109 protein-coding genes, 1 tRNA gene and 5 pseudogenes (1 of these 115 running past the window's edge) are annotated in these 111,422 nt (G+C 73.2%); 55 read left to right on the top strand and 60 right to left on the bottom strand.

Annotated elements, in window-relative coordinates:
* Positions 1-181: hypothetical protein (locus ABEA81_RS01810; RefSeq protein WP_345602783.1), on the bottom strand; the 181-nt coding region annotated here is incomplete at its 3' end.
* Between the two features lie 402 nt (positions 182-583).
* The gene (locus tag ABEA81_RS01815; RefSeq protein WP_345602784.1) at positions 584-1,102 is read right to left on the bottom strand and encodes a hypothetical protein; all 519 of its coding nucleotides are present in this window, start codon (positions 1,100-1,102) and stop codon (positions 584-586) included.
* Between the two features lie 176 nt (positions 1,103-1,278).
* Here ABEA81_RS01815 and ABEA81_RS42505 point away from each other — a divergent pair.
* Positions 1,279-1,398, top strand: a pseudogene (locus tag ABEA81_RS42505) (MmyB family transcriptional regulator); the annotation flags it as partial.
* Positions 1,399-1,566: 168 nt separating this feature from the next.
* On the opposite strand, the gene glgP reads toward ABEA81_RS42505, so the two are convergent.
* A complete protein-coding gene (glgP, locus tag ABEA81_RS01820) occupies positions 1,567-4,110 on the bottom strand; it encodes an alpha-glucan family phosphorylase (RefSeq protein WP_345602785.1) in 2,544 nt (847 codons plus the stop codon).
* A gap of 456 nt (positions 4,111-4,566) precedes the next feature.
* Here glgP and ABEA81_RS01825 point away from each other — a divergent pair, with 456 nt between their 5' ends.
* Positions 4,567-4,977, top strand: a complete 411-nt coding sequence (locus ABEA81_RS01825; RefSeq protein ID WP_345602786.1) for a PPOX class F420-dependent oxidoreductase — start codon at positions 4,567-4,569, stop codon at positions 4,975-4,977.
* Between the two features lie 40 nt (positions 4,978-5,017).
* On the opposite strand, the gene ABEA81_RS01830 is transcribed toward ABEA81_RS01825, so the two are convergent.
* A complete protein-coding gene (locus ABEA81_RS01830; protein ID WP_345602788.1) occupies positions 5,018-5,839 on the bottom strand; it encodes an alpha/beta hydrolase family protein in 822 nt (273 codons plus the stop codon).
* Positions 5,840-5,897: 58 nt separating this feature from the next.
* Here ABEA81_RS01830 and ABEA81_RS01835 point away from each other — a divergent pair, with 58 nt between their 5' ends.
* Positions 5,898-6,494 (top strand): TetR/AcrR family transcriptional regulator, encoded by a 597-nt coding sequence (locus ABEA81_RS01835; protein ID WP_345602789.1) that lies wholly within the window; start codon positions 5,898-5,900, stop codon positions 6,492-6,494.
* A 96-nt stretch (positions 6,495-6,590) separates the two neighbouring features.
* Entirely contained in the window at positions 6,591-8,561 is a 1,971-nt protein-coding gene (locus ABEA81_RS01840) for an alpha-1,4-glucan--maltose-1-phosphate maltosyltransferase (RefSeq protein ID WP_345602790.1), read from the top strand.
* Between the two features lie 27 nt (positions 8,562-8,588).
* Here ABEA81_RS01840 and ABEA81_RS01845 read toward each other — a convergent pair whose 3' ends face one another.
* The gene (locus ABEA81_RS01845) at positions 8,589-9,410 is read right to left on the bottom strand and encodes an NAD(P)H-binding protein (RefSeq protein WP_345602791.1); all 822 of its coding nucleotides are present in this window, start codon (positions 9,408-9,410) and stop codon (positions 8,589-8,591) included.
* 78 nt (positions 9,411-9,488) lie between these two features.
* Between ABEA81_RS01845 and ABEA81_RS01850 the strand changes: the two genes are divergently transcribed.
* From ABEA81_RS01850 to ABEA81_RS01870, 5 genes and pseudogenes are all read left to right on the top strand, one after another.
* Positions 9,489-9,851: a winged helix-turn-helix transcriptional regulator gene (locus tag ABEA81_RS01850; protein ID WP_345602792.1), complete on the top strand. Its 363-nt coding sequence runs from the start codon at positions 9,489-9,491 to the stop codon at positions 9,849-9,851.
* Positions 9,852-10,140: 289 nt separating this feature from the next.
* On the top strand, positions 10,141-11,895 hold the full coding sequence (treS, locus tag ABEA81_RS01855; RefSeq protein ID WP_345602794.1) for a maltose alpha-D-glucosyltransferase: 1,755 nt from the start codon (positions 10,141-10,143) through the stop codon (positions 11,893-11,895).
* Positions 11,892-13,295 (top strand): maltokinase N-terminal cap-like domain-containing protein, encoded by a 1,404-nt coding sequence (locus tag ABEA81_RS01860; RefSeq protein ID WP_345602795.1) that lies wholly within the window; start codon positions 11,892-11,894, stop codon positions 13,293-13,295. The genes treS and ABEA81_RS01860 overlap by 4 nt, the downstream gene beginning before the upstream one ends.
* 159 nt (positions 13,296-13,454) lie before the next feature.
* Positions 13,455-13,559 (top strand): annotated as a pseudogene (locus ABEA81_RS01865) (sigma factor); the annotation flags it as partial.
* An 83-nt stretch (positions 13,560-13,642) separates the two neighbouring features.
* Entirely contained in the window at positions 13,643-14,374 is a 732-nt protein-coding gene (locus ABEA81_RS01870; RefSeq protein ID WP_345602797.1) for an RNA polymerase subunit sigma-70, read from the top strand.
* 35 nt (positions 14,375-14,409) lie between these two features.
* Here the strand turns inward: ABEA81_RS01870 and ABEA81_RS01875 are convergent, their stop codons facing one another.
* Entirely contained in the window at positions 14,410-15,294 is an 885-nt protein-coding gene (locus tag ABEA81_RS01875; protein WP_345602799.1) for a hypothetical protein, read from the bottom strand.
* Positions 15,295-15,398: 104 nt separating this feature from the next.
* On the opposite strand from ABEA81_RS01875, the pseudogene glgB reads away from it, so the two are divergent.
* Positions 15,399-17,588 (top strand): annotated as a pseudogene (gene glgB / locus ABEA81_RS01880) (1,4-alpha-glucan branching protein GlgB); the annotation flags it as partial.
* A 593-nt stretch (positions 17,589-18,181) separates the two neighbouring features.
* Here glgB and ABEA81_RS01885 read toward each other — a convergent pair.
* Positions 18,182-19,405, bottom strand: coding sequence for a glycosyltransferase family 87 protein (locus tag ABEA81_RS01885; RefSeq protein ID WP_345602800.1), 1,224 nt, complete (start codon positions 19,403-19,405; stop codon positions 18,182-18,184).
* Between the two features lie 79 nt (positions 19,406-19,484).
* Here ABEA81_RS01885 and ABEA81_RS01890 point away from each other — a divergent pair, with 79 nt between their 5' ends.
* Both ABEA81_RS01890 and add read left to right on the top strand, forming a co-directional pair.
* Positions 19,485-20,825, top strand: coding sequence for a neutral zinc metallopeptidase (locus tag ABEA81_RS01890; protein WP_345602801.1), 1,341 nt, complete (start codon positions 19,485-19,487; stop codon positions 20,823-20,825).
* Between the two features lie 192 nt (positions 20,826-21,017).
* On the top strand, positions 21,018-22,043 hold the full coding sequence (gene add, locus ABEA81_RS01895; RefSeq protein WP_345602802.1) for an adenosine deaminase: 1,026 nt from the start codon (positions 21,018-21,020) through the stop codon (positions 22,041-22,043).
* Between the two features lie 66 nt (positions 22,044-22,109).
* Here the strand turns inward: add and ABEA81_RS01900 are convergent, their stop codons facing one another.
* Complete coding sequence (locus ABEA81_RS01900) at positions 22,110-23,030, bottom strand: tetratricopeptide repeat protein (protein WP_345603252.1); 921 nt, start codon at positions 23,028-23,030, stop codon at positions 22,110-22,112.
* Positions 23,031-23,344: 314 nt separating this feature from the next.
* On the opposite strand from ABEA81_RS01900, the gene ABEA81_RS01905 reads away from it, so the two are divergent.
* A complete protein-coding gene (locus tag ABEA81_RS01905; RefSeq protein WP_345602803.1) occupies positions 23,345-23,638 on the top strand; it encodes a hypothetical protein in 294 nt (97 codons plus the stop codon).
* 71 nt (positions 23,639-23,709) lie between these two features.
* On the opposite strand, the gene ABEA81_RS01910 is transcribed toward ABEA81_RS01905, so the two are convergent.
* Positions 23,710-24,012: an MTH1187 family thiamine-binding protein gene (locus ABEA81_RS01910; protein ID WP_345602804.1), complete on the bottom strand. Its 303-nt coding sequence runs from the start codon at positions 24,010-24,012 to the stop codon at positions 23,710-23,712.
* Between the two features lie 158 nt (positions 24,013-24,170).
* Between ABEA81_RS01910 and ABEA81_RS01915 the strand changes: the two genes are divergently transcribed.
* Complete coding sequence (locus ABEA81_RS01915) at positions 24,171-24,680, top strand: MarR family winged helix-turn-helix transcriptional regulator (RefSeq protein ID WP_345602805.1); 510 nt, start codon at positions 24,171-24,173, stop codon at positions 24,678-24,680.
* Positions 24,681-24,806: 126 nt separating this feature from the next.
* Here ABEA81_RS01915 and ABEA81_RS01920 read toward each other — a convergent pair whose 3' ends face one another.
* A complete protein-coding gene (locus tag ABEA81_RS01920; RefSeq protein WP_345602807.1) occupies positions 24,807-25,061 on the bottom strand; it encodes a hypothetical protein in 255 nt (84 codons plus the stop codon).
* A 127-nt stretch (positions 25,062-25,188) separates the two neighbouring features.
* On the opposite strand from ABEA81_RS01920, the gene ABEA81_RS01925 reads away from it, so the two are divergent.
* Positions 25,189-26,076 (top strand): pentapeptide repeat-containing protein, encoded by an 888-nt coding sequence (locus ABEA81_RS01925; RefSeq protein WP_345602808.1) that lies wholly within the window; start codon positions 25,189-25,191, stop codon positions 26,074-26,076.
* Positions 26,073-27,200 (top strand): hypothetical protein, encoded by a 1,128-nt coding sequence (locus ABEA81_RS01930; protein ID WP_345602809.1) that lies wholly within the window; start codon positions 26,073-26,075, stop codon positions 27,198-27,200. The genes ABEA81_RS01925 and ABEA81_RS01930 overlap by 4 nt, the downstream gene beginning before the upstream one ends.
* A 194-nt stretch (positions 27,201-27,394) precedes the next feature.
* On the opposite strand, the gene meaB is transcribed toward ABEA81_RS01930, so the two are convergent.
* Together meaB and ABEA81_RS01940 are read right to left on the bottom strand one after the other, a co-directional pair.
* A complete protein-coding gene (gene meaB / locus ABEA81_RS01935; protein ID WP_345602810.1) occupies positions 27,395-28,369 on the bottom strand; it encodes a methylmalonyl Co-A mutase-associated GTPase MeaB in 975 nt (324 codons plus the stop codon).
* A gap of 4 nt (positions 28,370-28,373) precedes the next feature.
* Positions 28,374-29,564 carry an acetyl-CoA C-acetyltransferase gene (locus ABEA81_RS01940; protein ID WP_345602811.1) on the bottom strand — a complete coding sequence of 397 codons (1,191 nt, stop codon included), beginning with the start codon at positions 29,562-29,564 and terminating at the stop codon, positions 28,374-28,376.
* 119 nt (positions 29,565-29,683) lie between these two features.
* Here ABEA81_RS01940 and mce point away from each other — a divergent pair, with 119 nt between their 5' ends.
* The 3 genes from mce (at position 29,684) to ABEA81_RS01955 (ending at position 32,775) form a co-directional block, all read left to right on the top strand.
* Entirely contained in the window at positions 29,684-30,115 is a 432-nt protein-coding gene (gene mce, locus ABEA81_RS01945) for a methylmalonyl-CoA epimerase (RefSeq protein ID WP_345602812.1), read from the top strand.
* Between the two features lie 89 nt (positions 30,116-30,204).
* Entirely contained in the window at positions 30,205-31,536 is a 1,332-nt protein-coding gene (ccrA, locus tag ABEA81_RS01950; RefSeq protein ID WP_345602813.1) for a crotonyl-CoA carboxylase/reductase, read from the top strand.
* A 90-nt stretch (positions 31,537-31,626) separates the two neighbouring features.
* Positions 31,627-32,775 (top strand): coiled-coil domain-containing protein, encoded by a 1,149-nt coding sequence (locus ABEA81_RS01955; protein WP_345602814.1) that lies wholly within the window; start codon positions 31,627-31,629, stop codon positions 32,773-32,775.
* A 123-nt stretch (positions 32,776-32,898) separates the two neighbouring features.
* Here ABEA81_RS01955 and ABEA81_RS01960 read toward each other — a convergent pair whose 3' ends face one another.
* From ABEA81_RS01960 to ABEA81_RS01980, 5 genes are all read right to left on the bottom strand, one after another.
* Positions 32,899-33,177, bottom strand: coding sequence for a hypothetical protein (locus ABEA81_RS01960; RefSeq protein ID WP_425570419.1), 279 nt, complete (start codon positions 33,175-33,177; stop codon positions 32,899-32,901).
* Positions 33,178-33,182: 5 nt separating this feature from the next.
* Positions 33,183-34,964, bottom strand: a complete 1,782-nt coding sequence (locus ABEA81_RS01965) for a 3-hydroxyacyl-CoA dehydrogenase family protein (RefSeq protein ID WP_345602815.1) — start codon at positions 34,962-34,964, stop codon at positions 33,183-33,185.
* Positions 34,965-35,039: 75 nt separating this feature from the next.
* Positions 35,040-36,521 (bottom strand): aldehyde dehydrogenase family protein, encoded by a 1,482-nt coding sequence (locus ABEA81_RS01970; RefSeq protein WP_345602816.1) that lies wholly within the window; start codon positions 36,519-36,521, stop codon positions 35,040-35,042.
* A gap of 431 nt (positions 36,522-36,952) precedes the next feature.
* Positions 36,953-37,612: an endonuclease NucS gene (gene nucS, locus ABEA81_RS01975; RefSeq protein WP_345602817.1), complete on the bottom strand. Its 660-nt coding sequence runs from the start codon at positions 37,610-37,612 to the stop codon at positions 36,953-36,955.
* Positions 37,613-37,689: 77 nt separating this feature from the next.
* Positions 37,690-38,673 (bottom strand): helix-turn-helix transcriptional regulator, encoded by a 984-nt coding sequence (locus ABEA81_RS01980; RefSeq protein ID WP_345602818.1) that lies wholly within the window; start codon positions 38,671-38,673, stop codon positions 37,690-37,692.
* Positions 38,674-38,715: 42 nt separating this feature from the next.
* Between ABEA81_RS01980 and ABEA81_RS01985 the strand changes: the two genes are divergently transcribed.
* Positions 38,716-39,243, top strand: a complete 528-nt coding sequence (locus ABEA81_RS01985) for an NUDIX hydrolase (protein ID WP_345602819.1) — start codon at positions 38,716-38,718, stop codon at positions 39,241-39,243.
* Positions 39,244-39,378: 135 nt separating this feature from the next.
* On the opposite strand, the gene ABEA81_RS01990 is transcribed toward ABEA81_RS01985, so the two are convergent.
* Entirely contained in the window at positions 39,379-40,632 is a 1,254-nt protein-coding gene (locus tag ABEA81_RS01990) for a cytochrome P450 family protein (protein ID WP_345602821.1), read from the bottom strand.
* A gap of 31 nt (positions 40,633-40,663) precedes the next feature.
* Entirely contained in the window at positions 40,664-41,362 is a 699-nt protein-coding gene (locus ABEA81_RS01995) for a TetR/AcrR family transcriptional regulator (protein WP_345602822.1), read from the bottom strand.
* 99 nt (positions 41,363-41,461) lie between these two features.
* On the opposite strand from ABEA81_RS01995, the gene ABEA81_RS02000 reads away from it, so the two are divergent.
* Positions 41,462-42,235, top strand: coding sequence for an enoyl-CoA hydratase-related protein (locus ABEA81_RS02000; protein ID WP_345602823.1), 774 nt, complete (start codon positions 41,462-41,464; stop codon positions 42,233-42,235).
* A gap of 209 nt (positions 42,236-42,444) precedes the next feature.
* A complete protein-coding gene (locus ABEA81_RS02005) occupies positions 42,445-43,299 on the top strand; it encodes a transporter substrate-binding domain-containing protein (protein WP_345602825.1) in 855 nt (284 codons plus the stop codon).
* A 100-nt stretch (positions 43,300-43,399) separates the two neighbouring features.
* Here the strand turns inward: ABEA81_RS02005 and ehuA are convergent, their stop codons facing one another.
* The 4 genes from ehuA to ehuB are packed head-to-tail and all read right to left on the bottom strand — an operon-like array spanning position 43,400 to position 46,454.
* Positions 43,400-44,161, bottom strand: a complete 762-nt coding sequence (gene ehuA, locus ABEA81_RS02010; protein WP_345603256.1) for an ectoine/hydroxyectoine ABC transporter ATP-binding protein EhuA — start codon at positions 44,159-44,161, stop codon at positions 43,400-43,402.
* Positions 44,162-44,177: 16 nt separating this feature from the next.
* Positions 44,178-44,831, bottom strand: a complete 654-nt coding sequence (ehuD, locus tag ABEA81_RS02015) for an ectoine/hydroxyectoine ABC transporter permease subunit EhuD (RefSeq protein ID WP_425570420.1) — start codon at positions 44,829-44,831, stop codon at positions 44,178-44,180.
* Entirely contained in the window at positions 44,831-45,532 is a 702-nt protein-coding gene (locus tag ABEA81_RS02020; protein ID WP_345602826.1) for an amino acid ABC transporter permease, read from the bottom strand. Before ABEA81_RS02020 ends, ehuD begins: the two co-directional genes overlap by 1 nt.
* Positions 45,533-45,539: 7 nt before the next feature.
* The gene (gene ehuB / locus ABEA81_RS02025) at positions 45,540-46,454 is read right to left on the bottom strand and encodes an ectoine/hydroxyectoine ABC transporter substrate-binding protein EhuB (protein ID WP_345602827.1); all 915 of its coding nucleotides are present in this window, start codon (positions 46,452-46,454) and stop codon (positions 45,540-45,542) included.
* Positions 46,455-46,721: 267 nt separating this feature from the next.
* Here ehuB and ABEA81_RS02030 point away from each other — a divergent pair, with 267 nt between their 5' ends.
* On the top strand, positions 46,722-47,639 hold the full coding sequence (locus ABEA81_RS02030; RefSeq protein ID WP_345602828.1) for a hypothetical protein: 918 nt from the start codon (positions 46,722-46,724) through the stop codon (positions 47,637-47,639).
* A 74-nt stretch (positions 47,640-47,713) separates the two neighbouring features.
* Positions 47,714-48,133, top strand: coding sequence for a DoxX family protein (locus tag ABEA81_RS02035; protein ID WP_345602830.1), 420 nt, complete (start codon positions 47,714-47,716; stop codon positions 48,131-48,133).
* 47 nt (positions 48,134-48,180) lie between these two features.
* On the opposite strand, the gene ABEA81_RS02040 is transcribed toward ABEA81_RS02035, so the two are convergent.
* Entirely contained in the window at positions 48,181-50,175 is a 1,995-nt protein-coding gene (locus ABEA81_RS02040; protein WP_345602831.1) for a protein meaA, read from the bottom strand.
* A gap of 142 nt (positions 50,176-50,317) precedes the next feature.
* Here ABEA81_RS02040 and ABEA81_RS02045 point away from each other — a divergent pair, with 142 nt between their 5' ends.
* Positions 50,318-50,638: a hypothetical protein gene (locus ABEA81_RS02045; protein WP_345602832.1), complete on the top strand. Its 321-nt coding sequence runs from the start codon at positions 50,318-50,320 to the stop codon at positions 50,636-50,638.
* Here the strand turns inward: ABEA81_RS02045 and ABEA81_RS02050 are convergent.
* Together ABEA81_RS02050 and ABEA81_RS02055 are read right to left on the bottom strand one after the other, a co-directional pair.
* On the bottom strand, positions 50,623-51,441 hold the full coding sequence (locus tag ABEA81_RS02050; RefSeq protein ID WP_345602833.1) for a DUF1206 domain-containing protein: 819 nt from the start codon (positions 51,439-51,441) through the stop codon (positions 50,623-50,625). The two genes, ABEA81_RS02045 and ABEA81_RS02050, sit on opposite strands and share 16 nt — an antisense overlap.
* A 178-nt stretch (positions 51,442-51,619) precedes the next feature.
* Positions 51,620-52,309 (bottom strand): DedA family protein, encoded by a 690-nt coding sequence (locus tag ABEA81_RS02055; protein ID WP_345602834.1) that lies wholly within the window; start codon positions 52,307-52,309, stop codon positions 51,620-51,622.
* Positions 52,310-52,471: 162 nt separating this feature from the next.
* On the opposite strand from ABEA81_RS02055, the gene ABEA81_RS02060 reads away from it, so the two are divergent.
* The 4 genes from ABEA81_RS02060 (at position 52,472) to ABEA81_RS02075 (ending at position 56,779) form a co-directional block, all read left to right on the top strand.
* Positions 52,472-54,034, top strand: coding sequence for a sugar ABC transporter ATP-binding protein (locus tag ABEA81_RS02060; protein WP_345602835.1), 1,563 nt, complete (start codon positions 52,472-52,474; stop codon positions 54,032-54,034).
* Positions 54,031-55,056 (top strand): ABC transporter permease, encoded by a 1,026-nt coding sequence (locus tag ABEA81_RS02065; RefSeq protein WP_345602836.1) that lies wholly within the window; start codon positions 54,031-54,033, stop codon positions 55,054-55,056. Before ABEA81_RS02060 ends, ABEA81_RS02065 begins: the two co-directional genes overlap by 4 nt.
* A gap of 39 nt (positions 55,057-55,095) precedes the next feature.
* Positions 55,096-56,094, top strand: coding sequence for a substrate-binding domain-containing protein (locus ABEA81_RS02070; protein ID WP_345602838.1), 999 nt, complete (start codon positions 55,096-55,098; stop codon positions 56,092-56,094).
* A gap of 130 nt (positions 56,095-56,224) precedes the next feature.
* Positions 56,225-56,779, top strand: a complete 555-nt coding sequence (locus tag ABEA81_RS02075; protein WP_345602839.1) for a dihydrofolate reductase family protein — start codon at positions 56,225-56,227, stop codon at positions 56,777-56,779.
* Between the two features lies 1 nt (position 56,780).
* Here ABEA81_RS02075 and murA read toward each other — a convergent pair whose 3' ends face one another.
* The gene (murA, locus tag ABEA81_RS02080) at positions 56,781-58,049 is read right to left on the bottom strand and encodes a UDP-N-acetylglucosamine 1-carboxyvinyltransferase (RefSeq protein WP_345602841.1); all 1,269 of its coding nucleotides are present in this window, start codon (positions 58,047-58,049) and stop codon (positions 56,781-56,783) included.
* Between the two features lie 10 nt (positions 58,050-58,059).
* Positions 58,060-58,689: a TetR/AcrR family transcriptional regulator gene (locus ABEA81_RS02085; protein WP_345602842.1), complete on the bottom strand. Its 630-nt coding sequence runs from the start codon at positions 58,687-58,689 to the stop codon at positions 58,060-58,062.
* Between the two features lie 83 nt (positions 58,690-58,772).
* Between ABEA81_RS02085 and ABEA81_RS02090 the strand changes: the two genes are divergently transcribed.
* From ABEA81_RS02090 to ABEA81_RS02105, 4 genes and pseudogenes are all read left to right on the top strand, one after another.
* On the top strand, positions 58,773-59,225 hold the full coding sequence (locus tag ABEA81_RS02090) for a MarR family winged helix-turn-helix transcriptional regulator (RefSeq protein ID WP_345602844.1): 453 nt from the start codon (positions 58,773-58,775) through the stop codon (positions 59,223-59,225).
* 10 nt (positions 59,226-59,235) lie between these two features.
* A pseudogene (locus ABEA81_RS02095) lies at positions 59,236-60,084 on the top strand (haloalkane dehalogenase); the annotation flags it as partial.
* A gap of 80 nt (positions 60,085-60,164) precedes the next feature.
* Entirely contained in the window at positions 60,165-60,905 is a 741-nt protein-coding gene (locus ABEA81_RS02100; protein WP_345602845.1) for an SDR family NAD(P)-dependent oxidoreductase, read from the top strand.
* Between the two features lie 17 nt (positions 60,906-60,922).
* Positions 60,923-61,501, top strand: coding sequence for a cob(I)yrinic acid a,c-diamide adenosyltransferase (locus ABEA81_RS02105; RefSeq protein ID WP_345602846.1), 579 nt, complete (start codon positions 60,923-60,925; stop codon positions 61,499-61,501).
* A gap of 168 nt (positions 61,502-61,669) precedes the next feature.
* Here ABEA81_RS02105 and ABEA81_RS02110 read toward each other — a convergent pair whose 3' ends face one another.
* The 14 genes from ABEA81_RS02110 to ABEA81_RS02175 form a co-directional block, all read right to left on the bottom strand.
* Entirely contained in the window at positions 61,670-62,131 is a 462-nt protein-coding gene (locus ABEA81_RS02110; RefSeq protein ID WP_345602847.1) for a DUF2550 domain-containing protein, read from the bottom strand.
* 11 nt (positions 62,132-62,142) lie between these two features.
* Entirely contained in the window at positions 62,143-62,526 is a 384-nt protein-coding gene (locus tag ABEA81_RS02115; protein WP_345602848.1) for a F0F1 ATP synthase subunit epsilon, read from the bottom strand.
* 4 nt (positions 62,527-62,530) lie between these two features.
* Positions 62,531-63,964 (bottom strand): F0F1 ATP synthase subunit beta, encoded by a 1,434-nt coding sequence (atpD, locus tag ABEA81_RS02120; protein ID WP_345602849.1) that lies wholly within the window; start codon positions 63,962-63,964, stop codon positions 62,531-62,533.
* Entirely contained in the window at positions 63,964-64,935 is a 972-nt protein-coding gene (locus ABEA81_RS02125) for a F0F1 ATP synthase subunit gamma (protein ID WP_345602850.1), read from the bottom strand. The genes atpD and ABEA81_RS02125 overlap by 1 nt, the downstream gene beginning before the upstream one ends.
* 11 nt (positions 64,936-64,946) lie before the next feature.
* Complete coding sequence (atpA, locus tag ABEA81_RS02130) at positions 64,947-66,596, bottom strand: F0F1 ATP synthase subunit alpha (protein ID WP_345602851.1); 1,650 nt, start codon at positions 66,594-66,596, stop codon at positions 64,947-64,949.
* Between the two features lie 113 nt (positions 66,597-66,709).
* Positions 66,710-67,540: a F0F1 ATP synthase subunit delta gene (locus ABEA81_RS02135; protein ID WP_345602853.1), complete on the bottom strand. Its 831-nt coding sequence runs from the start codon at positions 67,538-67,540 to the stop codon at positions 66,710-66,712.
* Complete coding sequence (gene atpF / locus ABEA81_RS02140) at positions 67,540-68,073, bottom strand: F0F1 ATP synthase subunit B (RefSeq protein ID WP_345602854.1); 534 nt, start codon at positions 68,071-68,073, stop codon at positions 67,540-67,542. The genes ABEA81_RS02135 and atpF overlap by 1 nt, the downstream gene beginning before the upstream one ends.
* On the bottom strand, positions 68,073-68,627 hold the full coding sequence (locus ABEA81_RS02145) for a F0F1 ATP synthase subunit B (RefSeq protein ID WP_345602855.1): 555 nt from the start codon (positions 68,625-68,627) through the stop codon (positions 68,073-68,075). The genes atpF and ABEA81_RS02145 overlap by 1 nt, the downstream gene beginning before the upstream one ends.
* Before the next feature lie 11 nt (positions 68,628-68,638).
* Entirely contained in the window at positions 68,639-68,923 is a 285-nt protein-coding gene (gene atpE, locus ABEA81_RS02150) for an ATP synthase F0 subunit C (RefSeq protein WP_425570421.1), read from the bottom strand.
* A gap of 69 nt (positions 68,924-68,992) precedes the next feature.
* The gene (gene atpB / locus ABEA81_RS02155) at positions 68,993-69,733 is read right to left on the bottom strand and encodes a F0F1 ATP synthase subunit A (protein WP_345602856.1); all 741 of its coding nucleotides are present in this window, start codon (positions 69,731-69,733) and stop codon (positions 68,993-68,995) included.
* Positions 69,730-70,131 carry a hypothetical protein gene (locus ABEA81_RS02160; RefSeq protein ID WP_345602857.1) on the bottom strand — a complete coding sequence of 134 codons (402 nt, stop codon included), beginning with the start codon at positions 70,129-70,131 and terminating at the stop codon, positions 69,730-69,732. The genes atpB and ABEA81_RS02160 overlap by 4 nt, the downstream gene beginning before the upstream one ends.
* A gap of 7 nt (positions 70,132-70,138) precedes the next feature.
* Positions 70,139-70,348 carry an AtpZ/AtpI family protein gene (locus ABEA81_RS02165; RefSeq protein WP_345602858.1) on the bottom strand — a complete coding sequence of 70 codons (210 nt, stop codon included), beginning with the start codon at positions 70,346-70,348 and terminating at the stop codon, positions 70,139-70,141.
* A 277-nt stretch (positions 70,349-70,625) separates the two neighbouring features.
* A complete protein-coding gene (locus ABEA81_RS02170; RefSeq protein ID WP_345602860.1) occupies positions 70,626-71,810 on the bottom strand; it encodes a glycosyltransferase family 4 protein in 1,185 nt (394 codons plus the stop codon).
* Between the two features lie 12 nt (positions 71,811-71,822).
* Positions 71,823-73,112, bottom strand: a complete 1,290-nt coding sequence (locus ABEA81_RS02175; RefSeq protein WP_345602862.1) for a serine hydroxymethyltransferase — start codon at positions 73,110-73,112, stop codon at positions 71,823-71,825.
* A 101-nt stretch (positions 73,113-73,213) separates the two neighbouring features.
* On the opposite strand from ABEA81_RS02175, the gene ABEA81_RS02180 reads away from it, so the two are divergent.
* Entirely contained in the window at positions 73,214-73,888 is a 675-nt protein-coding gene (locus tag ABEA81_RS02180) for a TetR/AcrR family transcriptional regulator (protein WP_345602863.1), read from the top strand.
* A gap of 45 nt (positions 73,889-73,933) precedes the next feature.
* On the opposite strand, the gene ABEA81_RS02185 is transcribed toward ABEA81_RS02180, so the two are convergent.
* The 10 genes from ABEA81_RS02185 to argS all read right to left on the bottom strand — a co-directional run bounded on the left by ABEA81_RS02185 (position 73,934) and on the right by argS (position 86,224).
* Entirely contained in the window at positions 73,934-74,581 is a 648-nt protein-coding gene (locus ABEA81_RS02185; RefSeq protein WP_345602864.1) for an L-threonylcarbamoyladenylate synthase, read from the bottom strand.
* Between the two features lie 110 nt (positions 74,582-74,691).
* Positions 74,692-75,579, bottom strand: coding sequence for a peptide chain release factor N(5)-glutamine methyltransferase (gene prmC, locus ABEA81_RS02190; protein WP_345602865.1), 888 nt, complete (start codon positions 75,577-75,579; stop codon positions 74,692-74,694).
* A gap of 105 nt (positions 75,580-75,684) precedes the next feature.
* On the bottom strand, positions 75,685-76,749 hold the full coding sequence (gene prfA / locus ABEA81_RS02195; RefSeq protein WP_345602866.1) for a peptide chain release factor 1: 1,065 nt from the start codon (positions 76,747-76,749) through the stop codon (positions 75,685-75,687).
* Positions 76,750-76,821: 72 nt separating this feature from the next.
* Positions 76,822-77,040, bottom strand: a complete 219-nt coding sequence (rpmE, locus tag ABEA81_RS02200) for a 50S ribosomal protein L31 (protein ID WP_345602867.1) — start codon at positions 77,038-77,040, stop codon at positions 76,822-76,824.
* A 129-nt stretch (positions 77,041-77,169) separates the two neighbouring features.
* Entirely contained in the window at positions 77,170-79,323 is a 2,154-nt protein-coding gene (gene rho / locus ABEA81_RS02205; RefSeq protein WP_425570435.1) for a transcription termination factor Rho, read from the bottom strand.
* Between the two features lie 388 nt (positions 79,324-79,711).
* Complete coding sequence (gene thrB, locus ABEA81_RS02210; protein WP_345602869.1) at positions 79,712-80,614, bottom strand: homoserine kinase; 903 nt, start codon at positions 80,612-80,614, stop codon at positions 79,712-79,714.
* Between the two features lie 76 nt (positions 80,615-80,690).
* A complete protein-coding gene (gene thrC, locus ABEA81_RS02215; RefSeq protein ID WP_345602871.1) occupies positions 80,691-81,767 on the bottom strand; it encodes a threonine synthase in 1,077 nt (358 codons plus the stop codon).
* Positions 81,764-83,083: a homoserine dehydrogenase gene (locus ABEA81_RS02220; RefSeq protein ID WP_425570422.1), complete on the bottom strand. Its 1,320-nt coding sequence runs from the start codon at positions 83,081-83,083 to the stop codon at positions 81,764-81,766. The genes thrC and ABEA81_RS02220 overlap by 4 nt, the downstream gene beginning before the upstream one ends.
* Before the next feature lie 52 nt (positions 83,084-83,135).
* Positions 83,136-84,578 carry a diaminopimelate decarboxylase gene (gene lysA, locus ABEA81_RS02225; RefSeq protein ID WP_345602872.1) on the bottom strand — a complete coding sequence of 481 codons (1,443 nt, stop codon included), beginning with the start codon at positions 84,576-84,578 and terminating at the stop codon, positions 83,136-83,138.
* Positions 84,575-86,224 (bottom strand): arginine--tRNA ligase, encoded by a 1,650-nt coding sequence (gene argS, locus ABEA81_RS02230; protein WP_345602873.1) that lies wholly within the window; start codon positions 86,222-86,224, stop codon positions 84,575-84,577. Before argS ends, lysA begins: the two co-directional genes overlap by 4 nt.
* Before the next feature lie 119 nt (positions 86,225-86,343).
* Between argS and ABEA81_RS02235 the strand changes: the two genes are divergently transcribed.
* The 10 genes from ABEA81_RS02235 to ABEA81_RS02280 all read left to right on the top strand — a co-directional run bounded on the left by ABEA81_RS02235 (position 86,344) and on the right by ABEA81_RS02280 (position 93,092).
* Positions 86,344-87,153: a DUF3105 domain-containing protein gene (locus tag ABEA81_RS02235; protein WP_345602874.1), complete on the top strand. Its 810-nt coding sequence runs from the start codon at positions 86,344-86,346 to the stop codon at positions 87,151-87,153.
* Positions 87,153-87,860 (top strand): DUF305 domain-containing protein, encoded by a 708-nt coding sequence (locus ABEA81_RS02240; protein ID WP_345602876.1) that lies wholly within the window; start codon positions 87,153-87,155, stop codon positions 87,858-87,860. The genes ABEA81_RS02235 and ABEA81_RS02240 overlap by 1 nt, the downstream gene beginning before the upstream one ends.
* A 34-nt stretch (positions 87,861-87,894) precedes the next feature.
* Positions 87,895-87,969: transfer RNA gene (locus ABEA81_RS02245), tRNA-Arg, on the top strand.
* 244 nt (positions 87,970-88,213) lie between these two features.
* Entirely contained in the window at positions 88,214-88,480 is a 267-nt protein-coding gene (locus ABEA81_RS02250) for a metal-sensitive transcriptional regulator (protein ID WP_345602877.1), read from the top strand.
* 39 nt (positions 88,481-88,519) lie between these two features.
* Positions 88,520-88,933 carry a DUF302 domain-containing protein gene (locus ABEA81_RS02255; protein WP_345602878.1) on the top strand — a complete coding sequence of 138 codons (414 nt, stop codon included), beginning with the start codon at positions 88,520-88,522 and terminating at the stop codon, positions 88,931-88,933.
* Complete coding sequence (locus tag ABEA81_RS02260) at positions 88,933-89,250, top strand: rhodanese-like domain-containing protein (RefSeq protein WP_345602879.1); 318 nt, start codon at positions 88,933-88,935, stop codon at positions 89,248-89,250. The genes ABEA81_RS02255 and ABEA81_RS02260 overlap by 1 nt, the downstream gene beginning before the upstream one ends.
* 68 nt (positions 89,251-89,318) lie before the next feature.
* A complete protein-coding gene (locus ABEA81_RS02265) occupies positions 89,319-90,704 on the top strand; it encodes an MBL fold metallo-hydrolase (protein WP_345602880.1) in 1,386 nt (461 codons plus the stop codon).
* Positions 90,701-91,366 carry a rhodanese-like domain-containing protein gene (locus tag ABEA81_RS02270; RefSeq protein ID WP_345602882.1) on the top strand — a complete coding sequence of 222 codons (666 nt, stop codon included), beginning with the start codon at positions 90,701-90,703 and terminating at the stop codon, positions 91,364-91,366. Before ABEA81_RS02265 ends, ABEA81_RS02270 begins: the two co-directional genes overlap by 4 nt.
* 4 nt (positions 91,367-91,370) lie before the next feature.
* On the top strand, positions 91,371-92,153 hold the full coding sequence (locus ABEA81_RS02275; protein ID WP_345602883.1) for a sulfite exporter TauE/SafE family protein: 783 nt from the start codon (positions 91,371-91,373) through the stop codon (positions 92,151-92,153).
* 552 nt (positions 92,154-92,705) lie between these two features.
* Positions 92,706-93,092 (top strand): VOC family protein, encoded by a 387-nt coding sequence (locus ABEA81_RS02280; RefSeq protein ID WP_345602884.1) that lies wholly within the window; start codon positions 92,706-92,708, stop codon positions 93,090-93,092.
* A gap of 85 nt (positions 93,093-93,177) precedes the next feature.
* On the opposite strand, the gene ABEA81_RS02285 is transcribed toward ABEA81_RS02280, so the two are convergent.
* Positions 93,178-93,564, bottom strand: coding sequence for a hypothetical protein (locus ABEA81_RS02285; RefSeq protein ID WP_345602885.1), 387 nt, complete (start codon positions 93,562-93,564; stop codon positions 93,178-93,180).
* A gap of 228 nt (positions 93,565-93,792) precedes the next feature.
* Between ABEA81_RS02285 and ABEA81_RS02290 the strand changes: the two genes are divergently transcribed.
* From ABEA81_RS02290 to ABEA81_RS02305, 4 genes are all read left to right on the top strand, one after another.
* Complete coding sequence (locus ABEA81_RS02290) at positions 93,793-95,121, top strand: MFS transporter (protein ID WP_345602886.1); 1,329 nt, start codon at positions 93,793-93,795, stop codon at positions 95,119-95,121.
* Between the two features lie 99 nt (positions 95,122-95,220).
* On the top strand, positions 95,221-95,628 hold the full coding sequence (locus ABEA81_RS02295) for a hypothetical protein (protein WP_345602887.1): 408 nt from the start codon (positions 95,221-95,223) through the stop codon (positions 95,626-95,628).
* A 309-nt stretch (positions 95,629-95,937) separates the two neighbouring features.
* The gene (locus tag ABEA81_RS02300) at positions 95,938-96,633 is read left to right on the top strand and encodes a TetR/AcrR family transcriptional regulator (protein WP_345602888.1); all 696 of its coding nucleotides are present in this window, start codon (positions 95,938-95,940) and stop codon (positions 96,631-96,633) included.
* Positions 96,630-97,856, top strand: a complete 1,227-nt coding sequence (locus ABEA81_RS02305; protein ID WP_345602890.1) for a macrolide family glycosyltransferase — start codon at positions 96,630-96,632, stop codon at positions 97,854-97,856. Before ABEA81_RS02300 ends, ABEA81_RS02305 begins: the two co-directional genes overlap by 4 nt.
* On the opposite strand, the gene ABEA81_RS02310 is transcribed toward ABEA81_RS02305, so the two are convergent.
* Positions 97,828-98,700 (bottom strand): LysR family transcriptional regulator, encoded by an 873-nt coding sequence (locus tag ABEA81_RS02310; protein WP_345602891.1) that lies wholly within the window; start codon positions 98,698-98,700, stop codon positions 97,828-97,830. The genes ABEA81_RS02305 and ABEA81_RS02310 overlap by 29 nt on opposite strands.
* A 68-nt stretch (positions 98,701-98,768) precedes the next feature.
* Here ABEA81_RS02310 and ABEA81_RS02315 point away from each other — a divergent pair, with 68 nt between their 5' ends.
* Together ABEA81_RS02315 and ABEA81_RS02320 are read left to right on the top strand one after the other, a co-directional pair.
* Positions 98,769-99,647, top strand: coding sequence for a serine/threonine dehydratase (locus tag ABEA81_RS02315; protein WP_345602892.1), 879 nt, complete (start codon positions 98,769-98,771; stop codon positions 99,645-99,647).
* 73 nt (positions 99,648-99,720) lie between these two features.
* Entirely contained in the window at positions 99,721-100,035 is a 315-nt protein-coding gene (locus ABEA81_RS02320) for a Rossmann-fold NAD(P)-binding domain-containing protein (RefSeq protein WP_345602893.1), read from the top strand.
* Here the strand turns inward: ABEA81_RS02320 and ABEA81_RS02325 are convergent.
* The gene (locus tag ABEA81_RS02325; RefSeq protein WP_345602894.1) at positions 100,010-100,891 is read right to left on the bottom strand and encodes a class I SAM-dependent methyltransferase; all 882 of its coding nucleotides are present in this window, start codon (positions 100,889-100,891) and stop codon (positions 100,010-100,012) included. The genes ABEA81_RS02320 and ABEA81_RS02325 overlap by 26 nt on opposite strands.
* A 120-nt stretch (positions 100,892-101,011) precedes the next feature.
* On the opposite strand from ABEA81_RS02325, the gene ABEA81_RS02330 reads away from it, so the two are divergent.
* On the top strand, positions 101,012-104,983 hold the full coding sequence (locus tag ABEA81_RS02330) for a trypsin-like peptidase domain-containing protein (protein ID WP_345602895.1): 3,972 nt from the start codon (positions 101,012-101,014) through the stop codon (positions 104,981-104,983).
* A 296-nt stretch (positions 104,984-105,279) separates the two neighbouring features.
* Positions 105,280-105,585, top strand: a complete 306-nt coding sequence (locus ABEA81_RS02335; RefSeq protein WP_345602896.1) for a trypco2 family protein — start codon at positions 105,280-105,282, stop codon at positions 105,583-105,585.
* 3 nt (positions 105,586-105,588) lie between these two features.
* On the opposite strand, the gene ABEA81_RS02340 is transcribed toward ABEA81_RS02335, so the two are convergent.
* Positions 105,589-106,263 (bottom strand): class I SAM-dependent methyltransferase, encoded by a 675-nt coding sequence (locus tag ABEA81_RS02340; protein ID WP_345602898.1) that lies wholly within the window; start codon positions 106,261-106,263, stop codon positions 105,589-105,591.
* A gap of 218 nt (positions 106,264-106,481) precedes the next feature.
* Here ABEA81_RS02340 and ABEA81_RS02345 point away from each other — a divergent pair, with 218 nt between their 5' ends.
* Together ABEA81_RS02345 and ABEA81_RS02350 are read left to right on the top strand one after the other, a co-directional pair.
* Positions 106,482-107,084, top strand: a complete 603-nt coding sequence (locus tag ABEA81_RS02345; RefSeq protein ID WP_345602899.1) for a dihydrofolate reductase family protein — start codon at positions 106,482-106,484, stop codon at positions 107,082-107,084.
* Positions 107,081-107,494 carry a VOC family protein gene (locus tag ABEA81_RS02350; protein WP_345602900.1) on the top strand — a complete coding sequence of 138 codons (414 nt, stop codon included), beginning with the start codon at positions 107,081-107,083 and terminating at the stop codon, positions 107,492-107,494. The genes ABEA81_RS02345 and ABEA81_RS02350 overlap by 4 nt, the downstream gene beginning before the upstream one ends.
* On the opposite strand, the gene ABEA81_RS02355 is transcribed toward ABEA81_RS02350, so the two are convergent.
* Positions 107,483-108,112 (bottom strand): GTP cyclohydrolase II, encoded by a 630-nt coding sequence (locus tag ABEA81_RS02355; protein WP_345602902.1) that lies wholly within the window; start codon positions 108,110-108,112, stop codon positions 107,483-107,485. The two genes, ABEA81_RS02350 and ABEA81_RS02355, sit on opposite strands and share 12 nt — an antisense overlap.
* A 49-nt stretch (positions 108,113-108,161) precedes the next feature.
* Here ABEA81_RS02355 and ABEA81_RS02360 point away from each other — a divergent pair, with 49 nt between their 5' ends.
* Positions 108,162-108,854: a creatininase family protein gene (locus ABEA81_RS02360; RefSeq protein ID WP_345602903.1), complete on the top strand. Its 693-nt coding sequence runs from the start codon at positions 108,162-108,164 to the stop codon at positions 108,852-108,854.
* Positions 108,855-108,927: 73 nt separating this feature from the next.
* Here ABEA81_RS02360 and ABEA81_RS02365 read toward each other — a convergent pair.
* The 3 genes and pseudogenes from ABEA81_RS02365 to ABEA81_RS02375 form a co-directional block, all read right to left on the bottom strand.
* Positions 108,928-109,746: pseudogene (locus ABEA81_RS02365) on the bottom strand (lysylphosphatidylglycerol synthase transmembrane domain-containing protein); the annotation flags it as partial.
* Positions 109,737-110,558, bottom strand: coding sequence for a class I SAM-dependent methyltransferase (locus ABEA81_RS02370; protein WP_345602904.1), 822 nt, complete (start codon positions 110,556-110,558; stop codon positions 109,737-109,739). The pseudogene ABEA81_RS02365 and the gene ABEA81_RS02370, both read right to left, overlap by 10 nt.
* A 76-nt stretch (positions 110,559-110,634) precedes the next feature.
* A protein-coding gene (locus ABEA81_RS02375; protein WP_345602905.1) for a glycosyltransferase family 4 protein crosses the window boundary here: on the bottom strand, positions 110,635-111,422 show its 3' portion. It continues 292 nt past the right edge of the window; the window shows 788 of its 1,080 coding nt (coding positions 293-1,080); its start codon lies off the right edge, out of view; it ends in the stop codon at positions 110,635-110,637.

Genomic DNA, 111,422 nt, shown 5'->3' on the forward strand with positions numbered 1-111,422 from the left:
CACACGAACGGATCCCGTCACCGGCCCACCCGTCGCGGTCGTCGAACTCGGCCACCAGCTGCAGGAAGCGGGCCTGGGCGGCGGCGATGTGCCCGGCCAACCCCAACAGCTCCGATTCCAGATCATCAATACTCATTCCCTGCAGCGGGGTGGGCAGCGAAACAATAGCGGCGGCAGACATGGAATTCCCCTGAGTCGGCGTGGTGTTCGGTCTCAGGATGACATCGACGTCTGACAATTTTTCTGGCCTCGCAGACTGCGTTCCGCGGAACGCGGTCAACGATGGCAGCAACCACTTCTCGGGGAGGGTCGGGGTGGGAATCCGGACCACCGGATGGTTGCGTGGGCACCGGCGGAGGCGGTCTCGTCGCAGACGGGCGTGCCCGCCGGTCGGGGACGGCCGCCAGAGCAACCCCAAGGGTTCGGTAGTGATCCCGACCCAGCCACCTCCGAACGCGCCGGGCAGCCGTGAACGCGCGTGACAGTGCCGAGATCCCGCCGACGGCGGTGGCCATCGACGGCCGGGGCGACTGGGCTCGCCGACGTGAGAACTGCGGAACGCGCCCACACCGTCTGGTGACGATCAGGGGCGGAGGACGGTGAGATGGAAGCGGCCGTACTTGCGGACCGCCATCGCCGCTGACCGCACCGCGGACGCCGGGGCCGACGGCGGCAGCAGGTCCAGCACGAGGTCGACCGGCCCCGCGGCCGCCCGCATCCGCTCGGTGTCCTCCTCCCCGGTCAGCTCGACGGTCCGCACCCGGGCCCCGAACCGCTTCTCCAGCTCGGCGAGCATCGCGGCGTTGCGCCCCGGAGCGACGACGGCACCGGCCCCCATCGCGAGCGCCGTCGCCACGCCGGCGCTGCCGTAGTTGCCGGTCACCCCGCTGACCAGCACGGTCTCTCCCGGCTGCAGCCCGACGGCGTGCAGCCCGCCGTACGGCACCAGGCACACGTGCACCGCGCACCACCGGCCCGCGTCGGCCGGATCGATCGGCCCGAGCGGATGCGTGTTCTCGGTCGGCACGAGCAGCCGCTCCGCGAACGAGCCCCACCCGTAGTAGCGCTCCAGCGCCAGCCCGCCCCACCGCGGGCACTCCACCCCTGCAACGTGATGTCCGGGCTGAGCGCGTCGTCGCGGGACCGGATCGTCGGATCGCACAGCACCCAGTCACCGGGAGCGAGCCGGGTGGCGCCCGGCCCGACGGACCGGACCCGGGCGGGCCCACCCCCGGGACCGCGGGCAGGCTGACGCTCCTCGATACCGCCGCACGCACGCTGTTCGGCGCCGGATGGGCCGAGGTGGCGCGGCACGCCGTCGCCCAGTTCCGGGCGGCCCACGACCTGGCCGGGCCGGACCCGGCGTTCACCGCCCTGTCCGGGCGCCTCCGGGACGGCTGCCCCGAGCTCGCGGGATGGTGGGGACGAGCACCGGGTCGCCGCCGCCGGATCGGGCCGCAAGGTGCTCCACCTGCGCGGCGGCCCGGTGGCGTACGAGTACGTGACCCTGCAGGCCACCGACGATCCCGCGCTGCGGCTGACGGTCTACAGCCCACCCGGCGGGGCTCAGCCCGGCAGGACGATCTTGGCCAGCTCGGCGGACGACGCCAACAGCGGGTGGGACGGCAGCACGCGCACGGTGTAGCCGGTGAGCCCGGCGTGCGGCAGCTTGACCACCGACTCGAACCGCTCGCCCATCCCCTCGGCGAGGCCGACGTGCTCCATCGCGACGGTGACCGAGTCGGCCAGGTCGTCGGTCTCGCCGACCCGCCCGATGACCGCCTCGACGGTGACGTCGCCCGGCGCGAGCCCGGCCAGCTGCACCGACGCGCGGACCGTCATCTCCGCGCCCACCTCGGGCGTGTCCGGCAGCCCGGACGCGTCGACGCCGGTGATCTCCACCTGCGGCCAGGACGCGTTGAGCCGCGACCGGTACGCGGCCAGCTCGCGGGCGGGGCGGAAGTCGTCGCCGGAGATCCGGGCGGCCGCCCGCGCGGCGGGGGCGTACCAGTCCTCGACGTACTCGCGCACCATCCGGCTGGCCTGCACCTGCGGCCGCAGGGTGGTGAGCGTGTGGCGCACCAGCTCCACCCAGCGCGGCGGCACCCCGTCCACGCGCTCGTAGAACGCGGGCGCCACCTGCGTGGCGAGCAGCTCGTAGAGCGCGTTGGCCTCGAGGTCGTCGCGCCGGAGCGGGTCCTCGATGCCGTCGGCGGTGGGGATCGCCCACCCGTTGGCGCCGTCGTAGAACTCGTCCCACCACCCGTCGCGGATCGACAGGTTGAGCCCGCCGTTCAGCGCCGACTTCATGCCCGAGGTCCCGCAGGCCTCCAGCGGCCGCAGCGGGTTGTTCAGCCACACGTCGCAGCCCCAGTAGAGGTACCGCGCCATCGACATGTCGTAGTCGGGCAGGAAGACGATGCGGTGGCGCACCGCGGGGTCGTCGGCGAACCGGACGATCTCCTGGATCAGTGCCTTGCCGCCGTCGTCGGCGGGGTGGCTCTTGCCCGCGACCACGAGCTGCACCGGCCGGTGCGGGTCGAGCAGCAGGTCCCGCAGCCGGTCCTTGTCGCGCAGCATCAGCGTGAGGCGCTTGTAGGTGGGCACCCGGCGGGCGAACCCGACGGTGAGGACGTCGGGGTCGAAGACGTGGTCGGTCCAGGACAGTTCCGGCAGCGACGCCCCGCGTTGCAGCCACGCCTCCCGCACCCGGCGGCGCACCTCCGACACCAGCCGCGCACGCAGCGCGCCCCGCAGCTCCCACAGCATCTCGTCGGAGACCGGATCGCGCTGCATGTGGTTCGCGGCCGGGCCGCAGTCGCCGAGCAGGGCGGTGACCTCGCGGGCCTCCCAGGTGGCACCGTGCACGCCGTTGGTGACCGATCCGATCGGCACCTCGTCGCGGTCGAAGCCGGCCCACAGCGCGCCGAACATCCCGCGCGAGACCGCGCCGTGCAGCTGGGAGACGCCGTTGGCGCGCTGGGCCAGCCGCAGGCCCATGTGCGCCATGTTGAACATGTTGGGGTTCTCCTCGGCGCCCAGCGCGAGCACGCGGTCCATCGGAACGCCGGGCAGCATCTCGTCCGAGAAGTAGTGCCTCACGAGGTCGAGCGGGAACCGGTCGATGCCGGCGGGCACCGGGGTGTGCGTGGTGAAGACGGTGCCCGCCCGCACCGCGGCCACGGCCTCGTCGAAGGACAGCCCGTCCCGCTCGTGCAGCTCGCGGATGCGCTCCAGCCCGAGGTAGCCGGCGTGCCCCTCGTTGGTGTGGAACACCTCGGGTGCCGGGTGCCCGGTGAGCGCGCAGAAGGCGCGCACGGCCCGCACGCCCCCGATGCCGACGAGGATCTCCTGCTTGATGCGGTGGTCCTGGTCGCCGCCGTAGAGCCGGTCGGTGACGCCGCGCAGGTCGGGCTCGTTCTCCTCGATGTCCGAGTCGAGCAGCAGCAGCGGCACGCGCCCGACCGTGGCCTGCCAGACGCGCGCCTTCAGCACGCGCCCGCGCGGCATCGCGACCTCGACGAGCACCGGCGCGCCGTCGGCGTCCGCGAGCAGCTGCAGCGGGAGGCCCTGCGGGTCGAGCACGGGGTAGTGCTCGAGCTGCCAGCCGTCCAGGGAGAGCGACTGCCGGAAGTACCCGGAGCGGTAGAGCAGCCCGACGCCGATCAGTGGCACGCCGAGGTCGGACGCGGCTTTGAGGTGGTCACCCGCGAGCACGCCGAGGCCGCCGGAGTAGTTCGGCAGCACCTCGCTCACGCCGAACTCCATCGAGAAGTAGCCGACGGCCGCGGGCAGCGAGGGGTCGTCCTCGCGTTCCAGCTGGTACCAGCGCGGCTCCTGCAGGTAGCTCCCGAGGTCGTCGGCCAGCTCCCGCACGGTGACGACCGTGTCGGCATCCTTCGCCAGCTCTCCGAACCTCGTCGAGGAGATCTCCCCGAGCAGCCGGACCGGGTCGTGCCCGGCCCGCTCCCACGCGTCGGGGTCGAGCGTGGCGAAGAGGTCCTGGGTGGGGGTGTGCCAGGTCCACCGCAGGTTGGTGGCCAGGGTCTGCAGCGGAGCCAGCGCGGACGGCAGCTGGGCGCGGACGGTGAACCTGCGAAGAGCCTTCACCCTGCAGACCTTAGTTGAATGGATCCCGGGATCGGTCCAGTACTCGCCCGCCGCGCGTTGACACCGACCAAGAACTACAAACGTCGGTTGCAGTTCGAGCGGAGGGTCACATGGGTCGCAGCAGCCGGAGCGCCGTCGCGATCCACGCGCTCACGATGCTGGGCCGCTGGAACGACCGGTCGCTGACGTCCGCGGAGATCGCCGACAGCCTGGCGAGCAACCCGCGGACCTGCGCCGTTCTCGTGCGCCCAACTGCAACCACATCGGTGTCAGTTCAACGAGGGAGCCGCCTTCTCCGACGCCTTCCTGGCCATGGCCGTGGTCACCGCGCTCGCACTGGTGGTGGCCTTCCGGATGCGCCCGGCGCGATGAGATCCGAGCATCCGCGCAGCGGCCTGGGCGATCCTCGCCGCGCTCGCGGCCCATCGGTGCTCCTGGTGGCACTACGGTCGTGAGATGGACCTCGACGAGGCGCGCGACGTCGTCCGCGAGCAGCACCGGGCCGTGTTCGCCACGATCCGCGGGGACGGCACCCCGCAGATGTCGCCGGTGCTGGTCGCGGTGGACGACGGGGGACGGGTGCTCGTGAGCACCCGGGAGACCGCGCTCAAGGTGCGCAACCTGCGTCGCGACCCGCGGTCGTGGCTGTGCGTGCTGCCCGACGGGTTCTTCGGCCGCTGGGTCCAGGTGGAGGGCCGCACGGAGATCGTCTCCCTGCCGGCCGCGATGGACGGCCTCGTGGACTACTACCGGCGCGTCTCCGGCGAGCACGACGACTGGGACGGCTACCGGGAGGCCATGCGGCGGGAGCGGCGGGTGCTGCTGCGGGTCGAGCTCGTCCGGGCGGGGCCGGACCGCTCCGGCTGACAGCTCCCGCTCACCGCGGCGACACCCCACCGCGCCCCGGTCACCCCAGGTGCCGGGAGAACCAGTCGACGGCCAGCCGGTCCACCTCGGCGGCCTCGGGCAGCTGCGGCGCAGGCTCCGTGCCGGGCTCCTCGGCCAACACGTGCCCCATTCCCGGCACGATCACGAGCCCGGCCTCCACCGACCGCTGGGCGAGCGCATCGCGCAGCCGCCGGGCCGGCGCCCGGAAGCCCGGCTCGTCGTCCTCCTCACCCACGACGAGCAGCGTGGCCGGGCACCCCGTCAGCTCGTCGGCGCGCGCCACGAAGTCGAGCCGCCGGGCGATCTCGAGCGACGGCTCCGCCCAGGGATATGTGACCCCGAACCGGCGGCCCATCGCTTCGACCACCGGGCTCAGCTGGGACATGGGGCTGACCAGCACCGCCGCGGCGACGTCGAAGCCGCCCTCCGCGAGCACGAGCTGCGCGACGGCCGAACCGAGCGACCCACCGAGCAACCCGATCGGGCCGTCCCGGAACCCGAGCCGGCTCCGCAGCTCGGCGTAGGCGGGCGCGAACTCCTCCGCCGCCTGCGCGCTGATCGGCCCGTACAGGTTCCGCACGGCGTCCTCGTAGCCGAGCCTCATCAACCCGTCGACGCCGTCCTCGGGCAACCGGGCCCCGTGCATCGGCAGGCCCAGGTAGATCCGCCACGCGTCCAGCCCGGCGAGCGGCAGCGCCGCCGCGAACGCCGCCTCGGTGCGCGGCGCGTCCATCAGGTGCCACGCGGCGACGACGGGCGCGTCCGCGGGGTCACCCTGCGGGGGGACGGCGCGGAACGGGACTCCCGCCGCGGTGCCGGTGATCGCGGTGCTGACTGCCATGGCTCCTCCTTCGAACTGTACGGTGTCCAATTTAACTGAACGATGTACAGTTGACAAGATGCAGGGCACCCGAGGCCCCGGCCGGCGCGCCGGGCTGAGCCGCGACCGCGTCCTCGACGCCGCCACCGACGTGATCGCCGAGCACGGCGCGGTGACGATGCGCGCGGTCGCACAGCGCCTCGGCGTCGCACCGAACACGCTCTACAGCCACGTCGCGGACAAGACCGAGCTGGTGGACGGCGTGCTGGACCGGGTCCTCGCCCAGGTCGAGGCCCCGGGCCCCGACCCGGGAGGCGATCCCGGCGACGCGATCCACCGGTTGATGACGTCGACCCACGACGTTCTGCTGCGCCACCCGCAGCTGCTGCCGGCGTTCCTCACCCGCCAGGGAGCCCGGGGCGAGAACGCGCATCGACTCGGCGCCGTCATGCTCGAGCACCTGGCGGCGGCCGGGATCACCGGCGACGCGGCCCGCGAGGCCCTGCGCGTCCTGATCGTCTACACGATCGGGTTCGCGGCCTTCGACGGCGCGCCGGAGGAACGGCCGGTCCCCGGCTCCGAGCTGCGGGACAACTTCGACCGGGGGCTGCGCTGGCTGATTGCGGGGATCACCGCGGGCGAGGCCCCCGACCGGCGTTCTGAATCGTTGCGGTGACCATCGGGTGAACGACCGCTCCCCGTTCTGCCCCCGGGCAGATCGGGTAGGTAGGTTTGTGACTTCCGCGACGCGTGAGCAGCTGGGGGTGTGCCGATGACCGGCCGGCTCGGGATCGATGACGTGACTCCCACCGTGAGCGGCGGTCGTCATCCGAGCAAGGCCGTCGTGGGCGAGGTCGTCCCGATCACGGCCACCGTGTGGCGCGAGGGCCACGACGCCGTCGCGGCCAACGTCGTCTGGCGCCGGATCGGCAGCCAGGGCGCCGCGCACCACGTGCGCATGACGCCCGTCGGCAGCGGCACTGACCGGTTCGCCGCCACCGTCGTGCCCGACGAGCCGGGCCTGTGGAGCTTCCGCGTCGACGCGTGGAGCGACCCGTGGTCCACCTGGCGCCACGCCGTCACGGTCAAGCTGTCAGCGGGCCAGGGGGCCGACGAGCTGGCCAACGACCTCGAGGTCGGCGCCCGGCTGCTGCAGCGGGTCGGCCGGCGCCCCGGCGAGCGCCCGCACCGCGACCTGCTCTTCGGCGCCGCCAACGCGCTGCGCGACACCGCACTCCCGCTGCACGCGCGCGTGGCCCCGGCGCTGTTCCCGGCCGTCGAGAAGATCATGACCGAGCGGCCGGTGCGCGAGCTGATCACGCGCGGGCGCGCGCAGCAGATCCACGTCGACCGCGAGCGCGCCCTGTTCGGCTCCTGGTACGAGTTCTTCCCGCGCTCCACCGGCGGCGTCGACGAGCAGGGCCGCCCGATTCACGGCACCTTCGTCACCGCGTCGAAGGAGCTCGACCGCGTCGCCGCGATGGGTTTCGACGTCGTCTACCTGCCGCCGATCCACCCCATCGGCACGGTGCACCGCAAGGGCCGCAACAACAACGTCAACGCCGGGCCCGGCGACGTCGGGTCACCGTGGGCGATCGGCTCGGCCGACGGCGGGCACGACGCGATCGAGCCGGAGCTCGGCACCATCGAGGACTTCGACGCGTTCGTCGACCGCACCCGGGACCTCGGCATGGAGGTGGCGCTCGACTTCGCGTTGCAGTGCGCCCCCGACCACCCCTGGGTCACCGAGCACCCCGAGTGGTTCACCGTGCGTCCCGACGGCAGCATCGCCTACGCGGAGAACCCGCCGAAGAAGTACCAGGACATCTACCCGGTCAACTTCGACAACGACCCGGCCGGGATCTACGCCGAGTCGCTGCGGGTGGTGCTGCACTGGGCCGAGCACGGGGTGCGGATCTTCCGGGTGGACAACCCGCACACCAAGCCGCCGAACTTCTGGCACTGGCTGATCTGGCAGGTCAAGTCCCGCTACCCGGACGTGCTGTTCCTCGCCGAGGCGTTCACGCGCCCGGCGCGGCTCTTCGGCCTCGCGCGGCTGGGCTTCACGCAGTCCTACACGTACTTCACGTGGCGCACCACGAAGGCCGAGCTCACCGACTTCGCGCTGATGCACGCCGAGCGCGCCGACGAGTGCCGGCCCAACTTCTTCGTGAACACCCCGGACATCCTCCACGAGTCGCTGCAGACCGGCGGCCCTGCGATGTTCGCGATCCGCGCCACGCTCGCGTCCACGCTGTCGCCGACCTGGGGCGTCTACTCCGGGTTCGAGCTGTTCGAGTCCGAACCGGTGCGGCCGGGCAGCGAGGAGTACCTCAACTCGGAGAAGTACGAGCTGCGCCCCCGCGACTTCACCGCCGCCGTCAACCGGGGCCGGTCGCTCGAGCCCTACCTCGCCCGGCTCAACGAGATCCGCCGTGCCCACCCGGCGCTGCAGCAGCTACGCGACCTGCACTTCCACGAGGTCGACAACGACGCGATCATCGCCTACTCCAAGACCGACCCGGCCACCGGCGACACCGTGCTCGTGGTGTGCACGCTCGACTCGTTCCACCCTCAGGAGGGCACCACCGCGCTGGACATGCCCGCGCTGCGTGCCGGCTGGAACGACCGCCTCACGGTGCACGACGAGATCACCGACGAGACGTACGACTGGGGCCAGTACAACTACGTGCGGCTGGAGCCGTCGCGGAACGTGGCCCACATCTTCCGGGTGGAGCGGTAGCCGAGGATTCCAGCGCCGGGCGCGGCCTCAGCGGAAGGCCGCCACGTTGCGTCCGGCCCACTCCGCGTAGGCGCGTGCCGCACGGCCGAGGACCCGCTCCACATCCGGGCTCACCCGCTGCTCGGCCGGGGTCGGTTCCCCGAGCGCACCGAGGGTGGCCTCGACGACCGGCTCGGGCATGAACCCCAGCATCTGCGCCTTCGCCTCGGCGCGGGTCTGCTCGACGAGCCGCACCTGCTCGCCCAGCGCCGCACCGATCGCCGCAACGCGCTCCCGGGGTGAGACCGGCGACGGCCCGGTGATCTCGTAGGTCCGGCCCGCGTGGCCCTCCCCGAGCAGGACGGCGGCGGCGACGTCGGCGATGTCGGCCGGGTCGACGACGGGGACCGCGACGTCCGGGAACGGGGTGGGCACCGTCCGCGCGGTGCGCACCGGCTCCGCCCACGCGAGGTCGTTCGTGGCGAATGCCCCCGGCCGCAGCAGCGTCCACTCCAGGCCCGAGGCCGTGACCGAGTCCTCCAGCCCGGACGGGTGCCGCCCGCTCGCGACGCCGATGGAGGACAGCAGTACGACCCGCCGCACGCCGCCGTCCCGGGCGACCTCCAGCACGGCGTCGAGGTCGGCCGCGGCCCCGTGCACGTCGGCGGAGGTCAGCAGGAAGAGCGCCTGGGCGCCGGACACCGCCTGCGCGAGCGTGTGCGGGCGCAGCAGGTCGCCCGCCACGGCCTCGACGCCGTCGGGCACGTGCGACGGGCGCCGGGACACGGCGGTCACCTTCTCCCCCGCATCGACGAGCGCCTGCACGAGGGGCCGTCCGACGTTCCCGGTGGCTCCGGTCACCACGATCATGATCTGCTCCTTGTCGTTCGGTTCGGACGCAAGCTAATCTCCTGGGGCTAGTAGGTACCTAGGGGAAAGTGACCACCCATGGCGGCGCAGGCGTGCCCGATCAGCCCGGTCGTCGACATCGTCTTCAGCCGGTGGACCACCCCGATCCTGTGGACGCTGCACGAGCTCGGCAGGCAGCGGTTCGTCGAGCTCCAGCGGCGCATCGAGACGATCACGCCGAAGGTCCTCACCCAGCGGCTGCGGCAGCTGGAGCGCGACGGGCTCGTGGTGCGCACCTACCACCCCAGCGTCCCGCCGCGGGTGGAGTACGAGATCAGCGAGCTGGGGCTCAGCCTGGCGCCGCTGTTCGCGCAGCTCGCCCACTGGGCCGAAGCGCATCTCGGCGAGGTCGACCGGGCGCGCAGCAGCTACGACGCGGCCGGCCGCCCCCTGAGCAGCTAGCCGCGAACCCGCTCGCACACCAAGAGCGGCGTCCGCACGGCAACTGCAGCCGGTGTGCCGGCACCACGGTCCGGGTGTGACCGCGGGGCGGGAATTCGGTCACACGTCGTGATCTCCCGGGCGCGCTGCGCGACACATCCGAGGTCCCTGCCCCCGCGCTCCGTGATGCCGGGAGCTACGCTCCGACGCAGCCGCCGAGCCACGTCGTGCGTCGGGCACCGAGCCCGGCGAGACTGGCCGGGTGCCCCCTCCGCCATCCGTCCCCGCCCGGTAGGAACGCGATACGCCCATGTCGACCGACACCTCGGCCCCAGAGACCCGGCACACCGAAGACGACCAGCTCGTCGAGACCTCGTCGGAGGATTTCGAGCATGCGCGCCCGCTGGACGTCGACCACGACTGGTTCAAGCGGGCCGTCTTCTACGAGGTACTGGTCCGGGCCTTCTCCGACTCCAACCGGGACGGAACGGGCGACCTGCGCGGCCTGACCGAGAAGCTCGACTACCTGCAGTGGCTCGGCGTCGACTGCCTGTGGCTGCCGCCGTTCTACGACTCCCCCCTGCGGGACGGCGGCTACGACATCCGCGACTTCCGGGCCGTGCTCCCCGAGTTCGGCACCGTCGACGACTTCGTGGTGCTGCTCGACGAGGCCCACAAGCGCGGGATCCGGGTCATCACCGACCTCGTCATGAACCACACCTCCGACCAGCACCCGTGGTTCGAGGAGTCCCGGCGCAACCCCGACGGGCCCTACGGCAACTTCTACGTCTGGGCCGACGACGACTCCGGCTACCCGGACGCGCGGATCATCTTCGTCGACACCGAGACGTCCAACTGGACCTACGACCCGATCCGCGGCCAGTTCTACTGGCACCGGTTCTTCTCCCACCAGCCGGACCTGAACTACGACAACCCGGACGTTCAGGAGGCGATGATCGAGGTCCTGCGGTTCTGGCTCGACCTGGGCATCGACGGGTTCCGGCTGGACGCCGTCCCCTACCTGTTCGAGCGCGAGGGCACGAACTGCGAGAACCTGCCGGAGTCGCACGAGTTCCTCAAGCGCTGCCGCAAGGTGATGGAGGTCGAGTACCCCGGCCGGGTCATGCTCGCGGAGGCCAACCAGTGGCCGTCCGACGTGGTGGAGTACTTCGGCGACGCCGACAGCGGCGGCGACGAGTGCCAGATGGCCTTCCACTTCCCGCTGATGCCGCGCATCTTCATGGCGGTCCGCCGGGAGAACCGCTTCCCGATCTCGGAGATCCTGGCCCAGACGCCCGCGATCCCGTCGGGCTGCCAGTGGGGCATCTTCCTGCGCAACCACGACGAGCTCACGCTCGAGATGGTCACCGACGAAGAGCGCGACTACATGTACGCGGAGTACGCCAAGGACCCGCGCATGAAGGCCAACATCGGCATCCGCCGCAGGCTGGCCCCGCTGCTCGACAACGACCGCAACCAGCTCGAGCTGTTCACCGCGCTGCTGTTGTCCCTGCCCGGTTCACCCGTTCTGTACTACGGTGACGAGATCGGAATGGGTGACAACATCTGGCTCGGCGACCGCGACGCCGTGCGCAGCCCGATGCAGTGGACGCCGGACCGCAACGCCGGCTTCTCCACCTGCGACCCCGGACGCCTCTACCTGCCGCTGATCATGGACCCGCTGTACGGCTACCAGGCGGTGAACGTCGAGGCCCAGCTCAACAGCACCACGTCGCTCCTGCACTGGACCCGGCACATGATCGAGATCCGCAAGCGGCACCCCGCGGCGTTCGGCCTGGGCGAGTACCACGAGCTCGGCGGCTCCAACCCGTCGGTGCTCGCCTACGTGCGCTCGTGCGGGGACGACGTGGTTCTGTGCGTCAACAACATGTCTCGATTCCCGCAGCCGGTGGAACTGGACCTCTCGGCATGGCAGGGTTGCTGCCCCCACGAGTTGACCGGAGGTGTGCCCTTCCCGCGCATCGGTGAGCTGCCCTATCTGCTGACCTTGCCCGGGCACGGCTTCTACTGGTTCTCGATCACCCCTGTGGAGGACGCTGGATGAGGCTGGACGAGGAGCTCCCCGAACTTCTGCCCGAGTGGTTGCCGAGGCAACGCTGGTTCGCGGCGAAGGGGCGGCACGTCCGGTCCGTCGCGGTCGCGTCCAGCACGCCGCTGCGGACGGGCGGGGAACCGCTCCTCGACCACGTACTCCTCGCCGTCGACTTCGCCGACGACTCCCCCGTGCAGCACTACCAGATCCTCGTCGCCCGTCGTGAGCAGCCGCGCGGCGAGCTGGAGCACGTCGTGATCGGACCGGTCGGCCGGCACATCGCCTACGACGGCCTCTGGGACACCGCCGTCACGACGTGGTTGCTCGACGCCATCCGCACCGGGCGGACGGTGGGCGGGATCCGGTTCGTCCCCGAGCCCGGCGCCGAGATCGCGGAGGGCGTCGCCGGCCGGGTGCTCGGGGTCGAGCAGTCCAACACCTCCGTGTCGTGGGGCGAGCAGTCGATCCTCAAGCTGTTCCGGCGGGTGCAGCCCGGCGTCAACCCGGACCTCGAGCTGCACCGGGCACTGCGGTCGGTCGACAGCAACGAGGTGGCCGCCCTGCAAGGCGCGGTCGAGGGCGTCCTCCACGGGGAGCCCGTCACGCTCGGGATGCTGCAGGACTTCGCCGCGAACTCCGCCGAGGGCTGGGCCATGGCCCAGGCGAGCGTGCGCGACCTGCTCGCCGAGGGCGACCTGCGGGCCGACGAGGTGGGCGGCGACTTCGCGGCCGAGGCCTCCCGGCTGGGCGAGACGATCGCCGTCGTGCACGCCGAGCTGCGGGAGGCGCTCGCCACCGGCGAGGCCGACCCGCGGACGATGGCCGGGGCGTGGCACGACCGCCTCGACGCCTCCGTCGCCGACGTCCCCGCGCTCGCCGCGTGCGCCGAGCCGATCCACGCCATCTACGACGCCGTCGCGGCGCTGGCCGGCCCGCTGCCCACCCAGCGCGTGCACGGCGACCTGCACCTCGGGCAGACGCTGCGCACGCCGCACGGGTGGCTGGTGATCGACTTCGAGGGCGAGCCCGCCGCCCCGCTCGCACACCGCGTCCGGCCCGACTCGCCGTTGCGCGACGTCGCCGGCATGCTGCGCTCGTTCGACTACGCCGCGTTCCACCAGCTCTCGCAGTGGGAGCAGTCGGGCGACTGGACCGACCCCGACCAGGACTCCCAGCTCGTCTGGCGCGCCCGGGAGTGGGCGGACCGCAATCGCTCCGCCTTCTGCGACGGCTACGCCCTGCGGGCCGGCGCCGACCCCCGGGAGCAGGCGGTCCTGCTGCGGGCGTTCGAGCTGGACAAGGCCGTGTACGAGGTGGTCTACGAGACCCGCTTCCGCCCGGCATGGGCCCCGATCCCGCTCGCGTCGATCAGCAGGCTGACCGCCGACGCGCAGTCCGACGCCGGAGTCTGAGGAAACCGTCGGTGCGCTCGGGCACACTCGTCCTCGATGACCGAGACCCCCGGCGAGGTGGCAGAGGCCGGGCTCCCGCGTACCCGGGCAGGCGACGACGCGGGGTTCCACCGCCTCGTCGCTCCCCTGCGGCCTGAGCTGCACGCCCACTGCTACCGCATGCTCGGCTCGATCCACGACGCCGAGGACGCCCTCCAGGACACGCTGCTCCGGGCGTGGCGGGGCATCGACCGGTTCGAGGGGCGCAGCTCGGTGCGCTCGTGGCTGTACAAGATCGCTACGAATGCCTGCCTCGACGCGATCGCCCGGCGGGGCAGGCGCGCGCTGCCGATCGACATCGGACCGCGGTGGAGCACGCGGCGGTCGACGACCAACCGCACACCGACGTCGCCTGGCTCGGACCCTACCCCGACTCCGGGCTGGCCGACGGCCCCGCAGCCCCGCACGCGCGCTACGAGCGGCGGGAGAGCGTGGAGCTGGCGTTCGTCGCCGCGATGCAGCACCTGCCGGGCAACCAGCGGGCCGCGCTGCTGCTGTTCGAGGTGCTGGGCTACTCGGCCAAGGAGGTCGCCGACACACTCGACACCACCACGGCGTCGGTCAACAGCGCCCTGCAACGTGCCCGGAAGGTGGTCCAGGAGCTGCAGCCGGAGCAGAGCCAGCAGCAGACGCTCCGCTCGCTGGGCGACACCCGGTTGCGCGAGCTCGTCACCGAGTACGCCACCGCCCTCGAACGCGGCGATGCCGCCACGCTCGTCTCCCTGCTCACGGCCGACGCCAGCTGGTCGATGCCGCCCCTGGCGAGCTGGTACCGCGGCACCGCGGCGGTCACCGACTTCCTCGTCCACATGCCCCTGCGCCACCGCTGGCGCCACCTGCCGGTACGGGCCAACGGCCAGCAGGCGGTCGCCTGCTACATCTGGGACGAAGAGGCGGGTGCGTTCATCGGGCGGATCATCGACGTCCTCACGCTCCGCGGCGACCGCATCGCCGCGGTCACGGCCTTCATCGACGAGGGCCTGTTCCCGCACTTCGACCTGCCGGCCACGTTGCCGGCGGAGCACCCGCCCTGGACCTAGTCCTCGGGCACGCGCTCACCGGCAGGGATGACGTTCTACAACCGCACACGGCGATCATCCGGCCGCAACCGCGGGCCCCGACGTAGGGGTGGCGCTCGTGCACCGCGATCCGGTTGCAGTGCTCGACGATGCGGCGGATCTCGTCGATGTCCGAGAAGTCGATCATCGGGTCGACGCCCTGCGCCCCGGGTCCTGGTGGGGATCCACGACCGGATGGGGGCCGGGCCTAACCCCGGGGGAAGCTCCCACCCGCGGCGAGATCCGCGATGAGCGCGCGCGTCGTGGGCCGTCGTCCAGCGGCTCACCGCGCACGCCGCCTGCGCGTAGACCCCGGGGTCCGCGCTCGCGGCACGCAGCCAGTCGTCGAGCGTCTCCGGCAGCGGCCCGGTCGGCGCGACGAGGCAGCGGTCGCCCGTACCCGCCGGGCGCAGGTATCGCGGGTCGTCCGCGACGAGGACGGCGAGGCCCTCGTCGAACCACTGCGGCACGACCGCCTTCCCGACCCGGGCGCGCAGCTCGACGTGGGTGAGTTCGTGCGCGGCGATGACCGGGTCGATCCCCCGGGGCGACAGCATCACGGCGCGGTTCAGCACCGCGACCCCGCACTCACCACCACCGCCGATCCGCGCGTAGCACCGGTCGGTGAGACAGGCGAGGAACTCCGGGTCGCTGCGCAGGTCGCCGAAGAACGCCGCGACGCGCCGCGTGCCCTCGGCGACGGCGGCGCTCACCTGAGCGCGCTGCTCCGCGCCGGCGCCCGGCTCCACGTGCAGGCCCTTCCGCACCCGCTCGAGCCCGTAGCAGCCGGGGCAGGCGGTGGCCGCGACGGCCGGGAACCCGACGGCGACCGCGACGACGAGGGCGAGCAGCACCGCGAACGTCCCGCCCAGCAGCACCCGCCCCCACATGACCCCGATCATGCAGGAAGCGCACGGTGATCGGATCGTTGCTCCCAGGCTCGGCGAGCGGCGACTCGGCGCACTAGGGTGCGCGCGTGGATCGTGAGGAGAACCGCACCCAGACGATCAGCGAGCGGGTGGACCCGTACCCGCCGGAGCCGCACACGATCGACCGGCTGCTCGGCGGCGCGCACCATGACCCGCACTCCGTTCTCGGCGCCCACCCGCACCCGGATGGCACCGTCGTGCGGGTGCTGCGGCCGCACGCCGACGAGGTCAAGGTCGTGCGCGACGGCGGGGAGGGGTTCCCGCTCGTCAAGGTGCACGACTCCGGCCTGTTCTCCGGCGTGGTCCCGGGGCCACCCGCGGACTACCGCCTCGCCGTGAGCTACGGCGACCGCGTCGACGTCGTCGACGATCCCTACCGCTGGCTGCCCACGCTCGGCGAGATCGACCTGCACCTGATCGGGGAAGGGCGCCACGAGCGGCTGTGGGACGTGCTCGGCGCGCACGTGCGCAGCTACGACACGCCCGCGGGCCCGGTCACCGGCACCAGCTTCGCGGTGTGGGCGCCGACGGCCCAGGGCGTGCGCGTCACCGGCGACTTCGACGGCTGGTCGGGATGGGCGCACCCGATGCGCGTGCTCGGCGGCTCGGGTGTGTGGGAGCTGTTCGTCCCCGGCATCGCGCCCGGCACCCGCTACAAGTTCCGCATCCTCGGCCGCGACGGGCGCTGGCGCGACAAGGCCGACCCGCTGGCCTTCCGCACCGAGGTCCCGCCGGCCACCGCGTCGATCGTGGACGTCTCCACTCACGAGTGGGGCGACGAGGAGTGGATGGCGGCACGCACGCTGCGGCAGGCGCACGCCGAGCCGATGAGCGTGTACGAGGTGCACCTCGGCTCGTGGCGACCGGGGCTCGGCTACCGGCAGCTCGCCGACGAGCTGGCCGACTACCTGGGCGAGATGGGCTTCACACACGTCGAACTGCTGCCGATCGCCGAGCATCCGTTCGGCGGATCGTGGGGCTACCAGGTCACCTCCTTCTACGCCCCGACCGCCCGCTTCGGCACGCCCGACGACTTCCGCTACTTCGTCGACCACCTGCACCAGCGCGGCTTCGGCGTCATCGTCGACTGGGTGCCGGGCCACTTCCCGCGTGACGAGTGGGCGCTCGCGAAGTTCGACGGCAGCGCGCTCTACGAGCACGCCGACCCGCGCCGTGGCGAACAGCCCGACTGGGGCACGCTCGTGTTCGACTTCGGCCGCCGCGAGGTGCGCAACTTCCTCGTGGCCAACGCGCTCTACTGGCTCGACGAGTTCCACATCGACGGCCTGCGCGTCGACGCCGTGGCCAGCATGCTCTACCTCGACTACTCCCGGCCCGAGGGCCAGTGGCTGCCCAACGTCCACGGCGGGCGCGAGAACCTCGACGCGGTGGCGTTCCTGCAGGAGATGAACGCCACCGTCTACCGCAACCACCCCGGCGTCGTCACGATCGCCGAGGAGTCGACGGCATGGCCCGGCGTCACCCGCCCCACCCACCTCGGGGGCCTCGGATTCGGCTTCAAGTGGAACATGGGCTGGATGCACGACACGCTCGACTACGCCGGGCGTGACCCGATCTACCGGGCCTACCACCACAACCAGATGACGTTCTCGCTGATGTACGCCTTCAGCGAGAACTTCGTGCTGCCGCTGTCCCACGACGAGGTCGTGCACGGCAAGGGCTCGCTGTGGCAGCGCATGCCGGGCGACGCCTGGAACAAGTCCGCGCAGCTGCGGGCGCTGCTGGCGTACATGTGGGCGCACCCCGGCAAGCAGCTGCTGTTCCAGGGCGGGGAGTTCGGCCAGGAGCGGGAGTGGTCGGAGTCGCGCTCCGTCGACTGGCACCTGCTCCAGGACCCGCTGCACGGCGGCGTGAAGACCCTGGTGGGCGACCTGAACCGCACCTACCGCGCCAACCCCGCGCTGTGGACGAAGGACTTCACCCCCGAGGGCTTCTCCTGGATCGACGCCAACGACGCCTCGGGCAACGTCCTGAGCTTCCTGCGCCACGGCGTCGACGCCGACGGCAGGCCCACCGTGCTCGCCTGCATCGCGAACTTCTCCGGCAGCCCCAAGCGCGACTACCGCGTCGGCCTGCCGTTCGCCGGCCGGTGGCGCGAGGTGCTCAACACGGACGCCCAGATCTACGGCGGCTCGGGCGTCGGGAACCTCGGCGCGGTCGAGGCCGAGCGGACGATGTGGCACGGGCGACCGGCGTCGGCCGTGCTCCAGCTCCCGCCTGCCGGCGTGCTGTGGCTCGTGCCGGAGCCGGGGGCCGGGGCGGTGCGCCGCCGGGCCGCGGAGACGAGGACGGCCGAGCCGGCCCCCGCCGACGTCCGTGCCACCGGGATCCGCACCGCCGGGGTCCAGGCCACGGGCGCCGGGGACGAGCCCGACCTCGCCGCCGAGGTCCCCGCGTCCGACGCGGCGGAGCGCGCACCCGCACCGTCGCCGTCACCCAGCGAGAGCACCGGCGACCCCGCCCTCGACGCGGAGGTCCCGGCGTCCGACGCGCCCGAGCGGCCCTCGACCGTCGCCGGGCCCGCCTCCGTCGGCACGGGGACGAGCGCGCCGGTCACCCGGCCGGCCGCCGAGGCCGACCCGACCTCGGAGGACGGCATGCGTCCCACCGCGCCGGAGACGGCCTCCTGGGATCCCGCGCCGTGGAGCTCGGTCCGGTCCGGCGATCCGAGCCCGGACGACGCGGACACCGGGGAGCTGCCCACGGTGTCCGGCGGCTCGGACGCGGCCGGCGCCGTCCCGGACAGCCCCCGCCCGGATGCCGACACGGTGCTCGACGACGCCCCGGCCGCCCCGGTCACCGGCGATGCCCCGGCGGAGGCGCCGCCCACGCCAGCGGCTCAGTCCGGCGACACCGGTTCCGCGGCGGGCCGCGCCGGCTCCTCCTCCGCCGCCGACCGCACCGACGACGACAGCAGCACCGCCCAGTAGCCCAGCAGGATGGCGCAGTAGAGCGAGCGGGCGAGGTCGGCGCCGATGCCCTCGGGCGGCCAGTCGGCGTTCCACGACACGGGGATGACGGCCAGCGCGAGCCCCGCCGCCGTCAGGGCACCGAGCCCGAGTGGCACGAGCGCGAGCGCGCCGGGGAACAGCAGCATGAGGTAGTTGTGCCAGGCGATCGGGGAGAACAGCAGCCCGGCCGCGAGCACCGCCCACGGCGCGGTGCCGGCCGGGTCGACGCGGTCGCGGTGGCGACCGATCCAGACGAGGGTGCCGACCAGCACGGCCAGCCCTGCCACCATGCCCAGCACGGACGGCACGCCGAACCGCACCGCGAGCCCGGGCAGCGAGGCGTTGTCGACGGTGTCCGGAACCGGCTCGGTGAAGGCGATCTTCAGCCACTCGACGGCGCTCAACGGCCCGGCGACGAGCGCTCCCGCGAGCGTCGCGACCACGGCCGCGGCGATGCCGGCCCGCAGTGGCACCCACCGGCGCTGGACGGCGAGCAGGAGCAGCACCGGCGCGAGCGACGGCTTGAGCGCCACCGTGACCCCGTACAGCACGGCGGCGAGCACCGGCCGACCGCGCCGCTCCGCGATCCAGCCCGCGACGAGGCCCGCGAGGAGCAGCGGGTAGATCTGGCCGAGCACGAGCGTGCCGTGCAACGGCGAGGACGCCAGCACCGCCAGGAGCGCCAGCACGGTGGCGGTACGGGAGAGCCGCAGCTCCCTGGCCACCGCGAGCACCGACGCCGCGACCAGCAGCAGCGTGAGCACCACGAACACCCGGTACGCCGTGAGGGCGTCCAGCCATGCGAACGGGACCAGCAGCACCGTCAGCAGCGGCGGGTTGAGGTTGGTCAGCTTCGCGGGCGTGTCGTAGATGTCGTCGCCCGCCACGAGGGCCACGGCGGAGTGCCAGAACGTGTCGAAGTCGACGTGGAGGTCGCGCATGTCGGTCCCCGGCAGCAGCGTCACCAGCGCGTCGGGGTGCCGCACGTGCAGCACCACGGTCGTGACGAGCGACGCCAGCACCAGCAGCCCGGACACCGCCCGACGCACCGCCGGCACGCGCCCGCCCGGCGTCGCAGGGGCCAGGTCCGGCCATCGGTTCAGCAGCGACACGGTGCCTGACGCTATCCGGCCCGCACGTCTTCGGCCGAACCGCTCCCCCGGAGCGGGCCGGCACGCGATGATGGGCGCCGTGCGCGCTCCCACCGCCCGGCTCGCCACCCTCGTCGTCGCCCTGCTCCTGACGAGCGCGTGCAGCCTGGTCGTGCCCGGCAGCGCGCGCCCGGTCGACCCTCCCGTGCCTGCGAGCGCGGCGATCGCCTCCCGGTCCGATCCGCCGGGGCGGGTCGCGGAGGCCACCGCCAGGGCGCTGCAGGAGTTCTGGCGCGGCGAGCTCCCCGCCGCGTTCGGGAAGGAGTGGAGCGACATCGGCACGTTCACCGCCGCCACCACCCGGGACCCCGCGGCCACGCCGCCGCCCTGCGTCAACCGGGCGGCGGACCTGACCGGCCAGGCCTTCTACTGCCCGTCCGCCGACGCTGTCGTGTGGGACGCCGACGGCCTCGTCCCGGAGCTGTACGAACGGTTCGGGCCCGTGGGCGTCGCGGTGGTGCTCGCGCACGAGGTGGGCCACGCCGTGCAGACGCGGCTCGGTGTGGACGCCGAGCAGGCCCGCGATCCGCAGCGGTTCCCCACGATCCTGCTCGAGTCGATGGCCGACTGCTACGCGGGCGTCGCGCTCGCCCTGTTCGCCGAGGAGCCGGTCGCCGGACTCCCGCTGGGGCCCGAGGAGCGCGACCAGGCGATGCAGGCGCTGGTCGGGTTCCGCGACCCGATCGGCGTCACCGCGGGCGACGAGTCTGCGCACGGCAACGCGTTCGACCGGGTCTCGGCGTTCCAGGACGGCTGGACCGAGGGTGCCTCGCTCTGCGCGGACATGACCGTCGACAACCGCCCGTTCACCCAACGCCGGTTCGGGTCCGAGGCCGACCAGGCCCGGGGCGGCAACCTGCCGCTGCGCGAGCTGCTCGCGTTCGTCGAGCGCGACGCGGGCGGGTTCTTCGGCGGCCTGGCTCCCGCATGGCACCCGCCACAGCTCTCCACCGGCGGTGCCTGCCCCGTCCCCGAGCTGGCCCCCCAGGGACCCGCGGCCTACTGCCGCGAGGACGGCGGCGTCGCCGTCGACGTCGCCGCGCTGGGGCGGCTCCACGACGAGGTCGGCGACTTCGCCGCGGCCACCGTCGTGGCAGGCCGCTACGGCCTCGCCATGCTCGCCGCGACCGGGCGGTCACCGGTGGGCAGGCCTGCGGGCGCCGCCGCGACCTGCCTCACGGGCGCCTACACCGGCAGGCTGTTCGACGCGACCGACGGCTTCCACCTCTCCCCCGGCGACCTCGACGAGGCCGTGCAGGTGCTGCTCGCGGCCGACTGGGTCGCCCGCGACGCGGCCGGCGCATCCGACCCGGCCGAGCACGGGTTCGAGCGCGTCGGCCGGTTCCGCACGGGGCTGCTCGAGGGGCCGGCCGCCTGCTGACGCCCCGTCCGGGTACCTCCGACGGCGCGCTTGACCCGTGCCGGGCGGCCGGGGGAAGCTGTCGCTCGTGGATCTCCGGACGGCCGAGCTGCTCCGGCGGCCGCTGTACGGGCGGTGCTACGACCGGGGCGACGCCGACTGGTAGGGGCGTCCCGCGCCCGCCGTCCCACCCCGTTCCCGAAGAGGTCTCACGTGTCCACGTCCCCCGTGGCGGCGTTCGTCGCTGCCCTGCCCAAGGTCGAGCTGCACCTGCACCTGGTCGGCTCCGCCTCGCTCGACACCGTGCTCGCGCTCGCCCGCCGCCACCCCGACGGCGGCGTCCCCACCGACCGCGAGGAGCTGCGGCGGTTCTACGCGTTCACCGACTTCACGCACTTCCTGACCGTCTACCACCGGGTGAACCTGCTGGTCACCACCGGCGCCGACGTCGTCACCCTGCTCGAAGGGCTCGCTGCCGAGCTGGCGCTGCGCGGAGCGCGCTACGCCGAGGTGCAGGTCACGCCGGTGCGCAACCGGATGGCCGGGATCAGCTACGCCGACCTCGCCGCAGCGCTCGTGGACGGCCGCGCGCTGGCGCGCGAACGGCACGGCGTGGAACTGGGCTGGGTCTTCGACGCCGACGCCACGCTCGGCCCGGCGGGCGCGGAGGAGACCGTCGAGTTCGCGATCGGGCACCGCCCGGAGGGCACCGTCGGCATCGGCCTCGGCGGGCCCGAGGTGGGCGTCCGCCGGGCCGACTTCGCACCCGCCTTCCGCCGTGCCGTCGCCGCCGGCCTGCACAGCGTGCCGCACGCCGGGGAGACCGTCGGCCCGGACGAGGTGTGGGCGGCGGTCACCGAGCTCGGCGCCGAGCGGATCGGCCACGGGATCGGCGCCGCCGGCGACGCGCGCCTGGTGGAGCACCTCGCCGAGCACGGCATCACGCTCGAGGTGTGCCCCATCTCGAACCTTCGCACGGGCGCGGTGCGGGACATCGCGGCACACCCGCTCCCGACGCTCGTGGCCGCGGGCGTGCCGGTGACCCTCGCCACCGACGACCCCGGCATGTTCCACACCGACCTCGACGCCGAGTACCTGCTCTGCCACGAGGCCTTCGGGATGGGCGTTCCCGAGCTGGCCGAGATCGCGCGCACGGGTGCCCGCGCCGCCTTCTGCCCGGCCGAACTGCGGGACACGTTGCTCGCCGAGATCGACCAGGTCGAGGCCGCCCACGCATGATCGTTCCGAGACGGCGGTTCCCGCCCTCACCAGGGCGTCGGCCGCGGGCTCGGAACGATCGACCGGTCAGAACAGGGCGCGGGCCAGCGCTCGGCGGGCGGTGCTGACCCGCGGGTCGTCCGCCGGGTACAGCTCGAACAGGCTCACCAGGTGCTCGCGGACGCGGTCGCGCTCCTCGCCCCCCGTGCGGGCCACCGTCGACACCAGCCGGTCGAACGCCGCCTCGGCGCGGTCTGCGGCCACCTCGGCGTCGGCCGCGGCGAGCTGCGCGTCGACGTCGTCGGGCGCGGCGTCGGCCCGGGCGACCGCCGACGGGTCGGCCGCCTCCGCCCGCGCGAGGAACCGCACCTGCGCCAGCGCGGCGTTCGCCTGCTCGTTGGCCGGCTCCGCGGCGAGGATCTGCTGGTAGGCGGCCTCGGCCGCGGGGTAGTCGCCGCGTTCCAGCGCGTCCTCGGCCGCGGTGAAGCGCGGGTCCTCGGGCTCCTCGACGGGCTCGCCGCCCGCCGCACCGGCCTCCGCCTGGGCGATGGCAGGCATCCGCTCGCGCAGCGCGTCGAGCAGGGCGCCGATCCACTGCTTCACCTGCGGCTCGGGCAGGGCACCCGTGAACGCGTCGACCGGCTGCCCGCCCGCGACGGCCACCACCATCGGGATGGACTGGACGCCGAAGGCCTGCGCGATCCGCGGGTTCGCGTCGACGTCGACCTTGGCGAGGACCCACGCCCCGTTGCCGGCCTCGGCGAGGCGCTCCAGCACCGGGGAGAGCTGCTTGCATGGTCCGCACCACTCGGCCCACAGATCGACGACGACCGGGACCTGCAGCGAGCGCTCCAGCACGTCGGCCTGGAAGCTCTGCTCCGTGACGTCGACGACGAACGGGCTCGCGCCGCCGTCACCGCCGTCGCCGTCGGGCCGCGGCGCCGCCTTCTGGCGGGCTGCCGCCTCCGAACGGGCCTTCAGCGCGGACAGGTCCACGGCACCGGCCATCGCGCGCGACAACGCGGCCGTCTGTGCCGCCTGACGAGGATCGGGTCGAGACACGCCGTTCATCCTGCCACCGGCCACCGGAACCGCGCGCAGCCACCGAACATCCGCCGAACGTGTCGACCCGCGGGGGAACTCGTCACCGCCCGTGATCACACTGCGCGATCGCCCGGTTGCGCTCCGCCACTGATCACCGGACCGGGCGAGCACCAGACCGGCGGGCCACTCGTTGAGCATGTGGGAGTGACCAGATGGTCGCTCTGAGTAGACATCCGCTCGGCCGCACCCCGCGGCTTCCCTCACTCGAAGGAACCTGCATGAGCACGGAGAACACCGTCGCCGACCGCCTGCTCGAGGACGCCCGCAAGAAGACCGCCAAGAGCGAGAGCCCGGTGCTGGGCAAGGTGGCCCTGATCGTGGGTGCGATCGCCCTGCTCGTCAGCCCGATCTCGATCGTCGGCTGGATCGTCGGCGCCGCGGCCATCGGCCTCGGTGTCGCCGCCGTCCGCCGTCCCGCCGCCGCCAAGCAGGCGAAGATCGCGATGGTGCTCGGCGGCGCGGCGATCCTGGTGGGCGTCTTCTTCTTCACCCTGAACGTCGCGCTGAGCTGACGTTCCCCTGCGAGGGGGCCGCACGGTGATCGTGCGGCCCCCTCGCGTCTTCCCAGGTGGTGGAGGCGCTCCTACCCCTCCTCCAGGTGCGCCTCGACCCGCTCCACCTTCGAGGCGAGCTGACCGGTGTACCCGGGCCGGATGTCGGCCTTGAGCACCAGGCTCACCCGCGGCGCGTGGGCCTGCACCGCCTCCACGGCGCGCTTGACCACCGCCATCCCCTCGTCCCACGTCTCCGCCTCGATCGTGGTGAACATCGAGGTGGTCTCGTTGGGCAGGCCCGACTCCCGGACCACGCGGACGGCGTCGGCGACCGCCGGGCTCACACTGTCGCCGGGCGTGCCGGCCGGCGCGATGCTGAAGGCGAAGAGCATGGGGCCACACTGCCTCAGCCGTCCCGGCGCCCGCGACCCGAGGAGGACGGTGAGGCCTCGGCCGCCCCGGAGGAGGAGCACGAGCCGCCGGTGCGGGATGGCGATCCGAGCGCCGCGCTCCCCGGCTCGTGACAGCAACACTGCTAACGTCGCGAGCCATGGCCAGTCGGCAGCCGCTGCCCTTCGACCCGATCCTGCGCGCCGCCGAGCTGTGGGACGAGCGGATCGGCCCGGCCCGCACCATGGCCGCGGTGACCAGCGTGATGCGCGTGCAGCAGATCCTCCTCTCGGCCGTGGACGGCGCGCTGCGGCCGCACGGCCTGACCTTCGCCCGCTACGAGGCACTCGTGCTGCTCACCTTCTCCCGTACGGGACGCCTCCCCATGCGCGTGATGGGCGAGCGCCTGCAGCTGCACCCCACGAGCGTGACCAACATCGTCGACCGGCTGCAGGCCGACGGCCTGGTGCGCCGCATCCCGCACCCCACCGACCGGCGCGCCACCCTCGTGGAGATCACCGATGCCGGCTCGTCGCTGCAGGAAGCGGCCACCAAGTCGGTGACGGCGATCGACTTCGGGCTCAGCGGCCTCACCCCCGATGAGGAGTCCCAGCTCACCACCCTGCTGGGCCGGGTGCGGCGAGCGGCCGGCGACTTCGAGGACAGCTAGCCACCCCGGCGCACTCACACACCAACCTCGGCCCTCACACACCAACTTCAGTTCATGTGCCGACACCACGGTTGGTGTGCGAGCGGCCGCGGACCGGCGCCGCTCGCCGGACCCGCCGAGAGGCGCTCAGCCCCGCTCGGTGTCCTCCGCTTCCCCGTCGCCCGGGGACGGCGGGTGCCCGGCACCGCCCGGCCACGAGCGCATGGCCGACGTGCCCCTCGACCGGCCCGGCATGCGGGTGCGCCGCCTCCTCCTCGACCGGCCGGGACGGCTGCCGGCGCCTGCCGCCTTCCGCCGACGCCGCCGGCCTGTGCAGTAGCCGCCCACCGCGCCCCCGGCCGAACCGGCCAGCGCCCACACCGAGCACGTCGTGAGATCCACGGGATCCTCCCCTTCGTCAACTGTTATCGCCCTGTTGCGGCAACCCCGTTGACACTAGGTCGCACCCCCGACATCCTGGAACCGCACGGACCGGACGGCGGGGGGATGCGGTGTGAAAGGTCGGCTGATGCTGCTGGCCACGGTGCTCGCGGCGATCGCGGTCACGGTGGCCACCACCGTCGCACTCCTGCTCGTCGAGCCCACCGCACCGCGGTCCGAGGCCGTCCGCACGGGCGCGTTGAGCGGAGGCGCGGTCGTCGCGCTCTACGCCCTGTGGCTCAACGACCGCAGGCGCCGGGTCGAGGAGGACCGCCACCAGCTGGAGGGGGTCAAGGTCGCCGACGAGCGCTTCGCGCGGTCCGTCGAGCTGCTCGGCAACGAGGCCGACCAGGTACGGGTCGGCGCCATGCATTCCCTCGTCTGGCTCGCCGGTTCCACACCGCGCTACAAGCAGACGGTGCTGGACGTCCTGTGCGCCTACCTGCGCCGCCCGTTCCGGCACCCCGAGCTGCTCGCCGAGCGGGGTGCCGCGGGCGACGCGGCGAGCGACCCGGACGCCGACCGGGAACGCGAGGTGCGGCTCAGCGCCCAGCGGCTGATCGCCGACCTCCTCCCGTGGGGGGAGGACCCGGACGAGCGCCTGTACCACCTCGACCTCTCCGGGGCCTGCCTGGAGCATTTCCGCTTGGAGGGCAGGCGGATCGGCAGGCTCACGGCGCGGCGGGCCCGGTTCCACGGCATCACCCAGCTCGGACAGCTGGAGGCCGCCAAGCCCGTGCTGTTCACCGATGCCTCGTTCCTCGGGCGGCTCGACCTGCGGGAGGCGCGGCTCGAGGGTGGCATTTCCTTCCGGCGCACCCGGTTCCACGGCGAGGTCTCACTCGACCGCACGGCCGTCGCCACGTTCCTCGACATCAGCACCACTGCGCCCGCGACCCAGAAGGGCATGCCCGTCATCGGCCCGCAGACCCGCATCGACGGCGCGGTCGACGGCTGGGCGTTCGCCGCGCCATGACCGCACGCGCCGCGGCGGGTGGGCTGCGGGCGGCACGGGCGGCGCGCGGCTGGTCGCAGTCCCAGGCCGCGCGCGAGCTCGCCGCACTCGCCCGGTCGAGCGGCGCCCCGGCGGCCGCGGAGGCCAGCCTCAAGACGCTGCTCTCCCGCTGGGAGAACGGCCACGCGGTGCCCGAGCCGCAGTACCGCGCCCTGCTCGGTGAGCTCTACGGCCGCACACCCCTGGAGCTCGGCATCGCGGGGCCGCCCGCCGATTCCGAAGCGGCCGGGGCACGTGCCCGGCTCCGGGCCGCTCTCGCCGCGGCCGCAGCGGTCGACGAGGTGGCGCTGGACCTGTGGCGCGAGCAGCTCGGCGTCGCCATCCGGCTCGACGACGAGCTCGGCGCCACCGGTGCGGGAGAGCTCGTGCGGGCGCTGGTGGAGCGGCTGGACGAGACCGCCCGCCACACGATCCACCCCTCCCGCCGGGCGGCACTGGCCGCCGTGCTCGCACCGGCCGCGAACCTCGCGGGAGCCCAGGAGCTCGACCGCGGCCGCCCCGACGTCGCGTGGCACCGCTACGACCGCGCCCGCACGGCGGCCACCGATGCCGAGCTGCCCGAGGCCGCGGCCGCCGCGATCGCCGGCCAGGCCACCGTGCTGGTCGACGTCGGTGAAGCCGCAGCGGCGATCACGCTGCTCGATGCCGCCGAGCCGGGGCTGCCCCACACCGCCCGTCCTCGCGTGGCGGGGGCGCGCGCCGGAGCCGCGGCAGCGATGGGCGACGCCGCAGCCGCGCGCCGCGCCATCTCCGCCGCGAGCGAGCGGCTCGCCGGCGACGCCGTGCGGCCGGCCGTCGAGATCGAGCTCGCCGACCTCGACCGCTGGCACGGCCACGCCCTCACCGTCCTCGGCGACCCCGCTGCCCTCCATCCGCTGCGGCGCGCGCTCGCCGCTCCGCCCCGCTCCGTACGTCACCGCGCGACACTCCACGCCGACCTCGCCCTGTCGCTCGCCGCCGAGCACCCCGGCGACGCGGCCGCCCACGCCCGTGCGGCCCGCGAGCTCGCCGAACGCATCGGCTCGGCCCGCACCGAGGCCCGCCTGGCCATCCTGCGCCCACCGGCTGCCACTCACGCACCCTGATCCGCCCACGCACCCGGTCGAGAGGGCGCTGGCCGGGCCGCACACCGAGCCCGCTCACGCACCCAGATTCGCCGCACGTGCCCCGTCGACGGGTAGCGGCGACCGCCAACCCGTGCGCGAGCCGAAACCGGGGGCGCGCCGGATCGAGCGGTAGCGCGAGCTGAAATCGGGTGCGTGAGCCCAGCCGCCAGGCGCTACCGCGCGCCCCCGCCGAGCTGTGCGGTCAGTTCGGCCGCTGCCCCGTACGGGTCGAGCTCACCCGCCAGCACGCGCTCGGCGAGCTGCCGCAGCCCGACCGCGCCGCGGAGGTCGCCGATCCGCCTGCGGTGCTGATCGAGCGCGATGGCCTCGATCTCGGCCTCCGCCCGGGCCCGCCTGCGGCGGGCGCGCTCCCCGCTGCGATCGAGCCACTCCCGGTGGGCGTCGAGCGCGGCCACCAGGTCGGCCACGCCCTCGGAGCGGGCCGCCACGGTGCGCACCACCGGCCTGCGCCACCCGTCCTCGGCGGCCTGTTCCCCGAACGCGAGCATCTGCCGCAGGTCGCGGACGGTCTGCGCGGCGCCGTCCCGGTCGGCCTTGTTGACGGCGAACACGTCGGCGATCTCGAGGATGCCGGCCTTCGCGGCCTGCACACCGTCGCCCATCCCGGGTGCGAGGAGCACCACGGTGGTGTCGGCGAGGGCCACCACCTCGACCTCGGACTGGCCCACGCCCACCGTCTCGAGGACCACCACGTCGCACCCGGCTGCGTCGAGCACGCGCAGCGCCTGCGGGACGGCCCAGGTGAGCCCGCCGAGGTGGCCGCGGGTGGCCATCGAGCGGATGAACACCCCGTCGTCCGTGGCGTGCTCGCCCATCCGCACGCGGTCGCCCAGGAGCGCGCCGCCGGAGAACGGCGAGGACGGGTCGACGGCCAGGACCCCCACCCTCCGGCCCGCGGCGCGCAGGAGGGCGACCACCGCGGACGTCGTGGTCGACTTGCCGACACCGGGTGGCCCGGTGACGCCGACGACGTGGGCGCGGCCGGCGTGCGGCCCGAGCGCGGCCGCCACCTCACGCAGGGCCGCCTCGGCGCCGTCCTCGACGAGCGAGATCAGCCGCGCGACGGCCAGCTGCTCGCCGCGCCGGGCGCGCTCGACGAGCCCGGGGACGTCGGCCCGGCGCGGCACCCGCTCAGCTCGCCGCCGGCACCCGGATGATCAGGGCGTCGCCCTGGCCACCACCGCCGCAGAGCGCCGCGACCCCCACCCCACCGCCCCGGCGGCCGAGCTCCAGCGCGAGGTGCAGCGCGATCCGCGCACCGGACATGCCGATCGGGTGGCCGAGGGCGATGGCACCGCCGTTGACGTTCACCCGGTCCGGGTCGATGCCGAGCTTCTTGGTGGACACCAGGCCCACGGCGGCGAACGCCTCGTTGATCTCCACGAGGTCGAGGTCGGTGGGCGCGATGCCCTCCTTCGCGCACGCCTTCTCGATCGCGTTGGCGGGCTGCTCGTGCAGGCTCGCGTCCGGACCGGCGACCACACCGTGGGCGCCGATCTCGGCGATCCAGGACAGGCCCAGCTCCTCGGCCTTCGCGCGGCTCATCACCACGACGGCGGCGGCTCCGTCGGAGATCTGGGAGGACGAGCCCGCGGTGATCGTGCCGTCGGAGGAGAACGCGGGGCGCAGCTTGGCGAGGCTCTCGCCGGTGGTGTCGCCGCGCACGCCCTCGTCGGTGGAGACGACGAGCGGGTCGCCCTTGCGCTGCGGCACGCTGACCGGCGCGATCTCGGCGTCGAACGTGCCGTCGGTGGCGGCCTTGGCGGCGAGCTGGTGCGACCGCGCGGCGAAGGCGTCCTGGTCCTCGCGCGTGACGCCGTAGCGGGCGTTGAACTTCTCCGTGGAGGCGCCCATCGGCAGCTGGTCGAACGCGCAGAACAGCCCGTCGTGGGCCATGTGGTCGAGCATCGTGACGTCGCCGAACTTGAAGCCGGCGCGCGACTTCGGCAGCAGGTGCGGCGCCTGCGTCATCGACTCCTGCCCGCCTGCCACCACGATGTCGAACTCGCCCGCCCGGATGAGCTGGTCGGCCAGTGCGATCGCGTCGAGCCCGGACAGGCAGACCTTGTTGATCGTGAGCGCCGGGACGTCCATCGGGATGCCGGCGCCGAACGCCGCCTGCCGGGCCGGGATCTGCCCGGCCCCCGCCGTGAGCACCTGACCCATGATCACGTACTGCACCTGGTCGGGTGCCACGCCGGCCCGCTCCAGCGCGGCCTTGATGGCGACGGAACCCAGCTGGGCGCCGCTGAAGTCCTTCAACGCACCGGACATCTTGCCCATCGGTGTGCGGGCCCCGGCGACGATCACGGATCCGGACACGGCTGACCTCCATCGGCTGCACTGGCGGGCGCCTCGACGATACCCGCGAGTAGCCCCGTCCGCGGCGGTGACGACTCGCACAGCTGCCCGCCGTGAGCTGCGGCGGTTACATTCCGGAGATGGGAGAACACACGGTCCTCGCGGTCGACCACGTCGGCATCGCGGTGGCGGACCTCGACGCGGCGATCGAGTGGTACGCCTCCACCTTCGGGCTGGTGGCGACGCACACGGAGACCAACGAGGAGCAGGGCGTCCGGGAGGCGATGCTGTCCGCCCCCGGCGACGCGGGCGCGGCCGTCCAGCTGCTCGCCCCACTGCGGGACGACTCGGCGATCGCGAAGTTCCTGGACCGCAGCGGCCCTGGGATCCAGCAGCTCGCCTATCGGGTGGCCGACGTCGACGCCAGCTGCGCGGCGCTGCGCGAGAAGGGGCTGCGCCTGCTCTACGACGAGCCGCGCCGCGGCACCGCGGGCTCGCGCATCAACTTCGTGCACCCCAAGGACGCGGGTGGCGTGCTGGTGGAGCTCGTGGAACCCGCCCCCGAACACTGACGTGGGCACCGTCACGCGGCGGGATCATGCAGGTCACGGTTACCCTACCGACCGGTAACCGCCGCGACTCGAGCCAACGGAGGCCAGCCGTGCAGGAGATCCGCGACGCCATCCTCGCCGAGCAGTACGACGCCATCGCCGGGCTCGACGTGCCCGACCACTACCGGGGCGTGACGGTGCACGCCGACGAGGCCGAGATGTTCGCCGGCATCCCGACGCGGGAGAAAGACCCGCGCAAGAGCCTGCACCTCGACGAGGTGGCCACCCCCGAGCTGGGCCCGGGCGAGGCGATCGTGGCCGTGATGGCGAGCGCCATCAACTACAACACCGTGTGGACCTCGATCTTCGAACCGCTGTCGACCTTCGGCTTCCTGCGCCGCTACGGCCGGGTGTCGGCGCTGACCAAGCGGCACGACCTGCCCTACCACGTGGTCGGTTCGGACCTCGCAGGCGTGGTCCTGCGCACCGGTGCGGGCGTCACCCGCTGGAAGCCGGGCGACCGCGTGGTGGCGCACTGCCTGTCCGTCGAGCTGGAGAGCCCGGACGGGCACGACGACACGATGCTCGACCCGGAGCAGCGCATCTGGGGCTTCGAGACCAACTTCGGCGGGCTCGCCGAGCTCGCGCTGGTCAAGTCCAACCAGCTCATGCCCAAGCCGGCCCACCTGACCTGGGAGGAGGCGGCGTGCCCCGGCCTGGTCAACTCCACCGCCTACCGCCAGCTCGTCTCCCGGCACGGCGCGGCGATGAAGCAGGGCGACACCGTGCTGATCTGGGGCGCGTCCGGCGGGCTCGGCTCGTACGCCACGCAGTACGCGCTGAACGGGGGCGCGATCCCGGTCTGCGTGGTGTCGTCGCCCAAGAAGGCCGAGATCTGCCGCAGCATGGGCGCAGAGCTGATCATCGACCGCAGCGCGGAGGACTTCCGGTTCTGGAAGGACGAGCACACGCAGGACCAGCAGGAGTGGAAGCGCCTCGGCGCCCGGATCCGGGAGCTGACCGGCGGTGACGACCCGGACATCGTCTTCGAGCACCCGGGACGCGAGACGTTCGGCGCGAGCGTCTACGTCACGCGCAAGGGCGGCACGATCGTCACCTGCGCCTCGACGTCCGGTTACGAGCACACCTACGACAACCGCTACCTCTGGATGAACCTCAAGCGGATCGTCGGGTCGCACTTCGCCAACTACCGCGAGTCGTTCGAGGCCAACCGGTTGATCGACAAGGGCTTGATCCACCCGACGCTCTCGAAGGTCTACCCGCTCGAGGAGACCGGGCAGGCCGCCCTCGACGTGCACACCAACAGCCATCAGGGCAAGGTCGGCGTGCTCGCGCTCGCCCCACGGGAGGGTCTCGGCGTCACCGATCCGGACAAGCGTGCCCGCCATCTGGGCGCGATAAACCGCTTCCGTGGGGTCTGATCCACGCGTGCCACCCACACGGGTGAGCCTGTTCACCCGCTCAACGCGCGGCCGACCACCCTCTGAGGCCCGCCCGGTACGGTGAACGATATGGCCGGGAACCCCTCACCACCCCCGTCCGATGCCGGCTTCGAAGTCGTCCGAAGGGGCTACGACCAGGGACAGGTCGACGCCCATCTGCGCCGGCTGGACGCCGAAGTGAGCATTCTCGTCACCGATCGGGACGCCGCGCTCGCGCAGGCCGTGCAGCTGGCGCGGGAACTGGACGAGGCACGGGTGCGGGCGGAGAAGCTGCGGGCGCAGGTGCGCACGTTGGCGAGCCCGAGCCAGAGCCCGCAGGGCACCACCGAGCGGATCCGCTCGATGTTGCGCCTCGCCGAGGACGAGGTCGCCGACATGCTGTCGCGTGCCGAGACGGAGGCGAACCGGCGCACCGCGGAGGCCGAGGCGCAGGCCGCGCAGACCCTCGCCGCCGCCCAGGCCGATGCCGACGCCATGCGCGAGGAGGGGCGCACCGACGCCGAGAAGGTGCGCCAGGAGATCGAGGAGGAGCGCGCGGCCTTCGAGCTGGAGCGGTCCGCCGCGCTCGATCGGCTGGCCGCCGAGCGCACCTCCACCGAGGCTGACCTGGCCGCGCGGATCCAAGCGGCCGAGGAGGAGCGGGCCAGGGCGTGGGCGGAGTCGGAGGCCCGCCGCAAGCGGGTGGAGGAGGACTTCACCATCGCCATGGACCAGCGGCGGGCCGAGTCGCTCTCCGCGCTCGCGGCCAAGCACGCGGCAGCCGTACGGGACGCCGAGAAGCTGCGCGAGTCCGCCGCCGCGCACGCGCGTGAGGTGATCGCCCGGGCCGAGGAGCAGGCCCGCGAGCGCATCGCCGAGGCCCAGCGCCGCGTCGACGAGCTGGTCGCCGTCCGCACCGGCATGGCCGAGCAGCTGGAACGCACGCGCAAGATGCTCGACGACACGCTCGGCTCCCTCGCCCTCCCGCCGGAGCAGCTCATCCCGGCCGCGCGGGCGGCGGGCGACGCGCTGGGTCCCCCCGCCGCGGACGGCGCCGAGCACGTCACGGGCCCGGAGGGTGCCGACGGGGCGGAGCGGGCGGCCGAGGCGGCGGCGGCAGGCGGTGCCGGCACCGACGACGGGACCGACCAGCCCGCCGAGGGCGGCAGCCCGAACCCGGTCCGCCACGCCCCCCGCCGCAGGCGCCGGCGCTCGAGGGCAGGCTCGAGCCAGCGCTGACGCCCGCACTCCTGGAGCGAGCGGCACCACCGCCCGCACCTCGGGCAGCGAGAGACCCGCTCGCTCCATCGGGTGTGCGCGGCGCGTACCGCGGAGGGCTCGCAGCGGTGTCCGCGGCCCCGCTCAGCCCGGCCGCCGCCGGGCTCGCGCCGCCCAGCAGGCCGCGTGCCAGTGCCTGCGGTCGGCGACCGAGCCCAGCTCGTCCGCGGGCCACGCCACGACGTGCCCGGTGCCCGCGCGGATCAGCTGCTGGCAGCCGGGGCAGCGGTAGTCCTTCCCGGCCGCCGAGCCCGGCACGCTGCGCACGACCCAGTCGCCGTCGGGCGCGGACTCGCGGCGGGTGACGCCGGCCGAGCGCAGCGGCACGTGCTCCGCCCGGCGACGGCGGTTCGAGCGAGGCACCTGGCTCAGCGTCCGTTGTAGTCCCGGAACCCGTGGCCGGTCTTGCGCCCCAGCCTTCCCGCGGTCACGAGGTGTTCCAGTAGCGGTGCCGGCGCGAACCCGGAGAGCCGGAACTCCTGGTAGAGGGTGCGCTCGATCGCCAGCGACACGTCGAGGCCCACCACGTCCAGCAGCTCGAACGGCCCCATCGGCAAGGCGCAGCCGGTCTTCATCGCCGCGTCGATGTCGTCGGCCGTGGCGTAGTGCGCCTCGAGCATCTTCACCGCGTCGTTGAGGTACGGGAAGAGCAGCGCGTTGACGATGAACCCCGCGCGGTCCACGCAGGACACGGGGACCTTGCCGAGCCGCTCGCACAGCGCGATGCCGGTGGCCGTGACGTCGGGGCCGGTGGTGATCGTTGAGACCACCTCCACGAGCTTCATGACCGGCGCCGGGTTGAAGAAGTGCAGGCCGAGCACGTCCTGCTGGCGGGAGGTGGCCGCCGCGCACTCGACGACGGGCAGCGACGACGTGGTGGTGGCGAGGATCGCGCCCGGCTTGCAGATCTCGTCGAGCGCGGCGAACACGGCCCGCTTGACGTCGAGCTCCTCGGCGACGGCCTCGACCACGAGGTCGACGTCGGCGAGGTCCTCCAGCCGCGTGGTCGTGGTGATCCGGCCGATCGCGGCGTCCCGCTCTGACTCCTCGAGCTTGCCCCGCACGACGGCCTTGTCCAGGGACTTGCGGATGCCCGCGAGCGCGCCGTCGACCTTCGACGCGCTGCGCCCCCGCACCACGACGTCGAAGCCGGCCTTGGCGAAGACCTCGACGATGCCCGACGCCATCGTGCCCGTGCCGACCACGCCGACCCGGTGCACCTCGCGCAGCGCGGCGTCGGCCGGGATCGTCGATGTGGGGGTGAGGGCGTCCGGCACCACCTCGGAGCTGTGCGGCTTGGCGTAGGTGTAGAAGCCGCGCCCGGACTTGCGGCCCAGCAGGCCGGCCGTGGTCATCTGCTTCAAGATCGGCGCGGGCGCGTGAAGCGGGTTGCGCGACTGCCGGTACATCGTGTCGAGGATCTCGTAGGACGTGTCCAGGCCGATGAGGTCGAGCAGCGCCAGCGGCCCCATCGGGTAGCCGCAGCCGTAGCGCATGGCGGCGTCGAGGTCCTCGCGGGTGGCGTAGCGCTCCTCGTACATCCGCGCGGCGTGGTTGAGGTAGCCGAAGAGCAGGGCGTTGGCGATGAACCCGGCCCGGTCGCCGATGACGACCGGCACCTTGTCGAGGGACGCGGCGAACGCACGGGCGTCCTCGATCACGTCCGGCTCGGTCACGACGGTGCGCACGAGCTCCACGAGCTTCTGCACCGGCGCCGGGTTGAAGAAGTGCATCCCGACGACCTTGCCGGGCCGGCCGGTGCGCACGGCGAGCTCCGTGACCGACAGCGAGGAGGTGTTGGAGGCGAGGATCACGTCGGGCCGGCACACCCGGTCGAGCTCGCCGAGGACCTGCGCCTTCAGGTCCAGGTGCTCGGGAACGGCCTCGACCACGAAGTCGGCCTCGGCGAGGTCGGCGAGCGACGTGGTGGTGGTGATGCGGCCGAGCAGCTCGTCGGCGGCCTCCCGGGTGAGCTTTCCGCGGCCGACCGCACGCGCGGTGGACGTCTCCAGGTGTGTCCGCCCGCGCTCGACGGCCTCGGCGTCGACCTCGGCGGCGAGCACGCGCAAGCCGTTGCGGGCGAACACCTCGACGATGCCCGCGCCCATCGTGCCCAGGCCGACCACTCCGACCGTCCGGAACTCGCGCACGCCCTACCTCCCGCTTCCCCGAGGGACGAACCGCCGCGATCCTCCCATCCGGGGAGCGGTCGCGGGGTGTGAGAGCTACCTCCGGTGGCGTGCACGCACGAGCCCGACCAGCGCCTTCATCGTGCCGGCCGTGCGGGAGAAGCTGGTGACGGGCACCGGCAACGGGAAGCGCTGGCGTGCGACCGCCTGCGGGCGGGCGAACTCGCGCAGCCCCTCCTCGCCGTGGATGCGCCCGAATCCCGAGTCGCCCACTCCCCCGAAGGGGAGGCCGGGGATGCCTGCGAACGAGATGACCCCGTTGACCGCGACCATCCCGCACCGCAGGCGCCCGGCGATCTCCTCGCCGCGGGCCCGGGAGAACACGGCGGCACCGAGGCCGTACGCGGTGGCGTTGGCCCGGCGCACCGCCTCGTCGACGTCCGGCACGCGGTTGACCACCAGCAGCGGACCGAACGTCTCCTCGGTGACCGCACAGCTGTCCTCCGGCACGTCGACGATCACGACCGGCTCCACGAACGGCGGGTGCACCGACTCGGCACCGCCGACGACCGCGCGGCCGCCGCGCGCCAGCGCGTCCTCGATGTGCCGGCGCACGATGTCGACCTGGGCCGGCATCGTCATCGGTCCGTAGGCGCCGCCGGACCCGGCCCGCAGCCCCCGCGACTTCGCCACGACCTTGGCCGTGAACTCCTCCGCCACCGCGTCGAGCACGTAGACCCGCTCCACACCTGCGCACGTCTGCCCCGCGTTCGACATGGCGCCCCACACGGCCGCGTCCGCCGCGGCGTCGAGGTCCGCGTCGGCGTCGACGATCATCGGATCCTTGCCGCCGCACTCGACGAGCACCGGTGTGAGGCCCTCCGCGCAGGCGGCCATCACCCGCTTGCCGGTGGCCGTCGAGCCGGTGAAGGCGATCTTCCCGATGCCGGGGGCGCGGCAGAGCGCGGCACCCGTCTCGCCGTACCCGGTGACGACCTGCAGCACCGGCCGGCCGTCGACGATCTCGGCGAACGTGTCGGCGAGTGCGACCCCGACGCCCGGGGTGAGCTCGCTCGGCTTGAACACCACGGCGTTGCCGGCGGCCAGCGCGTAGGCGATCGACCCCATCGGCGTGAACACCGGGTAGTTCCACGGCCCGATCACGCCGATCACGCCGTACGGCCGGTAGATGACGCTCGCGGCCTGGTTGCTCATCAGCAGGCCGGGCGCGACCTTGCGGCGGCCGAGCACCTTCTCCGCGTGCTTGGCGGCCCAGTCGAGGTGGTCGATCGCGAGGACGAGCTCGAGGCGCGCGTCGTCGAGCGGCTTGCCGGTCTCCTCGACCACGACGGTGGCCAGGTCGTCGAGCTTGCGCACGAGCGCCGTCCGCCAGGCGGCGAGGAGCTGCCTGCGCTCGACGGCGCCGATCCCGTCCCACCACTCCGCCGCCGAGGCCGCCCGCGCCACCGCGGCGCGCACCGCGGCCTCGTCGTGCACCGGGTGCGTGCCGACGACGTCGCCGGTGCGCGGGTCGAGGGACTCGAAGGTCGCCGGGGCGGGCGCTTCGGTGGCGGTCATCGGTCAAGGGTAGGGCGTTGCCGGCGGGCCACACAGGCCGACGGCGGCCCGCCCGGGCCTACCCCTGGCGCGGTGGCGGGATCGGACCGGGCGGGGGAACCCGCACCTCGCAAGGCGTGTTCGCACCTGCCAGCCGCCGGTCGGTGGTCACGAGCGGGCAGTCGAGCTCGTCGGCCAGGGCGACGCACAGTCCGTCGCGAACACGAATTCGGTCGCGCAGGGCGAACGCGCGCCGGACATGCGCGGCGGACGGCGGGACCAACTGCTTGCGCCGTACCCTGCGCCGCATCGAGGGCGATCCGCGCCGCGTCCGGCGCCGGCCCTCCGGAACGCACGAGCCCGGCCGGTGCTGGGAGGCCCTCGGCCGGCTGGTACGACGGCGCGGCGATGTCCTGCTCCGGGTCGTGGCAGCAGAGTGTGCCCCCGCGCTCTCAGAACAAGAGCAGGTCGTCCCGCTGCATGCCGCGCAGGGCGTCGTAGTCGACCGTGACGCAGCGGATGCCGCGGTCCTCGGCGAGCGTGCGGGCCTGCGGCTTGATCTGCTGCGCCGCGAACACCCCCGCCACGGGTGCGAGCAGGGGGTCGCGGTTCATGAGTTCGAGGTACCGGGTGAGCTGCTCGACGCCGTCGATCTCGCCGCGGCGCTTCACCTCGACCGCGACCGAGCCGCCGTCGGCGTCGCGGCAGAGCAGGTCCACCGGCCCGATCGCGGTCATGTACTCGCGGCGCACGAGCGTGTAACCCTCGCCGAGAGTCCCGGGGTGCGCGGCGAGCAGCTCCTGCAGGTGCGCCTCGACGCCGTCCTTCACCAGCCCCGGGTCGATGCCGAGCTCGTGCTTCGAGTCGTGGAGCACCTCGTCGATGGTGATCACGAGCGACTCCTCGGCCTTGTTGCGCACCGTCCACACGCCGGGCTGCTCCTCGAGCCAGCAGGGCGGGCTCATCCAGTTCAGCGGCTTGTAGGCACGGTCGTCGGCGTGGATGCTGACCGAACCGTCGGCCTTGACGAGCAGCAGCCGCGGTGCCATGGGCAGGTGGGCGGTGAGCCGCCCGACGTAGTCGACCTGGCACCGAGCGATGACGAGACGCACGGGGTGGAGCGTAGGGGCAGGCCCCCGGCTCCCGGTGTCCGGCGGCCCGGGGGTGCTCGAACGCCGGCAAGGTGGCCTTACTGGCGTTCGGGGCGCGGCGCGTTGCGGGCCGCCAGCGCGGCGCCCGCCCTCGCCAGTGCCGTCCGGAGCTCCTCCGGGCTCAGGGCCTCTACCTCACCGCCGAGCGCGGTGAGCTGGCCCGCCGCGACGTCGATGCCCTCGACGTCGAGCTCCAGCTCGCGCCAGCCCTCGGCATCCGGCGGCCCGGCCCGTGCGATCGCCTTGAGCGCCGCGTCGTGGTCGACGGCGTGCGGGAGGACCTTGAGCCCGCGCGGCCCCACCCGCAGCCGCACCGTCGCGCGCAGCATCTGGCTCTCGAACCGCCCGGCCGCCCCCTCCCACCACTCGGCGAGATCGAAGTCGTCGGGCCGCTCGAAGCGCTCGCCCGTCGGCTCGGCCGCGGTGATGCGGTCGACGCGGTACGTGCGGGTGGTCCCGTCGACGCCGGCGGCCACGTACCAGGTGCCCGCCTTGAGCACGAGCCCCAGCGGTTCGACGGTCCGCTCCACGTCGTCCCGCCGGCGCCGGTAGCGGATGCGCAGCCGCTGCTGGTCCCACACCGCCTCGGCGACGGCCGCCAGCTGCGTCACCTGCTGCGGTGTGTGGAACCAGCCGGGCGCGTCGAGGTGGAACCGCTCCGCCACAGCCCGCGCGTGCTCGCGCAGGTCCGCGGGGAGGGTGGCGAGCAACTTCGCCTGCGCGCCGGCGAGCGCCGCGCTCATCCCGAGCTCGGCGATCACCTGGGGGGCGCCGACGGCGAAGATCGCGGCCGCCTCCTGGGCCGTCAGCCCGTCGAGCCGGGTCCGCCAGCCGTCGAGCATCCGGATCCCGCCGCCCCGGCCGGGCTCCGTCCACAGCGGCACGCCGGCCGCCGACAGGGCCGCGACGTCGCGGTAGATCGTGCGCTCCGACACCTCCAGCTCGCGGGCGAGCTCGGCCGCGGTCGCCCCCCGCAGGCGCTGGAGGGTGAACAGCAGCGTGACGAGCCGGGATGCGCGCACCCCGGCATCGTGCCGGATCGGGCGACGGGGCACGGTGGTGGCGTGGAGAGGATCAGCAGCCGGCAGGTGTACGCCAACAACTGGATGACCGTCCGGGAGGACACCGTGCGTCGCGAGGACGGGTCCGAGGGGATCTACGGGGTCGTCGACAAACCGACCGCGGCGATCATCATCCCCCGCGACGGGGACCGGCTGCACCTGGTGGAGCAGTTCCGCTACCCCGTGGAGCAGCGGCGTTGGGAGTTCCCGATGGGCACGGCCCCCGACCGGGCCGAGGTCGACCCCGCGGAACTCGCCGCCCGCGAGCTCGCCGAGGAGACCGGCCTCGTCGCGGGACGCATGGATTTCCTCGGCGACCTCGACCTCGCTCCGGGCACGTCCAGCCAGCGCGAACACGTGTTCCTCGCGACCGAGCTGCGCGAGGGGCCGATCAGCCGCGAGGACAGCGAGCAGGACATGCGGGCCCGCTGGTTCACGGTGGCCGAGTTCGAGGAGATGGTGCGGCGTTCCGAGGTGGTCGACGCCCAGACGCTCGCCGCCTACCTGCTGTTGCTGCTGCGGGAGCGGTGAGCACCGGGCGCCCCTCGGGGCGTCGCCGGTGCCGTCGCCGCCCATGCCCTCCCTCTCCGACCCCCTCACCCGGAGAGAGCTGACCACTGCCGTTCCGGGCTCGCGGTCGGGCGGCGACGGCACCCAGTTCGTGGGCTACCGCAGCCGTACCGGCAACCGGGCGAGCCTGCGCATCCCCGGCACCTGCACCCATTCGAGCTCGTCGGATGCGAGCGCGAGCCGCGGGTACCGCTCGACGAGCGCCCGCAGCGCCACCTCGCCCTCCTGGCGGGCGAGCGCCGCCCCGAGGCAGTAGTGGAAGCCGTGGCCGAACCCGACGTGGCCCTCGCCGCGCCCGGCCGGGCGCCGCATGACGTCCAGCCGGTCGGCGTCCGGGTACTCGCGGGGGTCGCGGTTGGCCGAGACGAGCACCGGCTGCACGATCTCTCCCCGGCGGATCGTCACGCCGCCGAGCTCCACGTCCTCGGCCGCGTAACGCATGCGGGCGATCGACACGGGGCCGCACCAGCGCATGAGCTCGTGGACGGCGCCCGGCCACCGGGAGGGGTCGGCGCGCAGCAGGGCGAGCTGGTCGGGGTGGGTGAGCAGCGCGAGCGTCGCGTTGCCGATGAGGTGCGCGGTGGTCTCGTGGCCCGCGATCACGAGGGTGATCACCATCGTGACGAGCTCGTCGGCGCTGAGCCGGTCGCCGTCCTCCTCCTGCACCTGGACCAGCGCCGAGAGCAGGTCGTCGGCCGGCTCGGCGTGACGGCGGGCGATCTGCTCGTGGACGTGGTCGACCATCTCGCGGGCGGCCGGGGCGATGGCGCCGGGCTGCATCCGCATCATCGCGGTGCTCCAGCGGTGCCAGGCGGGCCGGTCCTCCTCCGCGACGCCGACCAGCTCGCAGATCACGGTGATCGGCAGCGGGTAGGCGTACCCGGCGACCAGGTCGACGGGCTCCGCCGACCCCGCCATGCGATCGAGCAGGCCGGCGGTGATCTCCTCCACCCGCGGCCGCAGCGCGCCGACCCGGCGCACGGTGAACGCGCGGGACACGAGCTTGCGCAGGCGCGAATGGTCCTCGCCGTCGGAGTCGAGGATCGAGTCGGCGAAGTAGTGCGCGATGTCGGCCGGGATGCCGACCTGCTCGATCATCTTGTCTCGCACGCTGTCGGCCTCGACGCCGGGCACCGAGCGGGCGCTGTTGACGAAGCGCGGGTCGGACAGGACCGTCCGGACGTCGGCCTGCCGCGTGACGAACCACGCCGGGCTGCCGTCCGGGGCCGTGCCGCGCACCACGGGCGCCCGCTCGCGCAGCTGCCCGTAGCCGCCGGCCGGGTCGGCGATCAGCCCCGGGTCCATGATGTTCGGCACGATGTTCGGCACGACGGGCGGCGTCGCGGTCATCGGTGGCTCCATCTCCGGCCCCGCGCCCGGTTCAGCGGACACGGCGGCTCCATTCCTCGTCGATGTGCACGAGCAGCGCCCGGTAGCGCTGCGCGATCACGGGTGCGACCCGCTCGAGCGCGGCGGCCGGCGGGTCGGGTACCTCCAGGGCCGCCGCGAGGGTGCGCTCGAGCAGCTCGGCGGGCGCGCCGTCGTCCAGCCGGGGGATCCCCGGGCCCAACCCGTCGATGACCACGAACCCCATGCCGACGGCCGAGAACACGTACAGCGCCGACTCCGGGCCGAGGCCCGGGCGCAGGCACCCGGCGTCGGCGAGCAGGCGGATGTGCTCGACGATCGCCTCTTGGCGGTGTGCGGTGAACTCACCGAGGCTCTCAGCGGCCTCGTGCACGAGCTTCCCGAGCACCTCCACGTCGCCCAGGTAGAGGGAACGCGCCACCGGGTCTGCCGTCATGTCGTCGTAGACGTGCCGCATCATGCGGCTCGGCAGCACCTCGCGCGCGTCCGACTCCATCCGCTCGGCCACGCCCCGCGCGATCACGCGGTGCACCCGCATCAGCACGGTGAGGAAGAGCGCGTCCTTCGACCGGAAGTGCAGGTAGACGGTGCCCTTGCCGATGCCGGCGTGCCGGGCGACGTCGTCGATGGTGACGCGCTGGTACCCCCACCGCACCAGCAGCTCGGCGGCGCTGTCGAGCATCCGCTCGACCCGCGTTTCCGACGCTGCCACGAAGACTCCTCAGAACGCAGTGACCAGATTTACTCATCCAGTCATTCGGTCACAGTACGACCCCTCGGCACGGCCGGCAACAGCAGCTACCGTCGGGACATGGGCGACTACGAGCACCTGCTGGTGAAGCAGGACGGCGACACCGTGCGGATCACGATGAACCGGCCGGAGCGGCGCAACACGCTCACCGAGTCCCACATGCGCGAGCTGCTGCACGCCTTCGAGACCGCGGGCCGCTCCGACGCCACCGGCATCGTGCTGGCGGGCGAGGGCAAGGCGTTCTCCGCGGGGCACGACTTCGCCGACGTCGCCGCCCGTGACCTCGCAGGCGTGCGCGACCTCCTGCAGCTGTGCACCCGCCTGATGCGCACGATCGAGTCCGTCCCGCAGGTCGTGATCGCCCGGGTACACGCGATCGCGACGGCCGCGGGGTGCCAGCTCGTCGCGTCCTGCGATCTCGCCGTCGCGGGCGAGTCGGCGTCCTTCGCCATCCCCGGCGGCAAGGGCGGCTGGTTCTGCCACACCCCCGCCGTGCCCGTCGCGCGCAACGTCGGCCGCAAGCGGCTGATGGAGATGGCGTTCACCGGCGACGCGATCGACGCGCACACCGCCGCCGAGTGGGGCCTGATCAACTACGCCGTGCCCGACGCCGAGCTCGACGCGCGCGTCGACGAGCTGCTCGCCCGCGCCACCCGGGGGAGCCGGTTCGCGAAGGGCGTCGGCAAGCAGACCCTGTACGCCCAGCTCGACCGGCCCGAGGCCGACGCCTACGCCATCGCGCTCGAGGTCATGGCGTCGATGTCCCAGACGCCGGGCGCCAAGGAGGGGATGGCGGCGTTCCTGGAGAAGCGCCGCCCGGTCTGGCCCGACTAGCCCGCGTCACGTGTCACTCGTCCGCAGGCAGTGCGAAGAGCGGCGGCGCACGGCGACCTCGCACCCGACGCTGTCCTCGCTGCGATCGCCGCAGAGCGGGCCTGCACCAGCGCGACGCCGGACCGCGACTTCGCCCGCTCCCCCTCGGTCCCGCACGAGTTGATCCACCGGTAGCCGCGCCGGCACCCACGCCGCCTACGCTGCTCGGGATGCTTTCCCGACGGCGGCTCCTCGCGCTCACGGCAACGGCCGGCGCGGTCGCGGCGTGCGGCCGGCCCTCGGGCAGCAGCCTGGAACGGGCGCGCGCCGCCGGCACGATCCGGATCGGGATCTCCGGCGAGCAGCCCTACTCCTACGCCGACGTCGACGGGCGGATCACCGGCGCGCAACCCGAGGTGGCGCGGGTCGTGCTCGCACGCATCGGGGTGCCGGGCCTCGACGCGGTGCAGGTGCCGTTCCACGAGCTCGTCCCGCGGCTGCGCGACGGGCAGTTCGACCTCGTGGCCGCCGGGATGACGGTCACGCCCGACCGCTGCCGGGATGTCGCGTTCACCCGCCCCGACTTCGTGGCCTTCCCCGCGTTCCTGGTCCGCGAGGGCAACCCGCAGAAGATCGAGTCCTTCCGGGACGTGGCCCGCTCCCGCCTGCGGCTCGCCGTCCTCGCCGGCGCCAGTGAGATCGACTACGCGCGTGCGGCCGGCGTGCCGGACGACCGGCTGGAGATCGTCGACAGCCAGTCGGCGCTCTTCCGCAGCGTGGCGGACGAGCGCGTGCCTGCGGGCGTCCTCACCAGGATCTCGCTGGTGGACGTGCTGCGCCGCAACCCGGGCTCGGGGCTCGCCGTCACCGACGACGTCGAGCCCGTGGTGGGCGGCCGCCGGATCGTGCCCGGTGCCGCCTTCGCCGTCCGCACCGGGGAGAACGACCTGCTGGCCGCGTTCGACCCGGCGCTCTCGCAGCTGCAGGCCTCCGGCGAGTGGTTGCGGATCACGGAGCCGTTCGGCTTCACGCGCGACAACCTGCCGCCGCCGGACCTGACGACGGCTGTGCTCTGCCAGCCCTGATCCAGAGTGAGTTGGCATTCACGAGGAGGCGATCCCGGAGCGAGCAGGCGCCTGAGGTTCCGCGACCGGCACCGCTGCGCACAGCACCATTGGGAACGCTCTAATGCCCGAGGACGGCCTTCAGAAACTCCTGGGTACGGGGGTGGTCCGGCTCGGAGAACAGCTTCTGCGGCGGCGCGTCCTCGATGACCTTCCCGCCGTCGAACATCATCACCCGGTGCGAGAAGTCGCGGGCGAAACCCATCTCGTGCGTGACGCAGAGGATGGTGATGTCGGTGCTCTCCCCGATGTCGCGCAGCAGGGAGAGCACGCCGGCGACCAGCTCGGGGTCGAGCGCCGACGTCACCTCGTCGAGCAGCAGGACGTCGGGCCGCATGGCGAGCGCGCGGGCGATCGCCACCCGCTGCTGCTGCCCACCGGAGAGTCGGGACGGGTGCTCGTCGATCTTCTCCCCCAGCCCGACGAGGTCGAGCAGCTCCTTCGCCCGGGCGTTGGCCTCGTCCTTGGACAGGCCGAGCACCCTGGTGGGGGCCTCGATCAGGTTGCCGCGGACGGTCATGTTCGGGAACAGGTTGAACTGCTGGAACACCATCCCGATGCGCTTGCGCACCTCGCGGCTGTGCTTCTCGTCGGCCGGGACGACCTTGCCGCCCTTCTCCATGTGGGACAGGCCCTTGCCCGCCACCCGGATCGTGCCGGCGGTGACGGACTCCAGGCACATCAGCAGCCGCAGGATCGTGGTCTTGCCCGACCCGGACGGCCCGATCAGCGTGACGTGCTCGCCGGGGGCGACCGTGAAGCTGAGATCGGAGAGGACGACGTTGTCCCCGAACCGCTTCTCCACGCCGTCGAAGACGATCATCGGCTCGGCGGCACCGTCAGATTGATCCGACACGACGCTCCAATCTGCGCATCAGCAGCGACGCGGGATAGCTCAGCAGGAGGAAGAACAGACCCGCCAGGGTGTAGGGCTCTACGTAGCGGAAGTAGGTGTCACCGGCCTCCTGGGCCCGGCCGACGACGTCCAGGATGCCGATCCCGATCAGCAGCGGGACCTCCTTGAACATCGAGATCACGTAGTTGCCCAGCGCCGGGATCACGCGCGGTACCGCCTGCGGCAGCACGACGCCGGTCCAGACGCGCGACCGCGGCAGGGAGAGCGCGGTCGCGGCCTCCCACTGCCCACGCGGGATCGCCTCGATGCCGGCGCGGTAGACCTCGGACGTGTAGCAGGCGTAGTGCACGCCGAGTGCGATGACGCCGACCACCAGCGCCGGCAGCACGATGCCGAACACCGGGAGCCCGAAGAACAGGAAGAAGATCTGCACCAGCAGCGGCGTGCTGCGGACGAACTCGACGAAGCCCCGCACGATGATCGCGACGACCCGCGGTCCGCGCAGCAGCACCGCGAACACGAGGCCGAGCACCATCGCGATGATCGATCCGAGCACCGTGGCGACGAGCGTGAGCCCGAGCCCCTGGACCAGCGCGGGCAGGATCGAGAAGGCGTAGTTCCAGTCCCAGACGGCCATCAGTGGGTCCCTGCCAGCGCTCGGGCCGCACCGCGGGTCAGCCGCCTGCCGAGGCGGACGGCGGTCATCCGCTCCAGCGCCCGCATCACCGCGGTGATGACGAGCGACATGATCAGGTAGTAGACCAGGAGCAGCAGGTAGATCTGGATCACCCAGGGGTTGAAGTTCGGGACGAGGACGTCCTGCGCCTGCCGCGTGATCTCGTGGATGAACACGAACGACAAGATCGACGTGCTCTTGAGCAGCTGGATGAAGAGGTTGTTGAACGGCGGGATCATCTCGGCCACCGCCTGCGGCAGGATCACGCGGCGCATCCGCTGGGCGGGCGAGAGGCTGAGCGCGAGCGCGCCCTCGTACTGGGCGCGCGGCACCGACTGCACCGCGCCGCGGACGACCTCGGCGCCGTAGGCACCGTGGTTGAGCCCCAGCACGGCCACGCCACCCCAGATCGGGATGAACTCGAAGCCGACGAGCACCGGGAGCGCGAAGAAGATCCAGAACAGCTGCACGACCTCGGACGTGCCGCGCAGCCCCTCCACGTAGATCCGGCTGATCACCCGCACCCATCGCCACGGTGACAGCAGGGCCAGCCCTGCGACGAGTGACAGGACGATCGTGAGCGCGATCCCCCCGATCGTGGCGATCAGCGTGTTCGACAGGCCCTGGTTGAGGATCGCCAACCAGGTGCCGAGGTTCTCCATGGCCGGCTCAGGCGGCGCAGAGCTTCTCGGTGGTCAGGTCCGCGGCGGGCAGGTTGACCTCCGAGAAACCGAAGGGACTCGCCGCCGTGAGCCACCGCCCGTCCTGATGGGCCTTCTGCAGCTCCGCGTTGAACGCCTCGCGCAGGTCGTTGTCGGCCTGCCGGAACACGAAGCCGCCCGCGGAGACGACCGGCTGCCCGTTCTCGATCGGGGTGAAGCCCTCGGTGACCTCGACCCCGGCGTTCGGGTTCTTCCCGGCCAGCCACTTGAGCGAGATGTCGGTGAGCGCGCCGGCGTAGGCCCGGCCCGACGTGACGGCCTGCAGCAGCGCGTTCTGGTCGTCGAACGCGCTGATGTTGCCGGCGGGAACCCCCGCGGACTCGGCGTATCCCTGCTCCACCGCAGCGCTCAGCACGGCGAGCGGAAGGCCCTTGGACGCGATGTCCTCGAACGTCTTGACGTGCTGGGGGTTGCCGGCGGGCACGAGGAACGCGGTGAGGGCCGAGTAGTCCGGGATCGAGAACGCGGCCTGGCCGCAGCGCTCCGGCGTGATGTTCATGCCGGCGCACACCATGTCGTAGCGGTTGGCGTTCAGCGCGGGGATGAGCGAGCCGAAGTCGACCTGCTCGGCCTGCACGTCCCCGATGCCGATGCCCTGCAGCACGACCCGGGCGACCGAGGGTGCCTGGCCGGTGACCCGGCCGCTGGTGTCGGTGAAGCCGTAGGGCTCCTCACCCGCGATACCGATCTTGATGCTGCCGGCGCTCCGGGCCCGTTCCAGGACGCTGCCGCCCCCGGCGCCACCGCCGCCACCACCCGTGGCCTGGCACGCGCCGAGTACCGTCCCACCGCCCAGCGCGACCGCCCCGGCCGCCGCCGTGCGGCGGAGGAAGTCCCGTCTGCTCCAGCCTCGCTGTGTCATCTGGATCTCCTTCCCGTCGGACCGCGGCCCCCCAACCGGCCACCGCCGTTCGACGTACGAACGTAGGTGAACTCCACCGACGAGCCCGCACCCGGGCTCTCCAGAGCAGCACTCGTTACGTGAACGCAATGAGTAGCCCGGTTCCGGCGCAGGTTCACCCGATCGGACGCCATGAGTTCCTGGGGAATGGGGTACTCCGATCGGTTTCCGGATGGCCGGGAGACCGCCCGGCGAGCCGGGGCATCCCGGATGCGCCAGGATCGGACCATGCTGCGCATCGCCGGGCTACCGGTCTGGGTCGGCCCGTCCGACATGATCGCCGGGGCCCGCGCCGTCGTGGGGTGGGCCGACGAGGCCGTCCAGGTCGCCGCCGCCCTGCCGGCGCGGGTGTCCGGCCTCCTCGACGAGGCCGACGGGCTGGTCCGGCGGATCACGGGCGTGGCCGACCGCGCCGACGTCATCGTCGACCGCACCGACGGGATCATGCGCTCGGTCGACGAGCTGCTGGGCACGGTGCGGGAGGCAGTGGCGCGCGTCGAGGAGGTCCTGCGCGACGCCGGCGGCATGGTCCGCACCGTGGACGCCCTGCTGGCCGACGTCCGCGTCGTCGCCGACGGGGCGAGCGCGCTCGTGGCGCGCGCCGGAGGGGTCGCCGAGGACGCGGCCGGCCTCGTGAGCAGGGCGGACGGGGTCGCCGATGGCGCAGCGGTACTCGTCCGGAAGGCGGGATCCGTGGCCGACCAGGCCGCGGTCGTGGTGACGGGCGCGGGCGCCGTCGCGGAGGATGCGCGCACGATCGTCGCCACGGCCGGCGGGGTGGCCGATCGCGCGGGCGGCGTCGTCGACCAGGCTGCCGGCGCCGCGGAGGGCGCCTCCGAGCTGCTCGCCGTGTACCAGCCGATCGCGCGCCGGGCCGCCCCGCTCGCGGAGCGGTTCGTGCAGGAGTTCTCGGAGGACGAGGTCCACGCCGCGATCCGGCTGGTCGACCAGCTGCCGAAGCTCACCGAGCACATGGAGCGCGACATCATGCCGATCCTCGCCACCCTCGACCGCGTCGGGCCGGACGTCCACGAGCTGCTCGAGCAGCTCAAGGAGGTGCGGCAGGCGATCCAGGGCATCCCCGGCCTGAGGTTCTTCCGCCGCCGCGGCGAGCGCGAGGAGGCCGGGGAGAACAACCTCCGCTGAGCACCGATGAGTTCCACTCGGGCAGCCGGTCTCCATGACAACAACGGACCACCGCGCACCCCTTGGAGCCCTCGATGACCGCCATCACCACCACCCGCCCCGTCACCACCACCCACCGCCGCATCGCGAGCGTCGGCCTGTGGACGCTGCAGGTCGTCCTCGCCGTCACCTACGCCTTCGCCGCGTTCGGCAAGCTCTCCGCCGACCCGGCCGCCATCGCCGGGTTCGAGGCCATGGGCCTCGGCACCGCCGGCATGTACATCATCGGCACGCTGGAGCTCGCCGGTGCGATCGCGATGTTCGTCCCGCGCCTGACCGGGCTGGCGGCCGCGTGCTTCGTCGCCCTGATGATCGGCGCGGTGGCCTTCACGCTGGCCATGGGCGGCGGCGGCGCGATGGTCGCCTTCCCGGCCGCCGTCGGCGTCGTGGCCGCCGTGGTGGCCTGGGGCCGCCGCGAGAGCACCCGCCGGCTGATCGCCCAGCTGCACCACTGACCGGCGAGAGCCGCGGGGCGGTCACACAGCGTCGGGGCTGCGGCGGCTCAGCCGTGGCCGTGAGCGGCCAGCACCAGCGTGACGATCTCGTCCATCATGGCCGTGAGCTGGTAGTCCTTGGGCGTGAACACCGCCGCGACGCCGCGCTCCTTCAGCACCGCGGCGTCCTCGGCCGGGATGATCCCCCCGACCACCACCGGCACGTCGTCGGCACCCGCGGCACGCAGGCCCTCGACCACCGCGGGCACGACCTCGAGGTGCGACCCGGAGAGCACCGACAGCCCGACCACGTGCACGCCTTCCTGCACCGCCGCGGCCACGATCTGCGCGGGCGTGAGCCGGATGCCCTGGTAGACCACCTCGAACCCGACGTCGCGGGCCCGCACCGCCACCTGCTCCGCCCCGTTGGAGTGCCCGTCGAGGCCCGGCTTGCCCACCAGCATCCGCAACCGCGACCCGATCGTCTCGCTCGCGGCGCGCACGCGCTCGCGCACCTCCGCGACCTCGGTGGCCGCCGATCCGCCCACCGCCACGGCCGACACCCCCGTCGGGGCCCGGAACTCGCCGAACACCTCGCGCAGCACCCCGGCCCACTCCCCGGTGGTGACGCCGGCCTTGGCGCAGGCGATCGACGCGTCCATCAGGTTCGCGTCGGTCTTCGCCACGTCGCGCAGCCCCGCGAGCGCGGACTCCACGGCGCCCTGGTCCCGCCCGGCCCGCCATTCGCGGATCGCTTCGATCGCGGCGGCCTCGGTGGCCGGGTCCACCGTCTCGATCGACGCCGCCCCCTCCGCCTGCAGCGGGCTCGGCTCCGTGCTCTGGAACCGGTTGACCCCGACGACGACGTCCTCGCCCGCCTCGACGCGCCTGCGCCGCTCGGCGAGCGAGCTCACGAGCCTGCCCTTGATGTAGCCGGACTCCACGGCGGCGACGGCCCCGCCCATCTCCTGCACCCGGTCGATCTCGGCGCGGGCGTCGCCTGCGAGCTCGGCCACCTTCGCCTCGACCACCCGGCTGCCCTCGAAGAGGTCCTCGTACTCCAGCAGGTCGGTCTCGAAGGCGAGCACCTGCTGCATGCGCAGCGCCCACTGCTGGTCCCAGGGCCGCGGCAGGCCGAGCGCCTCGTTCCAGGCGGGCAGCTGGATCGCGCGCGCCCTGGCGTCGCGCGAGAGCGTGACGGCGAGCATCTCCAGCACGATGCGCTGCACGTTGTTCTCGGGCTGCGCCTCCGTGAGCCCCAGCGAGTTGACCTGCACGCCGTAGCGCAGCCGCCGCTGCTTCGGGTCCTGCACCCCGTAGCGCTCGCGCGTGATCTCGTCCCAGAGCCGGGCGAGCGCGCGCATCTTGCACATCTCCTCGACGAACCGCAGCCCGGCGTTCACGAAGAACGAGATGCGCCCCACGACGTCGCCGAACCGCTCCTGCGGCACCTGCCCCGCGTCGCGCACCGCGTCGAGCACGGCGATCGCCGTGGACAGCGCGTACGCCAGCTCCTGGGGAGGAGTGGCCCCCGCCTCCTGCAGGTGGTAGCTGCAGATGTTGATCGGGTTCCACCTCGGGGTGTTCCGCACCGACCAGGCGATCATGTCCGAGATCAAGCGCATGCTCGGCACGGGCGGGAAGACGTACGTGCCTCGCGAGAGGTACTCCTTGACGATGTCGTTCTGCGTGGTGCCCGCGAGCTTCCCCCGGTCGGCACCGTGCTCGTCGGCCACCGCGACGTACAACGCGAGCAGCCACATCGCCGGAGCGTTGATCGTCATGGACGTGTTGGCCTCGGCCATCGGGATGCCGTCGAACAGCGCGCGCATGTCCCCGATGTGGCTCACCGGCACGCCGACCTTGCCGACCTCGCCCTTCGCGAGCTCGTCGTCGGGGTCGTAGCCGGTCTGCGTGGGCAGGTCGAACGCGACCGAGAGCCCGGTCTGCCCCTTGGCGAGGTTGCGGCGGTAGAGCGCGTTCGACTTCTTGGCGGACGAGTGGCCGGCGTACGTGCGGATCACCCAGGGACGATCGCGCTCGCGGTCGGTCGGGTACGGCACCGTGCACCTCCGCGTCGAGACGACCTGGACGACGATGCTACTGGCAGGTAGCCCCCGCGGCGCCGCTTCACGAGCGGCGTCACACCTTGGTATCGATCCAGCTGGACGCGCGGATTCTCGGCGCAGGACGGACAATGTCCGGGTGTCCGACGAGCGGCTCACCATGATCGTCGGTGCCGTCCTGATGCTCGGGATCATGCTGCTCGCGCTGCGCTGGACGTTCGGCACCGGGCGGGACCTGCCCGCCCCGCACCTGCCCGACCCGGACGATCCCACGGGCGACGGCCTGCTGACCGAGGTCGCGCGGGTGCCGACGGAGGCGGCGGCCCAGGTGCTGCGCTCCCGCCTCGCCGACGCGGGGATCCGCGCGACCATCGGCCGCGCCGGCCCCAGCCACCGCCTGCTCGTCTTCCCGGCCGACGAGGCGGGCGCACGGGTGGTCGTGGCTCAGAACCGGTGGTAGCGCGCGTCGATGAAGCAGAAGACGCCGTAGGCCACCAGCCCGACCGCGATGGCGACCAGCAGGTACGGCCCGAACGGCTGCCCGGCGAGCGCGCGCAGCGCGGCGTCCAGGCCGGACGCCTCGTCCGGGCGGACGAGCACCGCCCCGATGACGACGAGCACGCCGATGATCCCGATGGCCAGCCCCTTCGCGACGAAGCCGATCTGGCCGGTGCGCACGGCGGGCTCGCGCGCCCGGCGGTCCGACGGGAGGACCATGGCGCGGCGGAAGCGCGCCTGCAGCCCCGAGACGACCGTGACGACGCCCGTCACGAAGATCCCGACGCCCACCGCGGCCACGATCACCTGCCCGCCGGGGAGCCCGAGCACACCCGCCGCTGCGCTCTGCCGGTCGCCACCCCGCCCGCCGGCGGCCGTCCGCGCGGCCAGGACGGCGAGCACGCCGAAGACCACCGCCTTGCCGGCGCTCACCGCCCGCAGGCGCAGCGTGGTGGTGCGGTCCTCCTCGTAGGCGAAACCCCAGATCGCCTCCTGCAGCCGCCACAGCGCCACCGCCGCGAAGCCCACCACCAGCCCCCAGAGCAACACCCGCCCGAGAGGCTGCTCGGCGATCGTCTGGAAGGCACCCGTCTGGTCGGCCCGCTCCCCGTGGTCGCCGCCGAACGCGACCTGCAGCGCGAGCCACGCGACGAGCAGGTGCGTGAGGCCGTAGGCGGCGATCCCGATCCGGGCGCCGACCTCCACCGGTCTGCTGCGCGCGGCCCGTCGCGCCGAGCGCTCCGCGGCCTGTGCTTCGCCGGTCATCGGGCCCCCTCCCGGCCCGGCCCACGGCAGCACGGGCGTACGAACCCCTGGCCCCGATTCTGCCCCGGGTGGTGCGGACGCGAACAGCAGGAGGTGGTCGTGCTCCGCGTCGCCGGAGCACGACCACCCCTTCCCCCGATGCGGCGGGCGCCGCCCCCACGGCGGCCCGCCGCTGTGGTCAGCGCCGCTCGGGCGCCTCCCCCACCACCACGATCGCCACGGTCGGCGCGTCGCCTGCGGCCTGCTCCCCAGCCGGCCGCCTGCGCCCCCGTACCGCCCGCACGATCAGCGCGACCACGACCGCCGCGACGACCACGGTCGTGACCGTCGGCCCGATCAGGTGCGCCGAGTGCCGGATCGCGATCGACGCGGCGCTGCCGAGCCCGACGTAGACCAGGCCCCACAGCAGCGCGCCGATCGCGGTGTACCGCGCGAACCGCCCCCACGGCATGCGCAGCGTTCCGGCGATCACGGGCACCAGCGAGTGGGCCACGGCGAGGAACCGCGACCCGACGAGCGCGCGCCCCGTCCCCCCGCGCAGCACGCCCTCGGCCCGCACCCAGTTCGCCTCCCCGATCCTGCGACCGCCCCAGCTCGCCCGGATCCGGCCCCCGAACGTCCGGCCGAGCAGGTACCCCCCGGTCTGCCCGACGAGGCTGGCCCCCGCCGCGACGGCGGCGAGCGCCAGGTACTCCCCCGTGGTGACGACGGTCGTCGCCGCGGCGAGCAGGACGACCTCCCCCGGTGTCACCAGACCGACGAGCACGGTGGTCTCGAGCACCAGCAACACGCCGACCACCACGTAGAGCTGCCACGTGGGGATCGCGTCGATCATCGCGAAGAAGGAGCCGAGCCAGTCGTCGATCACTCGTCCACCCTGTCGTGGACGAGGCGCCGAGCCCATCGGGGCAGCCCCTGAACCGGGGTGGGGATCTCCCCCGCCTTCTTTCGGGGCTTGCCCCTGGGTGTGATGTTCCCTACGTTCGCACCGCGCGGTTGTAATCGATTTCTCGGGGGACGGAGGTGGCTCGTGCCCGACAGCGCCGGCGCACTGGTCACCATGAGCGGCATCACCAAGCGCTTCGGTGGCGTACTGGCGTGCGACGACGCCGAGCTCTCCGTCGGGGCGGGCGAGGTCCGCGCCCTGCTCGGGGAGAACGGTGCGGGCAAGTCCACGCTGATGAACGTGCTGGCCGGCGTGATCACCGACCACGAGGGCACGATCACCGTGGCGGGCAGACCGTGCCGGTTCCGCGGCCCGGCCGACGCGCAGGCCGCGGGCATCGCGATGATCCACCAGGAGCTGGACCTCGTGCCCGGCCTGTCCGTGGCCGAGAACATCTTCCTGGGCCGGGAGCCCCGCACCCGCCTCCGCACGGTCGACACCAGGCGGATGGCCGCCGCGGCCAGGGCCCAGCTCGCTGAGCTCGGCGTCGAGCTCGACCCCAACCGGTCCGTCGGGTCGCTGCGCGTCGGCGAGCAGCAGCTGGTGGAGATCGCCAAGGCGTTGTTGTCGAATGCACTGTCCACCGACGCCCGCGTGCTCGTGATGGACGAGCCGACGGCCGCGCTCGCCGACGCCGAGGTGCGGCTGCTCTTCGCCACGATCGCGCGGCTGCGGGAGCGCGGCGTCGCGATCATCTACATCTCGCACCGCATGGAGGAGATCGAGGAGATCGCCGACCGCGCCACCGTCATGCGCAACGGCCGGGTGGCAGGCACCGTCGACCCGCGCACCGCCACGCGGCGGGAGGTCATCGAGCTGATGGTCGGGCGGGCCGAGGACGAGCAGTTCGGCCACGTGCCCGACGCCGACCGCGGGCGGGTCCTGCTGGAGGTCCGCGGCCTCGCCGTGCACCCGAGCGGGCACCGGCCCGGCCGCACCGACCCGGCGGGGATCGACCTCACCGTCGACGAGGGTGAGATCGTCGGGCTCGCCGGGCTGATGGGCGCGGGCCGCACCGAGCTGCTCGAGACGCTCTACGGGGCCGCCCCGGCCGGCCGGATCACCGGGTCCGTGCGCCTCGGGGGCCGCCCCTACGCCCCCTCCGGGCCGCGTGCCGCGCTGGCCCGCGGCGTCGGGTTGGTGCCGGAGGACCGGCGCGGCAGCGGCCTGCAGCTGGACCACTCGGTCGGGCACAACATCGCGCTCACCGCGCTGCGGTCGCTGTGCACGGCCGGGGTCGTCCGGGCCCGGCGGGAGCGCCGGTCGGTGCGGGAGCAGATCGCGGCGCTGGCGATCCGCACGACGTCGGCGGCCGTCCCGGTGGGCACGCTCTCGGGCGGCAACCAGCAGAAGGTGGTGTTCGCCCGCCAGCTGCTCGCGCGGCCCCGGCTCCTGCTGCTCGACGAGCCGACCCGCGGGATCGACATCGGCGCCAAGGCCGAGCTGTACCGGCTCCTGCAGCGCCTGGCGGGCGAGGGCATCGGCATCCTGTTCGCCTCGTCGGAGCTGCCGGAGCTGCTCGGCGTGTGCGACCGGATCGTGGTGCTGCGCCGCGGCCGGGTGGCCGCCGACCTGCCGCGGCACCGCGCGGACCAGGCGGCCGTGCTGGCTGCCGCCATGGGCTCGGCTCGGGGGGACCAGGAATGACGGACACCGCACGGCCTCGGCGTTTCGAGCTGCCCACCGACCGGCGGGCCATCGCTGACACGCTGTTCCGGTTCCAGAGCCTGTTCGGCCTGGTGGTCGTGTTCGTGGTGGCGGTGCTGGCCTCGCCGCAGCGCAACGGCGAGCTGATCTTCCTGTCGCTGTCCAACCTGGGCAACGTCGTCCGCGCGGTGTCCGAGATCGGGATCATCGCGATCGGGATGACGTTCGTGATCCTGATCGGCGGCATCGACCTGTCGGTCGGCGCCGTGCTGGGCCTCTCCGCCGTCGGCACCGCGATCCTCATGGTCGACAGCGGCTGGGGCGTGCTCCCCACGGTGCTGGTGGTGCTGCTGATCGGCGCGGCGTTCGGCGCGCTGCAGGGCGTCGCGACGGCCGTGATCGGCATCCAGGCGTTCATCGTGACGCTCGCCGGGCTCCAGGTGGCGCGGGGCCTCGCCCGGATCTGGTCCGGCGGGGTCGGCGTGCCGATCGCGTACGGCGACGGGCCGCAGCAGGCGCCGCCGTCGTTCGAGATCCTGCGCGGCTCCATCAACGGCGTGCTGCCGGTGCCCGCCGTGATCTTCCTCGTGCTCGGGGCGCTCGCGGTGGTCGTGCTGCGCACCACGGCGTTCGCCCGGCACGTCTACGCGATCGGCGGCAACGAGCGCGCCGCGCGGTTGGCGGGCGTGCCCGTGACGCGGGTGAAGATCGCCGTCTTCACGATCGCCGGGCTGCTCACGGCGGTGGCCGGGATCATCCACGCCGGTCAGCTGAGCCAGGGCAGCCCAAACGACGGGATCGGCTACGAGCTGAACGCGATCGCGGCTGTGGTGATCGGGGGCACCAGCCTCGCGGGCGGCGTCGGCACGATGAGCGGCACGCTCGCAGGCGCGCTGCTGCTCGGGATCCTCACCAACATCCTCGGGCTCAACAACATCGACGCCAACATCCAGCTGCTGATCACCGGCCTGGTGATCGTCGCGGCTGCCGGTCTGCAGAAGCTCCGCCGAACCGTCACGTGACGGAAGACCGCCATACAAGGCTCAAGGGGGATCCGAACGATGCACCGATTCAGCAGGCCGGCGGTGCTGGCCGTCACCGCCCTCGCGCTCGCAGCGTGCAGCGTCGAACAACCGCAGACCGCGCCACCGGGGGGTGGCGGGGGCGCCGACTGCGGCCCGGGGCGGGACCACCTGATCGGCATGTCCCAGGCGAACAACGCCGAGCCGTACCGGGAGGTGATGAACACCGACGTCGAGACCGCCGCCGAGGCCGTCGACGGTTTCCAGGTGAACGTCGCCGACGCCGCCCAGGACAACAGCAAGCAGGTGGCGGACGTCGAGAACTTCATCACCCAGCAGGTCGACCTGCTGATCATCTCGCCGAACGAGGCGGCGCCGCTCACCGCCGTGGTGGCGAAGGCCTACGACGCGGGCATCCCGGTGATCGTGCTGGACCGCAAGGTGGAGGGCGACAAGTACACGGCCTTCATCGGCGCCGACAACACCGACATCGGCCGCCAGGTCGGCGAGTACTACGCCAAGACGCTGCTGCCCCAGGGCGGCAAGGTGCTGGAGATCGCCGGCCTCCCCGGCTCCACCCCCGCCGCCGAGCGCGCCGCGGGCTTCCGCGAGGGCATCGCCACGAACCCCGCGGTCCAGATCGTGGCGAGCCAGCCCGGCGACTGGCTGCGGGACAAGGGCCAGGCCGTGATGGACGCGCTGCTCAAGGCGCACCCGGACGCCAACGCGGTCTACTCCCACAACGACCCGATGGCCGAGGGCGCCTACCTCGCGGCCGAGGCCGCCGGCCGGGCCGGCGACCTGGTCTTCACCGGGATCGACGCGCTGCCGATCCCGTCCGGCGGGATCAAGGCCGTGGAGCAGGGCAGGCTGAAGGCGACCTACGTCTACCCGACCGGCGGCCGGGAGGCGATCGACCTCGCGAAGAAGATCCTCATCGACTGCACGCCGGTCCCGAAGACCACCACGCTGCAGACCCAGCAGGTCACGGCCGACAACGCGGCCCAGGTGTACGCGCAGCTCGGCGGGCAGTCCTAGTGGATCCGTGAGTGGATACGGGTGCTGGAGCACTCGTATCCACTCACGACCTCTGGCACCGATTCCTCTCCGACCCGCTCCGGGTCTGCCTGTTCGTGGCCGGAACGCCCGGCCGGGAACGGAGACCCCCATGCGCAAGCTGACCGTGCAGACCTTCGTCACCCTCGACGGGGTGGTGCAGGACCCGGGCGGGTTCGGGGAGCTCGAACGCGGCGGCTGGGCCCTCGGCTTCTTCGACGAGCGGTCGGCCGGGCACGCCACCGCGAGCCTGCTGGCGAGCGACACGTTCCTGCTGGGGCGGCGGACCTTCGAGATCATCGAGAAGGCCTGGTCGCGCAACACCGGGCCGTACGCCGAGGCGATGCACCGCATCCACAAGGTCGTCGTCACGAACACGCTCAGCGGGCCGTTGCCGTGGAACGCCACCGTGCTCCCCGGCGACCCCGCGCGGACCGTGGCGCAGCTCAAGGCCGAGCCCGGCGGTGACATCCTGACCTACGGCAGCTCCACGCTCGTGCGCACGCTGCTGCGGCACGGTCTGGTCGACGAGCTCGTGCTCGGCGTCCACCCGCTCGTGCTCGGCACCGGCACGCGGCTCTTCGCCGACGCGCTGCCGGACCCGCTGCGGCTCGTGGACGCGACGCCCACGTCGACGGGGGTGGTCGCGCTGACCTACAACCCGTAGGTCACCGCCGCGGTTGCGCCTGCACCCGCGCGACGTCGGCACCGAGGGCGCAGAGGTTCTCCACGAACCGCGGGTAGCCGCGGTCGATGTGCTCGACGTCCCACACCTCGGTCTGCCCGTCGGCGCACAGCCCGGCCAGGACGAGGCCGGCGCCCGCGCGGATGTCGCTCGCCCACACCGGGGCGCTGGACAGGCGCCCCACACCCCGGACGACGGCGTGGTGGCCGTCCGTGCGGGCATCGGCGCCCAGGCGCACCATCTCGTCGACGAACCGGAACCGGGCCTCGAACACGTTCTCGGTGATCATCGAGGTGCCCTCGGACACGGCGGACAGCGCGATCGCCATCGGCTGCAGGTCGGTGGCGAAACCGGGGTACGGCAACGTCACGAAGTCGACCGCCCGCGGCCGGCCGTCCATCCGGACGGTGAACTCCTGCGTGCCGATCTCCGTCTCGGCACCCGCAGAGCGCAGCTTGTCGAGCACCAGGTCGATGTGGTGCGGGTCGACGCCGCGCACGGTGACCTCGCCGCGGGTCATCGTGGCGGCGAACGCCCAGGTGGCGCCGACGATCCGGTCGCCGATCACCCGGTGTCGCGTGGGCTGCAGCTGCGGGACGCCGTGCACCGTCAACGTGGACGTGCCCACCCCGTCGATCTTGGCGCCCATCTGCTGCAGCATCGTGCAGAGGTCGACGATCTCCGGCTCCCGCGCGGCGTTGTCGATCACGGTGCTGCCGTCGGCCAGCACCGCGGCCATCAGGATGTTCTCGGTGGCGCCGACGCTGGGGAAGTCGAGCCAGATCTGCGCCCCGCGCAGCTCCTCGGCGTGGGCCACCACGCGTCCGTGCTCGATCTCGGTGCTCGCGCCGAGCTTGCGCAGGCCTGCCTGGTGCATGTCCAGCGGGCGGGAGCCGATCGCGTCCCCGCCGGGCAGTGGCACCACGGCGCGGCGGCAGCGGGCGACGAGCGGCCCGAGGACGCACACCGACGCACGCAACCGGGACACGGAGGCGTAGTCGGCCTGCGCCCCGGGCTGCGCCGGCACGTCGATCGTGACCGTGCCCTGCTCGACCTCGACGGTGCAGCCGAGGCTGCGCAGCACGTCGGCCATCAGTGGGACGTCCAGGATCTCCGGGCAGTTGGTGATCGTCGTCGTGCCCTCGGCCAGCAGCGCCGCCGCCATCAGCTTCAACACGCTGTTCTTCGCCCCGACCACGTCGACGGCGCCGACGAGCCGCGCGCCACCGTTCACCGCGAAGTGCTCTGCCACGCGCGCGACGCTATCCGGTGCCGGCCGCGGGGACGCGGGCGGCCACCGCGGCCTCCCATCCGGCCAGCGTGTGGTCCACCACCGCGTCGAGCTGGTCGCGGGTGGCCCCGTCGCGCGCGTGCAGCGAGAGGCCGAACTGCACCGACATGACGTACGCGGCCAACGCGCCGGTGTCGGCGTCGGGCGGCACGTCACCGTCGGCCTGCCCGCGCACGAGCCGCTCCCGCACCGCCTCCGTACCGGCCCGGCGTTGTTCGGCGAGGAAGTCGCGGATGCCCTGGGTGCTCGGCGTGTACGTGGTGGCGGCCAGCACGATCATGCAGCCCGTTGGCCGGCCGGCCATGGTGTAGGAGCGGACGTTCGCCCGCAGCATCGCCTCGATGCCCGCGACCGCGGTGGGCGCCTCGCGCAACGCCCTGAGCGGCGGCTCGCCCTCCATCCCCTCGTACAGCGCCACGGCCTCGCGGAACAGCCGCTCCTTGCTCCCGAAGGCCGCGTAGAGGCTCGGCGGGCGGATGCCCATCCGCGCGGTGAGGTCACCGATGGACGTGCCCTCGTAGCCGTGCTCCCAGAACGACTCCATCGCCAGCCGCAGCGCGGCGGCGCGGTCGAACTCGCGCGGTCGTCCCCGCTCGGCCATGACCAACCCCTTCTGTAGCGGGCCCTCAACATACCCTTCGGTCTATAGTAGCCATGTACTTAATAGCCATGTATGGTAACCGCATGCGCTCGGAACCGCAGGGATCAGCCGCCGGCGCCCTCGTGTGGCACCTGGCGACGAGGTGGCGGGTGGCGGTCGACCGCTCGCTCGCCCCGCTGGGTCTGACCCACGCCCAGTACGTCCTGCTGGCGGCCCTGTACGGCCTGGAGAGCGTGGGGCGACGACCGAGCCAGCGCGAGCTGGCCGACGAGACCGGCCTGGAGGCGCTGTACGTCTCCAAGCTGGCGCGCACGCTGGAGGCCAAGGAGCTCATCGCGCGCCGCCGCGACCCGCACGACACCCGCGCCGTCCGGCTCACCCTCACCGACCGCGGCCGGGCCGCCGTGCAGTCGGCCATGCAGACCGTGCAGGACCTGCTCGAACGCCTCCTCGAACCGATCGGGGGCCGGCACAGCGAACGGACCGCGGCACTCGTCCACGACCTCGCCGCACTGCTCGACGCACCGCTGGAGTAGCGAAGGGAACACCGCCATGCCCGACACCCCCGTTCTCGACTCGACCGTCCACCACACGGAGACCGGAACCGGGAGACCGGTCGTCTTCCTGCACGGCAACCCCGCCTCGTCCCGCATGTGGCGCGAGGTCATGCCCCGGGTCGACTCCGGCCGCCTGCTCGCGCCCGACCTCATCGGGATGGGCCGGTCCGCGAAGCCCGACATCCCGTACCTGTTCGCCGACCACGCCCGCTACCTGGACGCCTGGTTCGACGCACTCGGCCTCGACGACGTCGTACTGGTCGGCCACGACTGGGGCGGCGCGCTCGCCTGCGACTGGGCCGCCCGGCACCCGGAGCGGGTGCGCGGGATCGCCCTCTTCGAGGCGATCATCACGCCGATCGACAGCGCCACGCTGACGCCACCGGCCCGGGCGCGCGCCGACCTGGTCCGCACCCGCGGCGAGGAGCTGCTGCAGTCCGACCAGCTGATCCGGATGGCGTACACCGGCGGCGTGCGCACCCCGGTGCACGAGGACGTGCTGGCCGAGTACCTCGCGCCGTTCCCCGACCCGCGGTCGCGGCGCCCCGTCCTCGCCTGGGCCCAGCAGATCCCGATCGACGGCGAGCCCGCCGGGCTCGTGACCCGCATCGAGGCGTACGACGCGTGGCTCGCGAAGAGCGCGGACGTGCCCAAGCTGCTGCTGACGTTCGAGGGTTCGCCCACCCTGATGATCGACCCGGAGCGGGCCGAGTGGTGCGCGGAGAACATCGCCGCCCTCGACGTCGTCCCGTGCGGGGAGGCCGGGCACCACGCCGCGGAGGACCGGCCGGTGGAGATCGGGGACGCGATCGCCGCATGGGTTCGCGCGATTCTGTAGCGATCCCTAATCAAACCCTTGACGGGCCGGACGGGGACGCCGCAGACTTCCTTAGCGAACCCTACAGAAAGGAAGTCGAGATGACGGACCTCAGCGGCCGCGTCGCCGTCGTGACCGGCGGCAGCCGCGGCATCGGGGCGGCGATCGCCGTGCGGCTGGCCCGCGAGGGCGCCGATGTGGCCCTGACCTACCGCGAAGGCCGGGACAGCGCCGAGAAGGTGGTCCGCGAGATCGAGGGGCTCGGCCGGCGGGGTCTCGCCCTGCAGGCCGACAGCGCAGACCCGGCCGCGGTTCGGGCGGCCGTCGACCGCGCCGCCGCGGAGCTCGGCCGCCTCGACGTGCTCGTCAACAACGCGGGCGTGTTCCCGTACGGCCCGTTCGAGCAGGTCAGCGCCGAGGAGCTGGACCGGACCATCGCCATCCACGTCCGAGCGGCGTTCGTGGCGGCCCAGGCGGCGTCCCCGCACCTCGGCGCCGGCGGGCGGATCATCAACATCGGCAGCAACCTGGCCGAGCGGGCACCGTTCGACGGGATCGCCCTCTACTCGATGACGAAGTCGGCGCTCACCGGATTCAGCCGCGCGCTGGCCCGCGAGCTCGGCCCCCGCGGCATCACCGTCAACGTCGTGCACCCCGGCTCGACGGACACGGACATGAACCCCGCCGACGGGCCATCGGCCGACCACCAGCGTGGCCTCAGCGCGCTGGGCAGCTACCAGAGCGCCGACGACGTCGCCGCCACCGTGGCGCACCTCGCCGGCCCGGGCGGGCGCACGATCACCGGCACCGCGCTCCTCGTCGACTCGGGGACGAACGCGTGAGCGCATAGGCTCTGCCCATGGCCGTGCACCTGACCAGGATCTACACCCGGACCGGCGACGACGGCACCACGGCGCTCGGCGACTTCAGCCGCGTCCGCAAGACCGACACCCGGCTCGCGGCCTACGCCGACACCGACGAGTGCAACGCCGCGCTCGGGGTCGCCGTCACCGTCGGCGGGCTGGCGGCTGAGCTGCTCGGCCCGCTCCGCCAGGTGCAGAACGACCTCTTCGACGTCGGCGCCGACCTGTGCGCACCGATCGTCGAGAACCCGCAGTACCCGCCACTGCGGATCACCGAGGACTACGTGAGCCGGCTCGAGGGCTGGTGCGACGGGTTCAACGAGGGCCTGCCCAAGCTCGACTCGTTCATCCTGCCCGGCGGCACGCCCGGGGCGGCGTACCTGCACGTGGCCCGCACCGTGGCGCGCCGGGCCGAGCGCTCGGTGTGGGCCCTGCTGGAGGTCGACGCCGAGCGCACCAACCCGCTCACCGCGAAGTACCTCAACCGCCTCTCCGACCTGCTGTTCATCCTCGGTCGCGTGGCGAACCCGGACGGCGACGTCCTCTGGCGCCCCGGCGGCCCCGAGCGGTCCTAGACGAGCACGTCCGATTCGATCAGTAGGGGTTCTCGCCGGTGGATCTCGAACATCCCGCCCATGATCACCATGGGTGTCGCAGGCGCGGCCCAGACCCATGACGTCGACAGGATCATGCAGGTCGTCGACAACTGCCCGCCCGGCACCGATGGCACGCGACTGTCGAACTCAGGAGGCCTGCCGGTATCCGGTGCGCCCGGGTGGGCCGGCCTCGACCCAGGACAGGAAGCCGGTCAGGACGCCGGGGGCCATCGCGAGCTCGAGGTCCACGCCCTGGATCCGGCAGTGCAGCACGGAGGCGCCCTGCGGGATGACGTAGGCCTCCGGGTTCTCCGGCGTGCGCCGGTCGACGATCTCCAGCGCGGTGCGGTCGACCACGACCGTGGGACCCGGCCGCAGTGACGTCAGGCGGAACCAGGCGAGCTCGTCGCCGCGGTAGCGCCCCACGCCGAAGTGCCAGCCCGCGGTGCCGTCCTGAGCGCGGAACCGGGAAAGACGAGCGGGGCGGCGGCGCAGACAGACGTCCACACCACCGCCCCGCATGAGGCGTACTCGCCGAAAGGCGAGGTATCCGAGACAGAGACAGGCGAGCAGCAACAGGATGCTGACGAGCAGCGCTGTCGCACCCACCCCTGCTCCGGCTACTCGGAAGCGCCGGCGGCTTTCAGCCGCACATTCGCCCGGGCCGCCGCGGCGGCTCCCTCCGGCTCCGACTCGTCCGCTCGCTGGAGCGCGTCGCGGGCCCGCGAGACATCGATCTCGTCGGCCAGCTCCGCGTACTCCGCCAGCACCGTGACGGTGTCCGGCGTGACCGACAGGAACCCGCCGTGCACGGCCAGCGTGGTGGTCGTGCCGTCGGTGCTGTCGACGCGCACGAGGCCCGTCTCCTCCAGCTGCGCGAGCGTGGGCTCGTGACCGGGCAGCACGCCGATCTCACCCGCCGTGGTGCGGGCGAAGACGAAGTTGGCCTTTCCGGACCAGATCCGCCGCTCGACCGCGACCAGCTCCACCGTCATTTCCGCCACGGCGTCAGCCCTCGAGCTTCTTGCGGTTCTTGTCGAGGTCGTCCAGGCCGCCGCAGAGGAAGAACGCCTGCTCCGGCACGTCGTCGAACTCGCCCTTGGCGATCTTGTCGAACGCCTCGATGGTCTCCTTGAGCGGAACCGTGGAGCCCGGCTGGCCGGTGAACTGCTCGGCGACCAGCAGGTTCTGCGAGAGGAAGCGCTCGATGCGCCGCGCCCGCCCGACGAGCTGGCGGTCCTCCTCGGACAGCTCGTCGATACCGAGGATCGCGATGATGTCCTGCAGGTCGTTGTAGCGCTGCAGGATCCGCTTGACCTCGTTGGCCACCCGGAAGTGGTCCTCGCCGATGTACTGCGGGTCGAGGATCCGGGAGGTCGACGTCAGCGGGTCCACCGCCGGGTAGATCCCCTTCTGGGAGATCGGGCGGGAGAGCTCAGTGGTGGCGTCGAGGTGCGCGAAGGTGGTGGCGGGCGCCGGGTCGGTGTAGTCGTCCGCCGGCACGTAGATCGCCTGCATCGAGGTGATCGACCGGCCGCGGGTCGACGTGATCCGCTCCTGCAGCTCGCCCATCTCGTCGGCCAGCGTGGGCTGGTAGCCCACCGCCGACGGCATGCGGCCCAGCAGCGTGGAGACCTCGGAGCCGGCCTGCGTGAACCGGAAGATGTTGTCGATGAAGAGCAGCACGTCCTGGTTCTGCTCGTCGCGGAAGTACTCCGCCATCGTCAGCGCCGAGAGGGCCACCCGCATACGCGTGCCGGGCGGCTCGTCCATCTGCCCGAACACCAGCGCGGTGTCCTTGATGACGCCCGACTCGGTCATCTCCGTGATGAGGTCGTTGCCCTCACGGGTGCGCTCGCCGACGCCGGCGAACACCGAGGTGCCACCGAAGTTCTTGGCGACACGGGTGATCATCTCCTGGATGAGCACCGTCTTGCCCACGCCGGCGCCGCCGAACAGGCCGATCTTCCCACCCTGCACGTACGGGGTGAGCAGGTCGATGACCTTGATGCCGGTCTCCAGCATCTCGGTCTTGCCCTCGAGCTGGTCGAACGACGGGGCCTTGCGGTGGATGCTCCACAGGTCGCCGGTGGGCTGGAACGCCGGGTCGTCGAGGCAGTCGCCGAGGGCGTTGAACACGTGTCCCTTGACCTGGTCGCCCACCGGCACCGAGATCGAGCGGCCGAGGTCGGTGACCTCCTGGCCGCGGACCAGGCCGTCCGTGGGCTGCATGGAGATCGCCCGTACCTGGTTGTCACCCAGGTGCTGGGCCACCTCCAGGGTGAGCTTCTTGGCCAGGTCGCCGAAGGTGACCTCGACGGTGAGCGCGTTGTAGAGCGCCGGCACCTCGTTGCGCGGGAACTCCACGTCGACGACCGGGCCGGTGACGCGGACGACCCGGCCGGTCGTGGTCTGGGTGCCTGTGTCAGCGGTGGCGGTCATCAGTCCTCACTTCCTGCACTCACGAGCGCGTCGGCCCCGCCGACGATCTCGCTGATCTCCTGGGTGATCTGGGCCTGCCTGGCCTGGTTGCTCTCCAGGGTCAGGGTACGGATGAGTTCGTTGGCGTTGTCGGTCGCGGCCTTCATCGCCCGCTGCCGGTTGGCCGACTCGGACGCCGCCGACTCGAGCAGCGCGGCGAACAGCCGAGCGCTGACGTACTTCGGCAGCAGGGCGTCGAAGAGCGTGTCGGCGTCCGGCTCGAACTCATAGAGGGCCTTCAGCTCACCACCGGACGACTCGCGCGAGCCGTCGTCCTCGGCGTACTCGACCTCCATCGGGGCCATCCGCCGAGCCGCAGGTGTCTGCGTGACCATGTTCTTGAACTGGGTGTAGACCAGGTGCAGCTCGTCGACCGACTCGACCGCCTCGGCCGGGGCGCCCGTGCTCTCCGCGGCCCGCCCGGTGTCCTCGCCGCCCGCACCCGCCATGAACGCGGCCACCAGCACCTTCGCCACCTCGGCGGCGTGGGTGTAGCCGGGCTGCTCCGAGAAGCCCGTCCAGGACGCGACGACGGGGCGGCGGCGGAACCGGTAGTAGTTCACGCCCTTGCGGCCGATGACGTAGAGCACCGGCTCCTTGCCCTGGTCGCGCAGCAGCGACTGCAGCTGCTCGGCCTCGCGCAGCACGTTGGCGTTGTACCCGCCGGCCTGACCGCGGTCGCTGGTGACCACCAGCACCGCGGCGCGGCGCGGGTTCTCCCGCTCGACGAGCAGCGGGTGGTCCAGCGCCGAGTTCGAGGCGAGCTCGGTGAGCATCGCCGTCATCTGCTCGGCGTAGGGCTTCGCCGCTTCGGCGCGCGCACGCGCCTTCGCGATGCGCGAGGTGGCGATGAGCTCCATCGCCCGGGTGATCTTCTTGATGGACTGCGTCGACCGGATCCGTCGCCGCAGCACACGGATCTGTGCCGCCATGAGCTGACCGCCTAGCTTCCGGAGGGGGCGGGCTTGTTGACCTTGACCTTCTCCTGGTCGACCTCGTCCTCGTCGAGCGAGTCGGCCTTCGCCTCCTTCGGCACCACGGAGGAGCCGTCCGAGGCGGTGAAGCTCTTCTTGAACTCCGTGGTGACGTCCTCGAGCCGCTGGACGTTCTCGTCGTTCAGCTTCCCGGTGTCGCGGATGTCGCCGAAGATCCCCTCGTGGTTGCGCCGCACGTGGTCGAGGAACTCCTGCTCGAACCGCCGCACGTCGCCGACCGGCACCGAGTCGAGCTTGCCGGTGGTGCCCAGCCACAGCGAGACCACCTGCTCCTCGACCGGGAACGGCGCGTACTGGGCCTGCTTGAGCAGCTCCACCAGCCGGCCGCCGCGGTCCAGGGCGGCCGCGGACGCCGCGTCGAGGTCGGAACCGAACGCGGCGAACGCCTCGAGCTCGCGGAACTGCGACAGGTCCAGACGCAGCGAGCCGGACACCTGGCGCATGGCACGCACCTGCGCGGCACCACCCACGCGGGACACCGAGATGCCGACGTTGATCGCCGGCCGGACGCCCTGGTTGAACAGGTCGGACTCGAGGAAGACCTGGCCGTCGGTGATCGAGATGACGTTGGTCGGGATGTAGGCCGACACGTCGTTCGCCTTGGTCTCGATGATCGGCAGGCCGGTCATCGAACCGCCGCCGAGGTCGTCCGACAGCTTCGCGCAGCGCTCCAGGAGCCGGGAGTGCAGGTAGAAGACGTCACCCGGGTAGGCCTCGCGGCCCGGCGGGCGGCGCAGCAGCAGCGAGATCGCGCGGTACGCCTCGGCCTGCTTGGAGAGGTCGTCGAACACGATCAGGACGTGGTTGCCCTGGTACATCCAGTGCTGGCCGAGCGCCGAGCCGGTGTAGGGGGCCAGCCACTTGAACCCGGCCGGGTCGGACGCCGGGGCGGCGACGATGGTGGTGTACTCCAGCGCGCCCGCGTCCTCGAGGGACTGCCGGATGCCGGCGATCGTCGAGCCCTTCTGGCCGATCGCGACGTAGATGCAGCGGACCTGCTTCTTCGGGTCGCCGCTCTCCCAGTTGCCCTTCTGGTTGATGATCGTGTCGACGCAGACGGCGGTCTTGCCGGTCTTGCGGTCGCCGATGATCAGCTGGCGCTGGCCGCGGCCGATCGGGGTCATCGCGTCGATGGCCTTGATGCCGGTCTGCAGCGCCTCGGAGACGGCCTGGCGCTGCACCACGGACGCGGCCTGCAGCTCCAGCACCCGGCGGTCGGTGGACTCGATGTCGCCCAGGCCGTCGATCGGGGCACCCAGCGGGTCGATGACCCGGCCGAGGAAGTTGTCGCCGACCGGCACCGACAGGATCTCCCCGGTGCGGCGGACCTGCTGGCCCTCCTCGATCCCGCTGTACGGGCCGAGGACGACCGCGCCGATCGCGCGCTGGTCGAGGTTCAGCGCGACGCCGAGCACGCCGCCGTCGAACTCGAGCAGCTCGTTGGTCATGACCGAGGGAAGCCCCTCGACGTGGGCGATGCCGTCACCGGTGTCGGCGACGGTGCCCACCTCCTCGCGGGAGGTCTCGGTCTCCAACGACGAGACGTAGCTGGAGATCGCGCTCCGGATCTCCTCCGGGGAGATCGTCAGCTCTGCCATGGCTGTCCTTCGTGTCGCAGGTCTGTGTGTGCAGGTGCCGGCTCAGCGGCGGTGGGTCATCGGGCGCCCATTCGGTGGGCCCATTCGGTGGGCGCCATCTAGTGGGCGCCCATTCAGTCGGGCAGCGTGCGGCGGGCGGCGGCCAGCCTGCCGGCGATGCTGCCGTCGATCACCTCGCCGCCGACGCGCACGACCAGCCCGCCCAGCAGGCTGTCGTCCGGTTCGACCTGCAACGAGATCGGGCGACCGTAGAGCCGGGTGAGCGCCTCGGTGAGCCGTCGCTCCTGGGTGTCGGTCAGCGGCAACGGGGAGCGGACGTGCGCGACGTAGCGTTCGCGCCGGGCCGCGGCCAGCTCGGACAGCTCCTCGGCCGCCCGGTCGAGGCTGCGCCCCCGCGGGTTGCGCACGGTCTGCTCGAGCAGGGTCGCGGTGACCGGCGAGACCTTGCCGGAGAGCACGCCGGAAAGCAGGCCGATCCGCTGGTCGGCCGGGGCGCTCTCGTCCGAGAGCAGGGCCGCCAGCTGCGGCTCGCGGTCCAGGATGCGGCCGAACCGGAACAGCTGGTCCTCGACATCGTCGAGGCTGCCCTCCTTCTCGGCCGCCCCCAGCACCGAGCGCCGGGCCAGCACCTCGACGGCCTCGGTGAGGTCCGACGGGCGCGACCAGCGCGAGGACACCAGGTCGGAGACCACGTCCAGGGCAGGCTTGCCGATCTTGTCGGCGAGCAGCCGGTCGGCCAGGCTGGAACGGGCAGTGGCCGGGGTGGCCGGGTCGGCCAGCGCCCGGCGCAACGACGGCTCCCGGACCAGCAGGCTCAGCACCGCGAACAGGTCGCCGCCCAACCTGGTGAGATCCGCGGGCCTGCCGGCGTCGATCGCCCGGTCCAGCGTCCGCTCCGCCTCGGCGAGCGACTCGCGGCTGGCGGACTGCAGCAGCAACGCCATCAGTTGCCCCCCTTCGCGGCCACGGCCGTCGGCTGGGCGGCGCTCCGGTCGTCCCGCTCGACCATGGCCTCGAGCTCGTCGAGGAAGGTGTCGATCGAGGCGGACCGGCTCGCGTCGTCGGACAGGTTCTGCACGACGATCCGCTCGGCCAGGTCCATGGACTGGCCGCCCAGCTCCCCGCGCAACCGGCGGACCAGCAGGTCCCGTTGGGCGGTGAGCTGTTCCTCGCCGCGCTGGCGCATGCGCTCGACCTCGCGCTCGGCCTGCTCGACGAGCTCGTCGCGGATGCGGGTGGAGTCCGCCCTGGCGTCGTCGCGGATCCGCGCGGCCTCGTTGCGGGCGTCGGCGATCGCCGACTCCAGCTTCTGCTCGGCCTCCCGGTACTGCGCAGCCGCCGCCTCGGCCGCCTCCACCTGCTGCTGGATGGTGTCCTGGCGCGCCTTGACCATCTTCTGCACGGGCGGCACCACGTAGCGGTAGAGCACCCAGATCATGACCACGAAGCCGACCAGCTCGGCGATCAGTACGGCCATCAGCGCTTCCCCTCGCTCGTGGCGGGGGCTCGCTCGAGCTCGGCGAGGTAGCCGTCGACGGTGGAGCGGTGTGCCCCGTCGTCGGACAGCGAGCGCCCCAGCACCCGTTCGGCCAGCTGGGTGGACAGCCCGCCGATCTCGGCGCGCAGGCTGCGCACCGCCTCCTCGCGCTGGGCGGCCAGCTGCTCCTCGCCCCGGCGGTGGATCTCGGCGACCTCGCGGTCGGTGTCGGCCCGCATCTCCTCGCGGATCTTCTGGGCGTCGGCGCGCGCCTCGTCCCGGATCCGGCCGGCCTCGGCCCTGGCCCCGGCCAGCGCCTCCTGGTAGCGCTGCTCCGCCTCCGCCAGCTTGCGCTGCGCGTTGTCCCTGTCCTCGGCCTGCTTGCGGTTCATCTCGTCCCGCTCGGCCATCGCCTTCGTCAGCGGTGGCACGACGAAGCGGTAGAAGAAGAACAGGACGAGCAGGAAGATCACGAAGACGACGAAGATCGTCCCGTTGGGCACGAGGAAGTTCTGCGTGCCGCCTTCTCCCGCCGCAGCCATCACTCTCGTCATGGGGGTACCGATCAGCCCGCGCCCAGAACGAACACGAACAGAGCCATGAACGCCAGGTTGATGAAGTACATGCCCTCGACGAGGCCGATGATCAGGAACATGGTGGTGTTCAGGCGGCCTGCGGCCTCGGGCTGGCGGGCCACGCCGTTGATGACGGCGGCACCGGCCAGACCGTCACCGATCGCCGCGCCGATGGCGCCGCCGGCGAGGGCGATACCACCGCCGACCATGGCGAGCCCGGTGAGCAGACCCTCGGTGCCGCCTTGAGCCGCCTGGGCCAGAACTGCAACGCTCATGACTCTCCTCTTTCCCGCGGGACGGCGTCCCGCGCGTCGTCTGTTGGGGAGCTTTCGAACTCGGTGCGCTCAGTGCGCGTGCTCGTCCTCACTACCGACCGACTCGCTGAAGTAGATCAGCGTCAGCAGCGTGAAGATCAGGGCCTGGATCACCCCGATGAACATGTCGAACAGCTTCCAGCCCGCGTTCGGCAGCCACAGGATGTACGGCGGCAGCAGCGCGATCACCGAGACCATGATCCCGCCGGCGAAGATGTTGCCGAACAACCGCAGCGCCAGGGACGCGGGCCGGGACAGGTACTGGGTGATGAACTCGATCGGGGCCAGCGCGGCGTACGGCTTGGCCAGGTGACCGAAGTGCCTGCCCGCGCCGTTCGCGCGGATGCCCGCCACGTTCACCCAGATGATCACCATGAGGGCGAGCGGGTAGACGAGGTTGACGTCGGCCGTGGGCGGCGGGATGTAGTGCTCCGACGGGAGCGCGGCCAGCCAGTTGCAGATGAGGATGAAGGCGAAGAGGGTGATGCAGAGCCCGATGACGCCCCGCGGTACCCGGCGGCCCATGCCCTCCCGCACCTGGGTCTGGACCCACGCGGCGAGCGCCTCGAAGGCGACCTGGAGCCCGGACGGGCGGCCCTTGGTGGCCTGCCTCGCCATGTAGTAGCCCAGCGCGCACACGATGGCACCGGCGATCAGCGTGCCGATGATGGTGTCGAGGTTCACCGTGAGTCCCAGGAACTCACCGGTCCAGTGCTCTCCGGGGGTGATCTCGCCCTCGGCGGCGAGCACGGCGGTGGGCACGACGGTCATCTGTTACGGATCTCCTTGATCAGGGGAACCATCGAGCTCGCGACGGCGATGAGCTGGAACAGGGCGAGCCCGCCGAACACGGCGATCCCGGCGGGCCGGAAGAGCAGCGCGCAGCCGAACGCGATCACCGTGATGACCGCGAGCCTGCCGAGCACCGAACCGGAGAACCGGACCTTGGACGGTTGGCTGCCGGCGAACCGGGTGACCGAGCGCACCGCGACGGCCAGGTTGGCCAGCCCCAGCGCCATGCCGACCAGGCCGAAGAGGGCGAACGGGGCGAGGCTCATGGGTACGAGCACCGCGACGACCAGCACGGCGGCGACCGCGGCGGCGATCGCCGCTCGGCGGAACGTCGCGCGGGTGACCGGCGGCGTGTACGCGGACGAATTCAGCACCACGCTGGCCTCACCCCTTTCCCGAATATCTCTCGAACAGCTTGTAGACATAGAGCGCGGCGGCTCCCACCCCGAGCAGCAACCCGACCAGGGCGAAGACCGGGAAGGTTCCGAACGGCAGGTCGACGAGCCACCCCAGCCCGAACCCGGCAGCGACGCACAGAGCGAGTGTGACCCCCATCGAGAGCAGGTCACCCAGCTCCGGCCCTTCGCCGGCCACCGGCTCTACTCGGCCGAGCCGAGGTCGCACCCTGCACAGGTGTGAGCCTTCACCGCACCTAACTCCTCGATCAGAACTGGGAGGGCCTCTCTCCCCGAAAGCCCGGTCGCAACCCGACCAGGCCGTCGATCGGCCCGCGGCACGGACGCTATCACAGCGTCATCGGATCACCCGGATCGCCCTGACCTGCGCACACGACTGTCAGCCATGTCACTGTGCGCCGGATGTCCGATTCTCCACGGTCGTTTCGGAAAGTAACTGTGCGACCACAGTGCGTTTAAGGAATGGGCGGGCGGACCGGGCCGTTCCGGGTGCGCCTGCGCTCGGCGGGAACCGCAGTCGCGATGACCGCGACCAGCAACCCCAAACCGGTGGTCCACGCGGCCACCGTGACGTCGTCGAGCAGGGCGAGCGCCACCGCACCGAACGCGAGCACGCCGGCCCACAGGTAGATCAGCAGCACCGCGCGCCGCTGGCTGTGCCCGATCTCCAGCAGCCGGTGGTGCAGGTGCATCTTGTCCGGCGAGAACGGCGACAGGCCCTTGCGCGTGCGCCGCACCACGGCCATGAGCAGGTCGAGCAGGGGCACGAACACCACGGCGGCCAGCACGATGAGCGGCGCGAACAGCGCCAGGACGTCCCTCGTGTCCGCACCGATGATCGAGATCTTGCCCGATGCGCTCGTGGTGGCGGCGGCCAGCAGCACGCCGATCAGCATCGAGCCGGAGTCGCCCATGAAGATGCGCGCGGGATTGAAATTGTGCGGCAGGAATCCGAGGCACGCGCCTGCCAACACGGCCGCGATCAGTGCGGGCGAGTACACCGACGGGTCGTTGCCGACCCGGCCGACGAGCCCGATCGCGAAGAGGCCGACGGCCGCGGCGGCGATCCCCCCGACGCCGGCCGCGAGCCCGTCCAGCCCGTCGACGAAGTTCATGGCGTTGACCAGCGCCACCGTGAGCAGCACCGTGAGCAGCACGCCCTGCTCCTGGCCGAGGATCAGCAGGGAGCCGGACTCGTCGGAGCCGGAACCGCCCCACGGCACGAAGAACACCGTCCACTGCACGCCGAAGATCACCAGGACGCCCGCGGCCGTGGTCTGGCCCGCGAACTTGGTGAGGGCGTCGAGGTCGTAGCGGTCGTCGAGCGCGCCGACGGCGGCGAGCAGCAACGCGGCGAGCAGCACGCCGCCCACCTCGGACGCGTTGTTGTCGAACGCCAGCCGCAGGGCCGGGAGCTGGTAGGCCATCCCGACGCCCGCGAGGACGCCGCCGAGCATCGCCAGGCCGCCCCAGCGCGGGGTGGGCGTGACGTGCACGTCGCGCTTGCGCGGCCACGCCACCGCGCCGAGCCGCAGCGCGAGCACCCGCACCGGGCCCACCAACAGGAACGTCACGACCGTGGCGGTCAGACCCGTGAGCAGGAACTCCCGGATCGGCAGGACGAGCGTGGGGACCGCCACGGCGAACGCGCGTTACGCGCGGGGGTACGCGGGGGCGCGTCCGACGAGCGCCGACACCGCGGTGGCCACCTCGGCCAGCTCCCCGTCGCCGCCCGGGGTGCCGTGCTCGGCCCGCACCGCACGGCCCAGCAGGGAGCCGATCTCGGCCATGTCCGTCTCGGTCATGCCCTGCGTGGTGACGCTCGGCGAACCGACGCGCAGGCCGGACGGCTTGAGCGGCGGGGCCGGGTCGTACGGGATGGAGTTCTTGTTCAGGGTGATGCGCGCGGCGTCGCAGCGGGTCTCGGCCTGGTCGCCGCTGACCCCGATGGGGCGCAGGTCGACGAGCGCCAGGTGCGTGTCGGTGCCACCGGACACCGGCCGCATGCCCTCCGACTCCAGCGCCTTGGCCAGCGCCTGGGCGTTGGCGATCACCTGGCTCGCGTAGGCCTGGTACTCCGGCTGCGCGGCCTCGCGCATGGCGACGGCCTTCGCCGCGACGGAGTGCATGAGCGGGCCGCCCTGCGAGAACGGGAACACGGCCTTGTCGACGACCTTGGCGTGCTCCGCCTTCGCGAGGATCATGCCGCCGCGGGGGCCGCGCAGCACCTTGTGCGTGGTGGCCGTGACGACGTCGGCGAACGGCACCGGCGACGGGATCGCCTTGCCGGCCACCAGGCCGATGAAGTGCGCGGCGTCGACCATGAGCTTGGCGCCGACCTCGTCGGCGATCTGCCGGAACGCGGCGAAGTCGATCAGCCGCGGGTACGCCGTGGCACCGGCGATGATGAGCTTGGGGCGGTGCTCGAGGGCGAGGTCGCGCACCTGGTCGTAGTCGATCAGCTCGCTGTCCTCGCGCACCGTGTAGGACACGGCGTTGAACCACTTGCCGGAGAAGCTGACCTTGCTGCCGTGCGTGAGGTGCCCGCCCTGCTTGAGGTCCATCGCGAGCACGGTGTCGCCGGGCTGCGTGAACGCGGCGTAGACGGCGAAGTTGGCCGACGCGCCCGAGTGGGGCTGCAGGTTGACGTGGTCGGCGCCGAACAGCTCCTTCGCCCGGGCGTTGCCGATCTCCTCGGCCCGGTCGACGACCTCGCAGCCGCCGTAGTAGCGCCGGCCCGGATAGCCCTCCGCGTACTTGTTCGACAGCGTGGACCCCAGCGCGGCCAGCACGGCCGGGCTGGTGAGGTTCTCGCTGGCGATGAGCTGGAGTCCGCCCCGCAGCCGGTCCAGCTCGTCGAGCACCACTCCCGCGATCTCGGGGTCCTGGTGCTGCAGCGCGGTGAAGTCCGGGCCCCAGAAGGGGGTGCTCTGCTCGCTCACGGTTGAACGGTACCCGCTGCGGACCCGCCACCCGTCCGGGCGTTGCCAGAGCAACGTTCTCCTTTGTTGGCAGTGCTCTCGATTCGTGGCAGACTGCCGGGATGACCGCCGCCGGAGCCCGCGCCCGCGTGCGCGCCGAACTCACCCGCGAGATCGTCGAGGCCGCCCGTCGCCACCTCGCCACCGAAGGAGCCTCCGGGCTGTCGCTGCGCGCCGTCGCACGCGAGCTGGGCATGGCGTCCTCAGCGGTGTACCGCTACTTCGCGAGCCGCGACGAGCTGCTCACCGCGCTCATCGTCGACGCGTACGACGCGATCGGCGAGGCCGCCGAGGAGGCCGAGGCCGCCGTCCCCCGTACCGACCTGCGCGGCCGCTGGCGCGCCGCCTGCGCGGCGGCGCGCGAATGGGCGGTGGCGCACCCCCACGAGTACGCCCTGATCTACGGCTCCCCGGTGCCCGGCTACGCCGCACCCGAGGTCACGGTCGGACCCGCGGCCCGGGTCGGGGTTGTTCTGTGCCGGGTGCTCGCGGACGGCGTCGCCTCCGGCGTGGTCGACTCCGGACCCGACGGCGCAGGCGACGTGCTCGCGCCCCACATCGCCGAGGACCTGGGCCTGCCGCCGGAGCTCGCCGCCCGCGCGGTGCTCGCCTGGAGCAGCCTGTTCGGGGGGATCAGCTTCGAGTTGTTCGGGCACACGCACGGCGTCGTGGCCGACCACGTCGCCCACTTCGAGCAGTCCTCGGAGCGGCTGGCCACCCTCGTCGGGCTGCCCTGAGGACGACTCACCGGACGAGCCGCTCGTAGGTGGACACGGCCCGAGTCAGGCGGGGAGGACCTCGCGGCCCAGCACTTCGGCCACCGCTTCCGTGGTGACCGCGCCCTCGCGGAGGACGCGGGGATCGTCGCCCGTCAGGTCGACGACCGTCGAGGCCACCGGCTCACCGGACGGCCCGCCGTCGAGGTAGACCGCCACCTTCTCGCCGAGCTGCTCCTCCGCCTCCGGCACCGACGCCGCGGGCGGCCGTCCGGAGACGTTCGCGCTCGACACCGCCATCGGGCCGACGTCGCGCAGCAGCTCCAGCGCCACCGGGTGCAGCGGCATGCGGAGCATCACCGTGCCCTTGCTGGCACCCAGCTCCCACTTGAGGGACGGCGCGTGCGAGAGCACCAGCGACAGCCCACCCGGCCAGAACGCCTCGATCAAGTCGCGCGCCGACTTCGGCACGCCCAGCACCAGACCGTCGATCGTCGACCACGAGCCGACGAGTACCGGGACGGGCATATCCGGCCCGCGCCCCTTCGCGGTGAGCAGGTTGCGCACCGCCGGACCGCTGAACGCGTCGCAGCCGATGCCGTAGACCGTGTCCGTGGGCAGCACCACGAGCCGGCCGGCCTTCACCGCCCGCGCCGCTGCCGCCAGACCCTCCGCGCGCTGGTCGGGGATCGCGCAGTCGTACGTGGAAGCCACGGGGGGAGCCTATGCCGGTCGCTCACGCACCCCTTCTCCGCGGTGCGTCCGTCGCCATGATCAGCGCTTGCGGTTCTCCACCGGTGCGGTGCTGCGACCGCACTCGTCGATCACGGCCGGCCCGCGGGGTGGAGGGGGCGGCGGCGGGCGGTGGCGAAGCGGGGGCGGCCGGCCAGGTCGACGTGGTCCTCGACGTCGGTGAGCACGCGTCTGCGGCGCAGCAGGGCGGGGACGGCCTCGCCGTGGGTGTCGTCGTGCTCGATCGCGAGCGCGCCGCCGGTGCGCAACAGGGCGGCGGAGGTGGACACCACGGCGCGGATGATCTCCAGCCCGTCCGGGCCGCCGTACAGGGCCGCGGGCGGGTCCCACCCGGTGACCTCCGGCGGCAGCGCGGCGCCGTCGGGGACGTAGGGCGGGTTGCAGAGCACGAGGTCGACGCGGGTCTCGAGCTCGACGAGCAGGTCGGGCTTGCGCACGTCGGCGGCGTGTACGGCGACGGGTGTGCCCCCCGCGGCGACGTGCTCGGCGACGTTGCGGTTCGCCCAGGTCAGGGCGGTGGGGTCGAGCTCGACGGCGTGCACCACGGCGTCCGGGCGGCTCGTCGCGACGGCGAGGGCCAGCGCGCCGGTGCCCGTGCAGAGGTCCACGACCAGCGGCGCGGCGATCTCGGCGATCTCGCGCAGCCCCCACTCGAGCAGCAGCTCCGTCTCGGGGCGCGGGGTGAACACACCCGGCCCGACCGCGACCTGGACGGGCCCGAGCACCGCCGTGCCGAGCAGGTGCTGCAAGGGCTCGCGCGCCGCGCGGCGCTCCACGAGCGTGCGCAACGCCTCCAGGGCGGGCGCGTCGACGAGCGGGTGCATCATCAGCTTCCCCCGGTCGACGCCGACGACGTGGGCCGCGAGCATCTCCGCATCCACCCGGGGCGAGGCCACCCCGGCGCCGGCGAGCACCCGCTCGGCCTCGAGGATCGCCAGCCGCAGCGGCTCACGACCCACGACGAACCTTCCCGGATTGCCGCCCGAACGCACTCCCCGGGGACAACGAAGCCATGTCCACGCAACCACGTGGCATGAACGTGGCTTTGCTGCAATCACAGGGCCTCACTTGCCCACGGCCTCCGCGCGATCGGCCGCCTGCAGGGCGTCGACCACCGCGTCCAGGTCGCCGTCCAGGACCGACGACAGGTTGTGGGCCTTGTAACCCACGCGGTGGTCGGAGATGCGGTTCTCCGGGAAGTTGTAGGTGCGGATGCGCTCGGAGCGGTCGACGGTGCGCACCTGGGAACGCCGGTCGGCCGACGCCTTCGCGGCCGCCTCCTCCTCCGCGAGTGCCTGCAGCCGCGCGCGCAGCACCTCCATGGCGCGGGCCCGGTTCTGCAGCTGCGAGCGCTCGTTCTGGCAGCTCACGACGATGCCGGTGGGCAGGTGCGTGATGCGGACGGCCGAGTCGGTGGTGTTGACGCTCTGCCCGCCGTGGCCGGAGGAGCGGAAGACGTCGATGCGCAGGTCGTTCTCGTCGATCTCGACGTCGGCGTCCTCACCGGTGTCGGGGTAGACGAGCACACCCGCTGCGGAGGTGTGGATGCGCCCCTGCGACTCGGTGACGGGCACCCGCTGCACGCGGTGCACCCCACCTTCGAACTTCAGCGCCGACCAGACGCCGTCGGCGACCGGTTCGCGCGAGCGCACGGAGATGGTGACGTCCTTGTAGCCGCCGAGGTCGGACGGCACCGAGTCGATGATCTGGGTGGACCAGCCGCGACGCTCGGCGTACCGCAGGTACATGCGGGCGAGATCCCCGGCGAAGAGTGCCGACTCCTCGCCCCCCTCCCCCGACTTGATCTCGAGGATGACGTCGTCGGCGTCGTGCGGGTCGCGGGGCACGAGCAGCTCGGCGAGGCGGCGCTCCAGTACGGGGATCTTCGCGGCGAGCTCGTCGGCCTCCGCCCCGAACGACGGGTCCTGCGCCGCGAACTCGCGGGCGGTGGCGATGTCCGCGCGGGCGGCGTTCAGCTCGCGCGCGACGGCGACGATCGGGCCGATCTCCGAGTAGCGCCTGCCCAGCTTGCGGGCGGTGGCGGGGTCGGCGTGCACGGACGGGTCGGCGAGGCGCAGCTCCAGCTCGGCGTGCTCGGCGAGCACGGCCTCGACCGCCGGTGCTGTCATGCGACTCCTCCTCTCCTGGTCCGGACATGCCGACGGCGCCCATCCGCGGTGGAATGGGCGCCGTCGAGGACGCTACTTCTTGCCGGCCCGCTTGCCGTAGCGCGCCTCGAAGCGGGCGACGCGGCCGCCGGAGTCGAGGATCCGCTGCTTGCCGGTGTAGAACGGGTGGCACGCCGAGCAGGTCTCGACGGTCATCTTGCCGCTGGTCTTGGTGCTGCGGGTGGTGAACGTGTTGCCGCAGCCGCAGACGACCTGCGTCTCGACGTACTCGGGGTGGATGCCTGAACGCACGTTGGTTCCTCTCGAAGTGGCGCCGGGTCCCAGTGCTGAGCAGGGTGAACCGGAGCCGGAGCGTGACGTCCCATTCAACCACCCGGGCCGCCCGCGGATTCCCGCGGGCGGCCCGGACGGTCGCTGGGATCAGTCGTTGTCGTTGCCGGGTGTGCTCTTCGCGACCTGCATCAGGAACTCGATGTTGGTGCGCGTCTTGCGGAGCTGGGTGAGCAGCAGGTCGATGGCCTGCTGGTCGTCCAGCGCGGCGAGCACCCGGCGGAGCTTGACCATCACGGCGTACTCGTCCGGCGACATGATCAGCTCTTCCTTGCGGGTGCCGGAGTCGCCCACGTCGATGGCCGGGAAGACCCGCTTGTCGGCGATCTTGCGGTCGAGCTTGAGCTCGGCGTTGCCGGTGCCCTTGAACTCCTCGAAGATCACCGTGTCCATCGTGGACCCGGTCTCGACGAGCGCCGTGGCGAAGATCGTCAGCGAGCCGCCGTCCTCGATGTTGCGCGCAGCCCCGAGGAACCGCTTCGGCGGGTACAGCGCCGTGGAGTCGACACCACCGGACAGGATCCGGCCCGACGCGGGCGCGGCCAGGTTGTAGGCCCGGCCGAGGCGCGTGATGTTGTCGAGCAGCACGACGACGTCGTGGCCCAGCTCGACCAGGCGCTTCGCCCGCTCGATCGACAGTTCCGCGACCGTGGTGTGGTCGGTCGGCGGCCGGTCGAACGTGGACGCGATGACCTCGCCCTTCACCGACCTCTGCATGTCGGTGACCTCCTCCGGCCGCTCGTCGACGAGGACGACCATGAGGTGGCATTCGGGGTTGTTCGTGGTGATCGCGTTGGCGATGTTCTGCATGATCGTGGTCTTGCCCGCCTTCGGCGGCGACACGATCAGCGCGCGCTGGCCCTTGCCCACCGGCATGACCAGGTCGATCACGCGGGTGGTGAGCTTGTGCGGCTCGGTCTCCAGACGCAGCCGCTCGTTGGGGTAGAGCGGGGTGAGCTTGGTGAACTCGGGCCGCTGCTTCGACGTCTCCGGGTCCTGCCCGTTGATGGAGTCGACCCGGACCAGCGGGTTGAACTTCTGCCGCGACTGCTCGCCCTCGCGGGGCTCGCGCACGGCGCCGGTGATGGCATCGCCACGGCGCAGGCCGTACTTGCGGACCATCGACAGCGACACGTAGACGTCCGTGGGGCCGGACAGGTAGCCGGTGGTGCGGACGAACGCGTAGTTGTCGAGGATGTCGACGATGCCGGCGACCGGCAGCAGCACGTCGCCGTCGCGCACCTCGGTGTCGACGTTGCCCTGGCCACCGCCACCGGTGCGGTCGCGGTCGCGGTCCCGGCCCCGGCGGCGGTCGCGGAACCGGCGGCCGCGCCTGCCCCGGCCGTCACCGTCGTCGTCGCCGTCGTCGTCCGGCCGGTTGTCGCGCGGGCCGCGCGGGTCGGAGCGGGTGTCGGCGCGGTTGTCCGGGCGGTCCCCGCGGTTGTCGCGGTCCCCTCGGTTGTCGGCGCGGTTGTTGTCGCGGCCGCTTTCCCGGCCGCCGTCCCGACCACCACGGTCGCGGTCCCGGCCGCCCTCGCGCCGGCTGTCGGGCCGCGCGTCGCCGCCGTCGCGGCCACCGTCCCGCTGCCGCTCCTCCGCGGGCGCGCTGGTCGCGGGCGCACTGCTCGCGGCCGCACTGCTCGTGGGCTCCGCGGCCTGCTGCGCCTGCTCGGCCTGCTGCTCGGCGCGGTTGCGCCGGCTCTGCCGGGACCGCCGGGTGGGCGCAGCGGCCTCGACGGCCTCGCCAGCAGGGGCGGCGCCGTTCTCGGCCTCGGGCGCGGGCTCGGCGGCCGGGGCAGCCGGAGCGGCGTCGGCAACGGGCGCGGCGTCGGCCACGGCGGCACCGTTCACGGTGGACGTGGCGGGCTCGGACGCAGCGGGCTCCGACGTGGCGGGTGGCGACGTGGCGGGTGGCGACGCGACGGACGGCGCGCCTGCCGGCCGGGACGCGGCCCGGCGGCGTCGGGTGGGCTCCGCGGCGGGGGCGGGCTCGGCAACGGCGGCCGCAGGAGCGGCCTCGGCGGCCGGCGCGGCGCCGTTGACGGCGGGCGCCTCGGCGCTCGCCGGTGCGGCGGACTCCTCGCCGGTGCCCGGGAGGGTCTGCTGGGCGGCGGCGGAGCGCTTGCGGCGCTGCGGCGCACCCTGCTTCTCCTTGATGGCGGCGATCAGGTCGCCCTTCCGCATCCCGGCGATGTCCGGGATGTTCAGCTCGCCGGCCAGCTGGCGGAGCTCCGCCAGCACCATGCCGCTGAGGCCGCCGCGCTTGCGAGGGGCGGGAGCAGCCTCGGTGCTGACGAGATCGGTCTCGCTCACAGATGTCCTTCCTGACCGACCGGGCTTCCAGCCCTGGTCAGCGGGATTCACACACTCGCCCGGACGGTGTGCCGGACGACATGTCGGTCAACGGGTCGCGGGAACAGCGGCCGCCCCGACAGCAATGGTGGCGATCGTCGCGACGCTCCGGGGAAGAGGCCGCTCGGGTCGGAACCGGTATGGCGCGGTGGATCTGGGCGGATTCCGGCTCGAGTGGCCACGCGGATGCCGCGTGGATCGCCGTTGCGGTGCCGAGCGTAGACGGTCCGCCCTGATCGCGGCAACAACCCCCTGTCATGGCGCGCCGGTTGGACGAAGATCAGCCGATCTCGACCGTCGCACCCGTGCCGTCGACGGGCAGCGCGAGTGCGGTGTACCCGCGCAGGTCGAGGTCCGGGGGCAGCGTGCCGTCTGCGGTGAGGGCCAGCACGGTGGGGCCGGCTCCCGAGATCGCAGCGGGGATGCCGCGGTCACGCAGCGTGTCGACCAGGTCGGCCGAGTCCGGGTAGGCCGGGCGCCGGTAGTGCTGGTGGAGCCGGTCCTCCGTGGCCGGCAGCAGAAGCTCGGGCCGCTGGGTGAACGCCAGCACGGCGAGCGCGGTGCGGCTGCCGGTGAAGGCCGCGTCGACCAGCGGGACGCGGTCGGGCAGCAGCCCGCGCGTGGTGCTGGTGAGCGATTCGGTTCCCGCGACGAGCGCAACCGGGTGGATGCCCGGATGCGTCTCGAGCCGTACAGCGCTGAACCGCTGCGACGTATTCCGGCCGGCGTCCCACGCGATGACGAACCCGCCGAGCAGGCTGGCGGCCGCGTTGTCCGCGTGGCCCTCCATCCCGGCCGCGACCTGCAGGATCGCGTCCCGCTCCAGCTCGGCGTCGCGCCCGGCGAGCACCACGGCTGCCGTCGCGCCCGCCACGGCTGCGGCCGCCGAGCTGCCCAGCCCGCGCGAGTGCGGGATCGCGTTGCGGCAACGCATCCGGATACCGGGCGGGGCGTCCCCGACGACGTCCCACGCCGAGCGCATCGCCCTGGCCACGAGGTGCGCCTCGTCGCACGGCACGCGGCCCGCACCCTCGCCGGACACCTCGATCACGACGCCCTCGGGCGCCACCGACACCTCGACCGAGTCGTGGAGACCGAGGGCGAGCCCGAGCGAGTCGAAGCCGGGACCGAGGTTGGCCGAGGAGCCCGGCACCCGCACCCGGACCTCACGGGGCCGCCCCATCAGTGCCCACCCGGCGCCGGCGCGGTGGCTGTGCCGGCACGAGACGGCTGCCCGGCCTCCAAGCCGGCGTCGGGGCTCACCGCAGCTCCAGTGCGGCAGCCACCGCGCCGGGGTCGATCGGCACCACCGTGGGCTCGGGTGCCGCCAGCAGCGCCGTATCCGGGTCCTTCAGGCCGTGGCCCGTGACCGTGCACACCACCAGCGAGCCACGGGGCAGCGTGCCGTCCGCGGCGGACTGCAGGAGCCCGGCCACGCTCGCGGCCGACGCAGGCTCGACGAACACGCCTTCGCGCGCCGAGAGCAGGCGGTAGGCGGACAGGATCTCGTCGTCGGTGACGGCGGCGAAGCGGCCGTCCGACTCGTCGCGCGCCTTCATGGCACCCGCCCACGAGGCCGGCGCGCCGATCCGGATCGCGGTGGCGATCGTCTCCGGCGCCACCACCGGCTCGCCCCGCACGAGCGGCGCCGCGCCCGCAGCCTGGAACCCGAACATCCGCGGCGGCGTGTGGATCAGCCCGTCGGCGAGGTAGGCGCGGTACCCCTGCCAGTACGCGGTGATGTTGCCCGCGTTGCCCACCGGCAGGCAGTGCACGTCGGGCGCGCGGCCGAGCTCGTCGCAGATCTCGTACGCCGCGCTCGCCTGGCCGGCGATCCGGGTGGGGTTCACGGAGTTGACGAGCGCGGCCACCGGGTAGTCGGCCGTGGTCTTGCGGGCGAGCTCGAGGCAGTCGTCGAAGTTGCCGTCGATCTGCAGGATCCGGGCCCCGTGCGCCACGGCCTGGGCCAGCTTGCCGAGCGCGATCTTGCCCCGCGGCACGAGGACGGCGCAGGTCATCCCGGCGCGCGTGGCGTAGGCGGCGGCGGAGGCGGAGGTGTTGCCGGTGGACGCGCAGAGCACGCCCTGCTTGCCCTCGGCGAGCGCGTGCGTGACCGCCATCGTCATCCCGCGGTCCTTGAACGAGCCCGTGGGATTCGCGCCGTCGACCTTGAGGAGGACCTCGCAGCCGGTGGCCGCGGACAGGTGCGGTGCGGGCAGCAGCGGGGTACCGCCCTCGCCGAGCGTGACGACGGTCCAGCCCTCCTGGACCGGCATCCGCTCCCGGTAGGCCTCGATCACCCCCGGCCAGCGGGTGAGCTTCTGCGCGGCGGTCATCCCGCAACTCCCTTCCGGCCCAGGTCCTCGACCCGAAGCACGCTGTGGACGCCGTGCACGACGTCGAGCCCGGCCAGCACGTCCACCGTGGCGGCGAGCGCTGCCTCCGGCGCCTTGTGCGTGACGACGACGATCCGCGCGGAGCCGTCGCCGTTGCCCTCGCCCGTCTGCCGGGCCGCCGCGATGCTCACGCCGTGCCGGGCGAACTCGCCGGTGATCGTCGAGAGCACGCCCGCGCGGTCGACGACCTCGAGGCTCACGTGGTAGCGCGTGCGCAGGGTGCCCATCGGACGGACGGGCAGGCTCGCGTACGCCGACTCCCGCGGCCCGCGCCCGCCGAGCACCCGGTTGCGGGCCACCGCGACGAGGTCGCCGAGCACGGCGCTCGCCGTGGGCGCGCCGCCCGCGCCCTGCCCGTAGAACATCAGCTGGCCGGCGGCCTCGGCCTCGACGAACACGGCGTTGAAGGCCCCGTCGACGGCGGCGAGCGGATGGGTCGCCGGGATCATCGCGGGGTGCACGCGCGCCGACACCGACTCGGGCATCGACGCGTCGGCGGGCGCCCGCTCGCAGATCGCAAGCAGTTTGATCACGCAGCCCATCGCCGACGCGGCCGCGATGTCGCCCGCGGTGACCGCCCGGATGCCCTCGCAGTGCACGTCGGCGGCGGTGACGCGGGTGTGGAAGGCCAGCGACGCGAGTATCGCGGCCTTGGACGCGGCGTCGTAGCCGTCGACGTCGGCGCTCGGGTCGGCCTCGGCGTAGCCCAGCCGCGTGGCCTCCTCGAGCGCGTCGGCGTAGCTCGCGCCGGAGGCGGCCATCGCGGAGAGGATGAAGTTCGTGGTCCCGTTGACGATGCCGGCGACGCGCGTGATCCGGTCTCCCACCAGCGACTCGCGCAGCGGGCGCAGCAGCGGGATCGCGCCGGCCACGGCGGCCTCGTAGTACAGGTCGACGCCCGAGGCGTCGGCGGCCACGGCGAGCGATGCACCGTCCTCCGCCAGCAGCGCCTTGTTGGCGGTGACCACGGACTTCCCGGCCTTCAGCGCCTCCAGCAGCAGCGTGCGGGCCGGCTCGATGCCGCCGATCACCTCGACGACCACGTCCACGTCGTCGCGCGTGACCAGGCCGGGTGCGTCGGCGGTGAGCAGGTCGCCGAGGTCGGCGTGCTTGTGGGGGCGGCGCACCGCCACCCCGGCCAGCTCGACCGGGGCGCCCGCGCGGGCGGCCAGCTCGTCGGCCTGCTCGCGCAGCAGCCGCACGACCTCCCGGCCGACCGTGCCGCAGCCCAGCATGGCCACGCGGATCGGTTTCACGCCCCGATCCTCGCTGGTGCCCTGGTGCCCGCGGCACCCCGGGTGCGCGTACTCACGCCGGAACCTCCAGCCGGAACTGGTCCTCCAGCGTCTCGCGGCGCAGCAGGGCCCGCGCCTCGCCGTCGCGCACGGCCACCACGGCGGGCCGGGGCAGGCGGTTGTAGGAGCTCGCCATCGAGTAGCAGTAGGCGCCGGTGGCGGCCACGGCGAGGAGGTCGCCGGGGGCGAGGTCGGCGGGCAGCCAGCAGTCGCGCACCACGACGTCGCCGCTCTCGCAGTGCTTGCCGACCACCCGCGACAGCACCGCGTCACCGCTGCCGTCGCGCTCGGACGACCGGGAGACGAGCCGGCAGTCGTACACGGCGTCGTAGAGCGCGGTGCGGATGTTGTCGCTCATCCCCCCGTCGACGCTCACGTAGCGCCGCATCGAGGAGCCGCCGAGCGGCACGTCCTTGAGCGTGCCCACCGTGTAGAGCGTGATCCCCGCCGGCCCGGCGATCGCCCGGCCCGGTTCCACGGCGATCCGCGGCACGTCCAGGTCCTCGGCGTGGCACTCGCGCTTGACGATCCCGCGCAGCTCCTCCGCCAGCTCCGGGACGTCGACCGGGGTCTCGTCGGCCCGGTAGGCGATGCCGAAGCCACCGCCCAGGTCGAGGGTGGTGAGCGCCGCCACCGTGTCGCCACCGTGCTCCTTGCGCAGGCGGGCGAGGAACCGCACGACGCGGTGCGCCGCCACCTCGAAGCCCTCGGTGTCGAAGATCTGGCTGCCGATGTGGCTGTGCAGGCCCACGAGCCGCAGGCCGTCGGCCGCGAGCACCCGCCGCACCGCCTCGGCCGCCGCGCTCGCCTCGCCACCCGCGATCGAGAAGCCGAACTTCTGGTCCTCGTGGGCGGTGGCGATGAACTCGTGCGTGTGCGCCTCGACACCCACCGTGAGCCGGACCATCACCGGCACGACGACGCCGCGCTCGCGCGCCACCGCGTCGAGGCGGGCGATCTCGTGGAACGAGTCGAGCACGACCCGCCCGACGCCCGCCTCCACGGCGGCCACCAGCTCGTCGATCGACTTGTTGTTGCCGTGCAGCGCGATCCGCTCCGCCGGGAAGCCCGCGCGCAGCGCGACGGCCAGCTCACCGCCGCTCGCGACGTCCAGGGAGAGCCCCTCCTCCGCGACCCAGCGCGCCACCTCGGTGCACAGGAACGCCTTCGCCGCGTAGTGCACGGCCTCCGCCCCGAACGCGGCCGCGAACTCCGCGGCGCGGGAGCGGAAGTCGGCCTCGTCGAGCACGAAGAGCGGGGTGCCGTAGCGCTCGGCGAGATCGCGCACGTCGACGCCGCCGACCTCCAGCGCGCCGGCATCGCCACGGGCGGCGTTGCGCGGCCAGACGGCCGGCGCGAGCTCGTCGAGCCCGGCCGCGTCCTGCGGGCGGGGACCCGCGGTCTCCGGCGGAACCGAGATGCCGGCGTGCAGCGGGCCGGCGGGGTGCGCGTTCACATCCGCTCCGGCGCGCTCACACCGAGCAGCGCGAGCCCGTTGGCGAAGACCTGGCGTGCGGCGACGCAGAGCGCGAGGCGGGCGCGGTGCAGGTCACCGACCTCCTCGTCGCCCATCGGCAGCACGCGGCACGTGTCGTAGAACTTGTGGTAGGCGCTCGCCAGCTGCTCGAGGTAGCGGGCCACCCGGTGCGGCTCGCGCAGCTCGGCCGCGGTGGTGACGACGGCCGGGAACTCGCCGATCGTGCGGATCAGGTCGCCCTCGCGCGGGTGCTCCAGCAGGCCGTACGAGTCACCCGGCTCGACGCCCAGGTCGGCGGCGTTGCGGGCGAGCGAGGCCAGCCGGGCGTGCGCGTACTGGACGTAGAAGACCGGGTTGTCGTTCGAGCGCTTGACGAGCAGGTCGAGGTCGATGTCGAGCGGCGAGTCGACCGACGAGCGCACCAGCGAGTACCGCGCTGCGTCGACCCCGACGGCCTCGACCAGGTCGTCCATCGTGACCGTGTTGCCTGCGCGCTTGCTCATCCGCACCGGCTTGCCGTCCTTGACGAGGTTGACCAGCTGCCCGATCAGCACCTCGACCACGGCCGGGTCGTCACCGAACGCCGCCGCGGCGGCCTTGAGCCTGCCGATGTAGCCGTGGTGGTCGGCACCGAGCATGTAGATGCACAGGTCGAAGCCGCGCGAGCGCTTGTCGAGCAGGTAGGCGAGGTCGCCCGCGATGTAGGCGGGGGTGCCGTCGCTCTTGATGACCGGCCGGTCCTTGTCGTCGCCGAAGTCCTTGGACCGCAGCCACCACGCCCCGTCGGCGAAGTAGAGGGCGCCGGAGTCCTTCAGCCGCTGGACGGCCGCGTCGACCGCGCCCGACTCGTGCAGCGACTGCTCGTGGAAGAACACGTCGAAGTCGGTGCCGAAGTCGTGCAGCGTGCTCTTGATGCTGTCGAACATCCGCCCGACGCCCACGCGCCGGAACGCCTCGTCGCGCTCGGCGTCGGGCAGGTCCAGCACCCCCGGCTCGGCCGCCACGACCTCCTGGGCGACCTCGCCGATGTAGGCGCCCGCATAGCCGTCCTCGGGCGTCGGCCGGCCCTGAGCCGCTGCGACCAGCGACCGGACGAACCGGTCGATCTGCGCGCCGGCGTCGTTGAAGTAGTACTCACGGGTGACCTTCGCCCCCCGCGCCGCCAGCACGCGGCCCAGTGCGTCGCCGACCGCGGCCCAGCGGGTGGCGCCCATGTGCAGCGGGCCCGTCGGGTTGGCGGAGACGAACTCCAGGTTCACGTTCCGCCCGGCGTAGTCGTCGCCGGTGCCGTAGCCATCGCCCGCCGCGAGCACGTTCCCGACGAGGGCGCCCTGGGCGTCGGCGGCCAGCCGGATGTTGATGAAGCCAGGGCCCGCCACCTCGGCACTGGTCACGCCCTCGCGCCCGGCCAGCTCCTCGGCCAGCCAGCCGGCCAGGTCGCGCGGGGCGACACCGGCCTTCTTGGCGGTGCGCATGGCCACGTTGGTGGCGTAGTCGCCGTGCTCGGGGTTGCGCGGCCGCTCCACGGCGACGTCGACGGGCAGCGCCGTGAGGTCGAGGCCGCGTCGCGTCAGCACGTCGGACGCGGCGGCACGGACCAGTTCGGCAAGCACGTCGGGAGTCACCAGTCAAGTCTAGGCAGGTGCGCTCACGGGTTTCTCATGCGCCGCTCCTACACTGCGTTCTCGCAAGGGGCCGTCAGAGTGACGGTGCGACGCCCCGGATTCCGAGGTCTGGACGGTTCATGGTCAGCGGCAAGACGAGCAAGACGACCCGCAAGTCCCGGCCGACGGTGGTCGTCCAGAAGTCCACCCCGTGGGGACTCATCGCGGCCGTCGTCGTCGTGGCGCTCTTCGCAGGCGTCGTGTTCGGCTACGCGTTCCTGCGCAACCAGGAGAACCAGCAGCAGGCCGACGCCATGGCGCCCTTCACGCCCACCGCGGAGAAGCAGGACCCGTCCACGCAGATCCCCGGCGTGCAGGTCCAGCCGTACGAGGGCGGGCTGCACGTCGACCGGGCCACGCACGTGGCGTACACCCACGCCCCGCCGATGGGCGGCGCCCACGACTACAGCTGGGCCACCTGCACCGGCGTCGTCTACCCGGTGGCCATCCGCAGCGAGAACGCCGTGCACTCGCTGGAGCACGGCTCCGTCTGGATCGCCTACAACCCGGACCAGGTCACCGGCGACGCGCTCGAGACGCTGCGCAGCAAGGTGCAGGGCCAGCCGTACATGCTGATGTCCCCCTTCCCCGGGCTCGACCAGCCGATCTCGCTGCAGTCATGGGGCCACCAGCTGAAGCTGGCCGACGCGAACGACCCGCGGATCGACCAGTTCATCACCGCGCTGCGCCTGAACCAGTACCAGTACCCGGAGCCCGGCGCGAGCTGCAACGAGATCGGCCCGCAGGAGGGCGGCTTCCAGCAGGACAACCCGCCGCCGTTCGAGCCCGCGCCCGCACCGGGCGCGCCGGGCGCGTACCCGGAGACCGCGGGCCAGCCGACACCGGACGGGATGGCGCCGGGCGGGGCGGCACCGGCCACCGGTTCGTGATGGCCGTGACCAGCCCCGCCGCGCCGGCCGATGCGGAGCAGCAGGCTCCGCGGGAGGCCCGCTGGATCCGCCCCGTCCTCGCCGTCGTCGCGGTCGTCGGGCTCCTGCTGCTGGGTGCGGCCGGCGGGCTGCTCGTCGGCGGGGCCCCCGGCTCGGGAGCGCCCGCCGTGCCCGAGCTGGGCTCGGTGGACGTCGGGTTCGCCCAGGACATGACGGTGCACCACGAGCAGGCTGTGACGATGGCCTCGTGGGAGCGCGACCACACCACCGACCCCGTCGTGCACCAGATCGCCTCCGACATCGCGGCCACCCAGACCTCCCAGATCGGCCGCATGCAGGGGTGGCTCGAGCTGTGGGGCGCCCCGTCGTTGCCGGCAGGCGGGAAGCACATGGCCTGGATGACCGAGCCGTCGCACGACCACGGCCTCGCAGCGGCGGGCGGGGCCACCACGATGCCGGGCATGGCGAGCGGCGACGAGCTCGCCGCCCTGCGCGCCGCCACGGGGCCCCAGCTCGACGTCATGTTCCTGCAGCTGATGCTCCGCCACCACCAGGGCGGCGCCGGCATGCTGCAGTACGGGGCCGAGCACGCGGCCGTGCCGCAGGTCCGGAACCTGGCCGCCCAGATGCTCCGCTCCCAGAACACCGAGAGCGACTACCTGCGCCAGCTGCTCACCGAGCGCGGGGGGCAACCCCTGCCGCTCTAGATCCGGGCGTGCGCTAGGGTTGGTGCATCGCACGGCCCCCGTAGCTCAGGGGATAGAGCACCGCCCTCCGGAGGCGGGAGCGCAGGTTCGAATCCTGCCGGGGGCACCATCACGGTGACCACGAGATGCGGCCCCTCACCAGCACGAACAGGGTGAGGGGCCGGTCTTGTCGAGTCCGGCCGCGTACGACCGTGACGGGCCATTGCCGAGCGTCTGTGCTGAATACGTGCAGAAGTTCCGCTACCCCTCCCGGTGGCCGAGTGCCTCCGCGACCCGCCATCGGAGAGCCTCGGGAATGCCGGGCTAGTCTCGGCGTTATACCCCCGGGGGTAGTTGAGAGGCAGGAGCGGGACGTGGACGTGGACAGCGCGCAGCTGGTGGATGTGCTCGGACGGCTGCGGCGGGTGCAGGGCCAGATCGGCGGGATCGTGCGCATGATCGAGGAGGGCCGGGACTGCTCGGACGTGGTGACGCAGCTCGCGGCCGCGTCCCGGGCGTTGGACCGCGCCGGGTTCAAGATCATCGCGACGGGCATGCGGCAGTGCATGGTTCAGGACGACGCGGGAATTCGCCGGTTGAACGAGGAGGAGCTGGAGCGGCTGTTCCTGTCTCTCGCCTGACATCTCGCCAACATCGAGGACACCGTCGGAGGAGTCGACATGGATGTCGCCTACGAGCGCAGCGTCACCGTCGCGCTGCCCTATGCCGAGGCGGTCACGCGGACTCGTGAGGCGCTGGCCGAGCAGGGCTTTGGCGTGCTGAGTGAGATCGACGTGCAGGCCACGTTGCGGGAGAAGCGGGGCCTGGAGATGGAGCCCTACGTCATTCTCGGGGCCTGCAACCCGGAACTGGCGCACCGGGCGCTGGACATCGACCGCAGCATCGGTGTGCTGCTGCCGTGCAACGTGGTGGTCAGCGGCCAGGACCGCGGCGCAAAGGTGCAGATCCTCGATCCCCTGATCATGGCTGCCGTCATGGGCCGAGAAGAGCTGCAGCCCATCGCCCAGGACGCGGCCCGCCGTCTGCAGACCGTGCTGGACACCCTGACCAGCCACACCGAGGAGGAGACCTGATGGACCCCAAGACCGCATACGAACGTCGCCAGGACGTGCAGCTGCTCGACATCCGCGAGGACGCCGAGTGGAACGCCGGCCGCATCGAGGGCGCGGTCCACATCCCGCTGGCGCAACTGCCGGCACGTCTGGCCGAACTCGAGCGCGGCCGCCCGGTGGTCACGGTGTGCCGCAGCGGAGGCCGCGCCGGGAAAGCGAGCGAGCACCTGACCCAGGCGGGGCTCACCGCCGAGACCATGGACGGCGGGATGGCCGCCTGGTCGCAGGCCGGCCTGCCGTTCACCGCCGCCGATGGCGGCCCCGGCCGCGTCGCCTGACGCGACGCCTTTCACTTTTCGAATGCGTATACCCTACGGGGTAGGGAAGGGAAGTCATGGTTCAGATCGTGACGATCGAGACGTCCAGCTTGGGTGACCGCAGCTACCTGGCCCACGACGCGGAAGTGGCCGTGGTGGTGGATCCGCAGCGCGACATCGACCGGGTGCAGGCGCTGGCCGCCGAGCTCGGGGTGCGGGTCAGCCACGTGTTGGAGACCCACGTGCACAACGACTACGTCACCGGCGGGCTGGAACTCGCCCAGGCCACCGACGCGACCTACGTGCTTCCGGCGGGTAGCGACGTGGAGTTCGAGCACACCAGCGTCGCCGACGGCGCCGTGTTGGAGGTCGGCGGGATGCGGGTGCGGGTGCTGCACACCCCTGGGCACACCCACCACCACGTCAGCTACGTCCTGGCCGACACGGGCGGTGGGGTGCGGGCGGTGTTCACCGGCGGGTCGATGCTCTACGGCGCGACCGGTCGCACTGATCTGGTCAGCCCGGACGACACCGTGGCGCTGAGTCACGCGCAGTACCGGTCGGTGCGGCGGCTGGCCGCGGAGCTGCCGGACGAGGCCGCGGTGATGCCCACCCACGGTTTCGGCAGCTTCTGCTCGGCCACTCCGACCAGCGGTGACGCCTCAACGATCGGTGAGCAGGCCCGGGTGAACCCGGCGTTGACGCTGGCCGAGCAGGACTACGTCGACACGCTGCTCGCCGGGCTGGACGCCTACCCCGCCTACTACGCCCACATGGGCCCGATCAACCGGCGCGGGGCCGCACCGGTGGACCTGTCGCCGCCCGAGCCGGTCGAGCCGGCCGAGTTGCGCCGCCGCATCGAGGCCGGTGAATGGGTGGTGGACCTGCGGGATCGCACCGCGTTCGCGGCCGGGCACCTGGCCGGCTCGCTCGGGTTCGAGCTGTCCATCAACTTCGTGACCTACCTGGGCTGGCTCTACCGCTACGGCACCCCGCTGACGCTGATCGGGGAGACTCCGGAGCAGGTCGCCGAGGCCCGCCGCGAGCTCGTCCGCATCGGCATCGACGAGATCGCCGGTGCCGCCACCGGTGACATCGAGACCCTCGCCGACGGGCGGCCGTTGCGCTCCTACCCGGTGACCGACTTCGCGGGGCTGGCCAAGGCCCGCGAGCAGGGACCGGTGCAGGTCCTCGACGCCCGCCGCAACGACGAACGGGCCCGCGGATACGTGGCCGGGTCCCAGCACATCCCGCTGCACGAGCTGGCCGACCGCATCGACGAGGTCCCCCGGGGCGAGGTGTGGGTCTACTGCGGCTCCGGCTACCGCGCCTCCATCGCGGCCTCGGTGCTGGACGGCCCAGGCCGCCACGTCGTGCTGATCAACGACTCCTACGACGCCGCGAACGCCGCCGGCCTGGAGGACGAGCGCCCCACCGAAGGCCCCAGCGCCAGCACCCGGAGGTCCCCCCGATGACCCAGCCCCACTACAGCCACCGCCGCGCCCATCCGGAGCGGGTCGACGCGGCCACGCTCCGCGCGTGGCTCGCCCAGCCCGACACGGTGACCGTGCTGGACGTCCGCACGCCTGCGGAGTTCGAGGCCGTGCACATCCGCGGCTCTTACAACGTGCCGCTGAACCTGCTCGACGAGCACGCCGAGCAGGTGGCCTCCCGGCTCGACCGCCACGTCGTGCTGATCTGCCAGTCCGGGCCGCGGGCCGCACAGGCCCGACAGCGCCTCGCCGCAGTCGGCGCGGACCGGGTCCACGTCCTCGACGGCGGCATCACCGCCTACGCCCGCAGCGGGGGCGATGGCGGTGACGGCGGCAATGAGACGGACGGCAGTCTCGTGCGAGGCCGGGCCCGCTGGTCACTCGAGCGCCAGGTCCGCCTCGTCGCGGGGACGCTGGTGCTGGCCGGGCTGGTCGCCGGGCTGCGTGCCCCCAGAGCACGGCTGCTCTCCGCCGGGATCGGGGCCGGGTTGACCGTGTCCGCGCTGACCGACACCTGCACCATGGCCCGGGTGCTGTCCGCGCTGCCCTACAACCGCGGCCCCCGCGACCGCGCCCCCGCTGAGGTCCTCGCCCAGCTCCCGACCGGGGCGGCGGCCCACCCCGCGCCGTCGCCCACCGAGTAGCGCGGTGCTCGCCGGGACCGGACTCGGGCTGGTCATCGGGGTGCTGCTCGGGCTGCTCGGCGGTGGCGGGTCGATCCTGGCAGTGCCCGCCCTGGTCTACGGCGCCGGGGTGCCTCTGTCGGCGGCGGTGCCGATGTCACTGCTCGTCGTCGCGATCTCCTCCGCGGCCGCCCTGCTGCCCAGGCTGCGCCACGGTCAGGTCGCGTGGCGCATCGCCGGGGTGTTCGGGGCGGCCGGGGCCGGGGCGGCGTTCGCCGGGGCGGCAGTCAACCGGCTGCTCGACCCCCGGGTCGTGCTGGTCGGGTTCGCGGTGATCATGGCCGTCGCCGCGGTGCGGATGCTGCGCGAACAGACCGCCGAGGGCGGGGACTGCGCGCTGCCCGGGGGCGGGGTGAACTGGCGCGGCTGTCTACCCAAGGCGATCGGCTCCGGGCTGGTGGTGGGTTTTCTCACCGGCCTGTTCGGCGTCGGCGGCGGCTTCCTGATCATCCCCGCTCTCGTGCTGCTGCTGGGCCTGCCCATGACCGTGGCCGTCGGCACCTCGCTGCTGGTCATCGTCATCAACTCCGCCGCCGGGTTCGCCGCCCATGCCGGCGACACCACCCTGGACCATCGGCTGACCGCCGCGTTCACCCTCGCCGCGATCGTCGGCTCCGTGATCGCCGGGCGGGTTGCCACCCGGTTGCCCGCCGACCGGCTCCGCCGCTGGTTCGCCTACCTCGTGCTGGCCGTCGCGGCCTTCGTCACGGTTCAGACCCTGCTCAACCCCGCAGCCGTGACCGGCTGAGCCGCAGCGGGGCGGTCCAGGTCTTGACGTGGGTTGTCGGTCCTGCGGAGGCCACCCGAGGCCCCCATCGTCGGCTGGCCCGGCCCCCAACGTCGGATCAGAGCCGCCGCCTGCACTGTCAGGCCTCCGGCCCCGGCAGACGTTCCGACCCCGCATGAACGGCTTGCCGCCGCAGCTCCGGAGTTCAGTTGACTGATCTTGCGACGCCGGAGTCGACGTGCGTGGCGCGCACAGTCATCAGCGGCGTCTCCTCGCTGGGTGCTCTGGACAGAGGTCATTCCGCCGTGGGACGCCGACATTTCCGCGCGTCGCGGCGTGCAGGCGGGCCAGGCCGAGCAAGCCCGCCAGCACGACCTGGCACGCGGGAGGCCCAGCCCTGCGACCGCACGATCCGCCACACGCCCGGCGACCGCCGTGCTGCACACGTGCAGAAGCACCACGGTGACCGATGATCGGCCCTTCGCCCGCCGACGCGGTGAGGGGCAGTTCCGCTGCGTCGGCCGGGTCGGACCATGGTCGGTCCGACCCGCTCGCCGACCGGGAGGTCCCGACATGACCAGCAAGTTCACCGAGCTCGCGATCGACTGTGCCGATCCCGGCGGCCTCGCCCGCTTCTGGTGCGCGGTCCTCGGCTACGAGGTGCAGGACGAGGACGGGGGAATCGTCACGATCGGCTCCCCGGCGGTGCCCGGAGGCAGGAACCGCACCGGCCCGGTGCCCCCGACGTTGACCTTCGCGCGGGTGCCGGAGGGGAAGACCGTCAAGAACAGGCTCCACATCGACGTCAACCCCACCGACCGGGACCAGGACGACGAGGTCCGTCGCCTGCTCGGCCTCGGTGCCCGGCACGCGGACGTCGGCCAGGGCGACGAGAGCTGGGTCGTCCTCGCCGACCCGGAGGGCAACGAGTTCTGCGTCCTCGCGGACCGCCGCCCGTGATCGGCGGGTGCTGGTTCAGCACTGCCGGTTCAGCACTGCCGGTTCAGCACTGCCGGTTCAGCACTGCCGGTTCAGCACTGCCGGTTCAGCACTGCCGGCGGGGCGTACCACGCAGCGTGCACCAGCAGACGGACTGCTCGGCCGCCGTCGTCGCGATGGAGACGCGGGCGCGCACGTCCTTGCCGAAACGGCGGCGCAGCGCCTTCCGCGCGGCCTTCTGCACGCGCTTCGTGAGCTCGTCCCGATCCCACGGCGCCCCGTCGGCGAACGAGAGGACCGCGACGAACCCGTGCCGGTGGGGACTTCGCCGGGGCTGCGGGCGCACCTCGTCCGCACGGGAGACCTCCGCGGTCACGTGGAGCTTGCGGTGGGTGCTGATCGCCCTGGCCAGCTCTGCCTCGATGGCGTACGGGTCCACGTCGGGGGCCGCCGTGACGTGCACGACCGCCATGACGGGGTCGGTCGTGAACATGGTCGCGCTCCCCTGGCACGGAGGGATCGGGTCGCCCCCGGAGTAGGCGTTTCCGGCCCCGGCGAAACGACCGGTCCACGGTCCACCCGGGACCGGGCGCGGCAATTGCGGTTCGGCAATTGACAGCAGGGCGCGGGTGGACGAGTTTGTGCTCGGTCGGCAGAGCTGCCGGCAAGGCGGCGACCCGACCAGCCCGCGATGCGGAGGCACAGGATCGGAGAGTCCGCCATGACCACAGACGCTGCACCAGCCCCGTTGATCCGGTCGCAGCGACGCCGCGCGGTCGTCGCCAGCACGGTCGGAACCGCCATCGAGTGGTACGACTTCTTCCTGTACGGCACCGCGGCAGCGCTCGTCTTCCCCCACATCTTCTTCCCGGGGGCAGACCCGTACGTCGGCGTGATCGCCGCCTTCAGCACCCAGTTCGTCGGGTTCGCCGCGCGGCCGATCGGCGCCGCGATCTTCGGCCACTACGGCGACGTGATCGGGCGCAAGGCGACTCTGATCACCACGCTGCTGATCATGGGGATCGGCACCGCCCTCATCGGCGTGCTGCCCGGATACGAGAGCATCGGCGTCACGGCGGCGGTCCTGCTCACGGTGCTGCGCCTGCTCCAGGGCATCGCCGTCGGCGGCGAATGGGGCGGATCGGTGCTGCTGGCGATGGAGTGGGGCTCCCGCAAGCGGCGCGGGCTCTACGCGAGCTGGCCGCAGCTCGGCGTGCCCATCGGCCTGCTGCTCTCCACGGCGATGGTCCAGCTCATGTCGTCGCTGACCGGGCCGGACTTCCTCACGTGGGGATGGCGCGTGCCGTTCCTGGCGAGCATCCTGCTGATCGCCGTGGGCCTCTACGTCCGGCTGCGCGTGCTGGAGAGCCCGGAGTTCGCGGCGGTCAAGGCACAACGGACGGTCGCCCATCGCCCGCTCGTGGAAGTGATCAGGCGGCAGTGGCGCGACATCCTCCTCGCCGCGTTCGTACGGCTGTCCGAACAGGCGCCGTTCTACCTGTTCGTCACGTTCGTGCTGAGCTACGGCACCACGACGCTCGGGCTGCCACGCGGTGACCTGCTGAACGCCACCTTGATCGCCGCCGCGATCGGCCTGGTGAGCGTGCCGCTGTTCGGGCACCTGTCCGACATCATCGGACGCAAGCTGATGTACGGGATCGGGGTCGTCTGCGTCGGCCTCTACGCGTTCCCGTACTTCGGGCTGCTGAACACCGGCGTCGGGGCGCTGGTCGTGCTCGCGATCGTTCTCTCGCTGGTGTTCCACGACATGCAGTACGGGCCGCAGGCCGCGCTCATCGCGGAGACCTTCGGCACCAACATCCGCTACAGCGGAGCGGGTCTCGGCTACCAGCTCGCCTCGGTCATCGCGGGCGGGCCGGCACCGTTGATCGCCGCGGCGATCCTGCAGAGCACGGGGTCCAGCACCGGGATCAGCTGGTACATCGTCGGGTGCGCGGTGGTCTCGTTGATCGCCCTGCTCCTGATGCGGGGCCGGGGAAACGTGTACGACCCCGAACCGTCGGTGCGGGCCGCCATGGAAGACCGCTGAGATCTCCGTAGCCGTCGCGCCGCCGGACCCTCGGTTTCCCACGGCGCGCGCCGTGTGTGATGTTCGCACCGGACGCGTGGGGTACCGAGGGGGGTGCGCGTGGCCGACCTGGCGGGGCTGCGGCCGGGGGTCGGGCTGCGGCGACACCAGCTGGACGCGCTCGACGGGGTGGGCGAGGCACCGGCCCACGGTGGACGGCGCGCCTGGGTCGTGCTGCCGCCCGCCGCCGGCGAGACCGTGGTGGGCCTGGAGGGCGGCGCGGCGCCTGGGCGGCTGATCCACGAGGTCGCGCGCTCGACGCCCGACGTCCCGGCGATCGCCTACGCCACGGCCGAGGCGCTGCACGCGGCCGGGCGGATCGACCGCGGAGCCGACGCGGTCGTGATCGCGCCCGACGAGACGGGGCGTGGCAGTTCCGCCGGACCGGCGCCGATCCCGCGGTCTCCGAGCGGTACGCGACCGCGCTGGACGAGGTGCTCGGCCCGCCCGCCGACCCGCGCTACCTGATCGGCCGCTACGTGCCGCCGGACCCGGGAACCACCTGGCCGGCCACGCTGCTCGCCGGATGGCGCCCGCCCGCGCGCTGGGCCCGTCCCCGTGCCGTGGCCTACCACGCGGTGCCGGCGGCGCTGGCCGAGCACCGACGGCACGCAGACCTCTTCGCGAGGGCGTGGCGGCGCTGGGTCAGCGACTGGTCGCGGCCGGTCTACACCCGCAGGCCCCGAGGGGTCGCTGCTGCTCGCCTCCCGGCGCGGTCTCTCCCCATTGGACGCCCGGACGGCGCTGCGCCTGACGTGGGAGTAGTCTAGTGACCAGATGAGAAATCCGGTCACCAGTCACGACCGCGGAGAGCGGATCCTCGACGCCGCAGCAGACCTGGTGCTGCGGTGGGGCTACAAGCGGGTCACCATCGAGGAGGTCGCCAAGCGCGCCGGCATCGGCAAGGGCACGGTGTACCTGCACTTCCGCTCTCGCACCTGGCTGTTCGTGTGCCTGCTCATGCGCGAGTCGCTCGGCGTCGTCGACGAGCTCGCCGGGGCGATCCGCCGGCACCCGGCGACGGTGCTGATCTCCGAGCAGGCCCGCCTCACGTACACCGAGGTGCAGCGACGGCCGCTGCTGCGGGCGCTGTTCACCCGCGACGACGACGTGCTGGGCGAGCTGGCGCGCGGGTCGGACGCCGACCCCGTGCACACCTGGCGGGGCGAGCTGGCCGCCGATCTCTTCCGGCTGCTCCGCGAGCACGGGCTGATGCGCACCGACCTGGACCTCGCCACCCAGATGTACGTGGTGGGTGCGGTGCAGACCGGCTTCTACCTCCAGCAGCCCGCGCCCGGTTCCCCGGAGGAGACCGCGGCCGCGCTGCACCACACCGTCCACGCCGCCGTGGAGCCGGCGACGGCCCCCGACCCCGGCGTCCTCGCGGCCGTCGCCCCGGCGGTACTCGCGAGATACGAACAGTTCCGCGCCACGCTCGCGTCCGCGATCAGCGCGCAGGAGGGACGAGCATGAGCCGCATCGTCATGACGGGCATGCCCGCGGCGGGCCACGTCAACCCCAGCCTGCCGCTCGTCCGGGAGCTGGTGCGCCAGGGCGTCCGCGTCACGTACTACTCCACAGGGCAGTTCCGCGACGTCATCGAGCACACCGGCGCCGAGTTCCGCCCCTACCCGGCCGGGACGATCACGGCCGAGGACATCGCCGACGCCACCCGCACCGGCAGCCCGGTGCGGGTCGTCGTCCGGGTCCTCGCCGCCACCGAGATCCTGGTGCCGTTCCTGCAGCAGGAGCTGCGCAGCGAACCGGCCGACGCGGTGGCCCACGACTCCAACGCGATCTGGGGCCACCTGGTGGCGAGGAGCCTGCGCCTGCCCACGGTCTCGTTCATGACCACGATGCTGGTGGGAGCCGATGCGTTCCGGAGCCAGACGGCGCGCGAGTGGCTCCAGTTCCTCCGCGCCGCCGTGCGCGACATGCCCGCCGCGGTGGCGGCCCGGCAGCGGGTCGTGCGCCGCTTCGGCAAGGACCTCTTCCCGCCGCGACCGGCCTTCCCGGCGCTCGGCGACGTCACGCTCTTCCCCATCCCCCGGTGGCTGCAGCGACCCGACCCGCGCATCGACGGGACGTGCCACTACATCGGCGCCACGATCGACCCGGACACCCGCGCCCGCGAGCTCGACGCCGAGTTGGCCGCCCACCTCGAGGGGCCCGAACCGCTCGTACTCGTGTCGCTGGGCACCCTCCACTCGGGCACCGAGGCGTTCTTCCGAGCCTGCTTCGACGTGCTCGCCGACCTCCCCGCGCGGATCCTGATCGCGGTCGGCTCGCACACCGATCCCGCCCGGCTCGGCCCACCGCCGGCGAACACGCTGGTCCGTGCGTCCGTCCCACAGCTGGAGGTGCTCCGGCGCACCGCGGTGTTCGTCACCCACGGCGGGATGAACAGCGCCCTGGAGGGCCTCGCGAACGAGGTGCCGCTCGTCGTCGTCCCCCAGCAGTTCGAGCAGCTGCTCATCGGCCGTGCCGTCGCCGAGCGGGGTGCGGGCGCCGTGCTGCGGCACAACCTGTCGAACCGGCCCGTCCCGCCCGCTGAGCTGCGGGCCGCCGTCGAACGCGCGCTCACCGACCCGTCGCTCCGCGCCGCCGCGAAGGCGCTCGCCGACACCGTCGGCGAAGGCGGCGGGCCGCCCGCGGGGGTCCGGGCGATCACGGACCTGCTGGGCGCAACCGGCTGAGCAGCTCGACCACCGGCGCGGACGGCCGGGGCGGGTGCACGACGTAGACCTCGCGGACCGGGGAACGCCCGGCAAGGTCCTTGGCGACGACCCGGCGCCCCGCCAGCATGCTCGCCGGCACGAAGGAGACGCCGAGCCCCGCCTCGACGAGCGCGAGCGTGACCTCGTAGTCCCTGGTCTCGTAGGCAACGGGCAGCGGGCCGAGCGAGTCCAGGCAGATCCGGTTCGGCACGCCCGGCGCCCCGGAGACCCAGTCCTCGCCCGCGACGTCGGCGAGCGCGATCTCCTCCGCGGCCGCGAGCCGGTGGCCGGGCGGGAGCACCAGGCGCAGGGGGTCCCGCAGGAGGAGCCGACGACGCATGCCGCGGGCCGGCGGGAGCGTGACCCCCGGGTAGCGGTGCGTGACGAGCAGGTCGAGCTCGCGCGCGGCGACGAGGCCGTAGCCCTCGGGAGGCTCGACGTCCACCAGCGAGGTGCGGATCCCGGGGCGCCCCGCCTTCAGCGCGGCCAGCGCCCGCGGCAAGAGCGTCCGCGCGGCGGTCGAGAAGGCGCCGACCGCGATCCGCTGCGGTTCCGCGCCCACGGCCGCCCGCACGGCCCGCTCGGCGGCGCGCAGCTCGCCGACCACCCGTTCCCCGTGCTCCAGCAGGACCCGCCCCGGGCCGGTGAGCCGGGTGCCGGTGCGTCCCCGCTCGATCAGCGGAGCGCCGACCTCGCGCTCCAGCTTGGCGAGCTGCTGGGAGAGCGCCGACGGCGTGAACCCCATCCGCGCGGCCGCCGCCGCGATCGAACCGGCATGGGCCACCTCGACGAGCACGCGCACGCGGTCCGCGTCCAATGCCATTAGCGTTCCTGATGCTCGCCCAGCAGGTCGAACTTCAGCTTAACGATCGGCGGACGCATGCTCGTCCTATGACGTCCCTTCCCACGGCCGCGAACGTCGCCGCGGCCGCGACCCGCCTGGCCGGCCACGTCCGGCGCACTCCCGTGCTGCGCGCCGAGGTGGACGGCCGCCCGCTGGTGCTGAAGCTCGAACACCTCCAGCGCAGTGGCTCGTTCAAGCTCCGGGGCGCCCTGAACGCGCTCCTCGCCGGGGAGCCGCCGGAGCGCGTCGTGACGGCGTCCGGGGGCAACCACGGGCTCGGCGTGGCCACCGCGGCCGGCATCCTCGGCGTCCCGGCCGTGGTCTACGTGCCGAGCGGCGTGCCGGAGAGCAAGGCCGGCCGGATCGAGGCGACCGGCGCCAAGCTGATCCGCCACGGCGACACCTACGCCGACGCCGCGGCCGCCGCCCGCGCCGAGCCCGGCCGGTACGTGCACGCCTACGACGACCCCGTCGTCGTGGCCGGGCAGGGCACGGTCACGGCCGAGGTCGTCGAGGAGTGCCCGGACGTGGACGCGGTCGTGGTGGCGGCAGGCGGCGGCGGGCTCGCTGCAGGTACCGCCCTCGCCGCCGGGGACCGCACGGTCGTCACCGTCGAGCCGACCGGCTGCCGGGCGGTGCACGCGGCGCTCGAGGCCGGCGCGCCGGTGGACGTCGAGATCGACTCGGTGGCCGCATCGGCCCTCGGCGCCACGCGGATCGGCGACCTGCCCTTCGCCGTGCTCCGCGCCCGCGACGCCGTGCCGGTGCTCGTGGCCGACGCCGAGATCGTCTCGGCGCAGGAGCGGCTGTGGGAGGAGTTCCGGCTGCGGGTGGAGCCCGCCGCCGCGGCACCCTTCGCGGCGTGGCTGGCCGGGCGGGTCCCCGGCGATCTCCCGTGCCTCGTACTGTGCGGGGCGAACTCGTGACCACCGAGCGGTCACACGGCAAGAGTGGTGGTGGCACACCGACTGCAGTTCGTATGTCGGCGCGCAATTCGGTGTGCGACTGACATTCCTCGCAGCTCGGCCGGGGTACGTGGCGTGGGCGATGACCAACGCGCTGCGCCTGGAGCTCGCGCCGCGGGGCATCAGCATCACCGCGCTGCACGTCGGGTACGTGGACACCGACATGGTCGCCCACCTCGACGTCCCGAAGAGCGACCCGGCGACGATCGCCGCGCTCGCACTCGACGGCGTCCGGGACGGCGCGTTGGAGGTCGTCGCCGACGACGTCAGCCGCTCCGTGTGCAGCGGGCTCTCCGGCGAGCTCTCGGTGCTCTACCCACAGCTCACGGTCGCTGGAAGTGCCAGATGATCTCGGCCGGGAAGCCGGCGTCCGCCGCCCGGGCGGCCTCCGGCACCACAGCGGCCAGCGACCACGGCCATGCGTCCCACGGCCCGAGCTCCGACACCCGGTCCGGGACCCCGTCGACCGGTTCGGGGAGGGGCTCCTCGCACCGGCGCAGCTCCAGGCCCACGGCGAGCGCCGCACGCAGGTAGTCGCCCACCAGGTGGCGGTGGCCGGGCAGCCTGCCGGGGCGCCCTTCGGCGTCGCGCAAGGTGGGGATGGCCCCGCGGAAGATGCGCTCGGGGTGCATGTCGGAGACCACGACGTGGCCGCCGGGACGCAGCACGCGTGCGAACTCCGCGAACGCCGGGCGGAGGTCGGGGACGTGGGCCAGTGCCAGCCCGCAGGTCACCAGATCGGCGGAGGAGTCGGCGACCGGCAGCGCGGCGAGGTCGCCGGACCGGAAGTCGCCGCCGGGGACGTTCGCGCGGGCCCGGGCGAGCATGTCCGGCGAGCTGTCCACGCCGATCACCCGGTGCCCGCGCTCGGCGAGCAGCGCCGAGAACCGGCCGGTGCCGCAGGCCGCGTCCACGGCGACGCCCGCGGGGATCCCGGCCACGATCTCCTTCACGAGCGGCTCGTCGAAGTCGAAAGCCGTGTTGTGCCCGTCGTCGTAGGTGGCCGACCACACCCGGTACCCGTCGACCGTGCCCACCCGGTCGACGGCCACGGCGGCGCCGGCCAGCGACTCGTCGGCCAGCAGCTCCCGGACCTCCGCGATCCGGGCCTCCACGAACTCGCGGTCGTACTCCCCGGTGAACCCCCGCAGCAGGGCGATGCCTTCCAGCCCGATCAGGTACGCCAGCGGGTGCTCGTAGATCACGGCCCGGGACCGTAATCGCGGAGCTGGCCGGCGGCGACCGCATTACCCGGCTCGCCCGCTCGTTCCCCGGACACCCGGTGACCGGTAGGTTGCGGGCAGTTCCGAGGGGGGATCACGGCCGTGGACGCGGAGCCGGGCATCGACCCGCACCGGGTGGCCGAGGTCATCGCCGCGGGCCCCGACGGTGCGGGCCGGCGGGGCTCCGGCTACCGGGTCGCGTCGGGCGTGGTGCTCACCGCGGCCCACGCGGTGGCCGACGCCCGGGCCGTCCGCCTGCGCTTCGACGCCGACACACCGGGTGAGTGGAGCACCCCGGCCGTCGAGGTGGTGGCCGACCCGGCCTCCGACCTCGCCGCGCTGCTCGTCGACGCCCCGGACGTCGTGCCCGCCTGCGCCTTCGGGCGGATCGGTGACGGTCCCGACGTGGCCCCGGTGACGGCCGTGGGGTTCCCGCGGTTCAAGCTGAGGGACTACGCCGCCCCGCTGAGCGGCTCCTACCGCGACTCGCACCACGCGGTGGGCACGGTGGCACCGCTGTCGAACAGGCGCTCCCGGCGCCTCGAGGTCGACGTCCCGCCGCCCGAGCGCGATCCGGATCCCCGCGCCTCGCCGTGGGAGGGCATGTCCGGGGCCGCGCTGTGGGCCGGCCGCCGCATCGTCGGGGTCGTCACCGACCACCACCGGTCCGACGGCCTCGGCCGGCTCGCGGCGGCGCGGGTCACGGAGCTCCTCGACGAGGGCGCGGGTGGCTCGGCGCGCCGCCTGCGGGAGGTGCTCGGCCTGCCGCCGCGGCTGCCGGACGTGGCCGGACCCGGGGCGGCGTCGTACCGGCTGCAGATCCAGGACATCGCCCCCGATGAGCTGCTGGGGCGGGAGGAGGAGCTGCGCGCCCTCGCCGGGTTCACCGAGCAGTACGGGTGGTGGGAAGGGCCCCCGTGGGCCGGCAAGACCGCGCTCATGGCCTGGTTCGCCCTCCACCCACCGCGGGACGTCGACGTGGTCGCGTACTTCGCCGGTACCGGTGGCGGCACGTTCCTCGTCGCGGTGTCCGAGCAGCTCGCCGTGCTCGCCGATCGGCCGTTCGACGCGCCCGTGACGAACGCCGACCTCCGCCGCGGGCTGCTCGGGCTGGTCGAGGCGGCGACGGGGCGGTGCCGCGCCGCCGGGCGCAGGCTCGTCATCGTCGTCGACGGGCTGGACGAGGACACCGGGCCGGCCACCCGGGAGCCCGGCATGGCGGCGCTGCTGCCGCGCCGCCCGCCACCCGGCACGACGGTGCTCGTGACGAGCAGACCCGACCACCTGCTCCCCCGGGACGTACCCCCCGACCACCCGCTGCACCGGTGCTCCCGCCACCGGCTCCCGGTCTCGCCGCACGCTCGCGACGTGGAGCTCTTCGCGCAGCGGGAGCTGGCGGAGCGGCTGCGGGAAGGCCCGCTCCACGAGGAGCTGATCGGGCTGATCACCGCGTCCGGCGGCGGGCTCACGAGGGATGACCTCGCCGAGCTGAGCGGCGCGTCCCCGTTCGGGGTCGCGGACCTGCTCGCTGGCGCGTTCGGGCGCAGCGTGGCCACCCGGACGAACCGCGGCTACGTCCTCGCGCACCGGGCGCTGCGGGACGCCGCCGAACGGGAGCTCGGGTCGCACCTCGACAAGTACCGAGGGCGGCTCGCCGGCTGGTGCGAGGATCACCGCCGACGCGGCTGGCCCCCGGACACCCCCGGCTACCTCCTGCACGACTTCCCGCGCGTGCTGGCGGCATCGGGCGACGTCGCGCGGCTGGCCGCCCTCGCCGCCGACCCCCGGCGCCACGAGCGGCTGCTGGATGCCACCGGCGGCGACGCGGCGGCGCTCGACGAGATCGCGCTGGCCCAGCGCCTGGGGGCAGATGAGCGCGAGCCGGACCTGCTGGCGGCCACACTGCTCGCGCTGCGACGCGAAGAGCTCACCGACCGCAACAAACGCGTTCCGGTGCGGCTGCCGGCGGTGTGGGCCGCGCTGGGCCGCCGGGATCGGGCCGCGGCGCTCGCCATGGGGTTCCCGAAGCGCAAGCGGCGGGCCGCCGCCCTCGCCGCCGCGGCGTGCGCTGCCGCGTGCGCAGGTCGCCTCGACGACGCCGAGGTGCTCGCAGCCCGGGTACCGGACGAGGGCAGGCGCGACGGCGCCCTCGCCACGATGGCCGTCGCGGCCGCCGTCCACGATCCGGACCGGGCGCTGGGGTGGGCGCGCCGCTGCTCGACGGAACGTCGCACGGGCGCGCTCGCACGGGTCGCCGCCACGCTGGCCGGCCGGGATCGGCAGCGGTCCCGGGATGTCGTCGCCGAGCTGGCGGCGGCGCCGCTGGGCCACGGTTCCCGCGTCGCCGTCGCGCTGGCCGCCGCCGCGGTCGGCGAGCCGGACCGGGCCGAGGCACTCGTCGCCGGCATCCCGCGAGGTGGTTTCCGCAGCCGCGCCCTCGCCGAGGTTGCGGTGGCGCTCGCCGATGCGGGCGAGGCGAGCCGGGCGGAGGAGGTCGCGGGAACCGTCCGGCGTCCGGGGCTGCGGCTCCCGGTGCAGGCCGCACTGGTCCGCTGCGCGGTGCGGCGGGGAGACGGCGCGGCCGCGCGGCGGCAGCTCGCCGCGCTGCACGACACGGCCCGCAGGGCGGCTCACCCCGGTGATGCCCTCGTCGAGCTGCTCGCGCTCGCCCGGACGGTGGCCGACCCCGCCGTCGTCGCCGAGCTGCTGCGCGGATCCGAGCGGCTGGTCACGGAGCGGATCGGCCGCGACCAGCGGGACTGGGCTCGCGCACGGCTGGCCGTCGCGCACGCCGCGGTCGGGGACACCGGGCGTGCCGAGGCGCTGCTCGACCTGCTCCCGGACGGAGACCGGACCGCCGACGCACTCGTCGAGATCGCCGAACATGCCGCCCGCAGCGGCCACGCCGACCGGGCCGAGGCACTGGTGCGCCGCGTGCCCGGCGACGGCCGCCGGATGCGCGCGCTGGCCGACGTCGCGGCCGCTCTCACGGCCCGTGACCCGCGCCGGGCCGAGGTCATCGCCGTCGAGGCCGAGAACATGGCGCGGCGGACGAGCGACGCGCACCGGCTCGCGACGATGGCGGACCGGGTGGTGGACGGCCTGGTGGCGCTGGACGAGGCCCGGGCCGCCCGGGCTGTCGCCGAGCGGATCGCGGAGCCGTCCGCCCGGGACGCGGCGCTGGGCCGGGTGGCCACGGCGTTCGCCACGAGCGGTGCGGTCGAGGATGCGATCACCCTCGCCCGCGCGCTGGACGAGCCGGAGCACCGCTCCTGGGCGTTGGTCGGCATCTGCGAGGCCCAGGCCGCCCGGGGTGACCGGGACGGGGCGGCCGCCACCGCCGCAGCGGTCCGCGCGGAGCCATCGGGGGACGGCTACACCCGCGTCGTCGCATTCCTGCTGCTGTCGGCGGCCCTGCGCACCGCGGGTGCGGTCGAGGACGCGGAGCGCCTGCGGGCGGCCGCGACGGCGCAGGCCGTCGACGACGTCGCGGACCCCGGCCAGCGGGCGCGGGCGATCGCGCAGCTGGCGGTGACGCTGGAGGGCGCGGGCGACCCCGTCCGGGCCGCGGTGATCGCGCGGCGCACCGGGGCGATGCTGGCGAACATCGATGATCGAGGCCGGCAGGACCGGGCGCGCACGCGCGTGGTCGAGGTCTTCGCGGCGGCGGGCCGGACGACGTGGGCCGACGCCGTCGCCCGTCCGATCGCGGGCGCGGCGGCCCGGGTGCGGGCCCTGGCCGCCCTCGCCGCCGCGACGCCGGGCGACGCGGATCGCGCGTGGACCCTGCTGAGCCGGGCCGAGGAGGCGCTGCCGACCATCGAGAGCGCGGAGGAGCGGGCAGCCGCGACCGGCCGGATCGCCATCGCAGCCACCGTCGTGCTCGCCGCCGGTACCGCACCGGAACACGACCGGCGCGCATGGGCCGGCCGTCTCGTGGCGGCGCTGCTCGGCACCGAGTGCTGGGTGGAGGCCGTCCCGGCCCTCGCCCGGCTGGACCGAGCCGCATTCGACGCCCTCGCCCGGTGGCTCGGCGAGCACCCGCATTGTGACGGAATCCTTGGAAAGCCTTAAGGCAGCGATGCGTGTGCGCTATCACGTCCCCCACTAGGCTCGGAACCGTCCGATCCGACCCCACCGAGAGGAGGCGCGCGATGTATGACGCCAACAGCATGTCGCCACTGATCGTGCCCATCCGGTGGAGCCTGCGGCACGACGGATTCGTCGAGCGCTTCGGGCTCCACCGCCCTCCCGGTCGATCGCACCGACCACGCGTGGGGATGGGTTCCCAGCTGTGACAGGCGGACCGCCATCCCGGCACCGGGTCGTGCGACCCGGCTGTGGAGTGCGATTCCGCGAGGAGACTCGTCATGCCGTTGGCGCTCTCGGAAGTCATCGCGCAACTGCGCGCCGAACTCGCCGACGCCATGCGCGCGGGTGAGAACGAGCAGCTCCGCTTCGAACTCGGCCCGGTCGAGGTCGAGCTCACCGTGGGCGTCGACAAAGAGGCCAAGCCCGGCGCCAAAGCCAAATTCTGGGTGCTCGAGCTGGGCACCGAGACCCGGTTCGCCGCCTCGTCCACGCAGAAGATCAAGCTGACGCTCGATCCGCGCCACACCGCCCATCCGGGCCGCCGACCCACGATCTCGGGCGACGAGGTTCCGAACGAACGCTGACGGTCAGCTCTTCCCCGGAACCCGGGCGCGCAACGCCAGCACGATGGGCGTCGGGCCCCCGCTCTCGGCGAACCGCTCCGGCACCATGCCAGCGTCCAGCACGGCGTTCAACAGCTCCGCGAGCGGGAAGTGGCTGGCGCCGACCTTGTCCCGGATCCCCCGGTCGGTCCACGACTCCTTCGTCCAATGACGATCGCCGTACCCCTGCCGGACCACGACGGCGTCCGGATCGGTGCGGTCGGCGAACCCGCCGCAGAAGCAGGGGTGGACGCCCACGTGGACGAACACGCCCCCGGGTCGCAGCACCCTGGCGGCCTCGCGGAGCACCGCCGGGTACGCGGGCATGTCGGTGTGGACCATCACCGCGATCGCCGCGTCGACCGACCCGTCCCCGAGCGGCATCCGTTCGGCGTCGGCGCGAGCACACGCGAGCCTGCCTCGTGCGTGCCGCAGCATCCCGGCCGAGACGTCGACACCGACGGGGAACCACCCCATTGCGCGCACGCTCGCGGCGTGCACCCCGGTACCGCAGCCGATCTCGAGGCAGTGGCCGTCGCCCGGCCCGAGCAGGCCGCGCAGCGCACGGTCGATCCCGGCCGGGTCGTCGACCGAGCTGCGGGGCAGGAACTCACCCTCGTACCAGTCCGCGATCTCGTCGTAAGCCGCCGTCGCCGCCATGCCCGCCTCCCCGGGGTCGGGGCGAGCTTACGGCGCGGAGCGCGCTGTTCCCGCCCCGATTCCGATGCCCGCATGGTGGCCTTACCGGCGTAGCACGGCAGCACGGCCACCTTGCCGGCGTCGCGTGCCCACCACGTGCCGGGCAGGTGGTCGCCACGGATGCCCCGAGGCCGGCCGCCGGCGCACCCTGTGCCCTCACGAGCACCAGGAGGGACACCATGGGCAAGGTCGTCGCACAGGCGTCGATGTCGCTGGACGGGTTCATCGCCTACCCGTCCGGCGGCGTCGGGCCGCTCTTCGACTGGTACCGCAACGGCGACGTCGAGTTCCACGACAACGAGCCGACCCGCGGCTACCGGCTCACGGCGGCGAGCGCCGATTACCTGCGGCCGGTGTGGAGCGACGTGGGACCGAGCGTGATCGGGCGGCGGCTGTTCGACCTGACCGACGGCTGGGGCGGGACCCCGGCGGTGGGCGACGCCGTCTTCGTCGTGACCCACCGGGTGCCCACGGAGTGGGTGGAGTCCCACCCGGACGCTCCGTTCACCTTCGTCACCGACGGCGTGGAGAGCGCGATCGCGAAGGCGCAGTCGGTGGCGGGCGAGCGGATCGTGGCGCTGACCGCGGGTGACCTGACCGGGCAGGCCCTCGCGGCCGGCCTGGTCGACGAGCTGCGGATCGACCTCGTACCTGTCCTGCTCGGCACGGGCGTGCGATTCTTCGGCGGCTTCACCGGGGCCGAGCGGCTGCTCGAGAACCCGGAGGTCGTCCAGGGTGACCGCGTGACCCACCTGCACTACCGCATCCGTGAGGAGTCGTGAACGCCGTGAAGATGCTGCTCGAGCTCATCCCCGTCCCGGTCGCCGACATCGATCGCGCCAAGGAGTTCTACGTGCGCGCGGGCTTCGCCGTCGACGTCGACGTGCGGCCGGCCGAGGGGGTGCGGGTGTGCCAGCTGACGCCACCCGGCTCCGCCTGCTCGATCACGCTGACCAGCGGCCTGCCCCAGGTCGCCGACGCGGTCCCCGGGTCGCTGCGTGGCCTGCACCTCGTCGTCGCCGACGTCGCGGCCGCCCGGGACGAGCTCGCCCGCCGCGGCGTGGCGGTCGGCGAGATCGACGAGGTCGGAGGTGGCGTCAAGTACGTCCCGTTCAGCGACCCGGACGGCAACACGTGGGTGCTGCAGGAGATGCCGTGGCGGGCGGACGACTTCGCGCCGTCAGCCGAATGAGCCCAGGTTCGGCAGGTCGTGGCCGAGCCGGTCGCGCTTCGCCGTGAGGTAGCGGACGTTGTACTCGTCCACGGGCGCCAGTAGCGGGACCCGCCCGCTGACCGTGATGCCGTGCTCGGTGAGCGCGAGCACCTTGTCGGCGTTGTTGGAGAGCAGCCGGACCGACCCGACGCCGAGGTGGTGCAGCACGCGGGCCGCCGCGCCGAAGTCGCGCACGTCCACCGGCAGGCCGAGCGCGGTGGCCGAGTCGACGGTGTCGAGCCCCTGCTCGTCCTGCAGCACGTGGGTGCGGACCTTCGCGACGAGCCCGATCCCCCGGCCCTCGTGGCCGCGCAGGTACACGAGCACGCCGCACTCCGCGTCGGCGATCGCCTCCACCGCCGACCGGAGCTGGGCCCCGCACTCGCAGCGCAGTGCCCCGAACACGTCGCCGGTGAGGCACTCGGAGTGGACCCGGACCAGCACGTCCGCCCGGCCTCGTGGTTCACCGCGGACGAGGGCGAGGTGCTCGTTCCCGTCGTGCGGGTCCCGGAACGCGACGGCGCGGAACCGGCCGCGCCGCGTCACCAGGTCCGACTCCGCGACCTCCGCCAGATCCGTGTTGCGCGTGTCGCGCATGAGCTGCCCCTCTCGTCCCCTCTTGCGAACCGTGAGAAGGTCCACCGCGATGGACCTCCTCCCGGTCGACACCACGTTCGACGCGCGCGACCACGGCGCCACGGTCGCGCTGCTCCCGGTCGGCAGCTTCGAGCAGCACGGCCCCCACCTGCCGCTCACCACCGACACCCTGGTCGCCAGCACGATCGCGCTCGAGCTCGCGACCGTGTACCCGGTCTTCAGGCTTCCACCGCTCACGATTTCCTGCTCGCACGAGCACGCGGCGTGGGCCGGCACGGTCAGCATCTCGGCCACCACACTGGCCGCCGTCGTGCGTGACGTGGCCACGTCGGTCGCGCGTGCCGGCGCGAGCACGCTCGTGCTCGTGAACGGGCACGGCGGCAACTACGTGCTCGGCAACGTGGTGCAGGAGGCGAGCCTCGACCCGTTCCGGATGGCGCTCTTCCCCACCGAACCGGACTGGGACGACGCCCGCGCCGAGGCAGGCCTGAGCACCACCGGCCTGTCCGACATGCACGCCGGTGAGCTGGAGACCTCGATCCTCCTGCATGCGTTCCCGGATCTCGTCAGGCCGGGGTACGAACGGGCCGACCACCTCGCCGACGACCGGCGGTACCTGCTGTCACGGGGGATGCAGGCCTACACGGAGTCGGGAGTGGTCGGTCGGCCGTCGCTGGCGTCCGCGGAGAAGGGACGTGCGGTGCTGGCGAGCCTCGTCCGGTCGTTCGCAGGCCACCTGTGAGGCGGCCCGCCGTCAGCCGCAGCAGCAGCACCGCCCCGCCGGGCAGGCAGGCCACCATGCAGAGCACGCCGTACGCGACGGCGGCGGCGAAGCCCTGCTCCGCCCCCAGCCCCACCGCGCCGAACCCGACGGCGGCGACGGCCTCCCGCGGGCCCCATCCGCCGACGTTGAGCGGCAGCGCCATGACCAGGAGCGCGAGCACGAGCAGCGGGAGGAGCTGCGTGACGGGCGCGGTGGCGCCGACGGCGCGGGCGGCCACGACGAACGTCGCGAGGTAGCCGGCGAGCGCAACGACGGAGAGCCCGACGATCCCCGGCGCGGCGCCGGCGCGCACCACGGCCCGCACGTCGGCGGCCACCGGACGCAGGCGCCCGCGCAGCAGCCATCCCAGTACCGGGAGCACCGCCAGCACGAGGATCCCGATCCACCCGGCGCCGGGCACGAGCTCACCGAGCACGCCGAGCAGGGCGGGCTCCACCGCCAGCACCACCGCGGCCACTCCGACCAGCACGACCAGACCCACGAGCCGTTCGAACACGACGGCCCGCACACCGCGCCCGACGTCACCGGCCCGCCTGCCGTGCCCGACGGCGCGGTGCAGGTCGCCGAGCATCCCGGCCGGCAGCACGGCGTTGAGGAACAGGGCCTGGTAGCAGTCGGCGACGGCCCTGGGGAGCGACAGGCGCAAACCCAGGCCGCGCGCCACCAGGCACCAGCGCCACGCGCTGCAGACCGTGGTGACCACCCCGAACGCGAGTGCGGCGAGCACCGGCCCCGCCTGCAGCGCGGCGAGCGCGTCCAGGACGGCCGCCGGCCCCGACCACCACGCGAGCACGCCGACGATCGAGGCCACGGCCAGCGGCCGGGCGACGCGTGCCGGGCTCACGAGCACGTCTCCGGAAGGGCGAGCAGGTCGGCGTGCCCGACGACGACCCGCAGGTCGCCGTGGGCCGCCGCCTCCAGCCTGCGCCGCATGTAGGCCTCCGCTTCCTGGGCGAGGCCGGGCCGGTGCTCGCACGCGGCGGCGACCCAGCCGCGCAGCCACTGCTCGAGCAGCGCGCCGTTGTCAGGACCGAGGCGCCACGGACTCGGCGCCCGCACGACCGCCACGCCGTGCCGCCCGAACGCCGCCGCGGCAGCGGGCGCTGCGTCCGGTCCGAGCAGCCTCCGGCCGTCGACGGTGCGTCGCTGGTGGGCGTCGAACGCGGCGGCGAAGGCGGAGTCGAGCGGGTCGGTGGGCCTGATCAGCACGCTGCCGGTGACCGAGAGGGTCAGCAGCGCCGCACACCCCGCCGCCGCGCACGCCGCGGCCAGGCGCTCCACCTCGTCGGCGGTGAGCAGGTCCAGCAGCGCCGACGCCGTGACCACCGCCGTGCCGGCGAGCTGCGCGGCGTCGAGGCCGGTGAGGTCACCTTCCCGCGGCTCGGCGCTGACCCCGGCCGGCAGGCTCGCCATGGCCCGGTCGAGGAGGGCCGGGTCCCGGTCGTGCAGCAACCAGTGCTGGGGCCGCGGGAGCCGGTCGGCGAGCCAGCGGCCCATCGATCCCGTCCCGCAACCGAGGTCGCGCACCACCAGCAGGCTGCCGGGCCGGATGGGCAGCCACGCGTACAGCCGGTCGGCGAGCTCGGTGGACCGGGCGGCGGCGTCGGCGGGCTCACGCAACGCCAGCCAGTCCGGCGTGACCGGGGTGCCGGGGGAGCTCACGTCGCCTCCTCGCTGGCGCTCGTCGGCCACGCTCGCTCGAGCGCTGCTGTGTTGAACGGTGAGCTCGCAAGCTCGCTCACGCCAACGCGTCGGCCAGGCACCGCGCGGTCACCTCCCAGCCGGTGAGGGCGCCGCGCCGCTGCCGGGCGGCCGCGCGCGCCGAGCGGCGCAGCTGCGGCTCGTCGAGCCAGCGGCGCAGGCCTGCCGCCAGCGCGGAGGCGTCGGCCGGGGGCACGAGGAGACCCGGGAGATCACCGTCCGGCGCGCGGCCGAGGGTCTCCGGCACGCCGTCGACCGCGGCCGCGAGCACCGGGACGCCCCTGGCGAGCGCCTCCGTCACGACCATGCCGTACGACTCGGCCCGCGACGGGAGCACCAGCAGGTCGGCCGTCGCGTACACCGCGTCGAGCGCGGCCCCGCGGAGCGGGCCGGTGAGTGCCACTCGGTCGCCCAGGCCGTACCGCTGCACCAGGTCGCAGACGAACGCGACGTGCGCGGGGGCGCGGGTCACCGGGCCGACGAGGAGGCAGCCCCAGTCGCGGTCGGTGATCCGGGCCAGGGCCTCGACGAGCACGTCCTGGCCCTTCGTCGGCGTGATCGACCCGACGCACAGCAGCCGCGTTCCGGCCTCCTCGGCGTCGGCGAGCGGGGCAGGCTCCACGCCGGGCGGCACGACGTGCACCCGGTCGGCCGGGAGCCCGTGCACCGTGACGAGCCGGCGGGCCGCCCACGGGCTGGTGGCCACGACCGCGGCGGCGGCGCGCAGGGTGATGCGCTCCCGGGCCATGCGGTCGGCCGCCACCGCGGGCGGCAGCCCGGTCTCGTCGGCGAGCGGCAGGTGGACGAGCACGACGAGCCGCAGCC

Origin of the sequence: Pseudonocardia adelaidensis (assembly GCF_039543345.1) — a bacterium.
In the GTDB taxonomy this organism is placed as follows: Bacteria; Actinomycetota; Actinomycetes; order Mycobacteriales; family Pseudonocardiaceae; genus Pseudonocardia; species Pseudonocardia adelaidensis.

Excerpts from the sequence above, each read along its gene's own strand:
- ABEA81_RS01825 (WP_345602786.1), top strand. The coding sequence starts at position 4,567 with ATGGACCTCGACGAGGCGCGCGACGTCGTCCGCGAGCAGCACCGGGCC.
- ABEA81_RS01830 (WP_345602788.1), bottom strand. The coding sequence starts at position 5,839 with ATGGCAGTCAGCACCGCGATCACCGGCACCGCGGCGGGAGTCCCGTTC.
- ABEA81_RS01835 (WP_345602789.1), top strand. The coding sequence starts at position 5,898 with ATGCAGGGCACCCGAGGCCCCGGCCGGCGCGCCGGGCTGAGCCGCGAC.
- ABEA81_RS01840 (WP_345602790.1), top strand. The coding sequence starts at position 6,591 with ATGACCGGCCGGCTCGGGATCGATGACGTGACTCCCACCGTGAGCGGC.
- ABEA81_RS01845 (WP_345602791.1), bottom strand. The coding sequence starts at position 9,410 with ATGATCGTGGTGACCGGAGCCACCGGGAACGTCGGACGGCCCCTCGTG.
- ABEA81_RS01850 (WP_345602792.1), top strand. The coding sequence starts at position 9,489 with ATGGCGGCGCAGGCGTGCCCGATCAGCCCGGTCGTCGACATCGTCTTC.
- treS (WP_345602794.1), top strand. The coding sequence starts at position 10,141 with ATGTCGACCGACACCTCGGCCCCAGAGACCCGGCACACCGAAGACGAC.
- ABEA81_RS01860 (WP_345602795.1), top strand. The coding sequence starts at position 11,892 with ATGAGGCTGGACGAGGAGCTCCCCGAACTTCTGCCCGAGTGGTTGCCG.
- ABEA81_RS01875 (WP_345602799.1), bottom strand. The coding sequence starts at position 15,294 with ATGATCGGGGTCATGTGGGGGCGGGTGCTGCTGGGCGGGACGTTCGCG.
- ABEA81_RS01900 (WP_345603252.1), bottom strand. The coding sequence starts at position 23,030 with ATGGCCGGTGCCGTGGACCTGTCCGCGCTGAAGGCCCGTTCGGAGGCG.
- ABEA81_RS01905 (WP_345602803.1), top strand. The coding sequence starts at position 23,345 with ATGAGCACGGAGAACACCGTCGCCGACCGCCTGCTCGAGGACGCCCGC.
- ABEA81_RS01910 (WP_345602804.1), bottom strand. The coding sequence starts at position 24,012 with ATGCTCTTCGCCTTCAGCATCGCGCCGGCCGGCACGCCCGGCGACAGT.
- ABEA81_RS01915 (WP_345602805.1), top strand. The coding sequence starts at position 24,171 with ATGGCCAGTCGGCAGCCGCTGCCCTTCGACCCGATCCTGCGCGCCGCC.
- ABEA81_RS01925 (WP_345602808.1), top strand. The coding sequence starts at position 25,189 with ATGCTGCTGGCCACGGTGCTCGCGGCGATCGCGGTCACGGTGGCCACC.
- ABEA81_RS01930 (WP_345602809.1), top strand. The coding sequence starts at position 26,073 with ATGACCGCACGCGCCGCGGCGGGTGGGCTGCGGGCGGCACGGGCGGCG.
- mce (WP_345602812.1), top strand. The coding sequence starts at position 29,684 with ATGGGAGAACACACGGTCCTCGCGGTCGACCACGTCGGCATCGCGGTG.
- ABEA81_RS01955 (WP_345602814.1), top strand. The coding sequence starts at position 31,627 with ATGGCCGGGAACCCCTCACCACCCCCGTCCGATGCCGGCTTCGAAGTC.
- ABEA81_RS01970 (WP_345602816.1), bottom strand. The coding sequence starts at position 36,521 with ATGACCGCCACCGAAGCGCCCGCCCCGGCGACCTTCGAGTCCCTCGAC.
- ABEA81_RS01990 (WP_345602821.1), bottom strand. The coding sequence starts at position 40,632 with ATGACCGCGACGCCGCCCGTCGTGCCGAACATCGTGCCGAACATCATG.
- ABEA81_RS02000 (WP_345602823.1), top strand. The coding sequence starts at position 41,462 with ATGGGCGACTACGAGCACCTGCTGGTGAAGCAGGACGGCGACACCGTG.
- ABEA81_RS02005 (WP_345602825.1), top strand. The coding sequence starts at position 42,445 with ATGCTTTCCCGACGGCGGCTCCTCGCGCTCACGGCAACGGCCGGCGCG.
- ehuA (WP_345603256.1), bottom strand. The coding sequence starts at position 44,161 with ATGATCGTCTTCGACGGCGTGGAGAAGCGGTTCGGGGACAACGTCGTC.
- ehuD (WP_425570420.1), bottom strand. The coding sequence starts at position 44,831 with ATGGCCGTCTGGGACTGGAACTACGCCTTCTCGATCCTGCCCGCGCTG.
- ABEA81_RS02020 (WP_345602826.1), bottom strand. The coding sequence starts at position 45,532 with ATGGAGAACCTCGGCACCTGGTTGGCGATCCTCAACCAGGGCCTGTCG.
- ehuB (WP_345602827.1), bottom strand. The coding sequence starts at position 46,454 with ATGACACAGCGAGGCTGGAGCAGACGGGACTTCCTCCGCCGCACGGCG.
- ABEA81_RS02030 (WP_345602828.1), top strand. The coding sequence starts at position 46,722 with ATGCTGCGCATCGCCGGGCTACCGGTCTGGGTCGGCCCGTCCGACATG.
- ABEA81_RS02035 (WP_345602830.1), top strand. The coding sequence starts at position 47,714 with ATGACCGCCATCACCACCACCCGCCCCGTCACCACCACCCACCGCCGC.
- ABEA81_RS02050 (WP_345602833.1), bottom strand. The coding sequence starts at position 51,441 with ATGACCGGCGAAGCACAGGCCGCGGAGCGCTCGGCGCGACGGGCCGCG.
- ABEA81_RS02065 (WP_345602836.1), top strand. The coding sequence starts at position 54,031 with ATGACGGACACCGCACGGCCTCGGCGTTTCGAGCTGCCCACCGACCGG.
- ABEA81_RS02070 (WP_345602838.1), top strand. The coding sequence starts at position 55,096 with ATGCACCGATTCAGCAGGCCGGCGGTGCTGGCCGTCACCGCCCTCGCG.
- ABEA81_RS02075 (WP_345602839.1), top strand. The coding sequence starts at position 56,225 with ATGCGCAAGCTGACCGTGCAGACCTTCGTCACCCTCGACGGGGTGGTG.
- ABEA81_RS02085 (WP_345602842.1), bottom strand. The coding sequence starts at position 58,689 with ATGGCCGAGCGGGGACGACCGCGCGAGTTCGACCGCGCCGCCGCGCTG.
- ABEA81_RS02090 (WP_345602844.1), top strand. The coding sequence starts at position 58,773 with ATGCGCTCGGAACCGCAGGGATCAGCCGCCGGCGCCCTCGTGTGGCAC.
- ABEA81_RS02100 (WP_345602845.1), top strand. The coding sequence starts at position 60,165 with ATGACGGACCTCAGCGGCCGCGTCGCCGTCGTGACCGGCGGCAGCCGC.
- ABEA81_RS02105 (WP_345602846.1), top strand. The coding sequence starts at position 60,923 with ATGGCCGTGCACCTGACCAGGATCTACACCCGGACCGGCGACGACGGC.
- atpD (WP_345602849.1), bottom strand. The coding sequence starts at position 63,964 with ATGACCGCCACCGCTGACACAGGCACCCAGACCACGACCGGCCGGGTC.
- ABEA81_RS02125 (WP_345602850.1), bottom strand. The coding sequence starts at position 64,935 with ATGGCGGCACAGATCCGTGTGCTGCGGCGACGGATCCGGTCGACGCAG.
- atpA (WP_345602851.1), bottom strand. The coding sequence starts at position 66,596 with ATGGCAGAGCTGACGATCTCCCCGGAGGAGATCCGGAGCGCGATCTCC.
- ABEA81_RS02135 (WP_345602853.1), bottom strand. The coding sequence starts at position 67,540 with ATGGCGTTGCTGCTGCAGTCCGCCAGCCGCGAGTCGCTCGCCGAGGCG.
- atpF (WP_345602854.1), bottom strand. The coding sequence starts at position 68,073 with ATGGCCGTACTGATCGCCGAGCTGGTCGGCTTCGTGGTCATGATCTGG.
- ABEA81_RS02145 (WP_345602855.1), bottom strand. The coding sequence starts at position 68,627 with ATGACGAGAGTGATGGCTGCGGCGGGAGAAGGCGGCACGCAGAACTTC.
- atpE (WP_425570421.1), bottom strand. The coding sequence starts at position 68,923 with ATGAGCGTTGCAGTTCTGGCCCAGGCGGCTCAAGGCGGCACCGAGGGT.
- atpB (WP_345602856.1), bottom strand. The coding sequence starts at position 69,733 with ATGACCGTCGTGCCCACCGCCGTGCTCGCCGCCGAGGGCGAGATCACC.
- ABEA81_RS02180 (WP_345602863.1), top strand. The coding sequence starts at position 73,214 with ATGACCGCCGCCGGAGCCCGCGCCCGCGTGCGCGCCGAACTCACCCGC.
- prfA (WP_345602866.1), bottom strand. The coding sequence starts at position 76,749 with ATGACAGCACCGGCGGTCGAGGCCGTGCTCGCCGAGCACGCCGAGCTG.
- rho (WP_425570435.1), bottom strand. The coding sequence starts at position 79,323 with ATGGTGCTGGCGGAGCTCCGCCAGCTGGCCGGCGAGCTGAACATCCCG.
- thrB (WP_345602869.1), bottom strand. The coding sequence starts at position 80,614 with ATGGGGCGGCCCCGTGAGGTCCGGGTGCGGGTGCCGGGCTCCTCGGCC.
- thrC (WP_345602871.1), bottom strand. The coding sequence starts at position 81,767 with ATGACCGCCGCGCAGAAGCTCACCCGCTGGCCGGGGGTGATCGAGGCC.
- ABEA81_RS02235 (WP_345602874.1), top strand. The coding sequence starts at position 86,344 with ATGGTCAGCGGCAAGACGAGCAAGACGACCCGCAAGTCCCGGCCGACG.
- ABEA81_RS02240 (WP_345602876.1), top strand. The coding sequence starts at position 87,153 with ATGGCCGTGACCAGCCCCGCCGCGCCGGCCGATGCGGAGCAGCAGGCT.
- ABEA81_RS02255 (WP_345602878.1), top strand. The coding sequence starts at position 88,520 with ATGGATGTCGCCTACGAGCGCAGCGTCACCGTCGCGCTGCCCTATGCC.
- ABEA81_RS02260 (WP_345602879.1), top strand. The coding sequence starts at position 88,933 with ATGGACCCCAAGACCGCATACGAACGTCGCCAGGACGTGCAGCTGCTC.
- ABEA81_RS02270 (WP_345602882.1), top strand. The coding sequence starts at position 90,701 with ATGACCCAGCCCCACTACAGCCACCGCCGCGCCCATCCGGAGCGGGTC.
- ABEA81_RS02280 (WP_345602884.1), top strand. The coding sequence starts at position 92,706 with ATGACCAGCAAGTTCACCGAGCTCGCGATCGACTGTGCCGATCCCGGC.
- ABEA81_RS02285 (WP_345602885.1), bottom strand. The coding sequence starts at position 93,564 with ATGTTCACGACCGACCCCGTCATGGCGGTCGTGCACGTCACGGCGGCC.
- ABEA81_RS02290 (WP_345602886.1), top strand. The coding sequence starts at position 93,793 with ATGACCACAGACGCTGCACCAGCCCCGTTGATCCGGTCGCAGCGACGC.
- ABEA81_RS02300 (WP_345602888.1), top strand. The coding sequence starts at position 95,938 with ATGAGAAATCCGGTCACCAGTCACGACCGCGGAGAGCGGATCCTCGAC.
- ABEA81_RS02305 (WP_345602890.1), top strand. The coding sequence starts at position 96,630 with ATGAGCCGCATCGTCATGACGGGCATGCCCGCGGCGGGCCACGTCAAC.
- ABEA81_RS02310 (WP_345602891.1), bottom strand. The coding sequence starts at position 98,700 with ATGGCATTGGACGCGGACCGCGTGCGCGTGCTCGTCGAGGTGGCCCAT.
- ABEA81_RS02315 (WP_345602892.1), top strand. The coding sequence starts at position 98,769 with ATGACGTCCCTTCCCACGGCCGCGAACGTCGCCGCGGCCGCGACCCGC.
- ABEA81_RS02335 (WP_345602896.1), top strand. The coding sequence starts at position 105,280 with ATGCCGTTGGCGCTCTCGGAAGTCATCGCGCAACTGCGCGCCGAACTC.
- ABEA81_RS02340 (WP_345602898.1), bottom strand. The coding sequence starts at position 106,263 with ATGGCGGCGACGGCGGCTTACGACGAGATCGCGGACTGGTACGAGGGT.
- ABEA81_RS02345 (WP_345602899.1), top strand. The coding sequence starts at position 106,482 with ATGGGCAAGGTCGTCGCACAGGCGTCGATGTCGCTGGACGGGTTCATC.
- ABEA81_RS02355 (WP_345602902.1), bottom strand. The coding sequence starts at position 108,112 with ATGCGCGACACGCGCAACACGGATCTGGCGGAGGTCGCGGAGTCGGAC.
- ABEA81_RS02360 (WP_345602903.1), top strand. The coding sequence starts at position 108,162 with ATGGACCTCCTCCCGGTCGACACCACGTTCGACGCGCGCGACCACGGC.